Source organism: Methanococcoides sp. LMO-2 (genome assembly GCF_038432375.1).
In the GTDB taxonomy this organism is placed as follows: domain Archaea; phylum Halobacteriota; class Methanosarcinia; order Methanosarcinales; family Methanosarcinaceae; genus Methanococcoides; species Methanococcoides cohabitans.
In genome coordinates this window covers 230686-346028 of the sequence record NZ_JBCAUS010000002.1, presented here as the reverse complement: position 1 = coordinate 346028, position 115343 = coordinate 230686, and the positions used below count along the sequence as shown (strand labels likewise).

Below are 115343 nucleotides of genomic sequence, written 5' to 3'. Positions count from 1 at the left end.
GAACTGGAAGGAGAAAGCATAACTCATGTTTCTCTTGACACAGACCCAAACGAAGAGGTTGACCAGGTACTCGATCATGCGGAAAGGAATGGATTTGACTGGTACTTTGCAGTTGCACCTACTGAGATGACAGAAGATATGATCGATGAATTCGGTGTCGCGGTCGTAAATGCACCAATTGCACCTGTGATACTCATATGTGAGAACGGAGAAGCAAGGCTATTGGCAAGAGGCCTTAAATCTGCTGAAGAACTGAACACAGAGGTAATGGAGGGGTGCTGAAATGGCACTTCTTCCAGCCTTTTTGGCAGACCTGTTCGTTTCATTTACCCTTGGATTACTGACACCACTTACAGCTGTATGTGTACTGCCACTATATCCTGCATTTCTGGCATATCTTTCCAACCAGCTATCAGGTGAGGAGAAGAACAAGAGGTTGCCTTTGATCTTCGGACTTATCATAAGTGCAGGTGTGATCCTGTTCATGTCCCTGCTGGGACTCATATTCACAACCCTGCTTCAGGTATCGCTGACAAAGGTAGTAGGAATTATTTCACCCATTGCTTTTGGAGTCCTTTTCATCATCAGTATCCTGCTGATAATCGATTACGACATCGGGAAATTCCTGCCACGAACAAACGTTGGCAGTGACAGGAACCCCTTTTTAACCGCATTTCTTTACGGGTTCTTTTTCGGTGCCATCGTTGTACCATGTAATCCGGCATTTATTGCAGCCCTTTTTGCCAAATCGCTTACAAGTATGGGATTTATTGAAAATTTCCTGAACTTTGTGGCTTTTGGCATAGGGATCAGTTTCCCGTTGCTGGTATTCTCAGCCATATCGACTGCAAAGAGCAAGAGCATCATCAGATTCCTTGTTAAATACAAGCGGAAGATCAACCTTACTGCAGGCATAATTATGCTTGTGATATCTACGTATTACATTATATTCGTATTCAGGGTAGTGGAGAGATTGATTTGAGACTCCAAAACAGAACCTATAGAGTATTGTTGATATCGTTAACTGTCCTGCTGGCTGCATTCATGACGTGCATCCCTGCATCTGCTGAGGAAGCCACTGAAGGAGGTATCGAGAAACTTCCGGAACTGACCGCGATGGAGGAAGAAATGGGAATATTGCTTACGGAGATGGGTGTAAAGTATATTGTTGACCCGAATGATATTGTCTCAGGCGGACCTCCTATGGATGGAATACCTTCTATCGATAACCCTGAATATGTAACTGTGGAAGAAGCCGACAGATGGATCGAGGACAATGAACTTGTGCTGGCGCTTATTCACAACGAAACGAAGAAGGTTTACCCCCTGCAGATCATTGTCTGGCATGAGATAGTGAACGACCATATCAATGGCGAGCCGATACTCATCACATATTGCCCCCTGTGCGGTTCAGGCATCGCCTATGAAAGAACGATCAACGGGGAAGAGGTAGAGTTCGGTACATCCGGTAAGCTCTATAATTCCAATCTCGTGATGTATGACAGGAAGACCAATTCATACTGGACACAGATCGGAGGCCAGGCGATAGTGGGAGAGCTAACCGGAATGGAGCTTGAAGCGATCTCCATCGAGACCGTTGTCTGGAGAGACTGGAAGGTCGCACATCCAGATTCAGAGGTGCTTTCACAGAACACGGGATTCAGCAGACCTTATGGAAATGATCCTTATGGCAACTACTACGAGAACAGCATACTGTTGTTCCCCGTAGAGAACAGCAATACTACGATCCATCCAAAGACAGTGATCTTTGGTATCGAACTGAATGATACCTTCAAGGCCTACCGTGAGGATGATCTCATTGAGCTTGGCTCCATCGAAGATACGATCGATGGTGTCAATATACTGGTAGAAAGGGACGATGTGGGAATTGTCACCATAACCAACCAGGACACCGGGGAAGAAATTATCAAGGAGAGGGATTTCTGGTTCGCATGGTATGCATTCCATCCTGAGACAGAACTGTATCTTCCTGAAGGAGTTGTCCCTGAACCACCTGAGGAGGATCAGGACGTACCATTAGGTCCGATAGTTCCACTTCTTTCCGTGAGCATAGCTTTCGCTGTTCTGAGAAAGATTACAAAATAAGACAATGCGAAAGAAGACGAATAAATTACATAAATTAAAGAAGAAAAGGAGATCGTGTTCATCAACTTTGGTAGGTCACGACACGACCTGCGTCTGCAAGGATCACTCATCAGCGATCCGGAACACGATCTCTACGATTCCATTTTTGCAGGTCATTACTGAACTTTCTGGATCGACCTTTGGTTCAAGTTCGATGTGATGTGTGAATACCTCTTCTTCTGTCTCGAACTGAAGATCAAGTTCCGAACCTGATGCACTGAAACGGACATCTTCGGCCTCCACACCGGTATCAATAGTAACGTGCAGTTTATCATCGATCTCGGTGCACTCTACGACCGGTCCCTTCTTTGAGACATAGAAGTCATTCTCATCAACCTTTATGCTGGAGAATGTGTGCTCTTCGGCCTTATCGGGTCCGTTGTAAACTACGGAAAAACCGTAAAAGGCAGGTTTTTCGAATCCTTCGTCAGCCATATCATCCATGATACGCTCAATAAGGGATCTGACAATCTCTTCCAGTTCCTTCATAGGAAGAGGAACTGAACCATCATCGTTGTGTTCTTTTTCTGTCATGGTCTGCCTCCATTAAGTGGTGGTGTGTTTCAAGGTCGATTCAAAAAAAGAAAAATAGGTAATTAATGGTGAATAGTTTGACAGGTATTTTGTTAACTATTCACGTTCGTATGTATGCGAACTTTTATTATATAAATCTTTCTGAGAGAGATACTTTGGCCTAAAAATCATATTTTTGAACGACAATTTGTGTAATTGTCGTGCTTATTGGGTATAAAGTAATAAAATTGTGACAAAATACTTAGGAAATATTATATTTAAGTAAAATTATATTTACTGTAATGATGCTAACAATGCAGAAATTATTCGCCTTAACGATTCTTTTTATTTTGATCATTGCGACAAATGCACAAGCTTCATGGTCTCCAGAAGCAGGTGAAATGTCTTACCAGATTGACAGATCTGACCGAATCGCCGTTGGAAATGTCACTAATATTCAGGAATATCCCGAATACTCAATAGTAACAATACAAGTGAATGAATGGTTAATGGAACCACTTCCATCAGATGAAATCGAAGTAATTACGGAAATTGGTTCTACGTATATCAACAACAATGAACCTCAGTTTTACAAAGGTGAATCAGTTATCCTGATGCTTCAGGACATAAACGTAACTGAAAACAGATTTGAAGTAACGATTGGTGAACCTGGGAAACACCCTGTTACCGATAGAGATGAAATAATAAGTGAACTCGAATCAATGACAGGATCTAATAATGTAATACCATTTATTGGAAGTTATGTCTTAATACTTGTTTTTGTATGCGTTGGTTTCATGTTACGAAGATCTCAAAATTAATGGTGGAATTGATATGAGATTCGACAAAGGTTTCAGAAACACGAGAAAGCTTGGTACGATAATGGTACTGCTTCTAGTAAGTTTCATGCTATTCACAGGAGGGTGTATCGATTTAACAGAACCCAAATACCAAACAGGCGAATTGACATTCTCTATTGTTCCCATGACTGAAAATACACGGATGCCAGAGGGTGGGATGCTCACATTTTATCTGGTCTTAAGAAATGTTGGGGATGAGCCTGTCAATGTTTGGGATCTGGAAGAACAGGTAAGTTATGATGTTCATGTCTATGATTCAAACAACACTGAAGTACAATATGAATGCGGAGTTATTTCAAGACCTCTGCTAACAAATGATATACTTATTGAACTTCGACCAATCAAATCCATCGCTGATACAACAAACTCAAAGTGTTGGAATTTAACGGAAGGAACATACACAGTCAACGCTGTTTATCATACTTCCACAGGTGAAGAAATCACTGAACCATATTGGTTAGGAGAGATTCAGTCCAATAATCTCACTATAACTGTTGTAAAGACACCTGTACTAAAGCCAGATCCTCTGATATTCAGTATCTGGAACTATAGCAATGAAAGCCACAGGGTTAAAGTTGAAGTCCTTGATGAAAATGATAGCCTGATATTCGCTGAAACCTATCTGATTGATGCAAGCAAAGGTAAGTATTCTCCTACAATAATCTATTCCCCTGTAGTTACAGAGACATTGGGAACTTACAAGTATGTAGTCACATTGGATCATAAGTTTACAGCTGTACAATCTGCCGATGTGCGATATGCAGAGTTAGTGAGTTCATCTGATTATGTGTCGATAGATATCCATGACAACAAGGAAAATCCAATTGGTTTCGGTGTTTCGATTGCGTAATGGAGCAGAGATTGTTACATTTCAGACCTTGACCAAATAATGCGAATTTTATCCGATAAATTATGTTGTTGTCCGATAATACCCTATTTTTCGGTCAAGGCTGAGAGAGAAATTAAAATGAAATATACTCAAAAATCAGGTTGATATCGAATCATCATACTATTCTGCAGTATTCTGGTAAAATTTATAATGGCATGAATACAGAATAACTACTATGAACACTGAAGAACTTCTTGCCTCACTTCGTAAAGCTGCAAGGGATATACCCATGGCAGATATCATGAAAGCAAGGGCCTTCATGGTAAGATCAGCTTCAGGTTTACCAAAAAAATACAGGGAAGCTTATTCTAATGAGCTGTTCAGCCATCTCTATAATGTCTTTAATGAAATCGGCAGGTCAAAGAAGCCTGAAAATATTGAGAATATCGATCCTGAAGAATATGAAGAATTTATGAGAAGGCTCGAAGAGATGGGAAATTCAGAAGACAAGAACCAGGAATATTTCAACAAGCTGGTCAGGATCACAGCCCCATATCTGGTCTTCATTGCAAAAAGACCCATACATCCCATAGGAATGACTTTTCCCGGAGGTGACAGGGTGCTCGAAAAAGATGGAGTTTATTATTGCCCTGTCAAAGATAAACAGAACAATGTAGAGGTTGCTCTCTGCAAATTCTGCATTTGCAGGGACGCAGAAGAAATGGTAAAAGGTGGTAAATGGAAAATGGGGTTGTAAGAATGGAGCTTAGATGTTAGCTCCATCCAGAACACGCTTGAAGAAAGCATTGGACATTCCGTCCTCATCCACTTGACCAACAAACTTGACTAATTCCCAACCGTCAAGTCCCATCTGGTTAAGATCTTCTTTTGTCTTGTCAACCTGATCCATTCTGATAGTTTTGATATCGTATTCCCAACATGCCATGATTTGTACCTCATTTTGAGTTTTGTTGTATAATAATAGATAGCCTGTTGATGGTATATAACTGTTTTTAAAAATTCTATTTAACAATTAGTCAAGCAAATTTGAGTTCATGATGCTAAATTATTGAAGAAATTAAGAAATTAAACTGGTACTTAAAAATGAACAGGGAATGAAACAGGGAAAAAGAACACATGGTCATATAAATAGTTAGAAAGTAAACAGTAAACAATGGAACAGAACGGCTGTGAACCAAAGAAAGTGAGACTATTTCCTTTACTCCTTATCAATTTTATAAATACCCTTGGTTTTGGACTCGTTCTACCATTCCTTGTTTTTCTTGTGGACCGCTTCGGAGGGAATGCAATAGTCTATGGATTTATAGGTGCCATGTATCCGGCATTCCAGCTGATAGGAGCACCCATACTCGGAAGATGGTCAGACCTCCACGGCAGAAAGAAGATACTGTTCATAACCCAGGCAGGCACATTGTTATCCTGGATAATATTCCTGCTTGCATTCTTCACTCCTGTAGAAACCCTTCTTGAAGTTAATTCGGCAATCTTTGGAGCATTCATCATCACAATACCCCTATTGATCCTGTTCATAGCCAGAAGCTTTGACGGGCTTACAGGAGGGAACATAGCTGTAGCAAATGCCTACCTTGCCGACATAACCGAGGAAAAGGACAGGAACAGGAATTTTGGAAAAATGTCCATTTCCACGAATCTCGGATTCATAATCGGACCGGCACTTGCAGGACTGCTCAGCATTACCATGTATGGAGAACTTATCCCGGTGCTTGCTGCTGCCCTAATATCTCTGGCAGGGACCATCGTGATAGCACTCTACCTGCCGGAATCCAGGCAATGTACAATAAAGAAACCAGAGAAGATGGGATTCAGGGAAGTCATCCGGATAAAGAACATACCTTACATGTTGCTGATATATTTCCTGATATTCCTTGGATTCAACATCTTCTATACAGCTTTCCCGCTTCATGCCATCAAAGCACTCCAGTGGTCTGTTGCTGATATGGGAATATACTTCTCAGTACTCGGCATCATCATGATAGCAGTACAGGGACCTGTACTTAGCCAGGCAGTGAAAAAATACTCAGATGCACAACTTGCCATATTCGGAAGTATTGTGCTCGGTACGAACTTCATTCTCCTCGTTACTGGAAATATTGCCCTTACATACCTGGCAGCCTTTTTCTTTGCACTGGGGAACGGACTTATGTGGCCTTCTATCCTCTCCATAATCTCAAAGCTTGCAGGCAAGGAACACCAGGGTGCAGTACAGGGCTTTGCCAGCAGCTTTTCGAGTCTTGCCAGCATTGTGGGACTTATTCTCGGAGGTTTCCTCTATGAGATACTCGGAGGAATATCTTTCATAATAGCTGCAGCGATCGTCTATACAGTATTCCTGCTGTCCTTCAGGATGCTCTCTTTTGAGAGGGAAGTTCAGGAAGAGGTTTGAGCTTAACTGTAGATGAGATGTAGAAAATGCGAAGATACTAAAAAGGTAAAAATATAGAGGGCAGACGAATTAATTTCCCTTGATATTTCTCAGTTCCTCAAGTACTTCCATTGCATGCCCTTTGGCCTTGACCTTCTCCCAGACCTTCGCAATGTTCCCTTCAGGATCGATGAGGAAGGTTGTCCTGACAGTGCCCATATATTCCCTGCCTGCCATCTTCTTCAGATGCCACACATCATAGCTCTGCTGCAGTTCAGTGTCCTCGTCTGAAAGGAGGGTAATACCCAGTTCTTTCTTTTCAATGAACCTCTGGTGTGATTTCTGGCTGTCCTTGCTAACACCAAGTATAAAAGCACCCTCTTTTTCGAAATCCGGTTTCAGCTTCGTAAATTCCATAGCCTCGATACTGCATCCTGAGGTATTGTCTTTTGGATAAAAGTAGAGAACTACCCATTTGCCTTTAAGGTCTTCCAGAGATACATCCTTGCCTTCAGCATCCGGAAGACAGAGATCGGGAGCTTTCTCCCCTGCAGAAAGTGATGTTTTAGCCATTTTAGAACCTCACAATGAATGTTGATATACATATTGATATACAGATACAAAAAGTCATCTAGGAAAACAAAAGTTCAGCAACTTATCCAAGATTCATCGCCATCTGTTTACCTGCATCAAAGGCTTTCTTCAGAATATCTTCATCTTTTGAAACTTCACCCTTACTAAAACAGCCGGTAGCCAGGAATTTGTCAAATACCTCATAACCAAGGGCCTCAAGAGGCATTCCAAGGGCTTCAAGTGTAAATCCCATTTCTTCGGCTTTGATCTGTTCACAAACAGTAAATACGAGAGCTTTTCGGCTCTGGTCTGCAAGTTTGCTCGAGTAGGGACCGGGGCGTTCCTCAGCAAAATCATAGAAGGGGTAAAGGCGATCAATAAAAGCCTTCATAGAGGCAGTTATGTTGTAATTGTATGTAGGAGAGCCAAGTATAAGGCCATCTGAAGCTTCGATATCTGAGTAGAGGAGGTTCATACCATCGTGGAAACGAGTACATGTACCAGCTTTCCTGCAGGCCTCACATCCAATACAGAACTCTATAGAGTAATCCCTCAGATGGACCTTCTTTGTTTTAGCTCCTGCGGATTCTGCCCCTTTCAGGAATTCATCAAGCAGAATGTCAGTGTTCCCGTTCTTACGGGGGCTTCCTTCAACTCCAAGAATTTTGATATTACTCATTTTATGACCCCTGCACCATTAATAAATTCTTATGTATTATATTCTTATAAACAAATGAATTCATTGGAAACTTATTAAATTATATCCAATTTGCCTTCGGCAATTAAATAATCTTTTATCATAGCCTACGATCATCTTTAAAAGCAATACATTCCCTCTTTTAGAGAGCAGACGATCCGGCATATATGGAGGAAAAAAATCGTGAGCTATTTATTTCTGATCGGGGCCATCCTATTCGAGGTTATGGGCACCACATGCATGAAAATATCTGAAGGATTTACCAAAACACTTCCTTCCGTACTGATCTTTGTGTTCTATGGGATAAGCTTCATTCTCTTCACCCTTGCCCTCAAGAGGCTCGAGGTAAGTCTTGCTTATGCCATCTGGTCAGGTATCGGTACATTAAGCATTACACTTATAGGCCTCATTTATTTTGATGAATCGCTGACAGCCCTGAAAGTAGGATCTATTGCACTGATAATCATAGGCGTTGTAGGACTGAACCTGAGCAGTGGAATACATTGAAAAGTAAAAGACTTCAGCATTTTCACATCATCTTTTCCTTAAAGACTCAACCGGATCTAGCTTTGAAGCCTTATTTGCCGGATAGATACCTGCGATCAGACCTACAACAACAGCTATGCCAACTCCAAGGACCAGCAGGTATGTAGGGAAAATATAAGGCAGGCCAAGGAAACTTACTGCCGCGTATGAACCCGCAAACCCCAGGACCGTACCCAGGACCCCTCCGATCAGACCCAGGATTATTGATTCAATAATGAACAGATAGAGGATGTTCGACCTTGTATAACCAAGTGATTTCAACAGACCGATCTCTTTTGTCCTCTCAGTAACTGTCACAAGCATGATGTTCATGATTCCAATGGAACCAACCAGAAGTGAGATCAGTGCAACAGAGGTGAATAAAGAAGTGAGAGCATCTGAAAGCTCATCAAGCTGGTCAAGGATATCAGCCTGGTTGAAGATGCTGTAAGGTTTTACATCCTCATTATCAAGCTCCCTTTCTGAAACACCCAGACTTCTGGCAAGCTTCTTATCGATCTCTTCGGAAACCGGACGCACCGACTCCGCATCCTCGACTGTTATGGAGAATCCGCCATAGTCTTCAATTCCCAGCATCTCATTCATCGTATCGATAGGTATGAATATCCTTACATCGGATTCAGCACCGCTCTGAATAAATTCAGTATCAGGGCTGTCAATTATACCAATGATCCTGAAACTTCGTGAGACAGGTGTACCATCCCTTCGTATGAACTCAATGTCTATTGAATTGCGATAAGAAAGCCTCTGGTCGAATTTTTCATATGCAACATCAGAGCCAATTACCGCAGAATACTTATCCTGGTCCGAGAAGTAGTTCCCAACCTCCAGTTGTACATTGCCGATCTTTTCATAATCGGCCGAAGTACCCTGTATATCCACCTGCCGGACAGTGCTGATATACGTAACACCTGCCAATTGCTGCCGGATAGGCGACACCCCCTCGACCTTCGGAGTGTTTCGTATGACATCAAGCTGATTATCGAAGAACAGGTTGATGTCCTCACTATAAATAACAATAAAATTTGATCCCTGGGAACCAAGCTCATCAACAAAGAACTGATTGAAGCTGGCACCAAGAGATACGTTTGCAACAACCGCAGCCACGCCTATGATGATACCAAGTGTTGTAAGTGCGGAACGCAGTTTGTAACTACTGATACTGCCTACTGCCAGATGTAGCGCCTGTGAAAACTTCAGCATCCAGTAACACCCCTATTGCTCATACAATCACACCTGCTATCACTCATATCTCAATGACTCCGCCGGGTCCATTCTGGCTGCTTTGTTAGCAGGATAAACTCCTGAGGCTATACCTACAAAAAGTGCGATCCCAAAACCCAGGAACACAAGGGATACCGGGAAAACGAACGGGACATCAAGGTACTCGTTCACGAAGTACGAACCAACGACACCGAGGATAACTCCAAAAACACCACCCAGGAATCCGATGATCGCTGCTTCAACAATAAAGAGTGTCAGGATATCCCTGTATGTGTATCCCAGGGATTTCAGGATGCCGATCTCCTTTGTCCTTTCAGTGACCGTCACAAGCATGATGTTGGTGATACCAATTGAACCGACAAGAAGAGCTATCAAAGCTATGGCGGTCAGTATCGATGTCAGTGCAGCGGATATCTGGTTAAGCTGCTCAAGAATGTCCTGCTGGCTGAAGATCACATAGGGTTTAGCATCCTCATTATCAATATCACGACTCGGGACACCAACAGACCTTGCAAGGTTCTCATCGATCTCATCAGTTGTTGCTTCAAGGATCTCAAGGCTCTCGGCTTTTATGAAAAAACCACCGATATCACTTACACCCTGCATCTCCTGCATTACATCGTGAGGAATAAAGATCCTGAAACTTGGATCGACCTCCGGTGCAACATACGTTGCATCCGGGTCCTGAATAATACCTTTCACCGTAAATTTGCGGGTACTTACAGTACCATCTATGTTGTTAATGGAAATATTAAGGGAATTCTTAACGGAAAGGTTCCGTTCGAACTTATCATACGCTATATCCGAACCTATAACAGCAACATACTGGTCCTGGTCGGTGAGAAACTGACCTTTTTCCATAAGGATGTTGCCGACTTCCTCATATTCGGAACTAACACCGTTTATTGCTGCACTTCTACTCGAAGATTGGTATGTGATCGTGCCTATTTGTGTATTCACCGGCGATACAGCTTCGACACCTGCAGTGTTCCTCACAACCTCAAGCTGGTTGTCATGAAAGACATTGTTCTTTTGAGTGAAAACAACAACAAAATTGGAACCTGCAGCTCCAAGGTTCTCTTCAAAGCTCTGGCTGAATCCCACACCCAGCGAAATATTCACGATAACAGCAGCTACGCCTATGACAATACCAAGAGTGGTCAAAGCAGAGCGTACCTTGGCACTACGTATACTGCCAAGTGCTATCCTCGTCGCCTGTGAGAGATTTACCATTGTTTCAGCTTTCCATAGAGATCCTCAGGCCCTTCTTCCTGTACATGTAGTAGGCAGTACCCACAATGATAGCTCCTAGCAGAAGGATGACGATCGCATTGCTGTCATTGTCTTCCTTGACCTGCTCCAGCTTAAGGACACGTTCACCCAGAGATTCCTCGTGTTCGTTAAGACCATTCCTGTATTCCGTATATATGGTCAGGTTGACCTCACCGGTGGCTTTAGGATCATCTGCCTGTGCTTCGATCTCAATTGTAAACAGTTCGTCAGGGTCCATAGAACCAACAAAATATTCTTGTGGAAGGAACTCAACGCCATCTGCTTCCATTTTTACCAGTACAGATGAGAGCTCATTGGGATGAATGTTAGCAACATCAAACTCAAGGTCGGCCTGGCCGTTCTTGAGAACAAGAGGCACTGAAGGGATGACCCTTACCGCAGAAGAGTCCACAACAACAGGTACCATCCAGTTATTGTTGAATGAATGGGAATTGCCTATCATGACAAGGTCAAGGAAATATGTGCCATCCTCGATGGAATCACTTATCTCCATATTGTAAGTGACCTGTACGAAATCACCCGGACCCAGCACACCTTTGCCTTCATATGGCGGGCTTGTCACGGTTATCATGTCTGTACCTACAAGAGTTGCTGACTGTACCCTTGCATAGGTATCATAACTTTCACCATCTATAGTGATCGTGCTCTGCTGAGCAGTATTTGTAAGAGTAAAACTTATGCTGCCGTCATCACCTGGCATAAGAACTTCAGGTGAAGATATTACATTGGATAGAGCAACTGTGCCTTTGCTATCAAAAGTGGTGGAGCCGACTTTTATTTCAAAGGTTTCTTTCTGCCAGGTGAAGTCATCACCTGCACGATACAAAATATCAAAACTACCGGTGCCTGCTCTTGCACCTTCATCCACATAAAGACGATACTCATGGATAGCTGCACGGTCAGGTGGCAGTATACCAAAATTCTTTATGGCATTTTTCTCAGAATCCAGTGAAAAAGGATACTCAGGTTCCATCTTGATCGAAACGTCCTCAGTAGAGCCGGAAGCAAAGTTCTCGACCTTGATCCAGACATCCACATAAGATCCGATCTCTGCAGGATATGGATCGTACTTCAACAGATCTACTCTCAATGTACTGCTACTTGAGGTTGCAGCGCTTGCCTGCATGGGAACAGCAGCAACAAGAAGCAGCATCAATGCAATTAATATCCCTACAGATCTTTTATATATTTTCACAATATCCTCCACCTTTTCAGTATTAGTTCCACCATATTATCAGTTAGCAACATCATTATTACTTTCAATATAACCGTCCTTCAGGTAAACCACACGATCAGCATACTTTTCTGCAAGGTTCGGATCGTGCGTTATCATAATTATTGTACGCCCCTTTTTGTTGAGATCAGTAAAAAGGTCCATGATCTCCTTCCCGGTTTTTGAATCGAGATTGCCTGTAGGTTCATCAGCAAGGATCAGCGACGGGTCATTTATCAAAGAGCGTGCAACAGCAACTCTCTGGGACTGACCTCCTGAAAGTTCGGTGGGACGGTAGTTCATCCTGTCCTCTAAACCGACCAGCTCCAGAAGCTCCATTGCATGTTTTCGATTGTCAACACCCGACCTGCTGTTGGCATAAGTAGGAAGTTCCACGTTCTCTAGAGCCGTAAGTCTTGGTACAAGATTAAAGCTCTGGAACACAAAGCCTATCTCCAGTCCCCTGAGCCTTGCCAGTTCATTGTCAGAGATCCTGTTCACATCCTTCCCCATAAGGACCACACTACCACATGTAGGTCTGTCCAGACATCCTATAAGGTTCATCAGTGTGCTTTTGCCGGAACCGGAAGGCCCCATGATAGCTACAAATTCCCCTTCTTTGACAAGCAGGTTCACGCTCTTAAGAACAGGTATCGTCATCTCACCAACCAGGTAATCACGACAGACATTAGTAGCCCTTACAACAGCTTTATCTCCTAAATTCTCTATCGGGATCGTTTCCAAATCTTCACCTCTAAAAGAACATAAGCAATTGTCAAGGGAATTCAGTTACATATCTACCTAAAATATAAACGCCGTTTTCCTCAACAATAGCATTCTATTGCAATAACTTTACAATAATAGTTGGTTTTCTGCTTATTTAAGGATTAGCATACTTGATAAAAAAGCCATAGTAAACGCAAATGAAAATAAGAAAAAGAAAAAGGGTCAAGAGAAGTGATCGATCAATATTCCTCTTCAAACATCACAACATACGTAATTATTTATAGCAGAAAAAGCAAAATTAATTTCGTAGTAAAGGGGATAACATGACTAAAATAGTCCATTTGGGATCCAGAAAAGCGGGTGTTGCACCAGGAACCTTGATCCATTTTGGAAAAAAGCAACTTACTGAACCGAAAATTACCGTTATTGATTATGATGTAGATAATTTTCAGGAACTTACAGTTGATAAGATCGAAGAAGCTTATCCATTTAAAGATAGTGAAACTGTTACATGGATCAATATTTGTGGAGTACATCAGGTCGATTTGATAGAAAAAATAGGTACTCAATTTGGAATAAATCCCCTTGTTCTTGAAGATATAGTCCACACTGATCAAAGACCGAAAGTAGAGATCTTCGATTCCTACATCTATATTGTTCTGAAGATGCTACAATATGATAAGGAAGAAGAAGAGACTATAACTGAACAGGTAAGTATTGTACTTGGCTCTAATTTTGTCATATCTTTCCAGGAAGTAATCGGAGATACTTTTGACCCGGTAAGAGAAAGACTAAGGTCCTCAAAAGGAAGAATTCGAAAACAGGGACCTGACTATCTGGCTTATGCCCTCATGGACTCCATAGTTGACAACTATTTCATCATGCTTGAGAAAATAGGTGAAAATGTAGAAACACTTGATGATGAGCTCCTGGATAAACCTACACCAAGAACACTCGAATCCATTCATCGGTTAAAGAAAGAAGTGATCTTTCTACGAAAATTTGTCTGGCCTCTAAGAGAAGTTGTAAACGCTATGCAAAGAGATGAATCCCCATTGATCAAAGAGTCAACCTCACTATTCCTGAAAGATCTCTATGATCACATAATCCAGGTTATGGATACAATTGAATCATACAGGGATGTCCTTTCCACAATGCTCGATCTTTATCTTTCAACAGCTAGCAACAAGATGAATGAGATAATGAAAGTTCTTACAATTATAGCAACAATATTTATACCACTGACATTCATTGCAGGAATATATGGCATGAACTTTGAATATATGCCGGAACTAAAATGGCATTGGGGATATGCCGCAGCATGGGGAATTATGATAACTGTGGCCTTTGTAATGGTCAGCTATTTCAGAAAACTGAAATGGCTTTAAAATATAGTTTCAACCTGGAAGGCCGGACATGATAAGATAAAGTCCCCAAACACCACTTGCTATCATACTCACTGAGATGGCACCCAGGAAAAGACCGAACAGACGTGTGATCACAAGCATACCGTTGTAACCCATTCTTTTGTGCAGCCTCCTTGAAAAGAGGAATATTAACAGGGCTACTGCATAGGTCAGCACTGTCGCAAGTATGATCAGCGCTTTTTGAGGCACAACTTCCGCTGATTCTGTGAGGATTATAACAGTTGTAATGGTAGCAGGACCGGTAAGCATAGGCATTGCTATAGGGAATATCCATATGTCCTCACGCTCACTGGATGCATCAATTTCCTTGTCAGTAATACTTTCCCTTGAGATCTTTGCCTGCATCATATCGAAAGCTATAACAAATAACAACAGACCGCCTGCAACTTTCAATGAATCAATACCTATCCCAAAGAAATCAAGGAGGATATTTCCTGTGAAAATGAAGAATATGGCAATAGAAAAAGCCAGTGCGACAGATTTCCTGGCGATCGTATTCTTTTCATCCAGTGTTAACCCATTAGTTAGCGTTATGAATGTAATTACTCCACTAAGAGGGCTAACAATAGCAAATAATGTGATAAATACATAGATAAAGTACCCCAGAAAGTCCATCGAATGATAGAACGAGATACTATTTTAAAAGGTCTGCGATAAGAATATGCTTTATAGAAAGTTTTGTTTGAGCTTCATGCCACCAGGTTTGAATTAATTTATTTGTTCTGTTAACGCCATTAACATAAAGTTTAAATTATATGCTATAAATTATTACAAAAATTAAAATTCGTAGTAACTAATAAACTATATTTCTGAAAACATAGCATCCCAACATTTGCCATTACTATGCAAAAACAGAAGAAAGGAAGCTATAATGGTGGTAGCAAATATGAAGATAAAAACATACAGTGGAATATTAATAATTTTCATGATTCTGTTAACCTGCATGGGTTCAGGTTGCCTTTCAGGTTCAGGTGGATCTGCAGAAGACAGCATAGAAATGCGAACAATTACAGACGGACTTGGAAGAGAAGTAATACTTCCGGCAGATCCTGAAAGAATAGTTGCTCAGGGACCCGGAGCATTAAGATACATCTGCTATCTTGGTGCTCAGGATAAAGTAGTTGGTGTTGAGGACATCGAACTGAGAAAAGATGAGAACAGAAGACCTTATGCGATTACCAATCCACAATTCCAGGACATGCCCCTGATAGGCGAATACAGAGGAAACACTGATCCCGAAAAGATCGTAGCCTTAGATCCTGATGTTATTTTCTGGACAGAGGTAAAGTCAGCTAATGATGCAGATGAACTCCAGGCAAAGACAGGCATTCCTGTAGTGGCCCTTAATTATGGCGATCTTACAACCTATCGCAGCGATATGTACCTCTCACTTAGAATAATGGGAGATGTGATGGGTAAGACTGACAGAGCAGAAGAGGTAATAGATTTCTTCGACATGGCAATTGCAGACCTGACATCAAGAACCGAAGATATACCTGAAGAGGATAAGGCATCCGTTTACGTTGGAGGAATAGCCTACAGGGGTCCTCACGGTTTCCAGTCAACAGAACCATCCTATCCTCCGTTTACCCTTATCAATGCGAATAACGTAGCAGCAGCCCTTGGAACTGAACATGCCGATGTTTCAAAAGAAGCCATCATTGAATGGGACCCTGAGATCATTTTTGTCGACCTCTCAACATACCAGACCACACCTTCAGCAGTAGATGAGTTGAAGATCGACCCTGCATACACATCTTTGACAGCAGTGAAGAACGGAGAGGTCTACGGAGTACTGCCTTACAACTGGTACACAACCAACCATGGATCAGTCATTGCTGCTTCATATTACTCCGGAAAAGTCATCTATCCCGACAGGTTCCAGGACATCGATCCTGCTGAAAAAGCAGATGAGATCTATGTGTTCCTCTTTGGAATGCCTGCATACGAAGCCCTGAATTCCGGATTTAGTGCAGGATTCGGACAGATCGGCCTTGATTAAAGATCAGTGAAATGATGTTTGAGAACAATCTGTGAGGAAAAACCAATTCCTGAACTAATGGAGCAAAAAATGGAATTCATAGAAGGAGAAATGAATGAACTGGAAGGAGATACGCTTCCTTTTGGTTACACGGGATACATTAGAAAGAAGATCTCCTTTATGATCATCTCATCGATCCTTCTGTTCCTGTTACTTATCTATTCCATAGCCGTAGGTGCAGCAAGCGTATCATTCCCGGATGTTGTGGCAGCACTCATTGGTTACGATGTTGGCAACATATCCACCATCGTCTGGAATATCAGACTACCAAGGGCACTTGCAGCTATCGTTTCAGGAATCGGACTCTCGGTTGCCGGTGTCGCGCTACAATCCATACTCCGCAACCCGCTTGGTTCCCCTTACACACTGGGGATCTCACATGCAGCAGCCTTCGGTGCAGCATTCTCTGTCATCGTCCTTGGAAGCGGAACAATGCGAAGCACAGGAGCAGATGCTGTAATGCTGAACAACCCGTACATGACAACAGCTGTTGCTTTCATATTCTCCATGATAGCAACATTTATCCTGATAGCCATTGCAAAGTACAGGAACGCTTCCCCGGAGGTAATGATCCTCACCGGAGTTGCCCTTGCATCCCTTTTTACTGCAGGCACAATGTTCCTCCAGTATTTTGCAGATGATGTACAACTCGCAGCAGTTGTTTTCTGGACCTTCGGGGACGTCGGAAGAGCCGACTGGGGAGACCTCGGAATACTTACAGCCATCGTTGTACCCTCAATGATCTATTTCCTGATCAACCGCTGGAACTACAATGCCATAGATGCAGGGGATGAGACCGCCAGAGGGCTTGGTGTTAACGTGGAAAAAGTACGCCTCTGGGGAATGCTGGTAGCTTCCCTGATGACTGCCTTTATCGTGGCATTCCTGGGTGTCATCGGCTTTGTAGGACTTGTCTGCCCACATATGGCACGCAGGTTCGTCGGGGATGAGCAGAGATTCCTCCTGCCGGCATCCTGCCTCACAGGCGGACTGCTGCTACTTGGTGCGGACACCGCTGCACGACTCATGCTCGCACCCCATGAGCTTCCTGTGGCTATACTGACAGCTTTCATGGGTGCTCCATTATTCCTTTACCTGCTTATAAGGGGGTATCAGCACTAATGTTGAACGTAGAAGAACTAGGATTCAATTACAAGACAAGGAAAGTGCTCGAACAGATACACTTTAACCTCAAGCCCGGAGAAGTGCTTGCTATACTGGGTCCCAACGGAGTGGGGAAATCAACACTTCTCAGGTGTATCAACGCAATACATTCACCTGCCACAGGAACAATATTTGTTGACGGGGAAGAGATCCTTTCCCTTGAGAAGCATGAGGTTGCAAAAAGGATAGGGTACGTTCCACAGCGTTCTGAAGCCGGGAGACTGACCGCATATGATGCGATCCTCCTCGGTAGAAAACCGCATATTGGATGGAACATCAAAGAAAGAGATCACAAGGTCGTCAGATCCGTTATAATGAAGCTGGAACTTGAGAACCTGGCACTCAGGTACATCAATGAAATGAGCGGAGGGGAACTCCAAAGGGTTGCAATAGCAAGAGCCCTTGTCCAGGAACCAAAGCTTCTCCTGCTTGATGAACCTACCAGCAGCCTGGACCTCAAAAAACAACTGGAAATACTGCGCACGGTCAGGCAGGTAGTGAAAGAGAACAACGTATCTGCGGTCATAACAATGCATGATATTAACCTTGCACTCCGATTCGCGGACAGGTATATGTTCCTGAAGGACGGAACGATCTTCGCTCACGGAGAACATGATATCGTCGTGCCGGAGACCATTGAGCAGGTCTATGGCGTATCAGCCACCGTAGAACAACTGAACGGATATCGTATTGTCATACCTAACGACTGATTCATAGTAATATTATTTTATTACAATTTTGAAATATCCATCTGGAAACAGTTCTGATCTAAAACAGGTGAGTAATAAATAATTATTACCAGATTTGAAATAACATATGGCTATTGCGTAATATTAAAAAGTTATATCATGGTGAAACGAAGATCAATTCGGGAAATAAAAAGAGAATTGAAGGATGTGTAAAGGAAGTTAAAATCACATCCATTCATCATCTTTTAAATGAAATAAAAAAGTCACACAATGCCCCTGACAGAAGCACACTCCGCATGGTTCAAAAAGAGGTGGCTGTTAATATTAAAACCTAAAAGGAAGGTACCGACACATCCCTTTTTACCTTTGGACTGTGACCTCATTCTCAAGTATTCATCTGTAAATCTGGAAGGTGATGCCATGAGGGCATCAGAGACCCCGGGTATGTGATCAATATAAGGGAAAGGTTTTGGATCTACGACCATACATATAGGATCAGCAGAAGGATCCTTCTTCGCCAATTTATTAAGTTCTACAACGATATTTCCGAAAACACAGTAACCGGAGTGATCCTGATATTTCTGAAGTTTTACAGGGTCAGCAACATCTCCGCCTATTATCTGATCCCCATCCATTAGTTTGATGACGTTTTCCGGCCATCCAAACTCCCTGTTCGTCAGGAAAGCCATCAGGACATCACAATTAAGAGCCTGCCTCACCCCAAGATTGTTCTTTTTACCAAAAAGAACCGATTTAGCCTTTTCATCTTCCCTCTCAAGATCAATGATCTTCATCCGGTCCGCATAATTAAGAACCAGAATTTGTTCAATGCCTTTCGTGGAATTTAGTTTGATCCTTACTTTGTCCATTGTGTCTTCGTATGATATGGCATAACCCCCTATGAAATACCATTATTTCCACTAACTGGAATCAACATATACTAATTAGAATTCAATGATATTTAAGTCTTATTTCCTTGATTTCAAAAATCATATAGATGATAAGCTGGACCGAGCATATAAGAGAAAAGATCAAAAGCCGGCATATTTTATTAAAAAAAGGCAGCAATAGACATTTAAAACAATATATATAATTAATTAAAGAGAATTTTATACTGAAGAGAGTGAGAAAAAAGAAAAGTAAAGTTAAGTTTACTGAAAATAAAAAAACGATGATGCTAAAGATCATTCCACTTTAGCAACGGTACTGTTCCTACTCAGAAGCAGGTTATACGCATCCTTGTCTTCATTGTACTTGACAAGAACATTGAAGAGTTCAAGAACATTCCCATAGCCCGCTGTCTTAATGAGATCGTTTTCAGGAACTTCATGGTGGGAAGGTAATAAAGCATATACCTGTTTCCGAGTAGTGCCGTCACATATCTTATAGACAGAGTATTTACTGTCACCAAGATCCCCGGACATCAGGGAGCAAACAACATTTATGCGCTTCCCAACGTGCTTGTTCACATCTGCCAGACGGGCAAACTTTGATTTCAGGGGAACCTTGTAGCTTACTCTTGACAAATTGTCCTTTCTCATTATAGCATACGAATACTTGATGTCGGTGTTGAGATAACGGAAAGCTTCCTCACAATCTGCGAGTTTTTTCATAAGACGTGTCGGGTTGATATCCTCCTTCTGCTCAAAGCTCCAGCATTCATCAGGTTTGCATCCCTGGCACCAGATAAAGGAGCAAGGGCTGTATATACCAAGACCCTGAAGCTTAAGGGCAAGAGTCAGTTTCCTGAACTCGGTTGAATTTGCCCTGTCGGCAGGCTCGATGAGAATTATATTACCATCCTCTGCAAGTTTAGAGGACAGCTTCTTGACAAGTTCTGCTTTCTGGTCGATGGTAAGCTCACGTATCTCGTTCAGGACATTGGAGAATATCATGAGGTCAATGTTGTCGGGGATATCCTCGGGTTTGAGATCCACCAGGTTGGCCTTAACTGGCTTTTCAACTGTTAATCCTGATACCTTCTTTGCATATTCCGGTACGATGGCATCATATGCTTCGATATTCTCATCATAGAGCTCCACACTATGAATAGCTGCTTCTGCATTGTCAAGTCTCTTGTAGAAATCAGTGATGGCAAGAGGTACGGTTCCCGGGCCGGTCCCTATGTCAAGGATCTTCATTCTTTTCTTCAACATGCCATCGGATACCAGGCTGTGGAGGATATGCTCGAACTGCACAAAATATACAGGGAACTGGTAAGCAAGATAAGCAAGGATACTGTAGCCCTTTTCATATGAAATGATCCTGGACTTGCCAGACTTCCAGTAAGCATTCTTCTGAGCGACTATCGCTTTTCTTATCTTTTCAAGGACCATAGGATCATCCCAGTCCTTGGTAGTTTTCAATGTGATATAGTTCTCAATGATCTTCTGAAGCTGGCCAGGTACAACAGCAGAACCAAAGAATGACAGGATCTTCTCTTTCTCTTCATCTGACAGTTCCATCCTTTCCCTGCTGAGACCCGGGGTAATCCTGAAGTCATCATCCATGGGAGTTGCGTTGATCTTCAGATCGAATAAAAAAGGTGATACGACCTTGTAAATGTCCTGTGTCGACATCTCTTCTTCTATATAGTCCTTGATCTCCGATAGCATGAACTCCTTTTTCATGCGTGAGACATATTTCAAAGTGGAGAGGATATTATTTTTGGCCATCTTGTGACAGGAAGGAGCGCAAGTAATTAAAGCATTTTGGGGAGAAGAAAGAGGCCTGTAGTTAAAAATGGACATGAGAGATCAAAAAGAAACAAAAAGAAAGTAGCAAAAGTAGGAATGGGAATAGGAAATAAGAAGAAGGTAAAGATGTTCACTCTTTTGCAAGAGAGTATTCTGCAAGCACCTTCAAATATTCGTCATCCACTTCCATGAGGACGGTCTGGAACATTGCCACATGGATCATTTCTTCCCTTGCTACGTCAAGCAGGATCTGCTTAAGGTCTTCATCGTCCGTCAGTGCAGCCATTTGTTCATATAGATTGACGGCATCCAGCTCGGCAATCATGGAAAGTCTCATGAGCTCCTTGTCAATGTCTTTCTTGTCTACTATTTCAAGATCGATAGGTATTTCTGATAACATTAGAAGACCCCCTTATTTCTCGAGCATCTCTTCGACTTCCTTTTGCCCCATCTTCAACTCATATTCCTGCTGATCATCTTCTTTCAGCAGGAGTGACTGGAACTCTCCAACATGGGTCTTTTCTTCTTTTGCAACATCAAGAAGGACCTGCTTTACTTCATTGTTATCTGTAAGAGCAGCCATTTGCTCATACAGGCTGATAGCATCCAGTTCAGCGATCACTGCAGCCCGGAGGATTTCTTTATTGATATCTTCACGCGCTACGGTCGAAAGGTCTATTGGTATCTTTGATAACATCTCTGCACCCCGTTACTCTATAATTACAGCTTTAATTGAACCGGGCCCCTGTGGAAATTTCCAATAACCAAAAATACAAAAACCCGATCAAACTCCCAATGAAATATCGATGGTCGCATTATTAATACATTTTGCAGGGACATCTTTAGTTATCAACTTCAGCAACATCCATATTATTAATGATAGCATAACTTTATTCGGTTAATATAATCAGGGGGAGTTTCAAATGAAAGCATTAGTTGTACTTTTCGTCCTGCTGGCAACACTGATAGTAGCCGGATGTGCACAATATGAGGATCAACCGGCACCTGAATCAGAAATAAGCACACCTGAAGACATAGGCGAAGATATACCAGAAGAGGAAATGGAGATAACTGAGGAAGTCGCTGAGGATACTGCTGATACAACTTCAATGGAATACGAGGTGCTGATCGAAGATTTCAAGTTCAACCCTGCCACACTCCAGATATCGGTTGGCGATACGGTCACATGGATCAATATGGATTCAGCACCACACACTGCAACCTCGAATGAGGAAGGATTCGATTCAGGCAGACTTTCAAAAGATGAGAGTTTCAGTTTTACATTTGAAGAAGCAGGAAATTATGACTATATCTGCACTTTCCATCCTTATATGAAAGGAGAGGTCCTAGTCGAAGCTTAATGGAACTGTATGCAACTGGATCTTTGATATAAGTTGATGGAAAAGCATCCACATCAGCTTTTCTTTTTCTTAAGTATGCCAGGATTAAATTTCATTTTTCTAGATTTTTACTGAACTCATTCATGCTTGTATATATTGAAAGTATCAATTGTTCCTTCCCTTTAACCGACCCGAAATATCAAGACTTGATATAGACTTCCGCAACCAGTCTGACTTATATTCTAATTAATATAGAAAATTTTGTATCAAAAGAGATATATAGTAACAATTGAAAAATAGTTTATTTGGTATGAATTTCTTGAATGAGATTCACCTATCTGAACAATCTTTGAACAGGGGGGTTCTGCTTCAAAGATCTAAATTAAGTAAATGGGGAGTGTTGAAGGAATGATAGTCATTGACAAAGGAAACGTGCAGGATTGGGGCAGAATCATAAGAGGCAGTGAGTCGATAAAAGTCTATGAATATCCCCCACAAAAGACCAGCTTTGTACCGAAGTGTGAAGCATGTAATTGTCATAAGAATACCATACCAGTCAAGTTCTATGAAGAAGAAAATGAGCATCTTTTACACCTGTGCTTAGATTGCTATGAAAAGCTTTGGTGATTAATTGAAGGCATTTTCAATCTTTAGTCTCCATAAAACACAACATCGATCAATCTAAAAAAGCAGTTTACACAAATAAAACGAGGTTACTGAGAAATCATAAAATTAGCTTTTCGTTTTAAAAGCGTAAATCTTTTTTCATTACCACCGACCATCGAATTAGCGAATCTCATTTATCGTGTTTATATGATTCGATTCAGGAAGCCTTTCAAAAGGCTAAAGTCAAAGCTTTACATTTGAAGAAGCAGGAAATTATGACTATATCTTCACTTTCCACCCTTGTATAGAAGGAGAGATCATAGTCGAAGTTCAATAAAATTCCTAAAAATCAGAAACCTTAATTCAAGGGAGATTGGAAAGGGATCGAATCCCCTCCCCCTTCAACCTATTTTTATTCAAGTAATTTAATTTATCTTCAACTTACTTTACCGGCACCTGTACTTCCGTCAATAATTCTTCCTCCTGAACATTATTAGGATCATTAAGATAGAGGGCCCTTGATGGACCTACCTGCTCTAAACCATTTTCAGCCATGTACTCAAAAATACGAGTATAAGCAACATCAACTTCCTGATATGGTCCCTTGTGGATCACAGATACTGCCTTGATATCAGGAAGTGTTGTAAGGTTAATGGAAGGCACGTTTAGATCGACACTTCCTGAAATAGGGAGGCAGACCTCTATATCCGCATCGTTTTCCCTATATTCCTCATCATGACAAAGGAACATTGCCGGACCTGTCAGTTTTATTTTGCTACTTGTGCTGGTTGAGCTTTCAACGAATTCAAACAACTGACCTATAAGTACTCCGATAGTCTCTTCATAGCTCCCTGTTTCACGAATGCTGAGAACACGTATTTTTGGTATATCTTTTGTTGTTGGTTCTGATACTGACATACTAATCAACTCCAGTTTGTCTGTCTGATTGAGCAAAAGATTCTGTACTTTTTGAAGCCTCCGGATCTCCAGCTGGGTTTCAGTATATCTTTTTTGCATCATCTCATCAATCACTTGCCCATCCCGATTATCCTCTGCATCAAGTAAAGATGATATTTCATCAAGCCCGAATCCCATCCAGGACAGCAGACGAATCTTAACACCTCTCTCGATCTGAGAATAAGTGTAGCATCGATAACCTGTGAAAGCATCTTTTGCTTCGGGCACAAGAAGCCCTTTTTGATCATATAATCTTAGAGCTTTTTGGGTCAGGTGTGTCATTAATGAGAATTTGCCAATTGGTATTCGATCGAATTTCATTGTGCTCAAGAGATAATTGGTACAAAAGTATATAAGAGAATTTTTTCTGACACGGGGTAGAGTTTTCCACCAAACTGCAAGATGAGAGTTGTGAAAAACACAGAGAACAGAACCTTAAAATAAGGCTTGTTCGAAACATATATGCGTTCAGGTAAATGAACGAACATCACTTATCTTATAAAAAGCACCAGAGGGTTGAAATTGACAGATCTTACACCAAAAGAAAGATTCATTCGAGCTTTAGAATGCAAAGATGTAGACAAGGTTCCGGTCTGTTCGGTCACCCAGACAGGTACTATTGAACTTATGAGACTTAGTGGAGCCAACTGGCCGGAAGCTCATTTTGATGCAGAGAAGATGGCAACGCTTGCAATAGCCGGTCATGAGCTCGCAGGACTTGAAGCTGTTCGATATCCTTTTGATGGAACTGGCATGGCACAGACACTGGGGTGCAAGATCATTGAAGGAACATACGATACACAGCCATCGATCGTTGATTTCCCCTTCAAGGAAGCGGAGGATGCTGAGAACCTGACAATCCCCGAGAACCTGCTTGAATGTGAAAGAGTAGCAACCCTCCTGGAAGCAACAGATTTTGTAAAAGACCGGATCAGTGAAGACATCCCTGTAGTTGCAGGCATACTCGGACCTGCAGGACTTGCAATGTCGCTGATCGGTGCAAGGAACTACCTAATGTGGTTCATTTCAAAACCTGATACCATAAAGCAACTTATCACAACCTGCACCGATATCTGCATAGAATATTCCAATGCCCTCTTTGATCATGGAGCAGATGCGATCTGCCTTCCTGACTCAGAAGCAGGCCCTGACCTGATACCCCCTGAGTTCTTCGAAATGATGATACTGGACGAGTATAAGCGATATAATCAGAAAGTAACCGGGAAAACAATTGCCCATATCTGCGGGGATGCCTCGGATATTCTCGAACCGCTCTCGACATCGGGATTTGATGGAATAAGTATCGAAGAAAAGGTCGATGTCGGATATGCAAAGAGCATCATAGGCAACAAGGTCTGCCTGATAGGAAATATCTCCCCGGTACATACCCTTCTTGGAATGCCTCCTGAGAAACTGAAAGAACAGGCAAAGAACTGTATCGATGATGGGATCGATATACTGGCACCGGGTTGTGGACTGGCACCCCATACATCTCTTGCGAATTTGAAAGCCTTTGTTGCTTCAAGGGATGAGTACTATATGGAAAAAGGTGAGCTCTGAAATTAAAGAGCTCACATTTCTGAAAATTGAACTTTTAAAGATCGATAGTTTTTTACTTCCACGTAACCCTTGCAGGATCCCTGCCCGGAATTCCCCTGACCTTATGTTCAGGGTAACCGAACATCATGGAGTACTGTACCACATGGCCCTGCGGAAGTTCCAGCTCATCCTGAATTGGCTTGTAAGACGCAGCTGCTATGGCCAGGAATCCTGCCCAGCATGTTCCGACCTCAAATGCCTGTGCTGCAAGTTCGAACCATGAGAGGGCTATGATACTGTCAGTATAACCGGTAGGATATTCAGCCGGAGCATGTGCTATCACAAGGTGTGGTGCTGCCCTGCAGATAGGATCAATACCCATTTCGTAGGCAGAGATGAGACCCGGCATCAGCGGCTTGAGAGGATGGTCGTCCTCACTTGCAACGACTTCACGCATCCAGTCAATGCTCAATCCGGCGATCTTCTTTACTTCCTCTGTATCATGAACAATGGTCCAGTTTACAGGCTGTTTGTTCATTCCGGACGGAGCATAGCGGGCAATATCAAGTATTGATTCTATTGTACCCTTGTCGACGGAGTCTTCCTTGTAGCTCCGGATAGAACGACGCATTACCATATATTTGCCGATCTCTGATGCAGGAATGGAAGGGAAAGTATCATCCTGAAGCTGGTAATAAGTTGCATCGAACAAAGTGGAGATAGCACCTTCCGGACAGAATACCTCGCAGTGGCCGCATTTTGCACAATATGTAGCAGCATCCTCAGGAGAATATGGGGTTTCGCCTTCGCTTGAAGGAAGGATTATGGACATCGGACAGATCTCGACACAGATCTCGCAGTTCGTGCACAACTCAGGGTCAATTGTAATTACAGTCATCAGGTCACCTCTACTCCACAAAATTAAGTTAGCTTAATGTTGGATTCAGAAGCTTATATACTTTTCATCTGTTGAATGAAAATTTAATGAGAGCTTTAATTCGATAAATCTCTTATAGCATCAGGTAAGCATACTTTATGGGGAATTATCATGGGAGTTACAAGATCAATCAAAAAGATAAAGAAGAGCATGCCTACTATCGAAGGAGCAGGCGTCCACCTCAAAAGAGCCTTCGGGTTCAATCATGTACCACAGCTTGACCCTTTCCTTCTGCTTGATGATTTCCATTCGGATGATCCGAAAGAGTACATCATGGGTTTCCCATGGCATCCTCACAGAGGTATCGAAACGATCACCTACATGCTTTCCGGAGAGGTCGAACATGGCGACAGCATGGGGAACAAAGGTCTCATTGAATCCGGCGATGTGCAGTGGATGACCGCGGGAAGCGGGATCATTCACCAGGAAATGCCAAAGGCTAAAGAAGGAACTGCCCTCTGGGGCTTCCAGTTGTGGGCCAACCTGCCGGCATCCCACAAGATGATGGACCCGAGGTATCAGGAGGTCAAGAGCCACCAGATACCGGAAGTTGTGATGGACAACGATGTTCGTATCAAGGTCATTTGTGGGGAGGTAAATAGGACAAAAAGTCCGGTGAAGGATATCGTAACAGACCCGGAATACCTGGATGTTACAATTCCTCCCGAAACATCATATACACATCCCACAAAATCTGGCTATACGGTCTTTGCCTATGTTCTTGAAGGTGAGGGTTCCTTTGGAAAGGACCAGGATCCTTACTCTTTCGAAGTTGAAGGTGCAAAATACTTCGACCTCAATGAATCCTCAACCATTGGTCCCGAGAATCTGGTGATGTTCGATGATGGTGATGAAATTGTTGCAAAAGCCGGAAACAAAGGATTAAGGTTCCTTCTTATTTCAGGCAACCCCATAAATGAGCCGGTCGCATGGTATGGCCCCATTGTGATGAACACGCAGGAAGAATTGAAAGTTGCTTTTGAAGAATACAGAAACGGCACATTCATCAAAACCGGCAAAGCGGATTAATTCTCCTCCCGTTTTTCTTTTTAGTTCCAAACCATGATTACATTTATATAGTGAGAGTATATTCTACGAAGCTCTGCTAATCCTGGCAGTATATATCTAAAAGATATAACTATGGAATTTGAGAACAAGATCACAGATCATTTCAATATGATCTGAGAACAGGTTTTATTCTAGCAATCACAGTACTCCAAATTTTAGTACTCCAAGTTGCCTTTGCAATAACTTCTGGCCCTTTACTGGTATTATTACACCAGCTATCAATGGTATCCTGCTTGTTTTTTCCTTGATGATACAAGGCATTCCCTACCCAGACGGCATAATAGCACTTTAAAACGGGATAAATATGGCATTTATAGAACAATTAAAGAACGACCAATCAAATCTAAAAAACGAGGTCCTTTCAGGGCTAACTGTTTCACTGGCCCTTGTGCCTGAAGCTGTGGCATTTTCGATCATAGCGAACGTTAGTCCATTGGTCGGATTATACTCTGCATTCATCATTGGATTAATAACAGCTATCATAGGAGGCAGGCCGGGAATGATCTCAGGTGCTACGGGAGCAATAGCGGTCGTAGTTGTGGCCCTGGTGGTCAGACATGGGGTCGAGTACCTTTTTGCTGCTGTCATACTGATGGGGATCATTCAAATGACCATTGGTTTTTTGAGATTGGGAAAATTCATCCGACTGGTGCCACATGCAGTAATGTTCGGATTTGTGAACGGACTGGCCATAGTGATCTTCATGGCTCAGCTCGCCCAGTTCAAGGTAACTGATATTAACGGGATCGAGCACTGGTTGAGCGGACAGGCACTTCTGGTCATGTTAGCTCTTGTAGGCCTGACCATGGCGATCATCTATTTGCTGCCAAAGCTGACAAAAGCAGTTCCATCTTCACTGACTGCGATCATAGTTGTTTCAGCTATTGTGATCTATTTCCAGATCCAGACAAGGACAGTCGGAGATATTGCATCCATTGCAGGTGGATTGCCGGCCTTCCATCTTCCACAGGTCCCGCTTAACCTGGAGACACTGAAGATCATCTTCCCATACTCGTTAGTTATGGCACTGGTGGGCCTGATCGAGAGCCTGCTGACACTTACTGTAATAGACGAGATGACAGAAACAAGAAGCAGAGCAAATAAAGAAAGCACGGCACAGGGTGTTGCCAACTTTGTTTGCGGACTTTTTGGAGGAATGGGTGGCTGTGCAATGATCGGACAGAGTCTTATCAATATCAATTCCGGTGCCAGGAACAGGATATCAGGGATCGTTGCGGCCACAGGCCTATTGATCTTTGTGCTGTTCGGTTCCCCTCTTATTGAAAAAATACCAATGGCAGCACTGGTTGGTGTGATGTTCGTTGTTGCCATCGGAACATTTGAGTGGGCGTCATTAAAGATATTCAGAAAAGTGCCCATAACGGATGTAATTGTTATGGTGGTCGTTGCAGGTATAACCGTTATCTACCACAACCTTGCAGTAGCAGTAATTGCAGGTGTCGTGATCTCAGCACTGGCATTTGCCTGGGAAAACGCCAAACTGGTTCGTGCAAGAGAGATAATTGATGATAACGGGATCAAGCACTACGAATTTTTTGGCCCGTTGTTCTTTGGCTCGGTAACTGAGTTCCAGAACAAATTTGATGTCCTTAATGATCCGGACGAGATCATCATCGACCTCAAGGAATCAAGAGTTGCTGACCACTCCGCAATAGAAGCCCTGAACAAGGTAACTGAGCGCTATGCCAGGGTTGGGAAGAAGGTTCACCTTAGGCACTTAAGCGAAGATTGCCTTGTGCTTCTGGACAATGCATCTGCAATCATCGATGTTAATCACTGGGAAGATCCACATTACAAGGTACCTTCTGATATACTGGGATAAAAGCAATCAAGGGATCAGATCTCTATCAATACACTGAGAATCCGATCCTCGATCGAATATTCCTTTACATTTGATAACTGCAGGTCCTTTGGTTCACTTATCCACCCAATATCCACAACTTTCTTCTTTTTGTGGCCACAGCACACTTTTTTATACGTGACAAGGGTCATTTCGACCCTGTCTACTTCACTTTCATCGATCTCTTCGAGATCATCCCTGTATCTCTTTTGGATGTAGATCATAGAAATCCCTCAACTTAAATTCTCAATTTGTAGCCCCATATAGATATTTACGATCTATCGATAAATACGATGTTCTAAGAAAACATAGAAAATGAGGTATAAGGGCATAAACCCAAATAGTTCAACATCATAGCTATTCAGGGAGAATATTGCCAATGATACCTGCTGAGTTTCTCGTGGTCTTCTTTGGACTTATGGCGGCCATATCCTGGGGTGCCGGAGATTTCAGCGGAGGCTTTGCTTCAAAACGTGCAAATGTCTATAGTGTTGTCCTGATAACTCAGGCCGTCGGGATTTTCCTTCTTGCAGCCTCAGCCTATTTCATGGGAGAAATAGTACCTCCTCTTGGAGGCATGATCTGGGGAGCTGTTGCAGGAGTATTCATCAGCATAGGACTTCTTGCCCTCTACCGTGGCCTCTCTCAGGGTAGAATGGGACTGGTAGCTCCAACATCGGCAGTCGTTGCTGCTGCTGTACCTGCCATCTATGGTGCATTCTATGAAGGCCTGCCTGCTATTCACCAGATGATCGGATTTGCTTTTGCACTTGTAGCTGTCTGGCTCATTGCAGGCGGTGGAGACGAGAGCAGCAAAATAGAACGTTCAGACCTCATACTTCCGTTGATCGCAGGAACCGGTTTCGGGTTGTTCTTCATATCCATCGACAAGGTCAGTGATACAGCCGTCCTCTGGCCACTTACCGCTGCAAGGATCGCTGCGGTGATCACGCTTCTTATATTCATAGCAGCAAGCAGACAGGTATACATTCCTTCTAAAAAGGTGCTCCCCATAGTTTTAATAGCAGGTGTATTTGATACCGGCGGAAACACCTTCTTTGCACTTGCTTCACAGGCAGGTCGGCTCGATATTGCTTCAATCACATCATCCCTGTACCCCGCAGGCACAGTGTTGCTCGCATGGATCATACTGAAGGAGAAGCTTTCCACAAAGCAATGGGTAGGAGTGGCTGCTGCCCTGGTTGCGATCGTGTTCATCTCAGCCTGAAAATAAGATGATGGGAACGAGATCCTATGGAGTTGTTGGCCTATCCGATATCGTCCTAAGTTCAGACCGAAGCCACGACAACAGCGTACAATTCATACCAGTAAGGACAAAACACATTTTCAAACCCAGCAGCCTTCAGCTTTTCCTTAAGCTCTGGAATTGTATCAATCCTACCATAGATCCGGTCCAGGGACAACAACATCTCTTCAACTTCTGCAGGCGACATATCATGCTCCAGCATGTACTTTTCCCATTGGGACCGGTAGATCATCGTTTCCAGCCTGCTTTCTTGTCTGAAAATATCACCTTCGATAAAAATGCCATCCGGCCTGAGGCTATCGTGTATCTGTCTGAATACCCTTATTCTATCATCTGACGGTAAAGCAAAGATGAATTGTGTGGAGACAATGAGATCAAAAGTACCCTCTGGCCACGCTTTCAGGATATCACCCTCTATAAATATAACATCCTTAAGCTCAGGTTTCCCCTTTGCAACCTCCAGCATGGCAGGATCCCTGTCAATACATGTAATAGAAGCTTCAGGTCTTGCTTTACGGATCATGCTGGTAAGAAAACCTGTTCCACTGGCCAATTCAAGTATATTCGATTTTCCTTCAGGAATGTATTCCACAACTGTGGAGAAGAACGTCTGCCAGTTTGGAAGGGCCTGTTTTTGCAGGACATCATATCGTTGGGACAGGTTCTCAAAAACCGATCGGGTCATAATACCATCTCAAAAAGCAAACATGAAATTGATAATAGCAATATATGTGCACAATATCAAATAGAACCATCGCATCAATCTGATAAGGACAATTAACTGGAAGTTATTAAAATATAGAATGCAGTCACCAACAATGGTGACTACCGCTCAATTATACCATATTCCTTTTCAGGACTCTTTTTTGAAGCAGATGAACCAGTCAAGACAGTATTTGCCTTCTTCTTCGGTTTCAATCCTTTCCTTAGCCGTCCCACATGAACCAGGTGGTGGAATAATAACATCTTCCCCAGGTTGCCAGTTAGCAGGGGTTGCAATGTTCTCTTCATCAGATTTCTGCATTGCAAGCAGGATACGCTTGACCTCATCCATATTACGGCCATTGCTCAATGGATAGTAAAGAATGCAACGTACCTTGGCTTGTGGATCCATTATGAAAACGGCACGTACTGCCTGTGTATTGGAGGCATTTGGTTGTAACATTCCGAATTTTTTTGCAACTTCCATGGTAAGATCTTCAATAACAGGGAAATTAACTTCAACATCTTTCATGCCTTTGTACTCGATCTTCTCTTTGATCGTACGAAGCCATGCAATGTGAGCATAGATACTGTCAATTGACAGACCGATCAACTCCGTATTCAGTTCCCTGAACTCATCCTGCATGCTTGCAAACGTCATGAACTCAGTTGTACATACTGGGGTGAAGTCTGCTGGATGGCTAAAAAGGATCACCCATTTACCTTCATAATCGCCTGGGAAGGTTATTTCACCCTGTGTTGTTTTTGCTGTAAAGGATGGTGCATCATCCCCTATTAAAGGCATATTGACACGTTCTACATTTTCAGATTCGCTCATTGTTGTTCTCTCCCTGTCGGGTATTTCTAAAGATTACATATAAGTTTTAGAAATCAGCATAAATAACTTTCGCATAAATTTAACGACGTTAACATTGTACTAATTTTAAAGAAAAGCAGGTTTTGATGAACCCTAACAGATAGATTTATTATTAACTGTCTCTAATTCTTATTGGGGGCTTTAAAATGAACAAATATCAGATAACCTTTCTATTTCTGGCTACAATAGCTATGGCTGCCGTTTCAGGATGTATCTCATACGGACCGGATCTCGGGGTTGAAGAAGTGGAATATTTCAGCGGAGAATATGAAGCGACCAACAATACAACATTGAACGTCATCAATGTGAACGGCCAAGTAGAGATCGATAGCTGGGATGGAGATTTAATAAGGCTGGATGCTACTAAAAGGACCCATCATGGGGAAGAGGAACTTGAAAAGATCCATATCATTGTCAATGAGATCGATGATGAGCTGAAAGTGGAAACAAAATATCCTTCTTATGAAAATGTCAGGGTCTCAGTTGATATGAAAATAAGGATCCCTGAGAATACAAATGTTGAACTCATAAAAACAACGAATGGGGATATCGTAATCACGGATACAAGGGGAAATGTTACAGCTATGACAACCAATGGAAACATAGCAATAAGCAACATTGAAGGATACGTAGCAGCAACTTCCAGCAATGGAGAACTTGATATCAGGAGAACAACCGGGATCAGTGACCTGAAGACAACTAACGGAAAGATCGAAGCCCATATCCTTGACATAAAAGAAGATGTAGATGTCAGATGTACCAATGGAGGAATAATACTTTATATCGATCCCTCACTTGATGCCGATATCGAGATGGAAACGACCAATGGCCACATCTCAATGAATGAAGTAGAGCTGGTTGTCACAAGACTTGAATCAACTCATGTAGAAGGAACCATCGGTGAAGGTGGCAATAAGATCGATATAAGAACAACAAATGGAAATGTTAACCTTAACAAACTGGTTGCCTGAGAAGAACTTCATTTTACCTCCTTTTATTAGATACAACTTCTACCCCCTCCCACCCAATTTTTATTTAATTCTCCGAATATATACAGTGAAAAAGAGAATTCCGAATCAGAAGAAAACAATAATGAACCCTGCAATTCCCAGCATGATACCGTTCTGCATTGCCAGGGAGACGAACATTATTCTCACACCAAGGTTTGGGCTGAAGATACCGATATAATAAGGAAGCATGGTCCTGATCCTTGCAACACTTGCCAGTATCCTTCCGATGAGGAGTGCAAGGATTATGTCCTTTGAGGAGAGCATCTCTGCTTCAAGAAGATTACCTGCTATGGTGTAAGCAGCAATATTGCTGGCAAACCAGCCGGCAATTATAGGCAGACCATCGGCAGGCACGTATTGGACCATGAATGAATCCTTCATTATGGATGCTGCCCAATCAAAGACCCCGGTCTCCATGAGCTGGAACACGATGACAGATACGATGGTCATGGTGACAACGATCCTTGTAAGCGACCTCTTCGACCTTTTCAGGGCCTTTACGGAAGCTTTCCTGATAGTTATCTTCTCCGTAGTGGCGTGGATATTTCCTGATGGTCGTGGTTTCAGGAGAATGCGAGCAGCCAGAAGTGCGAGCAATGTTTTCAGGAATCCGATAAGAACCACAATTCCCAGATAGATGAGACCGGTTGTGCCAAGCAATATGACCACCACCGGAAACAGATCCCTTGAGAGCACGATACCGGATGGGAAGGAGTTCACCATTGTGGCTATTATGGTCTCTTTCCTGTCGATGTGGTTATCATCATGAAGCTTTGCGATCATGGAATTTCCGGCAGCCGAAGAACCGAATGATGTAAGGAAACTGAGACCGATCTCTTCCCTCAGGTGACCAAAGCGCATGAGAGGTGATGCTATAAAGCCCAGCTTGTTCACCCAGCCCATCTCCACCATAATATCCATTATCAGGGTTCCGATAACGATCGGCGGGATGACCTTGATGAGATAGTCAAATGCTGAGTATAATCCATCGATCCACATTGGCGTTCATATACCCCATATCAGATATGAGTCTTTCGTATTCTTACGAAACAATTAGAGACTGACAGGGACTAAAAGCAGGAACCATGAAATTAAAATGAAATATTGATCCGGAGACCGCATTAAACATTATGCATTACGCGTCACAGCAAGATTGAATACATTTCAATACATAATACATATTAGCAGGGGGAGTGCTAATGAGCCAGAGGTTTCAACTAAGCAGAGTACTTACTAAATTTTCCGGAAAGACACCATACAAACACTGTACCGTAGCTATCGCTATTATAATTGTCTCGGCCTTATGCATCATGTCAACAAATGTTGCTTTTGCTGCCGGGGAAACAGAAGCCGGATCAGACCTTGACAGCTGTCAGCCCTGTCATGCAGACATCATTACCAATTTCTCGTCTTCCCTTCACTACACCGGTAGCGGTATGAAAGGAGAATATGAGAAAGGTGCAGCAGGTGAATTTGGAATAGATATGCACTCCTTCTATGAGGAAAGAGGCTGTTCCGATTGCCATGCTTCCTCATGTACATCATGTCACACAGGAGAAGAAGGACATGGTGGCGATATTACTATTGAAACATGTGACCAATGCCACTTCAAGAAGCAGACATCATATTTCCAGGGAGAACTCCCTGCACACAAGGATGTAGCTCCCAATCCGGACATTCACTATGAAAAGGGACTGGACTGCACCGATTGCCATACACCAGAAGAGGTACACGGTGACGGAGTCGCATACGAGTCCCAGATGGAAGCTGTGAAAGTAACCTGTGCGGATTGCCATACTGATCCTGAAAAGGAGGTCAATGGTTTAGCCGTTACACAATATTCCCCTGACAGTCCTGCACACAGCATACATAACAGCAAACTCGACTGCTCAGCCTGCCATTCCGGCTGGGTCATCACATGTGAGAACTGCCATCTTGAAACCGGCCAGCTGGATAGGATAGATGTCAGCAGTTTCTATCTTGCAAGGTCCGTTGATGGGACCATCAAGCCGTTCATCAACATGACCACATCCTACAACAATTCCACACATACAGCCTTCGCCGAGTGGGTACCTCACACAACCACCACCGAAGCAAAGGATTGTGAATTCTGCCATGAGAACACTGAGATCTTCGTTGGAGAAAGTGACGGAGTGATCCTTGGTGCTGGTGGCTCGTTCCTTTCACAGGAGACTATTGACAGGATAGCTGAAGCACCACTTGAGGTTGAAGCTGAAGGTGAGGATATTCCGGGGTTCTTTGCGTATATGGCAATTGCTGGTATACTGGCAGTTTACTTGTTGATGAGAAGGAAGTGAAATGAATTCTAATTTTAATTTTAATTTCCCATTTTATATTGTGGATTGAATTTTTTCGACTACAAAAACTTTTGTATCACAAACTAATGATCTCCACTGATCGAAAATAAGAATTTCCAAATCCTTAGAGATATATGTAAAACCTTGTTTAAAACTATATTAACTTCGAATAGAAAACTTACTAACTCAATTGATAGAAAAATCCTACCCTAGCAGGCAGAAATACTTAATTTCCTGATACTATATTAGGATTAGTTTGATTAATCCCAGAAAATAAAAGATCTTTTTGGACAGTAAGATTCACAAAAAGGATTAAAAGAAGGGTTTTGATCTAACCCTTCAATGTCCATTAATAGCAACATTATTTTCATTACCAATTACTATCGTCGTACTTTTTAGGCTTATTCTTCTTTTCGGCCTGTTGGTCATTTGTGCTATCTGCAGTCTCTTCAGAAACAACATCAACTCCAGCTTGTACGCCATCAGAGTCTTTTCCAGCCTCTCTCATCTCCCTGAGCAATTTTTCAATATCATTCACAGATTTAAGCATTTGATCGATATCTTGTTGCGGGGCTTCATCTTTTTCAGAAGGTTCGACTGGCACATCCTTAATAGCAGGAGTTGATTCAGAAGGTTCAACGGAGACATCCCCTGCAGCAGGTTGGATCTCGGAAGTATCAACTGGAGTATCCTCAACGACAGATGTGACTTCATCAGATTCTTCTGAATCGTCTTGGGCTACAAATATTGCCTCAGCAGACTCACCAGAGATATCTAAAGAAGCTCCTGAAATATTACCTTCTACACCCTGTAGACCATCTGAGTGATCCTCTGGCCTGTATTCTGCATCATCATCTTTGTTCTTTGACACATAAGAAGCGTAGAGAACTCCAATAATCATGAGTAGTGGTACTATAAAGAACAGCACATTTAGTCCCAAACCAGTTCCTTCTTCGGAGTCTGTTTCATTCATGTCCTCTACCGATGGCTCAGTGATAATGATAGTACTGGTATCTTCTTCTATTGGAACAATATCTACTACTTCCTCATCATCAACATCCGCTGCAATAGCAAATGGAGAGAACCCGGGAGTTTCTGCTTCGAAGTAGACGTATGAATCATCCTCATCGATCTTTTCAGTATTAAGAGCATTCCATCTGCCTGAATTGTGGCGATACAGTGTTATTGAATCCTCATCAATTCCATTTTCTACCAACCATTCTTTTGATATACTGAAGCCTATTACAGGATCAGCAATGTTATCTTCTGTGGCAAATCCGGATTTACCAACCCAGATGTTAAGGTTGCTGTAAACAAGTCCCGGAGCACTTTCATCGACCATTGAAGACGTGTTCTTAAGTACCTCGATAGTTGTTGAGGTTCTCTGATAGTTCCTCACTGCATTGAAGTTGATGTATTGGATCGCATTCTGATTATCATCGAAGACAAAACTAACTGCAAGTCCACCTACAATGTTCTCTGTTTTTACATCCTTGAATGCGATGTTGTCGTAGGCTTCACCTGTCGATCCACTTCCACCGCCACCGCCGGAGGAACCACCGCCACCACTGCTGGATGACTTAATTATAAAGGTCGCAGAAGTTGATTTAAATGAAGGCTTTGCTAAATTACCTGTATTCAGGGCTAATACAGCCTGATGGTCACCGGAACTAAGTGTAGATGTATCAAGAGTAATAGAATACTCGAATACAAGGCTTGAACCAGTCGTACCAAAACCATAACCGTATCCAAAGTCATGGTTGGAATCCAATCTGGAATCATAGCCATGGCCATCACCATATTCTTCTGATGATGGAACTGTAACAGCTTCAACTTTTATACCTGTTCCAGATAGCACAGTACCATCTGTTGAAAATACAACTTCCCTGGAGGTAGCACCTGTAATCTGTAATGAGAAATTATCAACTGGAACATACCTGTCAGAGTCTTCTATAGTTGCAGTAACATTAAATGTTACAGAACTGCCCTTTGTATGAGTGGTGCCATCCAGACCTGTAATACCCATCGAAACTGCATTTACAGGACCTGACAGAACCATCATCATTACTATGGCGATCGTTATTCCAATACTAACATACCTTATATGATTTCCAGATCCTAATCGCATGTTCAACCTCTAAAGATCAACGATCACATACTCATACAAATATTTGATCGACTCTTCTCATGAAAAAATGACCTGAAGCTTTATATATACTTGTCGAATGAGAGATTTGTTGATAAATTTTTAAATGTTGCTATTGACCTTGAAATAAAGAATATATTATAAATACAGAGTGATGGTTTGATTTTAGACCTATAGAAATTATTTTTTTGATTCAACTTGATCATCTTAGATAAATAGAAGTAATATTGATCTAAATGATGAACAAGTTGTCAGAGCAATTGAATGCATAACACATTTCCAGTAAAAAGGATTTCTGATAATTCTGACCAAAGAAGATGGGTTTCTTTTGAAAGGAAGGTCATTTAAAAAAGAAAAATAGAAGGGTTTTGGTCAACCCTTCAGGAACCAGTGATTTTACTGTTCCCCTTTACCATTTGCTGTCATCAAATTTCTTTTGCTTCTTCTCTTCGGCCTTCTGATTGTTTGTGCTATCTGATGTTGTTTCAGAAGCATCATCCTTTGCAGTTTGTATATCACCTGAGACATTATCAGAATCTCTCATCGATCTGAGTAAATTTTCAATATCGTTCACCGATTTGAGCATTTGATCAATATCATCCGGCTGGACTTTTTTATCCTGACGTGTAGATATCGTTTCAGAGGGTTCGCCTGAAACATCCTCAACAACAGGAGTTACTTCAGAAGACTCATCGAAGAGATCCTCAACAACAGGAGTTACTTCAGAAGACTCATCGGAGAGATCCTCAATAACAGGTGTTATTTCAGAAGACTCGCCAGAGATATCCTCGACAGCAGGTGCTATTTCAGAAGGCTCACCAGAGACATCTTCAGCAGTTGCTAGACCTACAGCGGTTCCAGAAACATCATCATCCAGGTCATCAGAGTAATCATCTGGCCTGTATTCTGAATCTTCACGCTTGTTCTTTACTACATATGAAGCATAGAGTACTCCGATAACCATGAGGGCAGGGATTACAAAGAACAACACATTTAGTCCCAGTCCAGTTCCTTCTTCGGATCCTGTTTCGTTCACATCATCCCCAGATGGCTCAGTGATAATGATAGTACCTGTGCCTTCTTCTATTGGAACAATATCTGCTACAGCTCCGTCATCAATATCTGCTGCAATAGCGAATGGTGAGAATCCTGGCGTTTCGGCTTCGAAGTAAATGTATGAAGCATCCTCATCAACCTTCTCAACATTGAGGTCATTCCACCTGCCTGAATTGTGGCGATACAGTACTATTGAATCTTCATCAATTCCATTCTCTGCCAACCATTCTTTTGAGACACGGAAACCTATTACAGGATCTGCAATGTTACTATCTGTAGCAAATCCGTTCCTGCCAACCCAGATGTTAAGGTTGCTGTAACCAAATCCAGGACAATTTTCATCGACCATTGATGATCTGTCATTAAGAACTTCAATTGTCGTTGAAACCTTTCCGCTGTTCCTCAGTGCAGAGAACTTGATGTATTGAATTGGATTCTCCTCATCATCGAAGACATATATTACCTCGAGTCCGCCTATGATGGTTTTTGATTTTACATCCTTGAAAGCAATGTTAGCGAAAGCTTCGCCAGTTGATCCGCCTCCACCTCCACCACCGGAGGAGCTGCTACTACTGCCACCACTGCTACCGCCACTGGAAGAAGCGCTTACAGTTACTGCAGTGCTGGATGTGTTCGTTGCACCATCATTATCCGTTACTGTAAGGTTTGCTGTGTAAGTTCCGGCTGAGCTGTAAGTATTTGATGGATCCTCCAATGTGCTGGTCTTACCATCTCCAAATTCCCAGTAATAGGAAGCAATGGTTCCATCAGGATCGTTTGATCCGGCACTGGAGAACTATATGGATGTTCCTGCAACACCACTGTACGGACCATTGATATCAGCAACAGGAGCTACGTTTGCAGAAGGTTCCTCTATTGCAAAAGATACAACTGGTGAACTAAATGAAGGCTTTGCTTCATTACCTGTGTTCAGAGCCAGTACAGCTTCGTGGTCACCAGCATTAAGTATGCATGTATCAAGGGTAATGGTATACTAATACACAAGGTCTTCGCCGCCTGCACCACCGCCATAGCCGTAACCATAACCATAGCCGAAGTCATAGCCATAGCCAAATGAATCGTAACCATAGCCATAACCGTAGCCATAATCATCTTTATATTCAGAATCACCACCATCTATTGGCTACGGAGCTGAAACACATGTTATATCGATACCTGCATCCCCTGATAGTACAGTCCCGTCCTTAGAGAATACAATTTCTTTTGAAGTAGCACCTGAGATCTGTAATTTTAAGTTCTCAATAGGGACATAACTGTCACTAGATTCAATCGTTGCATTCACATCAAATGTTACTGTACTGCCCTATGCGTGAGTTCCATCCAAACCTGTAATTCCCAGCTTAACAGCACTTACAGGACCTGACAGGATCAGCATCATCACTATGGCAATCGTTATTCCAATACTAACATACTTCCCACGAATCCGGGATTTCGATCTCGATTCCATATTCAACCTCTAATTACTTTAAGTACCACATACCCAAAATACAAATAATTTATTAAAAATTTTCATGATATTAAAAGCAATAAACTATATAAGTTTACCGAAATATTTGTTCATAGTTAGCAAGTTTAAACCGCGGCCTTGATTCTGAAATATAATAATAAAATAGAGATATAATAATTAATTTTATATTATTTCTATTAAAAAATAATTTGTGATTATTCTAAGAGAATCTTACACAATCAGATTAACGTAAAGAACATTTGAATCTATAACAGAGTTAACACGACTCATAGTATTTGAAGAAAATAAAAAAATAGTATATGGAATACAGGAAAACAATATTTACTCCGAAATATACCTTAAAAACGGATCAGGATGCTGTATATACACATACGAAAAAAACAAACCGATTATTTTAAATAATTTTATTACATTACCCAATTCGATTCATTATCAGATTATTATAAATTATATGGATACAATAGTAGAAGGGTACAAATATTGAGTTATGTTGAGAAAATTTGCCCTGTTTGTGGGGATAAGTTTGTTGTAAATAAAAGGGTAGCAGACAGAGAGTTGTGTTGCACACTCAAATGTTATTCTAAAAGTATACAGAATGAGTCAGAAATCATTACCATAGAAGCCTAATCAGAAGGTTCTTTACCAAAAAAACATCTTGCGATTTTGTGAACGGTGAAAATAAATGCTATCTATAATAATTCCAGCATATAATGAAGGACACCATATATGCAATAATCTCTTACAGATCAATGAGGAATTAAGGAGTTTTTGCAATAGCTTTGAGATAATATTTGTCAATGATGGAAGCAGTGACAATACACTGGAAGAAGCAAAACGAGCAGCTGAACAGGCAGGTAATATAAGGATAGTTTCCTATGCTAAAAACGAGGGCAAAGGGCACGCTATCGTAGAAGGTTACAAAGCTGCATCCAAAGGGCTTATCAGCGTTCTTGATGCTGATCTCGATATCCACCCAAAACAGATCAAACCATTAATGGAAAAGGCTGCTGAAACTGGTGCGGATTTCGTAATACAATCAAAAAGACATCCGGATAGCATTGTAAATGGTTTTCCTGTCAAAAGACGTTTTTTAAGCAGGTCATACAACATGGTCATTAAGACGTTGTTCGACCTTCCAGTTTCTGATACGCAGGTTGGGGTCAAACTATACAATAAAGATGTTGTGGACACGATGATACCAAAGCTATCAGTAAAACGATATGCAGCAGATGTTGAACAATTGGTTATCGCACATAAACATGGATTTAAGATCGAAGAATGCCCTGTACACATTGATTTTGATCCATCCGGAGATCGAATGAAATTTAGCGATATCCTGAGCATTGCAAAGGATACAGCTTCCATATATTATAAGTTGAATTTCATTGGCTACTATCATCCAGATAATAAGAAAGCTGCTGCTCAATATCCAATCGAAGAAAAATTGGTTGGAGAGAGGTTATAAATTGAAAGTTATAATACCTGTTGCAGGAGCTGGAAAACGGCTTTATCCACATACTTTTACAAAACCCAAACCAATGGTTTACATTGCAGGAAAACCTGTGATAGGACATATCCTGGATCGGATGATCGATCTGGAACCAGAAGAGATCATCCTTGTAGTTGGATACAAAAAAGAACATATCATCTCATATGTGGACAAAAATTATTCAGACATATTCAAGATCACATATGTAGAACAAGAGCAACAGCTTGGACTAGGGCACTCCATTTATGTGACAAAAAATGTTGTTGGGGATTCTCCCATCATGATAACCCTGGGAGATATGATCTTTAAAGCCGGATACCTTGATTTTTACCAGAGACATTTTAACAACGGTCATTGTGCCGGATCTATCGGCGTATGGGAAGTTGATGAACCTGAAAAATACGGAATCGTAGAACTGGATGGAAAGTGCATTTCCAGATTAGTTGAAAAGCCTAAAAATCCTGCATCTAACCTTGGAATTGCGGGTGTTTATTTCCTGAAAGATCCTTCTGTCCTATTTAGCATACTTGAGAAAATGGTCAATGGATATACCGGAAATGAAATTCAGCTTACAGATGCATTGCAAACCATGGTTAGTGACGGACATGGATTAAAACATTTCTTTGTCTCCAGCTGGTACGATTGTGGCCATTCCACATCACTTTTAGAAACAAACAAGATATTGCTGGATGAATCATACGAAAAAAAGAAAATGGAGAAACTTCCAGAAGTGCAGGACACTGATCTGCACATGGTGGAAGACTGTAATAAAAACCTTAACAAAAAGGACTCTGTCATTATTGAGCCAGTTTGTATCGGCAACGGAGTCAGAATTTTAAATTCCGTAGTTGGACCGCATGTATCCATTGCCGAAGGTACCATAATAGAAGGATCGATCGTAGCAAACACCATCATAGGTTCAAGCTCCAGAATAAAAGGTGTGAATCTGCAGTCATCTGTCATCGGTGACGATGTAAATGTGAATAGCAAGCACAATTCACTGAATGTCGGGGATTCATCATCGATCGAACTCTAAATACAGAAGAAAAACGATCTTCGAGAACTTTACAAATTAGTCTAACTAAAAAATGTGATTGATATGGACATCGATAACTGTCACCATGAATGGAATTATGATCAGCACGAATATTTACCCGTGGTTGAATCCATCAAAAAACATCATGCTTGCAAAGATTGTGGACTGATCAATAATCGCCATTACACAACACAACTTAAAACAGGAAAACTGATCGGCCTGATCAAAGAAATATTGGAAAAAAATGACATCCCTCGAAGTCAAATACGCGATCACACAGAGATGATAAAACAAATGAAGCGCGATGGAGTTAACGATAATATTATTATTCATACTGTTCTGTCAGAAGTTGGTCATCAGCATAACTCCGATAACGAATACAGGAGATGGTACTGAATGAGAACTATAGTAACCGGTGGAGCAGGATTTATGCCATCACACATATGCGATCTGCTGCTCTCAAAAGGACACGAGGTCATATGTGTTGACAACCTCGTCACCGGAAATATGAATAACATTGCACACTGCATGGATGACAAGGACAATTTCACATTCATTGATCACGACATATCAAAACCCCTTTTCCTTGACGAAGATATAGATTATATTTTCCACATGGCCAGCCCTGCAAGCCCGGTAGACTACATGGAGCTGCCCATACAGACCCTGAAAGTAGGTGCTCTCGGCACATACAACATGCTTGGCCTTGCCAAAGCAAAAGGGGCACGCATTCTCCTCGCTTCCACATCAGAGGTCTACGGAGACCCTCTTGTTAATCCACAATCAGAAGATTACTGGGGTCATGTGAACACCATCGGTCCAAGGGGTGTTTACGATGAAGCAAAGCGTTATGCTGAAGCTATCACGATGGCCTATCACCGTTATCACGGCGTAGATACCCGCATTGTCCGTATCTTCAATACCTACGGTCCCAGAATGCGAGGACACGATGGCCGCGTCGTCCCAAATTTTGTCAACCAGGCTCTCAAAGGAGAAGACATAACCGTATATGGCGACGGTTCACAGACAAGATCCTTCTGCTATGTATCAGATGAGATCGAAGGAATATATCGCCTTATGATGTCCGATCATTGTGAACCTGTGAACATTGGAAATCCTGATGAAAAATCAATATTGGAATTCGCAGAAACTGTAATCGATATAACAGGAAGCGATTCCAACATAATATACTGCGACCTTCCTCAGGACGACCCAAAGGTCAGAAGGCCAGACATCACCAAAGCAAAAAAGATACTCGGCTGGGAGCCAAAAGTCGATCTACGAGATGGACTGGAGAAGACAGTTGAATATTTCAGATCGGTGAACAGACCTGGGTAATGCCCTGAGAATTTTGAGTTGAGTATTTGATAATTCTTTTACGGATTATCGGATACAACCCTGTATTTGCAAGCACCATGAAAAAAACATGGATGGCTTGTTGAAGCGGAAGCTATCTTTTAATGAGAATGTAGTTACTGATAGAGAGGAGATTCTTTCCAACAAAAATCTGAAAAACGGGTACAACTATGGAAGTTATAAATACAAAAATTCAGGACCTTTATGTCCTGAAACCAAAGGTTTTCGATGATGAAAGAGGATACTTTTTCGAAAGCTACAATGAGAAAGTACTCGATGAACTTGTTGGAGAAAAGTATAATTTCGTCCAGGATAACGAGTCGAAATCATCCTATGGAGTGGTACGTGGACTACATTACCAGCTCAAACCCTACAGTCAGGCAAAACTGGTTAGAGTCATAGAGGGACGGGTTTTTGATGTTGCTGTCGACCTTAGAAAAAATTCTCCTACATTTGGAGAATGGGTCGGAGTAGAGCTTTCTTCTGAAAATAAAAAGCAGTTCTTGATACCAAAGGGATTTGCACACGGTTTCTCTGTGCTAAGCGAATCCGCTACGTTTGCCTACAAGTGTGATGAATATTACCATCCCGAAGCAGAGCGAGGGATAATCTACAATGATACAACACTGAATATCGATTGGAAAGTAAAGAACGAAGATATTACAGTATCAAACAAAGACCGAAACCATCCAAACCTCAAGAATGCGGAGATGAATTTCTAATATATCAAGAGAATACAAAATCTAAAAGGTGATATCATTGAAGCTGTTAATAACCGGTGGGTGTGGATTCATAGGAAGCAATTTTATCCATCACATTATGGAAAAACATCCAGAATACCAGATAATAAACCTTGATAAATTAACCTATGCTGGCAATCCCAGCAACCTTAAAAATATTGAAGAGAATGTAAATTATTCATTTATTAAGGGGGATATCTGTGACCCTGACATCGTGAAGGACGTTATGCAGGATGTGGATCAGGTGATCCATTTTGCTGCCGAGAGCCACGTAGATCGTTCAATTGAGGATGGATCGGTTTTTGTCAGGACAAATGTTCTTGGAACAAATACCTTACTAGATTGTGCATTGAAATCCGAAGTCAAGAAATTCATCCATGTTTCAACCGATGAGGTATATGGTAGCATCAAAACCGGTTCATTCAGAGAAGAAGATAATCTTGAACCATCCAGTCCATACTCAGCAAGCAAAGCAGGATCAGACCTCCTTGCCATGTCTTATCACACAACATACGGTTTACCAGTAAGTATCACAAGATGTACTAACAACTTCGGTCCATACCAGTACCCCGAAAAACTTATTCCTCTTTTCATAACCAATCTTATGGAAGATGAAAAAGTTCCCGTCTATGGCACAGGTCTGAACGTAAGGGACTGGATCCATGTAGAAGATCACTGCTCAGGAATCGATTTTGTCAGAAAGAACGGCAACATTGGAGAGATCTACAACATCGGTGGTGGCAGCGAACTTACAAATCTGGAAATCACAAACCGCATACTGGAAATCCTTGGAAAGGACGAATCCATGATCAGGTATGTGGAAGACCGCAAAGGTCATGATTTCCGCTATTCCCTTGATTGCACCAAACTAAAGAAAATGGGATGGAAGCCAGAATATGACTTCGAAACAGCTCTTTCTAATACCGTTAAGTGGTACATTGATAATAGATGGTGGTGGGAACCATTAAAACGCTGATAATCGGTGCCAGCGGTATGCTGGGTTCTGACCTTTGCAGAATATTTCCTGATGCTGTTAAACTCACCAAAAACGAACTTGATATCACAAACAAAAAATCTGTCCTCAAGACAATTGAGGAAATAAAACCAGATGTTGTCATCAACGCTGCTGCATATACAAATGTAGATGAGTGCGAAGATGAGCAAGCTCTTGCCTTCGAAGTCAACGGACACGCACCAGGATATATAGCACAGGCCTGTTCAGACATCGATGCAATACTTGTCCACTTCAGCACCGATTACGTTTTTGACGGCTCAAAAAAAGAATATATGGAATCTGATATTACCCATCCTATCAACGTCTATGGCCAGTCTAAACTTCTGGGTGAGCAGGAGATAATAAAAAACACTAACAATTACAGGATCATACGCACCTCCTGGCTTTTTGGAAAAAATGGAAAAAACTTCGTCGATACGATGCTAAGGCTTTCAAAAGAGATGGAAAACGTAAAAGTCGTTAACGACCAGTTTGGTAAACCCACTTACACCGCGGACCTGGCCAGCAAGACCGCTGAGATCATCAATCTCGATTCTGGCATCTACCACATAACTAACGAAGGTCAATGTACCTGGTATGAATTTGCATCCGAGATCATCAATAACACAATTCCATGCTCCAGTAATGATTTCCCAACAAAAGCAAAGCGTCCTACCTATTCAGTCCTGATAAACACAAAAACAACTCCCATGAGACACTGGAAAAATGCACTTAATGAATATCTGAAGGAAAAGTAATCATGAAAGGAATAATCCTCGCAGGTGGTACAGGCAGCAGACTGTACCCTTTAACCAAAGTCACAAATAAGCATCTGCTTCCAGTCTACGACAAACCCATGATCTACTATCCCCTGCAAACCCTTCTGGATGCAGGAATAGATGACATCATGATAGTCTCTGGCCGTGGCCATGCAGGACATTTCCTGGAACTACTTGGTTCCGGCTCTGATTTCGGAGCAAGATTCACCTACGAGATACAGGATGAAGCCGGTGGGATCGCACAAGCCCTAGATCTGGCACGAGACTTTGCAGACGATGATGATATAACCGTAATTCTTGGAGATAACATATTCCAGGACAATATCCGTAATACAGTACAATCTTTCAAAGTAGGTGCACATATTTTCCTAAAGCAGGTTCCTGATGCTGCAAGGTTTGGTGTTGCAGAGGTAGATGAGAACAACAGACAGGTGCTTGGTATCGAGGAGAAACCGGAAGTGCCAAAGTCTGATTATGCTGTTACCGGCCTATACATGTATGACAGCAGTGTTTTTGACATCATAAAGACACTAAAACCATCTGGAAGAGGGGAACTTGAGATAACGGATGTGAACAACGAGTATATCCGACAAAATTCGATGAAATATTCAGTAATAGAGGGATACTGGAGCGATGCCGGGACATTTGAAAGTCTGCTCCGTGCGGGATTGATGGTGCAGGAAGGATGAATAATATTATGTCAAAAAAGAAAGCACAAGAAATTAATGCTCAAATCTAAAATTAAAAAGAAAGAGCAAATTTTACATCATGGGACTAACATGAATATATTAATTTTCAACTGGCGTGACACTAAAAACCCCGCTGCAGGTGGTGCGGAAGTCTTTACCCAAGAGATTGCAAAACGTCTCGTAGCACAAGGTCATGAGATCAGTCTTTTCACATCTGCTTTTGATGGTTGTAAAAATAATGAGATCGTAGACGGTGTACAAATCATTCGATCAGGAAACCGTTATAGCGTATACTTAAAAGCAAAGCAATATTACAAAAAACACGCCGGGGAATTTGACATTGTAGTTGATGAAATTAATACCAGACCTTTCATGAGTCCTAAATTCGTAAAGGATGGTACCCCTGTCGTAGCGCTCATACACCAACTCGCAAGAGAGTTCTGGTTCCTTGAGACTCGTTTCCCGATAAACTGGATTGGTTACCATATACTTGAAGATCGTTGGCTTAAAACCTATATCGACACACCAACAATGACAGTCAGCCATTCAACCAAACAGGATCTCATTGATCTGGGATTCAAAGATCTAACAATCATTCCCGAAGGATTGAACATCGTGCCAGTTTCAGACGTTCCTGAAAAAGAAGAAGGCCCGACATTCATTTTCGTTGGCCGAATGGGACACGCCAAAAGGCCAGATCATGTTGTCGAAGCATTCGTTCATATCAAAAAAAGGTTGCCAGATGCAAAACTATGGATGGTGGGGGATGGTGCAATGAGACAGGAGCTTGAAACTAAAAAGGTTAATGGTATCACTTTCTTCGGATATGTGACCGCAGAAAAGAAGTATGAACTTATGTCCAGAGCACACGCAATCCTCGTTCCAGGTGTGAGGGAAGGCTGGGGACTAATTGTAACCGAGGCCAATGCCATGGGTACACCTGCAATAGGATACAATATTCATGGTTTGAGAGATTCAATAAGAGATGGGAAAACCGGATTGCTGTGTGATCCTGATCCAGAAAACATGGCAGAAAAAGCAGTAGAATTTATGAGGGACACTGATATGCAAACAAAGCTTTCTGATAATGCTTTGGAATGGGCAAGAGAATTTGATTGGAATCATAGCGCGGAAACATTCTTTAATTCATTGGAGGCTGTGTTATGAAAAATAGACTTGTATCAGTAATAATCCCCACAAAAAATTCGGCAAAAACGATGGACCTTTGCTTGAAATCTATAGTAAAACAGTCTTATTCAAATATTGAAATTGTTGTTGTCGACGGTTACTCAGATGATATCACACCTGATATCACTGAGAAATATAATGCAAACTATATTGCTTGTGATTCCGAGAGATGCACTGCTCGTAATCTTGGTGCAGAACAATCCAAAGGTGATTTCTTGTGTTTCATCGATTCAGACATGGAACTTGAAAGAAGCGTGATTGAAGAGTGTATAACCAAGATGAGAGATAATGATATCAGTTCTGTAATAATACCAGAGATATCGGTTGGAGAAGGATTCTGGACCAATTGCAAAGCACTTGAGAGGTCATGTTACATTGGGGATGACACAATCGAAGCAGCTAGATTCTTTAGAAGAGAAGTCTTCGATGAAATCCATGGATACGATGAAAACCTTATTAGTGGCGAAGACTGGGATCTATCACAGAGAGCAAAAGCAACTGGTGGTAAATGTGTGAGGATTTCCTCACTAATAAGGCATCACGAAGGAAAATTGAGCCTCTTGAAAACAATGAAAAAAAAGTTCTATTATTCTCATTTCATCAAGAACTACATGATAAAAAATCCACAAATGGCAAAGAAGCAACTAACCTTCATAAGACCTGCATATATTAGGAACTGGAAACGTCTGATACGCCATCCCATACTTACTGTGGGTTTCATGTTCATGAAGACTTGTGAGTTTGCAGCAGCAGGAGTTGGTATTGTGTTGGTGAGAATCAATGATGAATAATCCATATGTATCTATTATTATTGTTAATTGGAATGGACTTAGATACTTGGAAAAATGCTTCAATTCAGTAAAAAATCAAAATTATCAGAATTATGAAATTGTATTTGTAGATAATGCCTCTACAGATGGTTCAGTTGATTTTATTAAAGAAAATTATCCAGATACAGTTATCATTAATAATAATAAAAATTTAGGTTTTGCTGAAGCAAATAATATTGGAGTCCAGAAATCTAAAGGTGAATATTTATTTTTACTAAATAATGATGCATGGGTTGAAAAAAATACAATCCAAGAACTATTATCTACATATTCAAAAATTGATAATTTAGGTGTCGTTGGTTGCAAAGTAAAAAACCCAGATGGCACCATACAAGATTTGGGAATTAAAATTGACAGATTAGGGTATCCAATTGGTATCAATAAAGAGTCAACAGACGATTTCGTAGCAGATGTGTTTTTTGTTAGCGGCTGTGCTTTTTTTATGAAAAAGGAATTGTTTAGTAGATTCAATGGATTTGATGAAAGATACTTTATGTTTGCAGAAGATGTAGACTTGTGTTGGAGAGTTAGACTTCAAGGATACAAAATTGTTACAAATACTAATGCTGAAATCTATCATTACGGTGGAGGCTCTATAGTAGGCGGTACGATAAAGAATAAAAAATATGTGACAAATGCAAATAGGATTTACCTCAGAGAAAGAAATACGTTAAGTACTATGGTAAAAAACCTAGAACTTCGAAATCTGATATTTAGAATTAGTATCTCTATAATATTCAATATAGCTGAATGTATATTCTTTATTTTCATACTTAGACCAAAAGTGTCATTAGCTTATGTAAAATCATGGTGGTGGAACTTGCGTAACATAAAAGGAACGTTAATGAGACGTAAAAATATTCAAATGCATCGGAAAATTACAGATCGTGATTTGAATGAATTTATCCACAATAGAATTGTAAAATTAGACCTTATAAAAACAATTGGTATTCCTGAAGTGACTACAAAATGAAGACATATAATTTTAATAAATCGAAGTGTGGCACGCATAGTTTAATTATTTCTGAAATTCCAGATGCCGGTAACATCTTGGATGTTGGTTGTAATGAAGGATATATTGGTAGTGTATTTCAAAAATCTAAAAATTGTTTTTATGGAATTGATTTTGATCCACAATCATTAATATTAGCTCAAAAGCAATATTGCAAAATCATATTAGCTGACTTAAATACGTCTGATATCGAAAAACTATCTTTAGATGATAATTTTTTTGACGTAATTATATTTGGTGATATCTTAGAACACTTGATGGATCCATTGGACACATTAAATAGGTTTAAGCGTTATTTGAAACCAGATGGAAAGATAATCGTTTCATTACCAAATATAGCTAATTTTTCAATTCGATTTAAACTGCTCTTTGGTTCATTTGATTATACTGAAACTGGAATTTTGGATAGAACACATCTTCACTTTTACACCATAAAGTCTGCAATGAAACTAGTAAAGGATAGTGACTATAAAATCGAAAAAATAAAATATGGATCAAATTTATTTGGATATTTAATAAATCGATTTCGACTTTTTTCAGGATTACTTGCATACAATATCATTATAGTTGCTAAAAAACAGTGATTTAAATTGGACAAAAGGGAGACAATTTAAATGGATAAAATCAAAATTCTATATTCGCCAGTCCACTATATACTAGATAGTGGTAAAATTGGTAGCGAATATGGATGGGCTTCGGGGATTTTCAAAAATTGTTCATCGTTTGAAAATATATCAGTATCTGCTATATGTGCTTACAGTAACTTGAAGCCTATAAATGATTCTGATATTATTGAGATTTCAAAATTTAAAAAGATAAATTTGAATAACATTGGAAGACTAGTGTTCGTATTCAAAGTTTTTTTTGCTACAAAAAATATTTTAAAAAAGCAAGATATAGACATAATTCATCATGTTTTGCCTTTTGCATATGGGGCGACTTTTAATTTGGCAGCTATTTTAGGCTTATTTAAAAATAAAAAATTTGTAATTGGGCCTGTACAAACACCCCTTACATACGAATCTAAACAAGAGTTTTTATTTGTTAACGAAGGTTTCGAAATAGGTTTAAAAAAAAGATTATTGATGAGTGCTGATATATTATCAGCAAAGCTATTTAGGCCATTATTGTTTGAGCTATCAAAAAGAACTCTAAATAAAGCAGATGTTATTGTAGCAATCAACGAAGATTCCAAAAAATATTATTCAAATATTGTAGATGAAAATAAAATAATAGTTGTTCCGCCTGGAATTGATGTATCTGTATATAAGGAAAAAGATTTTAAACCGATTGATGGGGATAAATGCATAGAAATTATTACTGCATCACATTTGATAAAAAGAAAAGGAGTAGACTTAATTATTAATGCAATTTCTGGACTCCCAAATAAATATCAAGATAGAATTATTTTAAAAATTATTGGAGATGGTCCAGAAAAAAAATACTTAGAAGAACTGGTATATAATTTAAAATTAAACAATATATATTTTGAAGGATATGTTAAACATGAAATTATATCCAAATACTATCAAAATGCTGATATTTTCATCTCAATGTCTTATTCAGAAAGTTTTGGTCAAGTATTAATTGAGGCCATGGACGCAGGATTACCATCTATTGTTTCAAAAGTAAGTGGATTTAAAGGTATACTAGCCCATGGTACAACAGGCTTCTTAATTAATCATGATGTAGAAGAACTAAAAAAATATCTGATCGAGCTAATTGATAATCCACAACTTAGAAATGAAATGGGTTTAAATGCAAGGCAAATTGTTGAAGAAAAATACGACTGGAAGATAATAGCTAATGAGTACTATGAAATGTATCAAAATCTAATCTTATAATTGGTGGTAATTAATTGATAAAATTTAAAAAAATAATAGCTTATTATAATAAAAATAAGACTAAACATGCACAGCTATTATATATTTTATTTTTTATATCTATTATATTATTAAGTCATCAGAGATGGTTTTTTTCATTGGAACCCATTACCTCAGGAGATTGGTGGTATCATCATACAGAATCCATGAAAGAATGGTTTTCCTTACCATATGCTTGGGATACACAACAAAATATAGGTCGGTTTCCAATTACAGGCATGTCTTTTTATGGATTTAATGTATTATATGGATTTTTTGCCATTTTGGGTATTCCATTAAATATCTCGGAAAGAATCCTTTTTTTCTGGCCAGTAGCAATTGTTTCAGTTGTAGGGATGTATTATCTATCACATAAACTATTCAATAACCATTTAATAAGTTTTTTTGCAGCAATGATATATTCCCTAAATACTTATTTCTTAATAATACAAACTGGGCATTTAACAGTTGCAATGTCATATGCATTAGCCCCATTAATTATAGCATTTTTTATTGATTCACTAAAAAATGGATCTATAAAATATGCAATAATTACAGGCATATTATTATCTGTATCGTTTATCTATGAACCCCGAATTGGATATATCATTTCATTAGTGCTTTTCACATATATTTTAACAGATTTGTTTTTTTGGAAACTTACAATCAATAAAATAGCTTTAAGCTTTATTCCTTTTATTATAACTTTATTAATTCATAGCTATTGGATTCTTCCCTACATATTTGGAGCTTCTTCAAATTTAGAATATATTTTGCCCTCTAATCCTTGGATAAGTTGGATGAGTATACTCGACTCATTCACTCTACACCACCCATTTTGGACAGGGAAATCACAGATTCCTTTTGTAGTACAACCAATCCCACTATATTTTTTTGTTATACCTTTAATAGCCTTTTCTTCTTTGCTAATCAAAAATAAAGAAAATGAGAATATAATTGTATTCTTTGCGCTCATCGGAATAATTGGAATTTTTCTTGTGAAACAAGAGAATGCTCCTTATGGTGAAATTTATACATGGTTGTTTCACAACTTGCCGGGATTCAACATGTTTAGAGAAGCATCTAAATTTTATCTCCTCATTGCATTATCATATTCCGTTTTAGCTGGCTATACAATAAATGAATTATACAAAAAAATAGATTATATAAATAATAAAAAACCAGCACTTAAACATGCTTTCATCATAATAATATTTATATTACTAATAATCCAAGCTAAGCCTGCATTTACAAATGAATTAGGACAAACATTTGACACAACAACTTTCCCCCCTGAATACATTAATCTAAAAGATTATTTTCACAATCAAGACGACTATTTCAGGACAATCTGGTATCCTACCAAACAAAGATTTGGATATTACTCAAATAATCATCCGATGATTAATGGAATTGAGGTCTTTTTTGGAGGAGGTCAACTTAGTAAATTTATGCCACCAAATCCAACATGGACGAGCTTACCTGACAACCGAACATTCTATAATTTGTTAGATATATTATCCATAAAATATGTAGTGGTACCATTTGACTCCGAAAACGAGATTTATAAATATTATTCACCAAAAAGTGATTTTACTGAAAATATGGATAATTTTAGTTGGTTGAAAAAAACTAAGTTCTCAGAAAACATAACCGTTTATGAAAATGACAACTATATGGACCATTTTTATGGCATATATCATTGTAATAAAACGACATTAGAAAATTGGTCCAGTGTTAAAAATTTCGATGAAATGGAAAAAACAAACATTGAATATGAAATGATTAATCCTACCAAATATATTGTAAAAGTAAAAACTAATGAATCCTTTACATTAGTATTTTCTGAGGCATATGACAATAACTGGATAGCAATTATGAATGGAAATAGCATTGAATCATATCCAGTATTTTCAACAATAAATGGTTTTGAAATATCAGAAACTGGTAATTATGACTTAATAGTAGAATACAAATCCCAGTCTCTTGTCTACATTGGATCAATAACTTCAATATTTACATTAATTGTGTGCATAAGCTATCTATTGTGGAATAGGAAACGGCTCAAATGAGATATTATTAAATGAATATGGCTGTGAATTTATGATTTCTAAAAAAATTAGTCTGTTGTTGATAGCATTTATTTTATTGCAAAATATTGGATTTGCTCACGCACAAATGGAATTTACAGACGATTTTACTATTCTTGATCACTCAAGTTGGAGAGAACTGAAACCAAATATTTGGCATATCGTAAATGACACTGTATCCTGCTCAGGAGGTCGCCCCGGCTTAATCTTTGAAAAATGGGAAGGGGAAATGTACATCAACGAAGTAGATATAGTTGCAGAAAAAAGAGATGATTATGCACAAATTGAAGTCTTTTTTTATTATGAAGATTTGGATAATTATGCAAGGATTTGTCTAACGGATGATAATCGTGGAGAGGATTATACAGATAAAGTTTCATTAGAGCAGGATGGGAACAACTACATAAATACTCAATCTCATATCAATACTTCAACAAATCGCTCAATTGAATTTGATTTTGAAACAGTTCATCATCTAAAATTAGTACGACTCAATAAGTATGTATACATGTATTTTGATGACACACTTGCTCTAACAACTGAATTTAAGAATGAAAATCCATCCGGAAAAATTGGATTTGATGTATATGGTGGAACCGGCTACTTCGACAACTTCTACCTCCGCCCCATCACCATGGAAAATGCCTCCGGCTACCTCAACGAACTCAACCTCACCTCAACCAAACCATCCACCCGCATCGGATCCATATACACACTCCAACTTGAAGATACCGCGAACGGAAAAGCATTTTTCAGTTTAAGCAAATTCGGCAAAACCATTGACACATCGGTAGGATCAGAAGGTGAGACAGTATCCCTTTACTTCGAGAATGGGGATGAAGCTGTGAACTTCAAGATAAACGAGGTATTCGATGCAGAGGATAACAGCGGTGTCTGGCTGGAAGAGATAATCTCGGCAAGCACTGACGACCTTAACATTGGTGTGGATGAGATCTCGATCGATCCGATCTATTATCAGGAAGAAAATATGGATGTCGGGTTCTCCGTCAAGAACAATGGGGGAATCGGTTATAAGGGCACTCCTGAAATTGTGATAAGTACAGACGGGGATAAGGAAACCATAAATCCTGAACTTGTTCTTGATGCCAAGGGATCTGAACAGTTCAATGTAATGTTGAAAGCACCCGATAATCCGGGCAGTCATACACTCACGATATCCATTGATCCGGAATATACATCCATCGGAAGATCTGTGGATTATCAGGTAAGGGCACTTAATCCGGCTGTTACTACGATCTCTACTGACCTGCAGGAAGATAATGGAATACGTGGTACTGTCACCATAGGTACGCCGTTCCCTGCTCAATTTGTGGACTGGGACACTACAGCTATTGTCAAGGTCTACAGCGTTGTTGATTATGGTAAGAAAGAGATCTATTCAAAGGATGTGACAGTCACTGGATCTACATTCAACGTCGATCTGGGGTACAATGAGTTCTACCGTGGGGACGGGCAGTATGTTGTTAGTGTGGATATTGGCGGGATGCAGGACAGTGACCTGTTCGAGATCGTGGGAGAGGATTTTGATTACACACCTACAGGGGATGGATTACCACCCACTATTCTTACCGGTGAACTTTATCCAAAGCTCATGATGCTTCTGATCGGCATGGTCGCTGCGGTGTCTGTGCGAAACCACATGCAAAAGGTGACGAAGTCACTTCCGATCGATCTGCTGGCAATTGTCTGTGGAATTGCATTACTTGTGGTTGCATTTATCAGAGGTGGATCTGACATGGTGACCCTGGGAATAGTTCTGACTGGTGCCGGTATCGGTGCGAATATTGTCAGCAGGAGTGATTCATCAGTGGGTAAGATGTTAATGATGGATTCACATCTTCACGACTTTGCAGGGATGCTTATCGTGTTCTCCAGTGCAGCATATATTGTGCTGCAAGTACCGGAATGGAGTTTCTTCGTTGTTGTCGGAACCCTGGTGGCATATTACTCGGCACTGAATATGTATAAGGGCAGATGAAAGAGATTCTGCCCTTTATATAGAATAATTATGGATTATTTGAGGTAATAAATGACCAATCCTTCAAAGAACAGCTTTGTGATGTTTGCAGCATTCTTCATCGGTGCATTCCTTAACTACGGATTCAATGTTGTGATGGGATGGATGCTAACACCGGCACAATTTGGTATGTTAGGTGTATCAGCATCATTCCTGCTCATTCTTTCGCTGTTTGTGACATCCGCTTTTCCGCTTACGAGCACCAAGTTCATCTCCGGGGAACATGATGTTTCTACAAAATACCGTGTGTTTAAGAGCGCTCTAATTGCAAATTTGGGAATTGCTTTGCTATTATCTGTTGTATTCTATGTTGGATATACGACTGATATTATCAATCTTGGAGCAAATTACAACCTGCTGGTCATATCCATACTGCTTGCTACAATATTCACTGCCATGTCGGTCATTTACCTGAGCATACTTCAGGGAACTTTCCGCTTCAGTTCCTTTGCATTCATAGGGATCATAACAATTTTTGCAAAACTCATATCCGGAGTTGTGCTGGTAAAAATGGGATTTGGTGCACTTGGAGCGGTCCTCAGCTTTCCAATATCAATGCTCATTGGGCTTACCCTTGCGGTCCTGCTGACCAGGGACTTTACCTTCTGGAAAACAAAAGGATGGGCGGACTCCAACGTTTACTTCTTTGCCCTGCCAATGTTCTTTGGCACACTTGGTACCACGCTGCTCATGAACATCGATATCATAGGCGTGAAGTTCCTCACGGAAGTAGCGTTATCAGATGCACTTTCGGGATACTACAGGGCAGCATTGATCCTTGCACAGTTGCCTATATTCATAGTAGGTGCATTGATGAGCGTGCTGTTTCCCTATATCTCAAAGCATCAGGAAGATGACAGGTATGCATCAAAGAGTATAAAATACGGTGCATTGTTCATCCTCCCGCTTGCACTTGTTATCGCAGCGATCCCGGAAGCATTTATTGGAGTGATGTTCCCGGCCGAATATATTGCAAGTGCACCGGCACTTTCCATAGTTTCCATTGGGATGGGATTCCTGGTAATGACAATGGTCCTTACCAACATATTCCAGGCACGCAATGTGCCAAGGATCCCGGCATTTGTCCTGCCACTGGCCGTGGTGATCGAGATCATACTACTGATCGCTTTAGTACCTTCACACGGGATCGTTGGCGCAGCAGGTTCAACAGCTATTGCATGTTCGATCGGATGCATCGTCCTTGCAGGTCTTTATGTGCACACGTATAAGCTCAAAATCGAGCACTTTACAATAGTAAAAACACTGGTAAGCATTAGTATACTGCTCCTGGTACTCTACAATCTCCCACATACGGGTCTTTTTCAACTGGTGGGAAGTCTGGCCTTAAGTGGCATCGTATATCTCATGATATTGGCAAGCTTCGGACTTTTGACAGAAGAAGATACATCGATATTCCTTTCTGGTATGCCGGATCACAGGATCATAACCCCATTCGCAGAAATGACATCCAGGGTGATCAGAAAACTAAACCGGGTCTGATGATACGCATTTATAACATGGCCTATCTACTAAAGTTATTAAGATGAATAGATACAAAGAATTTCCCAAAGGTTAAGATCAAAATGGAAACAAGTAACTGGCCACCATCGAATTATCCGATTTTTCTCGCATTGGTTTTGCTTGTAGCCACAGCAGTAACACTTGCAATGGGTGATGAATCCCGTGCTGAGAACCTTGCTATCTATGCATATTATTTACTCGTTATTGGCGTCGCTATACGGTTCCTGGAAATATCCCTCCCTGATAACACTGTGGAAAAGATCAGATCTGCAACGGAATGGGTGTCAGGAAGAGTTCATGAATTTTCCTTGTGGATCCATAGGTCCACAGGAAATACACACTTATTTACAAAGATCAGTGAACTTAAACCATCCATAGAACATACGCAGATGTCCATACCCTACATGGAAAAAGTGATTAAAAGATCTAATTTGTTGCTTTTGAAGAACATATCAAAAGAAGTATCGATCTATCTGGGAGTATTGGCTGTTATAATGTTTGCATATGGCTCGATGTTCGGCTGGTGGATCGTCTGGGAATATATGGAAAAGACTGTTTTAATAGTAATTGGATTCTTTTCACTTTATCTGCTGTTGAGCATACTTCTCAGGAATTCAAATGAAAATTAAATCAGGTGCCTTATGAGTGGATCAAAAAAAAGTATAGGAAGGTATTCAATTGACAGAAATGCCTTTATCTATTATACTATCCTGGCACTCGCGATCTTCCTTCCACTTTTACGACCGGGTTATATCCTGACATTAGATACTATCTGGGCTCCTCATAGGAATTATCTTGCCGATCACATACTGAGCAACGGCATTGGAGGACAGGCACCCTTCCTTGCAATTCTTCAATTTGTGGAACTGATCTTACCTTCATGGGTTACTCAAAAGCTCATACTCTTCTCAGTTTTTATTGTAGCAGGCATATCTGCCCACATAGCTGCCCCTTCAAAGTCCGTTTATGGTAAATACTTCAGCGGAACACTGTATGCAATTAACCCATTCATTTATGTCAGATTTTTGGCAGGGCATCTTTACATACTACTAGCATATGCTTTCGTTCCTCTTGCGATAAGGAGCTTCTCAGACTTCCTGGATGACAGGACCAAATGGAAAAGACCGCTGTTGTGGAACACCGTTGTAAGCATATTCGATATGCATGTTCTTCTTATCGTTTTGCTTATTCAGCTGTGCATATTTATTTTTGCAATAGTTGGTGAAAGAGAAGAACGAAAAGATATCATTAAAAGTAACATTCATCTGGGCATGGCCTATCTGGCAGTCAACATGTTCTGGATATTGCCAGTATTCTGGACTGTCTCACAGGGATCAAGTGTCCTGAGCCAGATATCAGCACCGGACCTATCCGCTTTCACTGCCGGCACCACAATTTCAGGCAATATCGTGCTCTCGCTTTTCATGATGTATGGTTTCTGGCGTGGAGGATATGACTATCCGTTCTATTTTGCATCCAGATGGATATTTGTGCTGCTTTTTACCGGGATCCTGTACTTCGCAGTTCATGGGTTCTTTTCAGATACAAAGAAGCCACTTCATAAAGGGCTGGTCCTGTCTGCCATCATCTCGTTAATACTGGCAGGCGGTATCACCTGGCAATATTCTGCACCGATCTTTGAGTACCTGTTCGAGCATTTCTTCATATTCAAAGGAATGAGGGACTCTCAGAAATTCGTGGGTGCACTTGTCTTAGCGTATGCGTTCCTTGGCAGTCTGGGCGTTGAAGAGATCTTCAAAAGCTTCAAACTCAACGACAGGATGAGCCTTATACCGGAAAACAAAAAAAAGGTCGGTTCAGTAGTTTTAGCTGTTCTCATTATCGCGCTCCCTCTTGCTTATTCCTTCACGATATTCAATGGCTTTAATGGCCAGATCGAACCAAAGGACTATCCGGAAGAATGGTATGAGGTGAATGCTTTCCTGAACAATGATATGGAAGACTTTGATGTACTTTTCTTCCCCTGGCATCTGTATATGACCTTCGACTGGAGCGACAGGAGAATTGCAAATCCTGCAAACCTTTTCTTTGATAAGCCAACGATGATCGGGGAAAATGCCGAAGTTGGATCTATCCAGACACAAAGTTCGAAACCTGCCCAGCATTATATGGAATATTTACTGGAACACAAAAGCGAGATCGATAACTTTGGAGAGCTTGTTGCACCATTGAATATCAAATATATAGTTCTTGCAAAGGATGTTGATTATCAAAATTATAATTTCCTGTATGATCAAAGCGATCTGGATTTAGTTATGGAAAATAAAGAACTTGTTGTCTTCAAGAACTTACATGATACTTCCAGGATCCGAGAAGTCAATTCCTTAATTGAAATAAGTAATTGGGCTGAATTGGTAGAGTTGAGCAAAACAGTCGATATCAATGATCATGGATATCTGGTACAATCCGATAGTAAAGAAAACGTTGAGATTTCTTATATTAATGCATCTCGAAAAGAGCTCAACTATACTGCAGTCTCTCCGTTTAAGTATCGTTTATATGACTCTGCAAAATATGTACTCTTCACTTCACCAGATCATGATCAAAAAGAATGGGTAATTGACAATGGCCAGATTCTGAATTCAGCGGGATTAACATCGATATTTGAAATCTCAAAAGATTCTGCAGATGGGAATGATATTTACTATAAACCCTTGCTTTCCCATATTATCGGAGCAATTATCAGTCTCTTTGCAGCAGCAATAATCCTATTGTGGAATTATAGAAAAGGGATTCTAAAGATTTAATTTGAATAAATAGAACAAAATAAGTTTGACTAAAGTTAAATAAAAAGATATAAAGAAAAGACCTCACTCAAGCCTTTCCTTCAAATAACTCTTGAACTTCTCATAATCCGTATCCAGGTACTCCATATACTCCTCCTTACCTTCAATTTCCCTAAGGCTCTGGGGAAGCTCCGGCTCAACTCCAATGGCATCCACAACTTCTGCAGGGAACTTGGCCGGATGTGCAGTCTCCAGTGTCACTGCAAGTGTGTTGTCATCAGTGATTGCCCTGTAATCCATCAGGCCCTTGATACCAACGGCACCGTGAGGCTCGATGAAGATGTTGTTCTTCTCGTAGAACTCCTTAACGAGGGCCTTGGTCTCAGCATCAGTTACAGAAGTTGAAAAGATATCGCCATTCAGTTTATCCATGTCCGGAAGCTTGCTGATGTTACCCTGCTCATCCATTACACCACCGTAAATAGCGATGAGCCTTGCAAGGTTGCTTGGGTGGCCGACGTTCATTGCGTTGGAGATGCAGTTCTTTGAAGGAACTATCTTTTCGTATTCGCCGCTGGTAAGGAAGGTCGGAACCTCGTCGTTCTCATTGACTGAAGCGACTATCTTCTTAATAGGGACTCCCATGTTCTTTGCCAGCACGCAGCCCATCATGTTACCGAAGTTACCTGATGGAATTGAGAAGACTATCTCTTCAGGGAAATCCCTGAGTTTGAGGTAGGAGTAGAAGTAGTAAAGTGTCTGCGGGATCAGGCGTCCTATGTTAATGGAATTTGCTGATGAGAGGTTCAGGTGTTTGAGATCAGCATCTGCGAAGGCCTGCTTGACCATTGCCTGGCAGTCATCGAACTTTCCGTCTATTGCCAGTGCAGAGATGTTATGGTCAAGGGTTGTCATCTGCTTCCTCTGGCGGTCTGAGACCTCTGTTTCAGGGAACAGCACGATTACCCTGATGTTGTCAAGACCATAGAATGCATGAGCTACTGCGCTTCCTGTATCTCCGGAGGTCGCTGTAAGGATGGTCAGCTCCTTGTCCTCCTTCTTGAGGTAGAACTGCATGAGCCTTGCCATCATACGGGCTGCAAAGTCCTTGAAAGAAGCAGTTGGGCCGCGGTCGAGCCTCATGATGTAAGTGTTCTCGTTGACCTCTTCCAGTGGTACCTCGTAGTCGTAGGCATCATAGGTTATTGCCTTCAGGGATTCCTCATCGATCTCGCCTTCGAGTATCTTCTTAAGTAACTGGAAAGCAATTTCCGGATATGGCTCATCCTTTAAGGCTGTAAGTTCTTCCTCTGAGAAGTGTGGAAGGGTCTTTGGCATGAAAAGGCCTTTGTCGGGTGCAAGGCCGGTGATAAGTGCAGTTTCAAAATTAACTTCTTCTGCCTGGAGATTAGTGCTGTAGAGTTTCATATTATCAGGACTCTTGTTTTGATCCGCTGGTTGTGTTGATTCGTTATCGAGTGATCTAAGAATAAATGATACTGATAAGTTTAGTTTCTGAACGTTAATTCGATGTATCCTATATAAGCATAATTACATGCAGGTATATTTATGGACTTTTCTTTCCTTAAGGCTATTGATTTCTGAACCAATGAGATCAGCCCATCACGATCTGTACCACGGTAGGATATTTCCTCATGATGGAATAAGCAATGCTTTTCCCGACCCAGAGCCTTCCCTTAGTAAAACTGCGGGACTTGCTGAGCTCACCCAGCAGCTGCAGGGCCCTGGCAGCATTTTCATCATTGATAAAACTGCTGTCCGCCACGCGATTGTCCAGGAAGAAAAGGATGGGAAGACGAAGTTTACCATGCAGCTCTGCCGGGAGTTGCTCCTCAAGGATACCCAGGACCTTTTTGTCAAACAGGTGTTCATCGCCACCTTTTGTTTTTGAGGATGGGATCTCCTCTTTAAGTAGTTGTGATAGCGGTTTTCTCTCAGCCACTATCTCCTTATTGATCTTGCCGATCTCAACCCTCATCCAGCTCATAAGAGCGGAGTCGTCCGAATCCGGCAATCTTCCTGACATGTCGATCACCTGAATTGTTGTTGGAATGTGCATCAAATATTGCGATCCGCCACCATTACCATTGAACTATATGTTCTTCTTCGGATTAATTACTGATGCTTTTCATTGGAGAAAAAGAATTAACAGAACACAAGCAGCTAATGAAAATCTACCCGGGAAAAACGAAGATAATTATATCAGGCCAACCTATAAATTATCTAAACTGGAGAAATGTTCACACAAACTGAACATAGGGGAGATGGATCTATTTGAAATTAACAATGGTAATTCCCACTTACTGGGGAAGGGAAAGCAATGTAGGATGGCTTGAAGGAGATGCGGTCTACGATCATGCAACACCACTGGATCACGAGGGGACACTTGGAAGAGCCATCAAAAGCACGGCAATCCTAAAGGATAACGATTTTGAACTGGTGATACTGGTCGCTCCGAATAATGACGAGATCACAGATCAGGTGGAACAAAAAGTAGGAGAGATCATCAGGAACTCTTCACCCGACGGGGTCAACGTTCACATGTTTGGTCCGTCACATCTGGCAAAGCTGCACGATGAGCTGGAGATCGCGGGAATGGGGGACTACTGTGACCTGCTTTCACTGGGAGGTTACTCCAACATAAGGAACATGTGCCTTTTCATCCCACATATCATGAACTCGGATGTTGCAGTCCTGATAGACGATGATGAGGTCTTTGAAGATCCTGAGTTCATTTCCAAAGCAAAGGAGTTCATAGGGAACCATCATGAAGGAAGCTTCATCGATGCAGTTGCCGGCTACTACCTGCAACCGGATGGAGAATATCTTGTCAGCGTTCCTGACAAACCATGGACCCAATACTGGGATAAGAATGCCTGTATGAACGAAGGTTTCAAGCAGGTGATCGGCACTTCACCGAGACTTAAAGAGACTCCATTCGTATTCGGTGGAAATATGTTGGTCCACAGGGACCTCTTCATGAAAGTACCGTTCGATCCAATGGTCCCGCGGGGAGAGGATATTGATTACCTGATGAATGCCAGGATGTTCGGCCATTCGTTCATGCTGGACAACGAACTTGCCATCAAGCACCTTCCACCGGCAAAATCCCATCCGACCTGGAAAAGGGTCAGGGAAGACATTTACAGGTTTGTCTATGAGCGGGCAAAGCTCATGAGCCAGAAAGAGACCGACGGAATGCTGATGCTGTCTGCAGAGGATATGGGATACTATCCCGGCAATTTCCTGGGTGACGATCTTGAGGAGAAGATAGTAAATGCCTGCCAGCTGTTGTCTGAAGAATATCTGGCCAGCGGGGATAACGTGGGAAGTGAAGAAGCCCTCAGGAACATTGAACTATCACTTGACGATGCAATCCCGGATTTTGAACCCTTTGGCCACCTGTGTGACCTACAAAAAAGATGGAGCGAACTGATGACCTACATCGACGACAGGGACGAAATGAGCTCGGTACTTTCTGAAATGAGACTGGAGGATGCTTCACTTTTGCTGGTCTGTGAATCCTGATCCAGACCCGGACCCCTACGATAAATCTTTACTGTAGATCAGGAAAGTATAAGCAAACCTCTCAACAAATCCTTATAGACCTTTGTTGTAAGGAGAGATGATGCCAAGCTACAAGTTGATGGTACAGGATGTAATTAAAAAAGCTGATGTCCTTCTCGAGATAGTGGACGCCCGCTTCCCGGACGAGACAAGGAACAGCGAGGTCGAACGCGATGTGAAGCGTTCACGCAAACCACTGATAATAGTGCTCAGCAAATGCGATCTCGTCTCAAAGGAAACCCTTGAGAAAAGCAAATCCCGCCTGTCAAAGATAGCACCTACTGTCTTCGTTTCCAGCAAGGAACGATACGGAACCACCATGCTAAGGCACAAGATCCTTGAAATTGCCGACATACAGGGACGTGAGATCCTCATCGGATGCCTTGGTTATCCAAACACCGGCAAATCCTCTGTGATCAACGGAGTGGCCGGAAAAGGGAAAGCCAGTACATCATCCATCTCCGGACATACCAGAGGAGTGCAGCGTGTCAAGGCCGGTTCACGTATTGTTTTCCTTGATACTCCCGGTGTTATTCCCTTTGATGAATTTGACGAATACAGGCAGGGACTTCTTGGAGTGAAGGATGCCACACACCTGAGCGATCCTGAGGGAGTGGCAATGAAGATCATCGAGAACGCCTGTGAGAAGAACAAGCCTGCCCTTGAAGAGTTCTACAAGATAGAGATCGGGAATGAGGATGTTTACGAGATCCTTGAGCTCATCGGCCTTAAATTGAATTACCTCAAGAAGAAAGGTGAAGTGGATGAGTTCCGGGCTGCTGTAAGGATCATCAATGACTGGCAACAGGGTAAGTTGTTGATCTGAAATACGGACCTTATGAAAGTATTTCTTTTACCCTTCCGACCTGCCCATCTTCCAGCTGGACCTTTATTCCATGAGGATGGGAAGATGATTTGGTCAGGATCCTTTTGACAACGCCGTGAGTGATATTGCCGGATCGCTGGTCTTTCTTTAAGACGATACCTACTTTTGCACCGATCTTGATATTTGCTCTTGTATTACCTGCGCTCATGGTGTGATGAAAGTTCCTGAAGCTATAAAGATGTACTTTTAAAAAAGGGATGGGATCTCATCCCATGATCTCTTTCTTGATGGAATGATAGCATTCGTCTGCAACCTTTGTGGAACCTTCGAACAACTTTTTCTCAAAGTCGAACTGGGTTGCAAAATCATCAACGATCTCGTCAAACTTTTTTTCGTAGCACAGACCGGTATCCACCTTTCCGACATTCTTGTAGCCTGAGTAATCAAAGACCATCTTTGTCATTTCAGTATTATCAGGATCCGGTGTCAGTTTTGCAAGGACAAGCATCTCCTTCCAGTTGGCCGCTTGCATGGGTGTCAGGAAGTATGTGCCTGTACCTCTTTCCTCACCGGCCATGGCCTCAATATACGCACTCCTGTTACCGAATGCAGCACAGATACAATCATCCACGATATTCCCGTCGGAATCCTTAAGGATCCTCACAGGGATACCAATATGGGCAAAATCGGATTCGATGGTCCCAAGGACATTGCCACACAGACCGTAGAATACCAGAACACCATCAAACTTTTCCCCGTTTTCATCGATGGTCTGGTAGACCTTTTCCTTGAGAAGGTCAGGATCTGCATCCAGTGCAAACTCCAGAAGATGCAGGACAACCACGAATTTGTCGGTCGGATCTAGCTTTGAGGCTATATCTTCGATTGATATCTTTTCGTATTCCAGGGAAACTTCGTTCAGCTTCTCTTCAATTCCCTCAATATTCTCATTGTCAATCAATAGCAGACGCGTATTCTCGTCCTCTCCCTCGAATATATTGACAAGCTCATCTTCGAACATACGACAGGATACAAGGTATAATGATGACATGTTTAACCCTCCGGCTATGATTTTAATCTTTTGAAAAGGCGATCGTTTTTTAATGCAAATAATAATGAAGTTGATAGCTATATAAAATCATCCCTGAAGGTGTTCTGACACCTGTTTAGAGAGATTGAGATCATGCTACAAATTAAAAGGCAAGCATGTACTCTGAATTACCATGACAAGATACTAATCAAGAAGAAGCAGAGCTGTTCACATCATTATGATTAGGAGATTGCAATTATTTTTAGAAATTGGCCAAAACTTATTTTATATTATAAACCTAATAATTAATATTCAGGAATAATTTGTGATATGAATATAAGGGGTAGTACAATGGACTTACAAAATTGTAAACTTATTATATTGACCATTCTGTTGCTGGTCACAGGGATGGTGATCCCCGTTTCTGCATTCGCACAACCGGTCGATACTCAATATGATATCTATGATGAACTGACCGTAGAAATGCCGGATAATGAACAATACGTACCTGACGAGATCATCGTCAAGTTCAGTCCTGGTGTTTCAGAAGAAAAGATCGCTAACATAAATGCCAGGAACGGGGCTAAAGTAAAATATACAAGCCAATATGCCGGCTTCAAGGTTCTGAAGATCCCTGAGAATAGTAATGCTCAGAAGATGGCAAATCTCTACAGTAAGAATCCGAATGTGGAGTATGCAGAGTTAAATTGTATTGCGACCACATGCATGGTACCAAACGACAAATATTACAAATATCAATGGCATCTCGACAACTCCGCATATGGTGGAATCAACATTGAAGATGCATGGGATACCTCAACCGGATCAGGGGTTGTTGTAGCTGTACTGGACACAGGTATCGCATATGAAGATTACCTTAATTTCAAAGTTGCTCCAGACCTTGCAAACACTAATTTTGTAGATGGCTATGACATTATCAACGGTGATACACATCCAAACGATGATGAAGGTCATGGAACACATGTGACTGGAACGATTGCCCAGAGTACAAACAATAACTTAGGAACTGCCGGGGTTGCCTATGGCTGCTCAATAATGCCCGTAAAGGTCCTCGATAGTGGAGGTAGCGGAAGTTACACTCAGATTGCCAACGGGATTTATTGGGCAACTAATAATGGTGCACAAGTTATAAGCATGAGTCTTGGAGGTTCTTCTAGCAGCACAACTCTGAAAAATGCACTTGAATATGCCTACAATAACGGGGTTACTATCATCTGTGCAGCAGGTAATGAATATGAACGTGGTAATCTTCCCTCATATCCTGCAGCCTACGATGAATACTGTATTGCTGTTGGTGCCACCAGATATGATGAAACCCGTTCCTATTACTCAAACACTGGACCTTATCTGGACATCGCTGCTCCTGGCGGAGATCTAACAGTGAACCAGAATAGAGATCGTTATAGTGACGGTGTACTCCAACAAACTTTCAGTGAAGGTAACCCTACTGATTTCGGTTACTACTTCTATCAAGGTACTTCAATGGCAACTCCACATGTTGCAGGTGTTGCAGCCTTGGTGATATCAAATGCAGAAGCCAATGGAAAAATCCTCACACCTGATGAAGTGAGGGAAGCAATTGAATCAACGGCAAAAGATCTGGGAGCTCCGGGACTGGATAATGAATATGGATGGGGACTTGTAGATGCTTATGCTGCATTGAACTATGTGCCACAGGAAACAGAAAACCAACTACCTGTTGCTAATGCTGGTGGTCTATATACTGGTGTCGTAGGTGAAGAGATAATATTTGATGGATCCGGTTCATACGATCCAGATGGAACAATCGTTTTGTATGAATGGGACTTTGGCCAAGGTGATACCGAATCTTCTGAAACGGATAGCAATGCAACACGTGTGTATAGTGTAGCTGGAAATTATCCACTATCACTCACAGTAACAGACGATAATGGCGCATATGCTACAAGTATAACTTCAGTAACCATAACAGAACCTATTCAAAACGAAGCACCAACTGCTTCAATAACTGCTCCATCCAATGGAGTTACAGGAACTCCAATACAGTTCAATGGATCTCTATCAAGCGATCCTGATGATAATATCTTTTCATATGAATGGGACTTTGGAGATGGAAGCTCAAGCAGTGAAATTAGTCCAACTAACACCTATGATTTGGCTGGAGATTATACTGTAAAACTTACAGTAACAGATGATTATGGTGCAAACGACACAGCTACTGCATATATCACAATCGACGATACAAATACACCAACAGATCAAATGATTATTACAAACATTGAAGTTAGTGATTCCATAAGATTTGCAGGCAAAAACAGATTTGTGTCTGCTAATGCAGTTGTGACCATCGTAGATGAGAGTGGTTCGCCTGTTCAATATGCCACTGTGTCAGGACAATGGAGTAGCGACACTTACCCGGATACTGGTAATACCGATGCTTCTGGAAACGTTACGCTGACTTCAGATGAAGTGAAATATAAGAACAAGCCACTAAAATTCATTTTTGATGTGAACAATGTTGAACACTCAGATTATGAATGGAACATTTCGGGTTCAGTTTTATCAGAACAAATAACATATGATGAACCGAACTAAAGCAAATATTCCGGTCTCAATCTGAGACCATCATCTTCTTTTTTACTTTTCTAATAACCTAATTCGGTATAGTAAAATCCGAAAATGAGTGATCAAAACTTCTTTAATATTCACGCAAGGAAGCTTTTATGCATTGAATTACAATAACAATATAGAGAAATCACTAATTACAGACCGAACTGCATCACATTTGAGCACATCCCAGGAAACTCACCAGAATGTACGAACTCCTAATCCTACTGATCGGACTTGCAGGCCTGATGCTTGGAGCTGATCTTATCATCAAGGCAGCCCTGAAGATCGCAGAGCACTACAAGATCTCACATGCATTCATCGGTCTTACACTGCTCACCCTTGGAACCAACCTGCCGGAGCTTGTCATTAGCGTTACCGGTTCCATCCAGCGATCAATGGGAACCGAGACATCCGGACTTATCATTGGTGATTCCATAGGCTCCTGCTTTGGGCAAATAGGCATCACAATGGGCATTGTGGGCATGTTCGGAGTACTAACATTGACAAAACGTGAACTTTCCAGGGATGGGGTAATGATGCTCGTTTCCGTTGCTCTCCTGTTTCTCACCGGCATGGATGGCACACTCAGTCGTACAGACGGGCTGATCTTTATTGGAGCCTATGCGGTCTATTTCTTCCTGCTATACAGGGAAGAAGAGGTTCACCAGAAGTTCAGGAGTGCTCCGCCGTTACATCTTCTACAGACCATTCTTACTATTGCTGCCGGATTTGCGGTCCTCATAGTATCATCATATGCAGTCCTGAACAATGCACTCTACCTGGCAGACATGTGGGGGATCTCACAATCCTTCATCGGTATCGTACTTATCGGACTTGGAACTTCATTGCCCGAGCTTGCACTCTCCTGGAGCAGTATCAGGAAAAGGGCTATCAACCTGTCCGTATTCAACCTCATCGGAAGCAACATATTCGATATACTGTTCACCCTGGGAGTTGGCAGCTTGATAAGTGCCTTTACTGTTAGTGAAGATCTGATAAGATTTGACATCCCTGCCCTGTTCTTGGTCTCACTTCTGGTCGTGTTGTTCTTCAGGAGACACATGCAGTTGAAGAAGAACGAGGCGTTTGTTTTGATATTGCTTTATGTGATCTATATTGGTGTAAAGATCTACAATATTTAATTCTATTGAAGATAAATAGTGTAATAGATATTTATTAACAAGATCAGGACTAATGTTAAATTATTCCGGTGATGAATATGAACGATCGTGAAAAACTAAAAGAAAAACTATATGGACTGGCTGTCAGGTATGCTGAAAGGAAAGGATACATACTTAACCCTGATGAGGAAACGGTCAGCGATGTGATCGATGGTGTTGCAGAGAACATCGAGGAATATGGTAAAAGGTATTGTCCATGCCGGTTCGTTTCAGGCGATCTCGAAGAGGATAAAAAGATAATCTGTCCATGTATCTACATCGAAGATGAGATCGAAAATGATGGCAGGTGCCATTGTCAACTGTTCTTTAAAGTGAATTAAGACAACTTTAAACTGGAAACCGGAACTCAGCCAATAATGTTCATGCAGCCCTAAAGCTCATGAGAATACAGGAAGAACATGAAACATCCAAAGACCATCCGGAAGGGACTGGACTACATCATAGCAATGGATGCACCTGAGCTATCCCCGCTTGAGGTAAGGGAACTCCTGCGTAAAACCGTAACAAAACGCTTTGATGTCATTGACCAGATAATGTCAGCCGCCAGAAAGGAAGGCCTCATAACTGACAAAGATGGCATGTGTCACTTCACCTACGAGGCACACGATCTGGAATTCTATAAACCCAGGATCATACACACAGAAGAGATCAACAACTGCAGGTGTTGTGGGCGGAGCATGAAAGAAAGCCACTACATCGAATTAAGATCAGGAATGCTTGGCCCGTATGGCTCTACCTGTGTTCGTAAGCTTTATCTGGACTATTTGTTCGGAGAAGAGTAAATTGCAGTTATTAAGTTCATAAAAATTAAGTTAATAAAAATAAAAAGCAAAAAAAGATAGTTGTGATAGACCTGTTTCGTATAGGTCACATCACTTCAGATCAGACCTGACCCGGTCTTTAAGTTCCTGTTTTTTCCCAGCGTTCCATCCGCTGACATTGGAGATATATCCTGTTACCCTTGAAAGCTGGTGGACACTGTGGTTCATGCAATCCGGGCACACTGGCTGGTCACATACCGGACACTGTGCAACATTTGCAACGGTATCATGAGCACATTTTACCCCGTTAATTGCTACCCATACATGAACCGGACATGGATTATTTTCATCAGTTTTGATAGGCTGTCCGTTATTGAACTCATTGCACCAATCTTTGCATCTTTCAACAAATTTATCCTTTGGAAGTGCAAACAGTTCCTCTGTTGACATTTCTTGTCTCTCTGACATGTTCTATATCTCCTGTTTTATATGTATTCTTAAATTGGATGTGTAGCTTAATAACGATTTTTCAACCCAGCCTTGAATACAATAGGACAGGGCTGGTAACAAACATGATAATTATTGATCGGTGTTGTAATCAGATCCTCACCTAATAATAAAATGTAGATTGTAATTATGTTTTGTCATCTAATTGTTAATGATAGCCATCAACTCTATATGTGCCGAAGTCGATATATTTCGTGGGTAACCTTATTCTTCTGCGGGGGAGATAAATCTTGGAACATTATTTTGAAATGATATTTAATTCCGTAAATGATGGAATCTTTATCCATACACCTGAAGGACGTTTTTTGGAAGTGAACAGGATCATGTGTGATGATCTTGGATATCAAAAGGATGAATTGCTACAAATGAGTGTAATGGATATAACGCCGCCGGAATTCAGGGAAGCCACTGGCAAACAAGTTGTAGAGAAACTTAAGCAGGGTGGAGGAATTTTCGAAACTGTAAGCAAATGCAAAGATGGTTCTTTGGCAAAAGTTGAACTTAATGTCCGCCCGATCGACTACAAAGGAACTCCTGCTATTCTGACCGTTGCCAGAAATGTGACCGAGCGCAAGGAAATGGAAAAAGCTCTTCGCAAGAGTGAGATAAGTTTAGCCAATGCACAGCGTATTGCTCATCTTGGAAATTGGGATTGGGATATCGTCACCAATGAGCTGTACTGGTCAGATGAGATCTATCGCATATTTGGACTGGCACCTAACGAATTCGGAGCTACGTATGATGCATTTCTAAATTCTGTCCACCCGGATGACAGAATATTTGTTCAGGACGCTGTAGATAAGGCAGTTTATGAAAATGATCCGTACAATATTGATCATCGTATTCTTTTACCCGATGGCTCTGAACGCATTGTGCATGAGCAAGGCGAGATTACTTTTAACGAAACCGGACAGCCTATCCGAATGGTTGGCACAGTACAGGATATTACTGAACGTAAGAAAATAGAAAAAGAGGTTATCATAAAAGAAAAAGCTATTGATTCCTCACTCAATGCTATCGTTTTTGCTGATCTTAAAGGGAAGATTCTCTTTGCTAATCCTTCGTTCCTTGAATTATGGGGTTATGACAACAAAAATGAGATTATTGGACTAAATGGTAACAAGCTCTGGAATTATGAAATTGACCCTCTGGAAATACAAAACTCATTGGTTTCCACAGGAAGCTGGAAAGGAGAAGCAATTGCCAGGAAAAAAGATGGGATAGAATTTAGTGTAGCTATATCTTCTCATTTTATAATAGATGATATTGGCAATCCAATTTGTTTAATGGCTTCATTTGTAGACATAACTGAACGTAAAATAAAAGAGAAACTAGTTATAGAAAAAGCAAAAGCTGAAGCTTCCAGCCGTGCTAAAAGTGAGCTTTTATCCACAATGAGTCATGAAATGCGTACACCTCTAACTATTATCATTGGTTACTCGGATTTGCTTGACATGCAGGAAATTGGAACACTCAATCAGAAACAAGCAAGTTATGTACAAACCATTTTAGAAAGTGGCCACCATCTCTTGTCGCTCATAAACGATACATTGGATCTTTCTAAGGCTGAAGCCCATAAGATGGAACTCAATATTGAAGAATTTTTTATACCTGATGTTATTGATGATGTAAAAACTGCACTGATGCCCTTAACATCAAGTAAAAACCTTGATTTACTAACAAATGTAAACTCAGATATAGCCACTATAAAGGCGGATAAGAAGAAATTTAAACAGATACTCTACAATTTAATGAGCAACGCTCTAAAGTTTACACCTGAAAAAGGCTCGATTACCATCGAAACACACCCCACGAACAACATGGTACAGTTTAATGTTATCGATAATGGTATTGGAATGTCTGAAGAAAACATGAAAAGAATATTCCAACCTTTCCAACAAGTTAATACTCCAGAAACAAAAGAACAACAGGGAACTGGATTAGGACTTGCCCTTACCAAAAAATTTGTGAAAATGCATGGTGGTAAGGTCTGGGTAAAAAGTGAACTTGGAAAAGGGACAATATTTAGTTTTACTTTACCATTCGATCAGGAAATTCAAGTTTAATTTGACTGGTTTATTATGTGATGATAACTTCAACTATTATTTTGTATACCCATCTTATACCCAATATATCCAGCACATCCAGTTAGATCATCGGGAATGAATGAAACAAAACTTCACAGAAACGGGTTTTGTTCTAACTTGAATTAACTGGCATATTAGCCGAAAATCATTCTGAAAACATCCAGCTGGACCAGTAACATGTACATCCCTGTCCCTGTAAAAATGCTGAGCATTGCATTTCTCTTCCACAGGTGCAGTCCTGTGACCGCTGCTATGGTGAACATCTCCGGGACACCGTATGGCACTGAAAGCCACTGAACGTCCTTCAGGCAATAGATAACCAGAAGCAAGAGAATCATAGGAGGAAGATTTTTCTCAATGGTTGAGAGCATCTCAGGCGGAGCCCTGTTGTTAAAGAATACAAAAGGCACAGCCCTTGTAGCGAAGGTAGCAAGCGCAACTACGGCTGTTATGATAAGCAGGTGTACCGGATCATCGGTCATTGAAGATCCCCCTTATCGTGGGTCTGTTCAGGAAGCGTGTTCACCTCAAGGTCATCCCGGACAAACTTCTCATATGCCATTAGGATGAGGGTACCTATGAAAATAGAGAACAACAGCATGTTGTCCGGGCTGAAGATCAAGAGTGATATCACCCCTGCACCCATGGCTGCCATGAATGGGAAACGTGACCTTGCAGCATGGTATTGCTCAATTGTCAGCACCACGAACAGGGCCGTGAGTACGAATGTCATTCCCTCAAGCCGGAGGTCCAGTACTGAACCCAACACCGCTCCCAGGACCGAGCCCAGTATCCAATAGGAGTGGTCGAGCACAGCTATGTAGAAATAGAACTTTCCTTTTGATTCCTCATCCGGGGCTCGCGTGGTTGTGAGAAGAGCATAGGTCTCATCTGTAAGTGCAAAGATGAGGTAAGCTTTGACCTTGCCGACACCTGAGAACTTTTCCAGGAGGGACAGACCGTAGAATGAATGCCTCAAATTAATAAGAAGAGTTGTGATGGCAAACTCTGTGAGCCCTGCACCGGCTGCCAGAAGTGCTACTGCGATGAACTGGCCTGCTCCGGCATATATGAAGATGCTCATTAGCGGTGCATATATCCAGTGATAACCGGCTCCTTCAAGGAGGAAGCCGAAAGCCATTCCCAGGGGGATGTAGCCCAGGAATACCGGGAGGGTTGTCCTGAGGGCACTTGTGAAGAGGCTTTCACTCTGTTGGCTCATGATACTGATGCACCTTCTAAATTTAGTAGATCGTTTTTCATTTAGTTTCCAAAGTGGAAAACAAAGTGCAAGAAAAGAATTACTTGTATTTATGCTTTGTTAAATGTGATCAGTGTCTTCATCAAAAAGAATGGTTCTCAATAAATTTAAATAGTAATCAATCCAATCTATTTATATAATTCAATGGGGGAATTTTGTGGAAACAGATGTAATTAGAACATTGTCTAACCTTTCACTCTTCTTGCAAGTAGTGGCATTCCTTATGCTTTTGTATGCTATCAAGCTAAAGACAGAGAGCATGGAGAAGCATGCCAGAGGAGCGGCGCTTGCAGTCTTCACCATCATACCGACCATTCTGTTCATGTTCTATTCAATAGGCCTGGGATTTCAGCTGGCATCCTATGGCTTCGTCCTTATGCTGCACAGGCTTCTTGGATCCATCGTGATCATATTCATAATACTCTTCGTGACCAACAGATGGAGATTCAAAAAGAAAGTGCATATGGATATTGCAACCGGTCTCTGGGCTTTGACACTGGCATTAGGAATATTTGTCTACCTTGTATCCTTTGGATATATCGAGTAAAACAAACAAAATGAAAGCAAGGATTAAAAGTGAGGTCTGCTGACGTTTTATATTTGCCAGCGGAAAAACTTTTGCTGACGTTCTTCCTGAAAACTAAGGTTGAACGTCTTTGAACTTTTGGGGGAATTATCACGATCAAAGAGAACTACAATTTATTCCTTAGAATTATCAAGGAAATAAATTCCTTATTCTACAGACCCGTAACTTCAGTATCTGAAGATGATGAAATTGAATGGGAAGTATCTGCTCTCCAATTGAAGAAAGGAGAAGATCTGATCATATCAGGCAAGACAAAACCTGAAAGAAGTATCAAAATGGATGTAAATTTCAAGATTCCTGTTACTGTCGAAGATCAAAAATATGAACACCGGTTCAATGATGTTGCAATAAATTCAATACCGAATGAATTCCATGTCGAAGCCCATAATGTCAAAAATATGACATTCACAGTCAAAATGCTGATACCCTTCAAGCAGTACAGGGAAGCAAATAGTGGGATTGCAACATATGTTGATAAAGATGTACCCACTGGCAACTATAACATTACCATAAACGGCGATGCCAATGAAAATGCTGAAGAAGTCATATTGAAAATAAAGGCATCCCAGACCATTGCTTCAGACAAAAATGGCGATTTCGTTTACAAATATCCGACAAAACCATTCCCAAACGGAACCGTTGATCTTTTCCTAGGACAGGACAAAAAAGAAATAAGGATAATCCTCTGAAAAGTCAGAGGATTTAGTTAGTTTTAATTCAAATCGAATTTTACATTTAGATACCTGGTATCGATTTATCTTTTGCTCATGAGTGACATGAACTGAGTTGATTCCATTACAGGAACACTGTCAATGTAGCAAACATCGGACCATGGAAGGTTGAATGCTGCATAAGCTTCCGCATCATCACATTCGTACAGGATGAAGTATCTGCCACCTGTAAGATCGACCCACTGGTTTACGATCTTAATTCCTGCAGGCACCTTTATCTCTTTGAAGTGTTCAAGTATCTTGTCCCTGTTCTGTGGTTCCCATGAACTAATTTCCATATATAACATATTCTTTCCCCAAATTTTGTTTATTTAAGTTACTTTAGTTTGCTTTACAGACATTTACTTTATAAACAGGGTTTGAAATTCCCCTGTTAATATAATCTCAGCAATCAGGATTTCCTGCTCATTACTGATATGAAATCAGTTGATTTCATTACAGGGACACAGTCGATGTAGCAAACATCGGACCATGGAAGGTTGAATGCTGCAAAAGCTTCGGCATCATCACATTCGTACAGGATGAAGTATCTGCCACCTGTAAGATCGACCCACTGATTAACGATATTTATACCTGCAGGCACTTTTAGCTCTTTGAAGTGCTCAAGGATCTTATCACGATTCTCTGGTTCCCAGGAACTAATTTCCATGTATAACATTTTATCTCCCCAAATTATATTATGTATTATGTATTTTGATTAAATTATAATATTTTGATTTTTAATACAATTTTAGATACAGTCGAGATTGACAAAAAAAAGAGATCCTTGTGGATCTCATGGGACAAGAACTGCATCAATTACGTGTATGACACCGTTACTTGTTTCAATGTCAGTAATGACCACATTTGCATCATTGACCATTACACCGTCGTCTGTAACAGTAATGGTTACTTCACTGCCCTGGACAGTTACAGCTGAATCCATTGTTACAACATCTGCTGCCATGTATTCACCTGCAACTACGTGGTAGGTCAGTACTCCTGCAAGAGCCTCCTGATCTGCGAGTAATTCCTCAAGAGTTCCCTCAGGAAGAGCGGCAAATGCATCATCGGTTGGTGCGAACACTGTGAAAGGACCTTCACTTCTCAGTGTCTCCTCAAGGCCGGCAGCCTGGACAGCCTGAACGAGAGTTGTAAATGAACCTGCTTCAATTGCAGTATCTACAATGTCCATTTCTTCCTCTGCCTCTTCCTCCATCATTGAAGGTGGAAGAATGACCTTGTCGATAACATGGATAACACCGTTGCTTGCCATGATATCTGCCTGTACAACATTTGCATCATTTACCATTACACCATCCGTGGTGTCGAAAGTAACTGATTCACCCTGAACGGTCTCTGCAGATTCCAGACCTGCAACATCTGCTGCCATGACCTCACCTGCAACTACATGGTATGTCAGAACAGCTGCAAGGGCCTCCTCGTCTGCAAGTAATGCATCAAGGGTTCCCTCAGGCAAGGCTGCAAATGCCTCATCTGTTGGTGCGAACACTGTGAAAGGACCTTCGCCCCTCAGAGTATCCTCAAGACCGGCAGCCTGAACCGCCTGAACCAGAGTATTGAATGAACCAGCGTTCACTGCTGTGTCCACAATGTCCATTTCTTCCACTTCAGGTTCACTGGTAGTACAACCGGAAGTCATTACCACTACGGATATAAGCAAAGCTAACAATGCGTATATTATTTTCATCTTTAACCCCCTTTATCACTAAAGATATTAGATAAGTAAATATTCGTTTACTAGTATATATACATTATTAAAGATTTTTATAACTCGACTTTATTAAAAAACCTAATATTAATATAATCGAGATCAAGAGAAATTATCAAACAAATATTATCTTAATAAGGTTAGATTTATGAGCCTATTTGGTGATTATCATAAATTTGGTCTTCTGAATGAAGATCACTTCACTTTCGATCTATAACCACAATACCCAGATAACCATCAACTGTGACCTCATCCCCGGTATCAATCATATCTATAGCATTAGGAATACCTGTTACACATGGGATACCGTACTCACGTGCTATTATAGCTCCATGTATCAGCATACCACCCCTGCGTTCAACAATTCCGGAAACAAGCGGGATCACAAAGGTCATGTTCGGATCAATGGCATCACATACCAGAATTTCACCGGACCTTACACTGAAGAGGTCATCCTTTTCTTTGATCACCCTGGCAACCCCGCTAACGAGCCCCTTGCTGGCCGGTTGCCCCTGGATCTGCCTTATCGTTGTATCTTCTGAAGGGGGCTGTTCCCGAGAACTCTCCTCTATTTTCGGGATGAAATCCTTATTTCTTAAGGCTTCTATTACATCATCGTCACTGATATCCGGACCAATCCCTCTTTTTGAAAGCCTTCGTTTTCCCTCTTTGATGGAATCAAGGTAATATCCTTCAATTCTTCCCAGGTGTATATTGTCATCATCACGAAGTTTGTAACTTGCACGACCAATGTCAAGCAACTCAGAAGCATAAGCTCTTCCTTCCTTATCAAATCTGGAAAAGAAGTTCTCTTTAAGTGATTGAGGATCCTTTACACTTTCTCTTTCAATTTTCGGATGTAAGGATAATTCCAATATTAGCTTCAACATCTGATTCCGATCCTTTACATAAGACGACCTGCCAAAATCTTCCATGAAATTGTCGAAGACATCGGAAAAATCTCCCACAGCTCTACCAGACTCGATTACTTTTCTCAGTGAATTATCTTTTCGAACCATTTCAGCAAGTAAATTTAGCTTCATGTTTCGCTGAATGCTCAAAAGGTCAGAATTTGTCAGCAGATCCATGAACTCATAAGGGTCAGAAGGTTTCATCTTTTCATTATAAACATCCCCGAAGAGCCTCATACCATGTGCAAAGGGGATGAAATCTCTGGTGTATGTAGCATCCCACTTCCGGAACATGGACCTTCTGGAAATGATCAATTCCGCAAGATCAGCATCATTAAGACTCGCTGGATCGACCTCAGACATTGACCTTGAAACCGAGATCATTTCAGGAATAAGTACATCTTCTATTCTGGCACGCAGTCTCTTAAGGTTATCAAAGGTCCTTCTCAAAGAAATGTACCAGTTCTTTTCCTTATCATTAAGCGTTGTAATTGGCCTTGACTGGAGCAGAAATAGTTCCTCACTATGAATGGTCCACTCCATATCCTGCGGATGACCAAAATATTCCTCAGAAGCCATAGCCATCTCATATATTCTTTTGACATCATCTTCATCCAGTGGAGATTCATTCCTGAGATCAGCTGAAACATTTTCAATCGATGTACCGGTTTCATCAGTCTTCACGGTCCGTTCCCTTCCTGATGGGACATCATGACTTATGGTCGAACCGGTCTTTCTGTCAATGACCCATCTGTCAGGTTCAATATCGCCATTTACCAGCCCTTCGTTCAGACCAAAAACTGCCTCTATCACCAGATGACTCTCATTGTTCGGGTCCCTGCTAAAAACTATACCTGATCGTTCGCCTTCCACCAGTTCCTGCACGATGACTGCCATGGAGCTGTCTTCAAGATCAAGACCCAGTTCTTCCCTGTAAAGAATGGCAGCATCCGACCAGAGAGATGCCCATACTAATTTTACGTGTTCAAGTATGGAATCCGATCCTTTCACATTAACATAGGACTCATGAATGCCTGCAAAAGAAGTTGTTGAGGAATCCTCACCCGGAGCTGAAGAACGTACTACAACCGGAACTTGCTCGTAGTCCGCTCCAATTTCCGAACGGATGGCATTTTCGAGCTCCTCAGGAATAGATGCATTTAAGAACATGTTCTTAAGACGAAGAGAGGTATCCCACATTTCTTCCCACCTCATATTCCCAAAATCCTTTCTGGCAATTTCAAGTGAGATACGACCTTCGAGACCACTTTCCTTTAAGAACTTCCTGTATGCATCAGTAGTTATGCAGAAATAGTTCGGAACCCTGAAACCTCTGGAATGAAGTTGTGACAAAGAGAAAGCTTTCCCACCAACAATTCCTTTCACATCCGGATTAATGCGTTCCATTGGAATAACCAGAGAGGTCATTTCATTTCCATCTCCACAACATTCTGGAAACTGGTGGCAATAATATATTTTTCAACATCCATCATCATCAAGGCAGATGTGGGAGCCTGAAGGAAATCCTTTAAATGAGGCTGTTTTGAAAGGTAAAGTTGAGAATATTCAGGGACCTTATCCACTTCTTTTACCATACCCATTGCATTAACAACAGTTGCATCCTTAAAATCCAGGACCGTATTTGACCTGTTGTCCATCATAATTGAGGCATAGTGTGAAGTTTGTATATTGGAATATTTTCTGGTGAACCTTGGAGTTACAAAGAGTATTCTCTTCATGTCTTCAGTTGCAGCAAAAGCTATAAGGTTCGTATAAGGCCTTCCATCTCTTTCGGTAGCAAGGACTCCAAGGTATTGTTCCTTTAGGATATCCTCCAAAATATCTTCCGGTGCTTTTACAGTCAACTTAACCCTCCTCCAATGTAAAATCCCGATGTTCGTTGGTCTTACCCATCGTTATTGATTTTTAGCGGCCTGATCCTGATCTGAATTATCCGGTATCGGGAAATTTGCCCAGAAATCCCTGTCCCTTTCAGGTTCCACTTCATTTTTCAGTTCTTCCGGATATGGGAAGAACAGCCTGGAAAATTCCTCCTTTGAATCACTAAAGCGCATAACATACAGCCTGAGGATCTCAAGTAATGAATCACATGTCAGGCGGTTATCTTCATATTTTTTAAGTACACAGTTAAGATATTCCTTTTCACCATTATTCAAAGAAGAAACTTTAGAAAGGTAAGATGAAGAATTTAATTTTGATATGATCTCATTTGAGAGCCTTATGAAATCTTTCGAACCCGGTGACCTATGGAACATATTTACAATTATGCCCTCATATTCCGACAGGATCTTATCAACTCCTGATGATTTGCTGTTATCAATAAGCTCATCCAGTTTTATGCACATATCGCAGTTGTATAATCGGAAAAGAAAGCGATTGTACTTGTGGAATAATTTAAGTTTTTCAATTGAACCGGATTCTTTTACTGATCTGAGATCTGCAAAAGTGAAAAGTTTTGTCAGGAAATGATGCCTTATGATATTATTCCTGAGCCGATCATCCTCTTCAAGAGGATATTCAGCATATCGCTTAACGATCTTATCTGCAAAAAAACCGGCTCCACGGTCAATTACAAACCCTTTATCCTTCTCGGAATAGATCTTGATATTTCTTACTCCTATGGTAGGAGATCCGGATTTAAAAATAAAACCATCAACCGGCGGGAGATCTTTCAGGAACTGATCAGTGAAATTATCCATATCATCTGTCAGGTCTTGATTCGTTTTTGGTTGAATTAACCTTTTTTTACCATTTATACGCACGATCCTTATAGTCTCTCGTGGGATCCCAAGTCCTATCTCCACTTCCGGGCAAACTGTGATGAAATCCACAAAAGGTATCAGGGCACGAACAGTAGGGCAACGGACAAGGCTACCGTTATACCGTACATTTTCGAACTCAAGGCACTTGCTTGCGACAACACGAGGCCGTGTATAAGGATACACAGGAATATCATAGTTAGACATGTTAACCCCCAGATCAAATTAACTATAATAAAAGATAAGTAATGTATCATATTTAAAAAGAAGGGCAGCAGATCGCTGCCTTAATGTTGTTTGTTTGCAAAGTAGATCATGTAGAGCGCCGAAAGTCCGACAAGCAGATACACGACCCTTGCAATTATGCTATAACCGAAGATCAAGGCCACAAGATTGTAATCCTGTGAAATTCCAACTAATCCCCAGTTCAAACCACCGATAACTACCAGAGCTATCGCTATCCAGTCTAATGCTGTTTTCTCTACCAAAAAATATACCCTCCAGTAAATTTACAAAAGTTACTATATAACATCTACTATATATTGCTTATGGAATATAATATTTTTTCCCAAATACAATTTTTCTTAGTTTTCCCCCTTAATAAAATTCATAGCTTGAGTTAATGAAGCTCAAAAACAATAGCTAATGACTTCAAAATGAACTGTAGCTAAAGACAGGATTATATAATTTTGGTGATCTCTGTTCTTTAAGGTGAAACAAAATGACAGACAAAAGATCAAACATACTAAGCATAATGCTGCTTTGCTTTGTAATGGCCGGACTGGTCTTTACCACAGGATGCATCTCTGATGATGATGTCACTGAGGAAGAAACGTCCGGGTCTGAAAATATCCTTTTCCTGGACCATCATATCAACAGCCATGGTGAATTCATAGAAGGAGATACATGGCCGATGCTTGCAATTGATTTCCCTACCTACTACTTCGATGAGGAGGATCAAGCTCTTCATATAACAGCACCAAGGGAACCATTTGAAGTGAACGGTTCACTTGTGATGATTGCAGGAGATGGTTCTTCCCTTTCCGGAGTCATAGGGATGGGAGCAGGCACAATGACCTATGCTGCATATTCGTTACCTCATAAAGTGAACAGCTATGAGGTTGTTTCTATTTCCGAAGAAGGAACCGTAGTTATTTCCTACAATGATGAAGAGATAGTCATTGAAGCAGGACAAAAATGGGAGAACATAGAGAACACTATTGAGGAAAGCGAAGAAGGACAGCCTTATGCAAAGGTGAACATCACAACAACTGATACTTTCACCAATTATGGTTTCCTCGAAGAAGAGGACATCATTTTCGATAGTTTTTAATGACTTTTTTGTCAGATGAAATTGGAATACAAAGATATTCCACACATTTCTTTTCATTTCTTTTTCTATTTTGTATTCTTACCAGCATCTATCCGATCATTCCATGAAGTAATGTATCTGGAAATTGGATCATCGAAATGGACCCTGAGAAATAAACTGTTTATACAATGGTTTCATAATTCTTTAAGGGGGTAATAGTACGAAAAGTACGAATAGCAGTAAACCTGAGAGACGATACGATCTCGACTGGCTGAGAGTAATGGCCATCGTTGCAGTCATACTTTTTCATTCGATGAGATTTTTTGATCCGATGGACTGGGATGTAAAGAACAACGTCCTGAGCGAAAATATCATGATACTTATTTTGTTCATCGTCCAGTGGCTGATGCCCCTGTTCTTCCTGATATCGGGTATGAGTATCTATTTTGTGCTAAGCTTCAGGACAAAAGGACAGTTCATAAAGTCAAGATTTATGCGTATCATGGTCCCCTACCTTTTAATTGGTATATTTGTCATACTCCCACCCCAGCATTACCTGAGAATATTGAGCGGTGGAGAAACAGGACTTACATTCCTGGAGTTCTATCCCGAGTATCTGACATACACTTTTGTTGATATATTCTCAAATTTCGACTTTCCCATGGGTCATCTTTGGTATCTTTACTACCTATTCGTATTCTCTTTGGTTATGCTACCGATTTTTGCTTATCTTGTAACCGATTCAGGAAGGTCGATCATTTCACGCACAGCTTCTATTTTTGAAAAGCCTGGAGCTATATTCCTGATAGCATTACCAATTGGGATCCTTACAGCGATCCTTGACCCAACATCATTTGCAGGCAACCCGAATTATTTCGGCGGCTGGGGAATACTTGTCTATCCAATCATCCTGTTCTATGGGTTCCTCATAGCCTCCAACAGCAAATTTGAGGAAGCCATTCGGAAGCACGCAAAAGTAGCTTTGGTGCTGGCACTGACAACTTTCCCTATAATTTTATGGTTCATACAATCCGTACTTGACGGGACATACTACTTCGGAAGTTATGGGTATGCAGGAGTTATGCTGCTTCGCTCATTCAATATGTGGTGCTGGCTGGTCGCCTTCCTGGGATATGGAAAGAAATACCTGAGCTTCAATAACAGCACACTGAAATACGCCAACGAAGGACTCATAGCCATTTACATACTTCATCAAACCATCATCCAGATCGTAGGATTCTTCATTGCAGACTGGGATATGGGCATATATTCAAAATACATGATACTCGCCACCACATCGTTCATAGTGATCCTGATGATATATGAAATTGCCATCAGGCGCATAAATGTTGTAAGATTCCTTTTTGGTATGAAACCAAAGAAATAAGCGGTGACAAAATGAACCTCCCGCCAATAAAGCAAGTGATCTACCAAAGGCCAGCACTCCCGGGTCTGGCCATCAGCAGTATTCTCCTGATAGGCTTCCTGATGCAGGAGTACCTGTTGGGTCGCTTCACGCTGATCTTTGAAAATGATTATTTGCTGCAGGACTTCTGGATAGCTGTTGTCCATTGTTTACTGGCAGGTTATCTCCCCAGTGCCTATTTTTATCTTCTACGTGGCACGAGGAAAACCTTCAAAGATCTAAAAAATATTCTAAAAACGACAACTGAAACCCCGGGTATAGATGCAACCGTACATATTGAGAAGAAATATCTGATCGTCTGGGGGCTTGTGGGCTTATTGATAACATTTTCACTACCCTACCAGACAGCTACATCCCCCTGGGACCCGGCAACGTGGTACCCAGAAGTTGCCTGGCATCGTGTTCTGGAACCTTTCATTGGTTTATGGGCTGGCTGGTTCTTTGGTGCTGTCTGGGTTACCTCAACACGAACCTCCAGACTGGCTGCAAAGATAGAATCCATTGATCTGCTGGATATGACCCCGTTATCACCCTTTGTAAAACAGGGTCTTTTGACCACCCTTCTAACCATAGGAATGATATCAATTTTCAGCTTGCTTCTGCTAGATCCCGGAGAATGGCCTGTTGTCGCCAGGGCTTATCTTGGATCCATAGCACTCGCATTGCTCGGATTCTGGTTGCCGATGAGAGGAATACACAAGCGAATCCGTGAGAGCAAGGAAGAGGAACTTAAGTGGACACGTGAAAGGATACACGAGTCTGAAGCTCTCCTGCATAACAATTCATCCGATATTTCGCCCGGACACATGGCAGACCTGATCGAGCACTTGAAACTCATCGAAGATGTACCGGAATGGCCTTTTGAAAGCCTGACAATCGTACATGTGTTAGCATATTTGCTGATCCCTCTGGCATCCTGGGTAGGTGGCCTGTTCATTGAGAGTCTACTGAGTGTTATTTTTACGTTGTAAAATCATTAATGATCAGACAGCTACCACAATGCTATTATATTTCACCAGTTAATTGGATTTAATATGGACATCAAAGGATCGATCTTCTGTTTTCTACTTTTTGTGATCATTTGCTCATGCATGGGTTGCATAGCAGAAGAAGATGAAGGATATCCGGAAGAAAATGGATTGCCAGATATTGAAGATCCGGAAATTGCAACAACTGAACAAATTGAGAGATATAACACAACTCTCAAAAAAACCGCGATACTTGATCTTGAAAATGGATATTCACTGAAGGTTTTGGAGATCGATCGGAAAGAGAACTTTGTAGAATTTTCCTTCCGCAAAGATGGAGTACAATATTCCAGAAAGACAATATCCACAGGACAGACATATAATGTGAAGGACCTGGACGGGGAAAATAACGTTTACACTATAAAGCTGGACAAGATCTACGACAGCAGTTTTTCCATTGACCTGACCTATGAGCTGAAGCCGGAGATATATCTGGAAACTGAACCAATAACTATTGAGTCTGAAACCAAAGTCACAATAAAACTGACCGATGATTCCATTACACGTACCTATGAATGGGAATATGACAATACGGACTTTTGGTTACAGGCTGAATACGACAAAGAGAGCTACGAATTATATTCAGAAAGAAGCAGAAGCAGGGATTATGATCAGTTTGCCAATGATCCTTACGATGACGTTGTGATATCCCAGATAACCACACAGCTGGAAGCTCTAGCTGCTGAAGGTGATTATGGAGAAGATGAGATCCCGTATATTGCAACAGCTTTTGTCCAGTCCCTTCCTTATATCAGTGATAGTGCTTCCGCAGGCTACGATGAATACCCAAGATTCCCGTTCGAGACACTATATCATGGTGGTGGGGACTGTGAAGACTCATCCATCCTCCTGACATCACTTCTGCATGAAATGGGATATGGGGTCGCACTGATACTGTTACCTGACCACATGGCAGTAGGTGTGCAGGGAGATGATAGCCTCTCAGGAAGCTACTATGAATATAATGGTGTCAAATATTTCTATCTTGAAACAACCAATTCCGGATGGGATGTTGGTGTGATACCTAATGAATATCGAAATACAGAAGCAATAATAACTCCGATAGGCTATGGATATCCACAGTTACAGATAGAATTCACAGGAAGCGGAAAAATAACAACTGCATATACATATGTGGATCTTGATATTGAAGTTACGAACGTTGGTTCTGCAACTGCGGAAGATGTGATAATTTATACATATCTTGAATCGTCCGAGGAAGGTATGGCCTGGGATCAGGTCCAGAGTGATGAGATTCCGGAAATTGAAGCAGAAAATGGAGTTACTTATACTGTAACCAACATGAAGGTCCCTGTTGGTCAGGAATATCGTGTCGTTGTAATGAGCTAGGGATCAAATGCTGAGCAAGCATATGTTTATAGTGATTGGGTCAGCCCCTGAAGTTTATAGCATCACAAAAAAGATCATTCAAAGAACTCCTTCAGGTCATCTATGTTCAGCGAGATATCGAATTCCGTGAGCCTGAAAAATTTCTTCGCTCTCATATCATCCTCTTCAAGGCGAAGATCGCTTTCTACAAACCCGGCCTTTTCAAGTCGTTTTAAGTGAAGATACAGGACCTGTCGGGAAACATTAAGCTCTTTGGCAAGCTCATACACATACCATTCCCTTTCTGAAAGCATGTAAAGAAGCTTAAGCCTCAGAGGATGGGAAATAGCTTCCCCTATAGATACTACCTGCTGCATTGTTCTTCCCATAATAAGACCGACCGAAGAATAAAGTTGATCTTAATATATCAGATTTCTTCCAGTTTCTCTTTGATCTCCTCTACGGTCTTCTTGATCTCAGCAACATCTTTCTCCATCCTGACAAGCTTCTCATTGTTTTGGGAGCCTGCAAACCCGGATCTGTTAATGAAAAAGATGACTATGCCTACGACCAAAAGTATAAGGAAGATCTCCAGAAGAAAATCGAGTAAGCCGAATGTATTGTAATAGTGCATCATAGTTGCTTATACCTTGTTCGTGTTTTCATATTAATGTTTACTACTGTCCTTTATATGAATATTAATGGATATTCCCTGCCAAAGGCGTGTGTGGGGGTGAAATTTAAAAAATATGGCAGGGAAATCCACATCGGTCTTCATCGGTAGTAGTACATTCCGCCATATCCCATTCCCGGACCGTATCCCATCCTGTACCCATGCCCCATACTATAGCGGTAACCATCGCCGTTCATCATGCCATAACCACGTCTGGTATTTGTGTAGTCATAGGCTTGATCGGGAGTGTCCAGAACATCTCCGGTGAATGCATCGATGTAGCTGCGCATTACAACGCCATCATCGTTGGCATGATACACAACCCACCATCTGCCCATCTGGTAGATATTCTCCTCTCTCACATCAGCATCGATCTGCTCTCTGGCTATGTCCAGTGCATCCTCAATGGCTTCAACGGTCAGTTCATAGGAACCGGAATTTGTTGCTGCCTGGTTATAACCCGTATATCCTGATGCATATGCACCATAAGCAGGGCATCCTCCCCATCCGGACCCGGGACCTGAACCGTAAGCAGCCTGGACAATACCGGTTTGCATAGTCAGGGCGATCATTCCTGCACCTGCAAGAACTATGGCTCCCATCAAAAGTGCGTTTGTTGTCGTTTTCATATTGTTCACATCCTTTGTTCAGTTCAAACTATGTAACCATAGTTTGTATATGTAGCCTACATGTTACACATGTACTCGTAAGTATTTAAGGATTGTGCATTTAGATGACACAACCATAAGGCAGGAATAATATTTACAAGATAAAACAAAAGCAAGAGATACAATCGATGGAAAAGAGGAGAGCTGCTGCCATCATTTTCGATGGCAGCATTGGAGTAGATTAGATTTCAACGTTATCAGGCTGTTATGGCAACCTTCTCCCTCCTTCCGGGCATCCTCAGCCCGATACCAACCGCTATGTAGTATCCTGCATAGGTCAGCACTTCGATAAGCGATGGGTTTCCGTTGTATCCGAACAGGGATTTCATGACAGAACCAAAGGTTCCTTTCTCATCGATGATGTGATTTATATCCCAGACATGCTCCACAACGATCGGAACCACACCTGCTTCCTGAAGTTCATGGACACCGTGGGCTGCCAGTCCTGCTGCAAAGAGGATCAGGAAGATGCTGGTGATCTTGAAGAAATTGTCCATACTCGTGTGTGACGAGAATTTGAACACAAGATACGCAACAACGACGGATACGGAAAGACCAGCAATTCCTCCATAGAGCACAGCGTTTGTCTCCGTGTTCATCGCTGCTGCCCCGAGGAAGAGGACTGTCTCGATACCCTCCCTAAATACGGAAAGAAATGCCAGTCCAAAGAGTCCATAGGCCTTCTTCCCTTCGACCTGCTCCTGTATTGTCGTAGAGATATTGTTGCTTTCACGTGCCATCCAGATGATCATGGATGTCAGGATGACCGCTGCCAACAGCATTACGATCCCTTCAAAGAGCTCCTCATTACGCCCTTCAAATTGTATCGAAAGGAGGTTGAAGACAACTGCAGCGGCCAGGCTTCCAACGATTGCCAGTCCGGTAGCACCATATACGTACTTGTTCAGTTCCGTTCGTCTTGTCTGCACAAGATATGCGAGGATGATCCCCACGATAAGAAAGGCTTCAAGCCCTTCCCTGAATGTTATCATAAAGCTTGAGAACATTTTTATCATTCCTATTATTTTTTGGTATGCCTAACAAAGATAGGGATGATATATTGTAGTTAGTATTGCGGCAAATATTGCAAAACGCATTTAGGATAACAATGTAATTACTAAGTTCTTAATTTATTCACGAATTTCATAGTCATCACAATCCAGAGGTGAATCTTTCATGGCTTCGGCCCTGATACGACCTTTTTCAAGTGCTGTCTGTGCCTGGTATAGCCAACGAGATATAACAAGTACAATAATAGCAATGAACAGGATTGCCAAAATCGCTATTACAATCTCTTCTGAAAATAACACCATTGCCTCACAACCATTTCATTTTTTTGTCTACTTCCGGAATTCAGTGCTCTCATACGCTTAAAACAACTTATCGATGAACCCAAACACTCTCTTCTTAATGGATTCAAAGGTTCCTTCTTCATTCTTGAATTCAGATCCCTTTTGGGTCATCTTATTATCAACATCAAATCCGGAATCTGACTGGTTCATATTTCCAGATCGCAAGTTATCATTCTTATCCATCGGAGACATCATAATTGATCCCCTGATCTCTTCAAGTTCTTCCAGAGACTCGGCAGATTCAACTTCTTCTCTTACACCATTAAGAACCTCGATCTGTTCCTCGACATTCTCAGAAGTCATTTTTTCATTGTCAATCTCATCGAGATTCTCTTTTCTATTTTCAAGATCGACAATCCATTTATCAATTAATTCAAACAAATCATTCTGGAAATACTCAAACTCCTCTTCTTCGGTTTCAAATTCCGGAATATCATCATTAATGTTGGCAGCTTTATCCATTCCGGGATCTGATCTACTTATGTTACCATATCTTTCCATTTCAGAAACCGGCATACCCTTGTTGTCAAATTTTACATTATCTTCTGCAGCAAGTGCATCCGATGGTAGAGAACTCATCATCATCATAAACAGAACTGCAAGGCAGGAAAACGTTTTTACCACTTTTTTAACCATAGTATCAACTCCTTAATCATCATTAGATCACTGATTGCCTGAATAGCCATAATCTCCCAGAATCATCTACAAAACTATCATGAATTCAAACCGGATACGTCCTGCTTTAAGCGTTTTCCTTGCAAGTGATAACTATAACAAGCACAATAGCAACAAAAAACAGGAATCCTATAGCCATAAATATGACTTCTTCAACTGTCAGTATCATGACTCTGCATCCATGGAAATAATTTGGTCATCAAAACTTAATTGATTATCATACAATTGATTTTGCTGAAAAAAGAAAGGGGATTAATTCCCCTTTTTCAACTTTTCAGCTATTACTCGTCCTCCTGAAGTTCCATAAGAGGATGTGGTCTCCTCATTTCTTTAAGATCTTTTCTTATTTCCTCAAGATCCTCAAGAGATGTTGCATCTGCAAGAGCTTCCTGTGCCTGCTCGAGATCGTCGAGGCGTTCCGCGATGTTCTCAGCAGTTATTCTTTCATTGTCGATCTCATCGAGATCTACAGATTCAAGAGCCTCAATCTGTTTATCGATTAATTCAGACATTTTCTCCTGAAGGTAATCGAACTTCTCTTCTTCGGTTTCGAATTCAGGCATTTCCTCCATCATTCCCCTGTTTCTGTGCCCAGGTCCATCATGAGGTTTCACTGGAGCAATTGATTCCCTTATTTCCCCAAGGTCTTCTAGAGATTCTGCAGCTTCAAGGTCTGTCTTTGCACTATTGAGAGCTTCAAGACGTTCCTCGATAAGCTCAGCAGTGATGTGCTTATTGTCGATCTCATCAAGATCTATTGATTCGAACCTTTTAATCTGTTCATCGATTAATTCAGACATTTTCTCCTGAAGGAAATCAAACTTCTCTTCATCGGTCTCGAATTCAAGCATCCCGTTCTGGAACTTCTCTCTGATATCAGGGCGGTCTATTCCGGAATCTGCAAATCGGTTCATCTTTCCAAACTTCATGTCTCCTTTGTCAAGCTGGCCATCTTCTGCAGCAAATGCACCAGATGGCAGAATGCATGCCACCATCAATATGACCGCAAGACAGGAAAACAATTTCAGTATTTTTTTTGTCATACTATCGCTCCTTAAGCACCAGTATATTACTGATCGCTTACAATTGCGACATTATTTGGGTTGAATATAAGCATACTTTATTTATTTAATACATCATAAAAGCCTAAAGAGAAAATGAAGCATTTTAAGTCTTTTTATTGCTTAAATGTGACTAATATATTGAAATAAATAGCATTAGAGTATAATTAACGTTTAAAGAATATACACTCAATTATGATCCAACTTGAAGAGAGAATTAGTGATGGTTAGATCAGCAAAAATTCTTTAATAAAAAGAATAAATGCTGCTAATATTAAAAATAAGACTAAATTTTGCAATTAATGTGATTTTCAAAAGAAAAATACTATTAATTTTGATTTCAAACCAATAATAAAGCATTATAAAGTCGTATTATATACCCCATGTAAAGTATGCATATATATTTACGTCAACAACAGGTAGCTGATAACAAGTGATACAAAACCCGTTGTCTTATCAATAATAATATATCTGTTGTAAGAATTCATTGTATTCCCAAGTTATCGACAAAACATCCAGCATAAGGAGATTCAATGAATATGAAAAAAGCAGCATATTTAGCAGTAATTGCACTCTTTATACTCTCACTATTTGCATCAGGATGTGTCGATCAGAAAACTATGGACCATCAGGAAAAGAACATTGTTCTCTGGAATAATCTTAAGGATTCGCCTCTGAAATTCCTGGCCTATAATGATAAGTTTGAATTCCACCCTGAAAATGGTACCTTGCCCCCCAAAGACGAGATGCCACCCCTTAGAAAGGATCCTGAAAAATTCATAGAAGACATGATCACAAGATCAGAGACCACAGCTCTTCAAATTGAAGCAGGAATAAATGAGCTGGAAACAAGAGGCAAAGACGTTGAAAAGCTCAGATCCCTTTTTGAAGACTATGAGCAGGCTATAGAAAGAGCAAGAGAGAACCAAAAACTGGCATATGAGACAAAGCCGGTAACTCAGATCAACAAACGCTATTACCTTACACAATCTTTGCAGGACTTAGATGAAGCAAACGGGATCCTGAAAAATATATTTGAGGAGCTGAAGATCATAAACCCTGGCTCTGTAAAGCTAGACCTGACAGATACCATTTCTGCCAATGGAAACGGTACAGCAATCCTTACTGGCGATCTTACTATTAACCTATATACCGAAAATGGAATTGTAGCTATATCCAATCTCAATGATAAGATGAAACTGGATATCAATGCCGATCATGAAATTTCAAATATTCTTCACGAAGGGCAAAATGTGTCCCTGTATAAAAGATTTAATGGATCTGCTGACATAACAGGTTCCGGTCTGATGGTTATGATAAAAGGAAGCAACATATCATTTACTTCATCAGGTCAGGGAAATGTTATGATGTCCGGAAACGGAACCTACAACGTTAGCACGACGGACGGACAAACTGAGCAAGGTCAATGGATGACCACATTAAATAGAATATAATTGCAACGGCTGTTAACATGAAAACCAGATATTCAATATTGTTCCTTTTTATTCTGCTCAGCATGCTGCCAACGGCAATGGCAGTTGCAAACAGCTCAGCCACCGTCCATGGAGCAACATATGAATGGAACACATTTGAACCTCTGGAAAATACTATAATTGCAGTAAATTCAACACCATCACAATCCGTTGTAGCAAAATACGGAACATATTCTTTTGACCTTAATTCCGGCAGCTACACTATCACAGCTAAATATTCCGATAATGACACTCTCATCTACTTCGCAGAAGAGGATATTGTCATCACAGATGCTGGCAACTATGTCATCGATCTCCTGCTTTACCCTGCATACTCTGAAGGGTTGATAACTGAAGAAGACCTTGCTGAAATTGCTCCGATTGAAGAAAGCTCAGTGGCTTCCGAAAAGAAAAATCAGTCATCTATCGGCATATATTCAATTGCAGCTATAATGCTCGCATTGATAGCAATCGGTGGATATTCCTTTGTACACAAGAAAAAAGGAACAGATCACGTCACATATCAACCTGAAGTAGTTGCTGAGCCGGAAGAAGATAACGAAGAGTTCCCATCTGACCTTCAGGAAGTACTCGATATAATAGTAGCGAACGGTGGAAGGATAACTCAAAAGGACCTTCGAAGCAGGATCAGATACTCTGAAGGAAAAGTAAGCCTTATGTTGTCGGAACTTGAAGCAAAGGGTTATGTTGAGAAGTTCAGGAAGGGACGTGGCAACGTTATCATACTAAAAGATCGAAAATAAGATAGGAAACTTATTCCTGATTTACAACTTAACCTTTTTTTGTTCATTCCTGACGTTCTAATTTCATTGATCTCGAATATATGATTTGAATTCTACCGGCTTATTCCAGCGAATCCTACAAGGTCAGACCTTTTTTTAATGATCATTTTTGTGTGTTATCAGCAAAAATAAAAATGCTGTAATTGGAAATAATTATAAATTACCAATTATTTAACCTTAAATTTTGATTTGTGCATACTATAATGCATTTTTAAGATTAATTAAGTATTAAAAAGCTTCATTTTGACTTTACACTTAGATTTCTTCTTCAAAAATTAAGTATGTTTATATTCAAAATAATCAATTGCTGGATTGCTACCACGCCTCCCTCTCAAGGTGGCAGCAACTACCACCTAAAAACGTATTGGTGAGATGATGGACCCCACATAACTCATTCAAAGCCACCTTGAGAGGGAGAACGTGAAAAAGCAGACTACAATCAGAACAAAAAAAATCAGACAATTGATTTCGTGAGGTTTCAGCAAAGATGAATGAAAATGAAGTACCCCTCATAGACCTGAAGGATGTCTGGAAGATCTACCAGATGGGTGAAATTGAGTTTGCAGCATTAAAAGGAGTTGACCTGCACATCAAGAAAGGCGAGTTTGTAGTTATACTCGGACCAAGTGGAAGTGGTAAAAGTACACTGATGAACCAGATAGGTTGTCTGGATACCCCTACAAAAGGAAGTGTCAGCCTGAATGGGAAGAATATTTCCCACCTTGAAGAATCCGAGCTGGCACAGATCAGGGGAAGGACAATTGGATTCATTTTTCAACAGTTTAACCTGATCCCTACACTCAATTCCCTGGAAAATGTTATGCTACCACTGGAATTCCAGGAAGAGGACGCAAATGTGGCAGAGAAACGGGCCAGAGAACTGCTGAAGATAGTGGGACTTGGAGACAAAATGCAACACTCGCCTTCCCAGCTCTCAGGAGGACAAAGGCAGAGAGTTGCTATTGCCAGATCCCTCTCAGTCGATCCGGAAATACTTCTGGCAGACGAACCTACCGGAGCCCTGGACAGCAAGACCGGAGACTATATTCTGGAATTTTTGAACGAATTACATGAAGAACAGAACAAGACGATAATCATTGTTACCCACGATACTGAACTCATAAAATATGCTGAAAAAATCATACACATTAAAGATGGGATGATCGAAAAAATAGAACTTAAGGAGAAAAGGTTGACATGAAAAATATAAAGTCCTTTTTGATATTACTAATGCTATTGGTATCACCGATTGCAACTGCTTCTGCAGCAACTTATACGAGTGCCCCTGGTGTCAGTGTGGACATAATGAGCCAGAGCCCGAACCCTGCAAGGCCAGGTGAGACCGTTGAACTGACAGTCAGTGTACAGAACATTGGAAATGAAGATCTTGCCGATGTGAAGGTGGAAATCGAACCTGAATATCCATTTTCAGAAGTATCCGGCGAATCGTTGAACAAAACAATTTCATTCCTCGATGCACGTCAGGACGAAGAAGATGCAGCGATCCTAAGGTTCACACTAAATGTTGATCCCAATGCAGCAGAAGGACTCTATGAGCTTGACATATGTGTTAATGAGGGAGACAGTGCAACTAAAACTACAACAGTCGATGTTGAAGTACGTGGAAAGGAATACGCCCAGGTACTAATTAACGAAGCAGTTATCGATCGTGCAGTTGAAGAAACTCTGGAATTTACAGTAACAAACACAGGAAATTCCCCTCTTAAAAACATGGCTATCTCATGGGATGAACCCAACGGAGAGATCCTTCCGGTATATTCAGACAATACAAAATTCATATCATACCTTGGAGCCGGAGAATCGGCCACAGTCACATATTCAGTTATCGCCGATGTGAATGCAGACCCCGGGCTTTACCAACTGGACATTAATCTGGAATTTGAAGACTATGATTCAAATGTGAATGAGATCAATACCAAAGCAGGTCTCTTCATTGGCGGAGGTACCGATTTCGATGTCACTTTCTCTGAAGGAAGTGAAGGAGAAGTTTCTCTATCAGTAGCTAATATCGGTAACAATGAAGCATATTCTGTAAAAGTATCTATTCCTGAACAAGATAACTACAGAACTACCGGTAGCTCTGCAACCATAGTAGGTAATCTTGATACGGGTGATTACACCATCACTTCATTTACTGTTACCAATAATAATCTTGCTTCAAATTCAGAAAGTACTGACAGATCATCCATGAACATTGATGAAATGGATCCTGAAGAAATAGCAGCACTGCGCCAATCACAGCAATCCCAGAACGGACTCGAGGTACTGATAGAATATACGGATTCGACCGGACAAAGGGTTTCAGTTGAAAAGACCGTTCCTATTGAACTTACATCCACTACAGGAGATATGACCACAGCCGGACCTGGTGCAAGAAATAATAGTTCTTCCATAAGCACTTACCTGACATATCTATTGGTAATTGGAGTCGTAGTTGGTGGAGCATTCTATTACAAGAAAACAAAAACTTCGAAGGAAAAGGACGATGAGGTACAAGACATATCTTAAGCTTGCTGCCAATATCCTTTTTCACAGCAAGATCAGAAGCTGGCTCACAATTATTGGTATTGTGATAGGAGTAGGGTCTGTTGTCACTATCATGGCGCTTAGTGATAGCATGGAAGCAGATATGGATAGCAGGTTTGCGGACATGGACATGACATCCCTTACCATAACTCCCGGATATACTAAAGCTTCATCAGCAATGGGAATGAGACCGGGAGGGGATTCTTCCTCTTCAGCAGATGATGCCGAATTGACAGACAAGGATGTGATGGCACTCAAGCTGGTTGGGAATGTCGATTATCTGTATGGACAGATATTAGGCAAAGAAGATGTATACTATCTGGGGGAGTCGGCAAGTCTTTCCATTACTGGCGTTGATTCACAGGTTTGGCAGTACACAACATCATATACTGCTGCCTCCGGAAGGCTACTTGAGGCTTCAGACAACTATGTTGCTGTCATAGGAGACAAGATTGCCAATGAAATGTTCGACCAACCCATAAGTCTCAACCAGGTAATTAGTATCAATGGAAAATCCGTAAGGGTAGTAGGTATACTGGAAGAAGGAGACAATGATAATGGAATCATCATGCCTATAGATGCAGCAGTTGAGATAATCGAAGATGCTGAAGATGATATTTTTGATTCTATCATTGTAAAAGTTGATGATATCGACAACGTTGATGCTGTGATAGAGGATATAGAAGAAAAGCTAATGATCTCAAGACATGTTACAGAAAATGACAGGGATTTCAGTGTTTCAGACCCACAATCCCAATTAGAAAGTGCAACTGAGATGATGGATTCAATGAGTCTCTTCCTTGCAGCTATAGCTGGTGTCTCACTTGTAGTTGGATCTGTAGGAATTGCAAACACAATGTTCACATCCGTAATGGAAAGGACAAAGGACATAGGAACCATGAAAGCCATAGGAGCAAAGAACAGGGACATCATGATGATATTCCTTTTCAACTCTGCCATGGTGGGACTTGTAGGAGGTATTCTCGGCATTCTCCTAAGCCTTGTTTTGACATCCCTACTGCCTAACCTCGGACTTACAATAATGCGTTCCTCGATGGGATCTACACTGTCCCCTGAACTGGTATTAATAGGGATCTCCATCGCCATTTTTGTAGGAATTGTATCAGGAGTAGTACCTGCATACAACGCATCAAAAATGAAACCAGTGGATGCTTTGAGGTATGAGTAAGATCATACCTCCCTTTTTTTAAAGTTTAAATTTTAAATCTATTAGCAAAAATTAAGTGACACCAGAAAATATATTAAATATAAGGATTATTCATGATAAATGGTTAATATGGATCTAGATGAAATTGCCAGAAAAAAACAGAAATTGATACAAAAGATGAATGAAAGTGGAAAAGAGCGAAATCCTTCAGAAGACCATGCAATTGGTTTGAAAACACTTCAAAACCCCAAACGCAGGATGATAATGGAGTTTTTAGCGGATGGATCAAAAAGTCTTGATCAGATAAAGATTGAACTCGATATGAACGACATGCAGGCAAAACTTAACCTCGATATGCTGGAGGATGCATTCTATATCAGCAAACTCGATTCTTCTGATAAAACAGAATATGAGTTAACCATCCGGGGCGATGCATATTTAGAAAATGTAAAAACAGGTGGTAAAAAATGAGTTCGAAAAACATTGAACAAAATATCGGATTTTCAGATCTGAAGGACAGATTATTCGCAGACAATAATTTGGAAGGTAAAACTAAGAGATTAATAGCATTGGGAAGTGCGGTTGCTATCAATTGTGATGAATGTGTAGATAATCAGAAAAACCTTGCCAGAAAAGCAGGATTTACAGATGATGAGATCAATGAAGATATCGCCATTGCTGCACTCATACGATTTGGAAGCGGGTTAAAGCACATCGATTAATCGGGACATAAGCTTCCTTTTTTTGTTTTTCATGAAGAAAGTATTCCAGAATGGAACGAATCACTTCCTGGTAGGGGATGCATTTGTACTGCTCGAGAATAAGATTTTGATTCTTTTTTCAAATGTTTGGGCAATCTAGATCCATATCAAAAAAGAGTAGCTACAGAAACTGGTCCGAATAATTATCGATCTGACCAGCCCTGTATAGTATTATTCTGTCCTCTCAACGAAACTCTGCAGCGACCTCAGACCTTCGGGAAGAACTCAATGGCCTGTGCCAGTTCCTTGTGATCTTTGGCATATTCTGCAATGTCAATTCCTTTAAGGTAAGCATCACATGCCTGAACAAGTGCTTTTGCTCCTGACTGTGTCCCTTCAGGATGTGCATGGACACCTGAGCCCATGGTTGTGATGAAATCAACATTGCCCATGACATCGATGAATGGCTTGAGTCTTACAGGATTCAGTCCACCGGAAACGATAGGACAGCATTTCTTCATGCCTCTCCAGCTGTCATCATCAAGGATCACATGGTGAGCCGTATCTTCATGAACAAGATTTATTGCATCCTTATCTGTGTCCATGATCTTGGTCCATGACTGCTCGAAGAAGTGGCCGGTGGAACTGAGATACTGGATACCGTGTGCAGCTACTACATCCTCTTCAGGTGTTCCTTTCATCTTACCTACACCTGCTGTACCTGTGTGGATACCTGAAGCACCGGCAAGGCGTGCGAACTTGGACAGGACAAGGACTGAAAAACCGATGGGGTTCTCAGGTCTTGTGAAAGCTCCGTGAGCTGCCCTGTGGAAGTGCAGGAAAACATTCGGATATCGTCTCCTGATGGTCTGGATAGCCATCCATCCAGCGGTGATACCGTCGATAAGGAATGCATAGCTTCCAGGCTCGAAACCTGCATTGACGATCATTTCACACCTTTCGATCATGGTGTCAAAGTCAGCGGCTGAAACATTGAAAGAGTGGACCTTTTTCTGGCCGGTCTCCTTGACCGCTTTGTCCATGGCCTCCTTTACATGCAGTACCATCTTGTCATATGGGCAGAAGTCCTGGTTTGCCTGAGGCTCGTCGTTCTTGACGAAATCTCCTCCGCCTACCCAGAAGTCGTAGCAGACCTCAGCGTACTCTGCAGAAGTGAGTCCCATCTTTGGTTTTACAATTGTACCGAGGATCGGCCTGTCGTAGACACCGAGGTATTCCCTCATGTCATCAACAGTAAAGCCGGGACCGTCATACTGCTCGAGCATGGATGGTGGGAACCATACATCCAGCAGCTTCAGTGCTGAGATCTCCTTCATTCCCAGAATGTTTCCAACAATGTATGTCAGAATGTTCTGTACATTTCCTCCCCTGTCAAAAAGCCTCCATGGATAAGCAACCCAGACAAGGTTCCTTTCCAGATCAAGCTGGTAGACCAGAGCATTCATGACCCTGGAAAATTTGGTCTCAGTATTAACTTTGAAGTTCGTACCTGTGGATGATTCCGCTGCAATCTCAGCGGCGGCCTGCAATATATTTAATTCTCCCCCGGGAATTAAGTGAAAGACCCCAAGAAGATATTCCCCGTTGGTCGGGTCCGGAAGTTCCAGATTAACATAAGCTGCCTGTTTGGAATCGAGCGAACTGACCAGATCTTCATAAATCGAGCTCATAATAAGAAGAGAGCCTGCAAGCTATTTGAATTTTTGGAGTGAAATGAAACTGGATGAAAATGGGGAAGGAATGAAGAAGAACAGGAATCATTGTTTACTGAAAATCAGATTGATCAGACAGATCTATAAGAAGATCAAAGGAAAAGCCTTTAACCAGAACTTCCCAAATTACTATAAAACAAAGCAGGATCAAAATGGAAAATATGGACAACTCAGAAATACATGATCAGGATACAGGGATGTGCCCGCACTATGACGGAAAAAGGAATCTACAGGTCATCGGCCTGATAATTCTGTTCATCGCCTCGTGGTCAATCCTGCTATTTTACCACCCTCCGGCAGAGATAGTAGAAAAGCTGGGGGTGCGCAATGTCTACATATTTGTCTTCCTGCTGGCAATGATAGGCGGAGTTTCCACATTTACCTCCACAACATTCTACACCGCCCTGATCACAATATCCATCGGAGGAGTGAATTCAGTATGGATCGCATTGTTCGCAAGCATAGGGCTTACTTTCGGTGACCTTGTATTCTACTACCTTGGTACAAAAGGAAGGCAGTGCATTAAGGGAAGATATGAAGGCAACGTCCATCGCCTTACAAAATGGATGGAAGGTATCGATGACAGGGTGACCATGCTGATGATCTTCCTTTACTCCCTCACACCCCTTCCAAGCGATGTGATCGCAGTAGCACTTGCAATAGTGAGGTTCCCATTCCGGAAAATGATCGTACCCCTGTTCGCGGGTAATTTTACACTTATCGTATTGCTTGTGGAGCTTTCAAAACTGGGATATAGCCTGATCTGAAAGTGGCTGTGCATGCAGACATAACCCTCGACCATCCTGAATGCCCATAGGGATCATTCCGGGGAGCGAGGTCTGAACGTCCTTGGATCCAGTGAGATCGTATTCTCACAGTAGCTGCACATGGTCTTGAGATCGTGACCTTCCAGGAGAACTTTCTCGACCTCTTCCTGAGGTGTGATATACTGCGTCATCTCCTCTCCGCAGTGTGGACATTTGATCTTCAGCCAGTCCAGCTTAGTAAGCTGACGGATATCTTTTATGACAACTCCCAGCGCATCTTCAAAGGTATCCCTTGAAAAACCAATTGCTGGTAGATGACTTATCAGGGATGGTAATTTCTCTCCGTATTCAAGCAACGGGATCACCAGCTGGTCGGTACCAACAGCAAAACCAATTTCCTCGTTTACTTTTGGTGATAGTATCCCGTCCATTGTGAGTATCACGACAACACAATCCGAATGGCGAATGCCAAAGCCTATAAGTTCTGATTCGGACAGCGATTCGGTCTTTTTGAGCACAGAGGAAAAGCTCTCCAGATTCACAGCCCACAAGGCCTGCTCCAGCTCCCTGGCAAGACCCGTATCTTTCTCAGAGTGGGAAATATATACTCTGGTTATCATTATTTTTATCCTCCCGATGCCTCCGCTCTTATCAATAATACTGAAGATGATCATTCCCTGATCCGACTAAGGATCCAAGGATAAAATCCTGAAACAGAGGTTTCTTTTGAATTCTGAAGTACCACCCGGTCACCATTCAGTCAGTCTTTCTTATCTCGTGGTTTTTTGGAAGGTTCAGGATAAGGAACTGGCTCTGGCGCAGGTTCTGGTTCCGGCTCCGGACATGGTATTGGTTCTGGTTGAAGTGATGAAGCATCATCTTTCTTTTGCTGATATAACCTAGAGGTTAGCATCATTTCCTTATTTTCTGGTGTGTCCATTGACATATACCCCCATGTAATAGTAAGTGTAATTTGTATAAATAGTGATGCTAAAATTAAAAATAAGAAATAATTGTTTTTACAAGTTGCACTACGAAAAGACAAACGCTTCGGACTCAAAATCCAATTTCGAAAAATTCAAGGTTTCGAATCCCTCCCCCCGTACATGATATAGGGGATATAGGTAACACTAAAAAACCGAACTCTTAAAATTAAAACAATAAGTACACTATAAGAATTATATTTTTTTAAATAATTACAAAGAGTTTTAAGAACATTTAATTTATTTCTTTTCTGAACTTTTGAAAAGTATCAAGTCGATAATTCAATAAGCTTGACAAGCTGAGTTATTGAGATAATCTTATTACATTGGAAATTCCCACTTGCTTAGGGCTATATATGTTTGGCACAAATTATCTGTTAATATAGCTTAAATTTTCTGTTAGAATACTTGTGATGGAAAAATGGAGGATACAATGAGCTTAAAAGAAGAGATTCAGGAACGTGCTTTTGAGGAAGGTTTCCAGCTTTTTGGTGTTTCGGATCTCGAAAAACTGGAAACGGTTGATTTCCCGGATGACAGGGGGATGGTGAAACCATCTGAAGTCATGCCAGAAGCCAAATCGGCATTTGTAATGGGTTTAGTTCTCTGGGATGAAGGTTTAAATGCAGCGATATCATCTGTGAGTACCGGGGATTTTTCTGGAGGGGAAGCTGACTATTACAACCTGTATTACGAAGTGACCGAAACTCGTGCATGGCGTTTGATTTCTTGGTTAAATGAAAAAGGATACAAAGCGGTTCCATCCCATGCAGTCCATGAAAAGGTTGCCGCGTATCTTGCAGGATTGGGATTTATAGGACACAATACTCAGGTTATAACACCTGAATACGGGCCAAGAGTTAGATGGGTAACAGTATTGACAGATGCAGAACTTGAGCCCGATGAACCCTTTGAACGGGATCTATGTTCAGAACAACCCCTTTGTCAGGAACATTCTCAGTGTGTTAAAAGCTGTCCCTATCAGGCGATCATTCCTGGCCCTTCCCAAGGAGTAGAACCTGGAAAGAAAGTCATTTACGACAAATGTGTAGTTTCCCATGAATTTGACAAAGACGTTTCTCCTCAAAATGAGAAACACATACGTCGTATAACAAAAAGGGGATTCATGGAGTGTACAATATGCAATCTGATATGTCCCTATGGAAAACCAGTGGAAGAAAGCATAATTCCTGGTAAAAGAGGACTTGATTGAAGAGGAAGTACTATTTCTTTTCTTTTTTTAACGTCCTATTTCACAAAATATATTTTCTTCAATAACATCTCGTCCAGTTCTCCAACCTCTCCCTGACATGAGCATTGAGAGTAAATAACTTATCAATCCTGGGTATTTTGCTTCGTGTACTATCCCGATAGGCAGCATTTGTATTTTGTGAGAACTTGAATTCAGAATTCTTCTATTTTTAATTCAATTGCTTGTAAGATTGCATTTTCCAGTTGTTTAGGTTCATCTGTACCTATCCTGTATACTTTACCGTTTTTCATCTTAATCTCAACTGCATCAAACCCAGAAACATTAAAAATTACCATCTTAGGCCATAGCCACAATCTGATCCCCCAGCCATAATACCAATGATTCTTTACCGTTCTTGCTGAAACAATTTCATTAATCGGAAACTTCTTCCAAAATATTCCATAGCCAAATTTTATTCTTAGGTAGGTTTCATCAATCGTGACTTTAAGTGTTGTAAAAGAGATTAAGATTAGGACAATGAGTAACATAACGGCAAAAACTATTGGTTCAAAATCTGATGATGATAAAATAAATACAAACAGCGAAACAAGCGCAAGTGCGACACATATTATAAAATATCCTGTTTGGGTATGTTTGTAATTCATATCATTAAGTTAGTTATATCAAATTAAAAGCTTTGTTTCCCATATCTCAATTCTTTCCCTCACATGAGCATTGAGGGCAAACGGCTTATCACTTCTGGCATTCTGCTTCATCTAGTGCAATATACCTTTGGAGAAACCCATCTTCTTCCATTCGGTGTAAGATATGTCAATACTCTTCTTTCCCAACTGCTTGAATACTGCCTAAAGTAAATTTCAAAAATAGTTTTGTACCTACAAGTCAGTTTAGTAAATGAAAATATAGAATCACATACCAAAATCAGGAGTAATATAATGACTAAAATAGCTTATCTTTACGTTCTTAACACGATGGCCGACTGGGAGCCGAGTTACCTGATAGCTGAATTGAATTCCGGCCGTTATTTCAGGAAGAATGCAAGCGAATACACGGTCAGGACAGTAGGTATTACAAAAGAGCCTGTTGTTACCATGGGTGGGTTGCGTATTGAGCCAGACATTAGCCTTGATGAATTAATGACTAACGATGCCGGAGTGCTGATCCTGCCAGGTGGCGATACCTGGCTTGAAGATATTCACACGCCAATACTGGAGAAAGCAAAGGAGTTCCTGGATGCAGGTATCACTGTTGGTGCCATATGTGGTGCAACTCTGGGTTTTGCTAAAGCCGGCCTTCTGGATAACAGACTCCATACAAGTAACGATCTGGATTACCTGAAAGCGATCTGTCCCGATTACACCGGAGAATCATTTTATCGTCAGGAGCCTGCTGTGACTGATGGTAACCTTATAACTGCCTCAGGGATTGCCCCTCTTGAATTCGCAAAGGAAGTTATCAGTAATCTGGATGTATTTTCGGCTCAGACCCTTGAAGCATGGTATGAATTATATGTTACTCATAAGACGCAGTATTTCTATGCACTTATGAAGTCGCTGGAAGAGTGAGGTAAGAGTTTACAGTGTATTTTAGGAAGGGAAATGTGTCTATAGCTGTAGGACAGAATAACAATACTGAATAATTAGGGAGGTTGTTGATGAAAGCAATTGTATGCGAAAGATACGGACCACCAGAAGTTCTTCAGCTCAAGGATGTAACAAAACCTGTTCCTAAGGACAATGAAGTTCTCATAAAAATTCATGCAACACCCGTAACTACGGGAGATTCTAATGTTCGGAATTCTGTTTATGTTCCTCCCGGTTTAGGCCCTCTGGCACGATTAATGTTTGGTATCACAAAACCAAAAATCAGTATATTTGGAGGTGTGCTTGCCGGGGAAATTGAAGCAATAGGCAAGGATGTCGACTCGTTTAAGGTAGGTGACCAGGTTTTTGGAACTACCGGGTATACTCTTGGTACTTATGCCGAGTACAAATGCATGCCTGAAGATGGAGTGCTTGCATTAAAACCGGTTAATCTGACATATGAGGAAACCGCAGTGATTCCTTTTGGAGCACTAACTGCATTATATTTCCTCAGGGACATGGCAAATGTCCGGAGTGGACAAAAGGTTCTTGTGAATGGTGCTTCAGGGGGAGTTGGTAGTTCAGCCGTACAGATTGCCAAATTCTTTGGTGCAGAGGTGACAGGAGTATGCAGCACCCGGAATCTGGAATTGGTGAAGTCTCTGGGAGCTGACAATATCATCGATTATACGAAAGAGGATTTTACCAAAAATGGTGAAGTTTATGACATTATTCTTGACACGGTAGTAGGCAAAACATCGTTTTCAAGATGCAAAAACTCGCTGAGCCAGAATGGGTTCTATCTTTCAGTTGCCGGTGGCCTGAATGATCTACTTCAAAAGCTCTGGACTTCGAAAATCGGCAGCAAAAAAGTGATCTTTGGCGGAGGGGAAGCATGTGAGAAAAAAGAGAGTTTGCTTTTCCTCAAAGAACTCATTGAATCCGGAAAACTAAAACCGGTTTTAGACAGAAGCTACCCGCTAGAACAAATTGCAGAAGCTTTCACATATGCCGAACAAGGTCACAAGAAGGGAAATGTGGCTATAACTGTAGGACACGATGATCGGAAATAAAACATTTCAGAACTGTTTGTCCTGAAAAGAAAAAAGGATTGCTCATGTAAGCGCTTGTAGATGATCTTCTTGTGGACTCGATCCTCATAGAGATTTCATTCTTAAGAGCACCTACATAAGCAAAGGAAGTACCCCTTCCTGAATACACAGTTCCCCAACCGTGCTTCGTACCAGCCCCTTTTTTATTGTTAACGTATATAATGGTCGTGGTTGACAACCAAATGAACTTCCAAATTTAAACTTCATAGAGTTAAAATACCAAATCGAAGTGAAGGATAAACCAGATCAGGTAAAGCAACCCAATCAATATCCCAAATGGATAAGCTATGATCCACATGATAGTGAGATCCGGACTCTCAAATCGTAAGCTGGTAACTGTAAAAGCGGTGTTCACCCATACATACCAGAAGCTCAGCATTGCAAGGATAAGAAAACCCCAATGAGAATTGAACAAAACCAAAACGATAGCAACAAAAGTAAGCGGACAAATGATCACAATGTCTGCAAATGACATTCCAAATAATATCTTTTGCTCATGCCAATCATCGGTTGAACCGTCCGGGTTATCCATAGCTTTACCTTTGTAGACGTTGACTTGAAACCAACATAGAATCAGCGTGAAAATTGCGAACAATAACAAAAGACCATACAAGGTCACCTTTGATAGAAGTTCCAGTTCCTGCATTTTCCATCCTCATTGTCTATTTTTATAAAGTATTTTAGATATTAATTTTGGTTTGTTGTTCATATCCATGTCCCACGATCAGACCCTACCAGATCCTATATCACCATGCCACTGTGATCGCAAGAATACCGGTTGTGAAGTTTGTAAGGAACCAGATAATCCTGAACCTGTTCGTGGTGGTCTGATGTCCCAGACTGTTCTGGTTCCCGATCCAGAACCAAAAGCTCAGGCTGTGGTAAAGAAAAATCACACCGGGAATCCATGCCAGCTTGAATGCCCAGGAGTAATTCAGGACCAGACCGACAGCTACTATCCCATAGATCCAGCCGATAGATGCATCGGCAACAGCTATTGCATGTTCATATACTTTGAACTCAGGGATCAGTTTCTTTTCCTGAAGTCCTATTTTTGTGGCTAATTCCCAGTTCAAAACTGAGATAAGCTGACCTAACCAGTGGAAAATGAACCCGACAACAAAGATCAGGATAGCTACAATTACATGAAAATAAGGAATTATTTCCATGCACTTTCCACCCCGGAGCCGGAAGTCTTCCTGCCACATATGGGAATCTATTCTACAAATGGAATACGGAACAATATTGTTGTCATAATACCGATACTCCCCAAATTAAATTAGAGAATGACAACATATATACTTTTGTTTACTTAAAAAAAGTCAATATTACATATGAGCTATCATTTGAGGCCGGAACCCGAAGGAATGGTAAAAGTGAAGGTGCTTCCAACGCCTTCTTCACTGTCAACCCAGATGTTACCGCCATGCATCTCAACATATTTCCTGACCAGAGCAAGTCCCAGACCTGTACCACCGTATTGTTTTGAGGTCGATGAGTCTGCCTGCCTGAAAGTCTCAAAGATCACTTCCTGCTTTTCCTCAGGGATACCAATACCGTTATCTGACACAGAGATTTCAAATACGTTATCGTTCTCGGCCATGTTGATCTATATACATCCGTTCTCAGGAGTGAACTTCAGGGAATTGCTTAACAGATTGTACATTATTTGCTTCATTCTTAACCTGTCAGCATACATATAAAAATTCTCTGAACGAGCATGACCATAGATCTCTATGTTCTTTTCATCCGCCAGATGCTTGACCATGCTTTCAATTTCATAAAAGAAGTGAGATGAACTGAATGTCTCATATTCAAGCTGCATCCTTCCGCTCTCGATCTTTGAAATGTCAAGGATATCATTGATAAGGTCCAACAGATGCTGACCACTGGTCATAATGTTGTGTGAATATTTTACCTCCTTTTCATTCAAGTTGTCAAAAGGATTGCTATTTAGCAACTGTGAGAATCCAATAATGGAATTCAGAGGCGTACGTAACTCATGGCTCATGTTCGCAAGGAACTCGGATTTGATGCGGCTTGCCTCTTCGGCTTTGTTTTTCGCCTCAAGGATCTCTTTTTCGTGTTTTTCACGTTCGCTTACGTCCCTTGAGATACCAAACATCACTTTTTTACCATTCCATTTACCATTGGTCACCCTGGTCTCAACAGGTATCAATGTTCCATCTTTAGAAATAATGGGAATTGAACATGAATCGAGGTATCCACAAAGTAACTGTCCTACAGTTGATATTACCTTGTCTTTACTTTCTTCTGGATGGATATCAGTTACTTTCATGGAGATTAGCTCCTCTTCACTGTACCCAAGCTTTAACCTGGCTGATTCATTTGTGGAAACGATGTTACCAGCTTCATCCACAACAAAGAAAAGATCGTCCATGGAATTGAACAGGTTTTCCAGATCGGTCTTCTGCCTGTTAAGGGCATCCTGTATTCTGGCTCTTGCGATATATTCACCTGCAAAAGAAGCTATGCTTTCAAGTCCGTTCCTTGTCTGCTTCGGTATTGCATTATAACTATGAGATGAAACACTCATGCAGGCAACAGCTTTTCCTTCGAAATGTATAGGAATTGCAGTCATTGACCTTAATCCTTCAGACAGGAAGTCCTCAGAGAGAGTGTTGACCAGATTGGTTGATAACATGTCAGAATACTTAACGTATACTGGTTTCCCATCCCTTACAATTTTTGCATTCAACGAATCTTTATCATAGTGCCTGCATTGTGCTACAAACCCAGGTGAAAGCCCATTGTGTACGATCATATCCAGATCCCCGTTATCATTTACCAGATAGATCCCACTGGAATCAATAGCCTCAAGGGTTACAAGATGTTCCACAAGGGAATTCAGGATACTCAAAAGATCAGAACGTTTCCCCATGTCAATTGAAAGATCATGCTGGATAGATAGAATGTCTTCTGTAAGCTTTCTGTCTGTAATGTCATTCAGAATTATCATTCTTCCATGAACATCGTCGTGTTTGTCATAAAGAGGAGAAAGGGTGATATTAAACCACATCGTTCCATCGGAAAGATCTTTCTTCAGCTCCGTCCTGTTCATTTCTCTACCATTATATTCAAGGTCGAGAAGTTCAGGCCAGTAACCAGGTATTTCTGAAACATGCCTGCCCAGATCGTTTGCGGAAATCTCCAGGTATTCCTCAGCAAACTGGTTGATATCAATAAGTCGTTCCTTCCTGTCAAGAACAATTACACCAGAAGGCATATTCTCAAAAAGAAAACTACGTGCAAGTGGCGTTATATCAAGTAACCTGTAGCGGAATATTCCAGCGTATACCAGCATTACACATAGAATGAAGACAAAAGGAATAGGATCAAGGCCTGCAGGGAACAAACCAACCAGATATAGAAGATAGACGGAAAAAGGAATCATTGCACAGATGATCAGAATTACCAGTTGTCTTCCATAGAAAGTTCTGTTGTGTACCCACATATTGAAAAAAAGAAAAATGCTGTAAAGTATCAATATGATAGAATATACCTGATTGAACCAATAATACAGACCCGGTTCAAAATAGAGTCCAAAAAAAGGACCTGTACTGCTTATGTAAATCGTTTCATGAAAAAGGGAATGTATCTCTGTTGTAAATGCAAGAACAAGGGTTATCATCGGTACGATGAACAGACCGACCATCTTCCTGTGTGTAAGCCACTGCTCTCTTCCTGTATAGCTCATAGAGAACAGAAGTAAAAAAGCCGGTATCATCGATATTCCGACATACTGGAGTTTGTAGAAGATCAGCGAAGCTTCCAGTTCTGTTGAAGCGATCTCCAGAGAATAGAATATTGAATAGATCGCAAGAGAGAACAACAACATTCCAAAATAAGCAACATACTCAGAGTCCCTAAACTGCTGGATATAGAGTGCCATCATTATAAGCAATATCCCGGAAACTATTAAGAAATCAGAATATAAGCTGAAATGGATCGTTGTATCACCTGTAGTCAAGGTACTCGTTTCAGCAAAAAAAGATTTGATATTATAAAAATATGTGTATTCAATATAGGAGTGCTGCAAGCTTTTTTAACTTATATTCTAATTCCTTCCTGTTATATCAAAAAATAAAGTAGTATCAGATCAAAACATCCTCAAGACCAGCTTCCTCTACAATCTCGATTGCACGTCTCTTCTCATTAGAAGTAAGTCGACGATCGATCTCAGGATATTCTGAAGCCCTGAAGTATGGAGAATACTGGAACATCAGATTGAATCGCACCTCAGGAATATGGCTTGCCACCCATTCTGCGATCGGTCTTGTACAACATTCCAGATGACCGGGCATTACAAGATGACGTATTATGACCTCTGCATCCTGATAGGCAACTTCGTGATTCCTTTTGACAACGTAAGTATAGTCCTTTACTTTGGAATACTTTCGTGCGCATTCATCACTCCCATATTTGAAGTCAGCAAGATATACATCGATAACACCCTCCAGTACTTTTGCCACCTCTGATGAATGGTACATGTTAGAATTCCACACCATCGGAACATTGACATTGGTTCTGTTAATGATCTTCAGAACACAATGTGCATGTGGGGTAGGGGTTACAAAATTTACATTACTTGAACCTTCAAGTCGTCTCATTTCTATGATCCCGGCCAGGTTTTCAGGATCTGCAACGAATCCGCTTTCAGGCCGCGTGGATATATCCCAGTTCTGACAGAAAACACAGGCAAAGACGCAACCTGTGAAGAATATCGTATGTGAAGGCACAAGTTCCGGTTCTTCCCCCATGTGCAGGAATTCCGATGCATATCTGGAGGTCTCAAGCAATCTGCAGAATCCTTTTTCACCCTTCCTGCGATTTACACCACATCTTCGTTCACACAGATGACAATTCCCAAGTATTCTCTCAGCTATCCCGACCTTCAGGTCCAGAAGAGAAGGCTGAGCTTCCGGAAGTTCAATATTCTTCCCTTTAAGATCGATAGTTTCCAGTAACTCCCGATACTTTCCGATCTCAAGATCATGGATTGTCCAGAGATCCTCAATGGAAGCCAAAGGATCGAAGTCAACCGGAATGCTTTTCGTGATCCTGAAACGTGCTGGCAGTTCATCACTCTCTACTTTGAGATAACGGTTCAAGAATTTTGGTTTTATTTTTCATACCCCAACATTAACAATAATATTAATGTAAAAAATAAGTCAGTTTCTCTTAAACTTGAGCTATCATAATTGAAAGATACAAGTTTGTCCCATTTCCCCATGACGCTTGTTCAGTGCACCCATATTCGAAAAGGATAAACAACATCTATAGATTTGATTTCCTAATTGTGCATGGAATCAGTTATCTGTTAGGCAACAGAAAGGTTGCCATTTAGACGGAACAATAGGATCTCTACATACCCAAATAAATATTGGATATATTAGTGGAATATTAGCAGCTATCATTAAAGCTGTTTATATGACTGAAGGTTTAGGTTAACTCTCTCAAAATTATTTTCAGCTTTGAAGCCATGTGACTCTTTCAAAGCAGAATACTCCCAATTATTGCCCCAATAACTCCCAATAATAGGTATAACAATAAAGTTTTAAGGATTCCCCAGCCTTCAAATTCCCCGTAACCTCCACCTAAATATGTAAATTTTGATTTGAAAGCTACTATTAGCCAAGCTATGATAAGTCCTACTATTGCACCAATTATTGCCCCATATGACATGTCGAGTCCCCCTATAGTCCCATGCTTTTAGAACTAATTTCCACTCACTACTCATACAATGTCTTACTTAATACATAATTATTTCCTATGAGATCATCAAGGAGAAGAAATTAGTAAACTACTGAATTTGATGATATTAATTTCATAAAGTAAATTGCTCATAAAAATTAAATAACATAAGTGACAGATGCTATAACGGGGATAAATTAATACAAGGAATTGTTGATTTTTTTAACAGTTTGAAGTTTGCCATTTTGGATACAATACATCCAAAAATAAGTTTTTTTGTTGGTGGGGAATATGTCAAAAGGGGAAGAATTTCTTGGAACTGCATTGAGTATTGAAAGACATGAAACACATGCAAATGTCTTTGGACAGCAAGCAGAGGATTTCTTATCTTTCAGGTTGCAAATTACTGACCAAAATGGGAATACTGAAACCCTACTTCCAGTAGAAATTCGTGCAAAGCAGATTATCAATAGAGTTCAGGAAGGGGATTTTGTCAATGTAGTAGGAAAAGTTAACAAGCAGGGTGTACTTATCCCTCACAAAATCTTCAACATCACATCAAAATCTGAAATCCATATAAAAAAGCGTATGGGTTTGGCTTCTATCTTTTTGATAGGTCCTTTAATACTATTGTCAATTGTAGGGGTCATTGGATTTTTTGGGGGCTTGCTAGGCATAGTTGCAAGTCAGGGTCATCCTGAAGAATTAATGATCAGCATTATTGTTTTCATCGTGGGTTGTATATGTCTCGGTCTATGGTATCATATCGGCCATAGACTCAAATAATAAATTAAGACTAAAATGGAACGTGGGGGGAAATAAATTGCATAATCAAAAAATTCCATTTTCAGCACAAAACATTGATCCAACTAAAACATATCATTTTTCAACCGACCATATTTCATACCTCGAGAAAGGATTTGTTGATGATTTAGATGGAACTATTGATGCATCTCAATTGGAAATAAAAACGTTTGAAAATGTTCGGATACTAAAAATAATTGGTCTCACTGATTTTTGGAAGATAAACGCAAACCAGAAAAAAACAATACACGGTTTGATGTCATACCTGCTTTCTGGATTACATGAAGGAAATATCCCGGTTCTATTTGGTATATTCGGACGTCCAGACAACATTGAAATTTTCATGGGAACCTTTGGAAGTGACGTTTCAAGAGTTGAGGGAAATATTATCACTCTTAAAAAAACACTAAATGCATTTTTTGAAGGTATTTCCATAAAAATGCAGGAATTTGATGATTTCGATAATCTTATCAAAGAGTTCAAGCAATCGGGAATAGTTGTCTCTAGCCCTTCATACTCTGGGAAAATATCTAATCAATCTACTTTAGATGTAACTTCTCAAAGCAAGAAAAACCTAGAATTGATGGGAAGTTCAACGGAGATTGATGAACTGTTGAGAGGAATGTATGGAGAGAACTTTTGTTATCTCATTTATGCAATTCCTGTATCTAATAAGGAAATCACAGCTTATAATAATATGATTCTCAAAGAATTGCGATCTCTTCAGGAATCGATGCTGAGCCATTCTGCGACTCAAAATATTCGCAGTCCACTTGGCCAGACGTATGAAGAATTACTGAACAACTATTTGCGTTCGATAAAAACGGCGAAAAGAACAGGCCTCTGGAATTCATCCATATTTCTCTTTACTCAATCTCCTGAGACCATGAATAATTTAAAAGCGATTTCAAAAGCCGTATTTGGAAGCAACCGCACAATGAATGATAGAGTTCAGACATTAAGTTTAACGGGAAAACTGATAAAGAATGGTCTAATCATGAATCCCCCTCCCACTTCTCCGGGACAATTACAGCATCCATATGCCTACATGAATACTCTCAATTCGAATGATTTGGGTGTTTTTATCAATCTACCTTCTCAGGAAATGCCAGGGTTCTCAATAAAACCCTATGGGCGTTTTAAAGTGTCAAAGCAGGATACTGATGATATAAATATTACCATCGGAGAGATTCTTGACAGAAGGGAAAAAACACATAATTGTTACAAAATTCCTGTGGGAAATCTCAATAAACATGGGTTGATTGTCGGAACTACCGGTAGTGGGAAAACAAATACTCTTTTCTTTCTGTTAAAAGACCTCTGGAAGAAAAATAAAATTCCGTTTTTGGTTATAGAACCCGCAAAGACCGAATATCGGTCTCTTCTTTTCAGTGAGGAATTAAAGAACGATCTCAAAGTCTTTACACTTGGGGATGAGAATACCTTCCCATTTCGAATCAATCCATTTGAAATACTTGACGGAGTAACGGTACAGACACATATTGATCTTCTCAAATCTGTATTTAATACAAGTTTCTATATGTGGGGCCCCCTGCCTCATGTCCTTGAACAATGTCTTCATGAGATCTATATCGACCGGGGGTGGAATCTTGCATCAAATACTAATCGACTTGGGCTCCATAATGGTGCAAATCCGACATTAACTGACCTTTACAACAAAGTGGATGATGTAGTCGACAAGTTGGGATATGGAAAAGAAACCACAATGGAAATAAAGGGATCTCTCAAGACGCGAATAGATAGCATGCGAATTGGTGGAAAGGGGCTTATGCTCGATACACGACGAACGATGCCCTTTGAGACATTTTTAAATAAACCAACGATACTGGAATTGGAGTCCCTTGGTGATGATGATGAAAAATGTTTTGTTATGGGTCTCATTCTCACACGAATGTATGAATACTATATCTCCAAGGGAACTACAGAGAAAGTTGATTTGAAACACATCACTGTTATTGAAGAGGCACACAGATTACTGGGAACATCCCAAAATGATAATCCTTATGTAGGGAACACCAGAGGGAAATCGGTTGAGACCTTTACCAATATACTGGCAGAGATTCGCGCATATGGAGAGGGAATTTTAATTTCAGAACAGATTCCCACAAAACTTGCACCTGATATTCTGAAGAATACTAATTTAAAGATAATGCATCGCATTGTTGCAGAAGATGACAGGAAGGCTATGAGTGCAACGATGAACATCTTGGAACAAGAAGCATTGATGGTCACAACATTCTCTCCAGGATATGCAGCGGTCTATAGTGAGGGAGACACAGGAGCATACTATGTAAAGGTGCCTTATTCAAAAATTAAAGCACCCTCCTCTGAAAATAAAGATGATCTAATAAAAAATGCGATGCTGGATCCTATTCAAGATAAGAAAGCACTTGCTCCGTATGAAGGATGTGCTAAATATTGTAGTAACATTTGTCAATACAAAAACCTTGGGAGAAATGTCTCCAGAAAAAGGTTGTTTTTGCCCAAGATACCATATCTAATACTTGCTATGCTTGATGATGCGCCCAGTCTTCCTGAAATATTAGCACAGATGGCGGAATCAGGTCGGGAGGAGGGAGAATTATCAAAGAATGCCGTGGGTATCGGGATTTGTGCTCTCGTTCATGGATTAGAGTATTTCTTTGACCAGGTAAGTCTTCGATACCAATGGTCTTTTGAAGATAGGGAAAAAATACAGAGCATTCTCTTGGACTTTACCATTGAGATGCTTAAAGAGTATCACAAAGACCCACAACAATTTTCATATGAATCTCTTGACCAAGAAAAAATTAAAGAATTCAATGAATACTATCAACAGATCTGTACTGGAAAACAGCCAACCAATCTATGTGGGAAAATCTGTACAGAAAATACCTGCCTGTATCGTTATTATCTTTCTAAGATGTTAAACGATGAAGAATATAAGAGAAGATCCATTCAACTTTTCGATGAGAATGATCACCTTCAATGGAAACAATTCTACCATAAAATGATTCGGGAACTAATACTTCCGGATATCTCAGATGATCTTATCCAGAAGCTCGGTCTTTGCTGTATTCTTCAAACCGGTTTTTCGAAAGAGATCTACCCTCTTAAAATCAAAATATTAATTGAAAATATCATTGCAGATTACCCTGACAGTATACCAGATGAAGAAAATCTGATTTGAATGAAAATGAACGGGTGATTAAAAATGCCTAGTGAGTTGGATAAAGATTTTGAACATTATACAAAAAAAATAAATGTCAATCGTACATGGGCCCAAAAAAAATATAATGCCCTCTCCGAGGATGCAAAAAGATGCCTTGATGATTACATAAACAACCAATTTTGGTTAAAGAATGGTCTACCACTAGGTTTTGAGATTAAAAAAAATAATTCTGATTATGCACGATTGAGGGAGGACTGGCTTCAGATTCGAGACAAGGCTATCAAAATTGGTGAAACGGAGAAAAGAAACTGGGATGAATGGGCAAAGGCTATAAATGAATCTGAGAAGGCAGCGAAAAAAGAATCAAGGCGTTTTTTTTCAAAGGATGTGAAAGTACCTAAATCGATGACTCCTTCTTACACGTATAAATCAAAAAATCTAGCAAGTATCTTTGGTCGAAGTGGATATATTGATGGCAAGGAGTTTAAATCAATTGTCGAAAAAGCATTGGATACACCCAGTAGTTCATCGGACAAGATGAAGTATGCATCAAATATTGTTGGGAAGTTATCAGATGATATTCTTGATGGATTGTTAAAGGATCCGTATGGATTTGAGGGATGTGTGAGGCTTTCTCTTATTCTTGTAACAAATTCAAATGAAAAACTTCAAAATGAAGCCTTTCGTATTCTGCGAAAAGTTCCTTCTGTTTCACAAAATAACCTTAATAATGAAGGAATACTGTGGTTTAAAAGCGGCAAGCTATTTTATGATGGAGTTCAAAAAGAATCCAAACTCTCAAAATCTGACGCTGCATTAAATTTTGCAAAAGAGCTGATTAAAGAGAAACAGTACCTTGTGAATGCAAGAAACGATTTAGATGGATTGAAAG

General features: G+C 40.8%; 118 protein-coding genes and 1 pseudogene (2 of these 119 only partly in view). 66 read left to right on the top strand and 53 right to left on the bottom strand.

The annotated features are described in order from the left end of the window. The 3 genes in view from WOA13_RS01865 to WOA13_RS01855 are tightly spaced (at most 29 nt apart) and all read left to right on the top strand, a layout consistent with a single transcriptional unit that may run on beyond the window. Positions 1–282 carry the 3' portion of a TlpA family protein disulfide reductase gene (locus WOA13_RS01865; protein ID WP_342126305.1) on the top strand. 261 nt of this gene lie to the left of the window's left edge, so the window shows 282 of its 543 coding nt (coding positions 262–543); its start codon lies beyond the left edge, outside the window; it ends in the stop codon at positions 280–282. A gap of 1 nt (position 283) precedes the next feature. After that, positions 284–982, top strand: a complete 699-nt coding sequence (locus WOA13_RS01860; protein WP_342126304.1) for a cytochrome c biogenesis CcdA family protein — start codon at positions 284–286, stop codon at positions 980–982. Positions 983–1011: 29 nt separating this feature from the next. Further along, complete coding sequence (locus tag WOA13_RS01855) at positions 1012–2106, top strand: DUF3179 domain-containing protein (RefSeq protein WP_342126303.1); 1095 nt, start codon at positions 1012–1014, stop codon at positions 2104–2106. A gap of 102 nt (positions 2107–2208) precedes the next feature. Here WOA13_RS01855 and WOA13_RS01850 read toward each other — a convergent pair whose 3' ends face one another. Further along, positions 2209–2679 (bottom strand): Hsp20/alpha crystallin family protein, encoded by a 471-nt coding sequence (locus WOA13_RS01850; protein WP_342126302.1) that lies wholly within the window; start codon positions 2677–2679, stop codon positions 2209–2211. Between the two features lie 281 nt (positions 2680–2960). On the opposite strand from WOA13_RS01850, the gene WOA13_RS01845 reads away from it, so the two are divergent. The 3 genes from WOA13_RS01845 (at position 2961) to WOA13_RS01835 (ending at position 5104) form a co-directional block, all read left to right on the top strand. Beyond that, on the top strand, positions 2961–3479 hold the full coding sequence (locus WOA13_RS01845; protein WP_342126301.1) for a hypothetical protein: 519 nt from the start codon (positions 2961–2963) through the stop codon (positions 3477–3479). Positions 3480–3492: 13 nt separating this feature from the next. Next, the gene (locus WOA13_RS01840; protein ID WP_342126300.1) at positions 3493–4368 is read left to right on the top strand and encodes a hypothetical protein; all 876 of its coding nucleotides are present in this window, start codon (positions 3493–3495) and stop codon (positions 4366–4368) included. 214 nt (positions 4369–4582) lie between these two features. Next, positions 4583–5104, top strand: coding sequence for a DUF2115 domain-containing protein (locus WOA13_RS01835; protein ID WP_342126299.1), 522 nt, complete (start codon positions 4583–4585; stop codon positions 5102–5104). Positions 5105–5113: 9 nt separating this feature from the next. On the opposite strand, the gene WOA13_RS01830 is transcribed toward WOA13_RS01835, so the two are convergent. Next, positions 5114–5293 carry a Sp36 family protein gene (locus WOA13_RS01830; protein WP_048205301.1) on the bottom strand — a complete coding sequence of 60 codons (180 nt, stop codon included), beginning with the start codon at positions 5291–5293 and terminating at the stop codon, positions 5114–5116. Between the two features lie 228 nt (positions 5294–5521). On the opposite strand from WOA13_RS01830, the gene WOA13_RS01825 reads away from it, so the two are divergent. Continuing rightward, entirely contained in the window at positions 5522–6772 is a 1251-nt protein-coding gene (locus tag WOA13_RS01825) for an MFS transporter (RefSeq protein WP_342126298.1), read from the top strand. A 69-nt stretch (positions 6773–6841) separates the two neighbouring features. On the opposite strand, the gene bcp is transcribed toward WOA13_RS01825, so the two are convergent. After that, complete coding sequence (gene bcp, locus WOA13_RS01820; protein ID WP_342126297.1) at positions 6842–7324, bottom strand: thioredoxin-dependent thiol peroxidase; 483 nt, start codon at positions 7322–7324, stop codon at positions 6842–6844. Between the two features lie 82 nt (positions 7325–7406). Then, positions 7407–8003, bottom strand: coding sequence for a flavodoxin family protein (locus WOA13_RS01815; protein WP_342126296.1), 597 nt, complete (start codon positions 8001–8003; stop codon positions 7407–7409). A gap of 201 nt (positions 8004–8204) precedes the next feature. Here WOA13_RS01815 and WOA13_RS01810 point away from each other — a divergent pair, with 201 nt between their 5' ends. Further along, a complete protein-coding gene (locus WOA13_RS01810; RefSeq protein WP_342126295.1) occupies positions 8205–8528 on the top strand; it encodes a DMT family transporter in 324 nt (107 codons plus the stop codon). A 27-nt stretch (positions 8529–8555) separates the two neighbouring features. Here WOA13_RS01810 and WOA13_RS01805 read toward each other — a convergent pair whose 3' ends face one another. From WOA13_RS01805 to WOA13_RS01790, 4 genes are read right to left on the bottom strand one after another with little or no spacing between them, the layout of a single operon-like run. Next, positions 8556–9770 (bottom strand): ABC transporter permease, encoded by a 1215-nt coding sequence (locus tag WOA13_RS01805; protein ID WP_342126294.1) that lies wholly within the window; start codon positions 9768–9770, stop codon positions 8556–8558. Between the two features lie 39 nt (positions 9771–9809). Beyond that, positions 9810–11024 carry an ABC transporter permease gene (locus tag WOA13_RS01800; protein ID WP_342126293.1) on the bottom strand — a complete coding sequence of 405 codons (1215 nt, stop codon included), beginning with the start codon at positions 11022–11024 and terminating at the stop codon, positions 9810–9812. Between the two features lie 4 nt (positions 11025–11028). Next, positions 11029–12279, bottom strand: coding sequence for a COG1361 S-layer family protein (locus WOA13_RS01795; protein ID WP_342126292.1), 1251 nt, complete (start codon positions 12277–12279; stop codon positions 11029–11031). A gap of 39 nt (positions 12280–12318) precedes the next feature. Further along, positions 12319–13032 carry an ABC transporter ATP-binding protein gene (locus WOA13_RS01790; RefSeq protein ID WP_419095403.1) on the bottom strand — a complete coding sequence of 238 codons (714 nt, stop codon included), beginning with the start codon at positions 13030–13032 and terminating at the stop codon, positions 12319–12321. Between the two features lie 314 nt (positions 13033–13346). Here WOA13_RS01790 and corA point away from each other — a divergent pair, with 314 nt between their 5' ends. Further along, positions 13347–14411, top strand: a complete 1065-nt coding sequence (corA, locus tag WOA13_RS01785; RefSeq protein ID WP_342126291.1) for a magnesium/cobalt transporter CorA — start codon at positions 13347–13349, stop codon at positions 14409–14411. Positions 14412–14420: 9 nt separating this feature from the next. Here corA and WOA13_RS01780 read toward each other — a convergent pair whose 3' ends face one another. Then, positions 14421–15065: a MarC family protein gene (locus WOA13_RS01780; RefSeq protein WP_342126290.1), complete on the bottom strand. Its 645-nt coding sequence runs from the start codon at positions 15063–15065 to the stop codon at positions 14421–14423. 328 nt (positions 15066–15393) lie between these two features. Here WOA13_RS01780 and WOA13_RS01775 point away from each other — a divergent pair, with 328 nt between their 5' ends. From WOA13_RS01775 to WOA13_RS01765, 3 genes are all read left to right on the top strand, one after another. Continuing rightward, the gene (locus WOA13_RS01775) at positions 15394–16452 is read left to right on the top strand and encodes an iron ABC transporter substrate-binding protein (RefSeq protein ID WP_342126289.1); all 1059 of its coding nucleotides are present in this window, start codon (positions 15394–15396) and stop codon (positions 16450–16452) included. Between the two features lie 69 nt (positions 16453–16521). Then, on the top strand, positions 16522–17613 hold the full coding sequence (locus tag WOA13_RS01770; RefSeq protein WP_342126288.1) for a FecCD family ABC transporter permease: 1092 nt from the start codon (positions 16522–16524) through the stop codon (positions 17611–17613). Continuing rightward, complete coding sequence (locus WOA13_RS01765) at positions 17613–18365, top strand: ABC transporter ATP-binding protein (RefSeq protein WP_342126287.1); 753 nt, start codon at positions 17613–17615, stop codon at positions 18363–18365. Before WOA13_RS01770 ends, WOA13_RS01765 begins: the two co-directional genes overlap by 1 nt. Before the next feature lie 242 nt (positions 18366–18607). On the opposite strand, the gene WOA13_RS01760 is transcribed toward WOA13_RS01765, so the two are convergent. The 4 genes from WOA13_RS01760 to WOA13_RS01745 form a co-directional block, all read right to left on the bottom strand. Continuing rightward, positions 18608–19213, bottom strand: a complete 606-nt coding sequence (locus WOA13_RS01760) for a hypothetical protein (protein WP_342126286.1) — start codon at positions 19211–19213, stop codon at positions 18608–18610. Positions 19214–19528: 315 nt separating this feature from the next. Beyond that, a complete protein-coding gene (locus WOA13_RS01755; protein WP_342126285.1) occupies positions 19529–21019 on the bottom strand; it encodes a small ribosomal subunit Rsm22 family protein in 1491 nt (496 codons plus the stop codon). A gap of 151 nt (positions 21020–21170) precedes the next feature. Next, the gene (locus WOA13_RS01750) at positions 21171–21440 is read right to left on the bottom strand and encodes a ferritin family protein (protein WP_048205314.1); all 270 of its coding nucleotides are present in this window, start codon (positions 21438–21440) and stop codon (positions 21171–21173) included. A 12-nt stretch (positions 21441–21452) separates the two neighbouring features. Further along, positions 21453–21737: a ferritin-like domain-containing protein gene (locus WOA13_RS01745; protein WP_342126284.1), complete on the bottom strand. Its 285-nt coding sequence runs from the start codon at positions 21735–21737 to the stop codon at positions 21453–21455. Positions 21738–21963: 226 nt separating this feature from the next. Between WOA13_RS01745 and WOA13_RS01740 the strand changes: the two genes are divergently transcribed. Then, positions 21964–22401: a cupredoxin domain-containing protein gene (locus WOA13_RS01740; RefSeq protein ID WP_342126283.1), complete on the top strand. Its 438-nt coding sequence runs from the start codon at positions 21964–21966 to the stop codon at positions 22399–22401. Positions 22402–23427: 1026 nt separating this feature from the next. Here the strand turns inward: WOA13_RS01740 and WOA13_RS01735 are convergent. After that, positions 23428–24264, bottom strand: a complete 837-nt coding sequence (locus WOA13_RS01735; protein ID WP_342126282.1) for a MerR family transcriptional regulator — start codon at positions 24262–24264, stop codon at positions 23428–23430. A gap of 201 nt (positions 24265–24465) precedes the next feature. On the opposite strand from WOA13_RS01735, the gene mtaA reads away from it, so the two are divergent. Further along, entirely contained in the window at positions 24466–25503 is a 1038-nt protein-coding gene (gene mtaA / locus WOA13_RS01730; RefSeq protein ID WP_342126281.1) for a methylcobamide:CoM methyltransferase MtaA, read from the top strand. A 52-nt stretch (positions 25504–25555) separates the two neighbouring features. Here the strand turns inward: mtaA and WOA13_RS01725 are convergent, their stop codons facing one another. Beyond that, positions 25556–26380, bottom strand: a complete 825-nt coding sequence (locus WOA13_RS01725; protein ID WP_342126280.1) for a nitroreductase family protein — start codon at positions 26378–26380, stop codon at positions 25556–25558. Positions 26381–26530: 150 nt separating this feature from the next. On the opposite strand from WOA13_RS01725, the gene WOA13_RS01720 reads away from it, so the two are divergent. Beyond that, complete coding sequence (locus WOA13_RS01720; protein WP_342126279.1) at positions 26531–27448, top strand: pirin family protein; 918 nt, start codon at positions 26531–26533, stop codon at positions 27446–27448. Between the two features lie 343 nt (positions 27449–27791). Next, positions 27792–29330 carry a SulP family inorganic anion transporter gene (locus tag WOA13_RS01715; protein ID WP_342126278.1) on the top strand — a complete coding sequence of 513 codons (1539 nt, stop codon included), beginning with the start codon at positions 27792–27794 and terminating at the stop codon, positions 29328–29330. A 14-nt stretch (positions 29331–29344) separates the two neighbouring features. Here WOA13_RS01715 and WOA13_RS01710 read toward each other — a convergent pair whose 3' ends face one another. After that, entirely contained in the window at positions 29345–29572 is a 228-nt protein-coding gene (locus tag WOA13_RS01710) for a hypothetical protein (RefSeq protein WP_342126277.1), read from the bottom strand. A 155-nt stretch (positions 29573–29727) separates the two neighbouring features. Between WOA13_RS01710 and WOA13_RS01705 the strand changes: the two genes are divergently transcribed. Next, entirely contained in the window at positions 29728–30576 is an 849-nt protein-coding gene (locus tag WOA13_RS01705; protein WP_342126276.1) for a DMT family transporter, read from the top strand. 61 nt (positions 30577–30637) lie between these two features. Here WOA13_RS01705 and WOA13_RS01700 read toward each other — a convergent pair whose 3' ends face one another. Further along, on the bottom strand, positions 30638–31300 hold the full coding sequence (locus WOA13_RS01700) for a class I SAM-dependent methyltransferase (protein WP_342126275.1): 663 nt from the start codon (positions 31298–31300) through the stop codon (positions 30638–30640). A 168-nt stretch (positions 31301–31468) separates the two neighbouring features. Beyond that, positions 31469–32155 carry a peroxiredoxin gene (locus WOA13_RS01695; RefSeq protein WP_342126274.1) on the bottom strand — a complete coding sequence of 229 codons (687 nt, stop codon included), beginning with the start codon at positions 32153–32155 and terminating at the stop codon, positions 31469–31471. 185 nt (positions 32156–32340) lie between these two features. On the opposite strand from WOA13_RS01695, the gene WOA13_RS01690 reads away from it, so the two are divergent. After that, positions 32341–33165, top strand: coding sequence for a DUF4097 family beta strand repeat-containing protein (locus tag WOA13_RS01690; RefSeq protein ID WP_342126273.1), 825 nt, complete (start codon positions 32341–32343; stop codon positions 33163–33165). Positions 33166–33270: 105 nt separating this feature from the next. On the opposite strand, the gene WOA13_RS01685 is transcribed toward WOA13_RS01690, so the two are convergent. Then, positions 33271–34203, bottom strand: coding sequence for a nucleoside recognition domain-containing protein (locus WOA13_RS01685; protein WP_342126272.1), 933 nt, complete (start codon positions 34201–34203; stop codon positions 33271–33273). A 200-nt stretch (positions 34204–34403) separates the two neighbouring features. Between WOA13_RS01685 and WOA13_RS01680 the strand changes: the two genes are divergently transcribed. Continuing rightward, a complete protein-coding gene (locus WOA13_RS01680; RefSeq protein ID WP_342126271.1) occupies positions 34404–35522 on the top strand; it encodes a cytochrome c3 family protein in 1119 nt (372 codons plus the stop codon). A 370-nt stretch (positions 35523–35892) separates the two neighbouring features. Here the strand turns inward: WOA13_RS01680 and WOA13_RS01675 are convergent, their stop codons facing one another. Together WOA13_RS01675 and WOA13_RS01670 are read right to left on the bottom strand one after the other, a co-directional pair. Next, a complete protein-coding gene (locus WOA13_RS01675; RefSeq protein WP_342126270.1) occupies positions 35893–37650 on the bottom strand; it encodes a PGF-pre-PGF domain-containing protein in 1758 nt (585 codons plus the stop codon). 427 nt (positions 37651–38077) lie between these two features. After that, the gene (locus tag WOA13_RS01670) at positions 38078–39484 is read right to left on the bottom strand and encodes a PGF-pre-PGF domain-containing protein (RefSeq protein WP_342126880.1); all 1407 of its coding nucleotides are present in this window, start codon (positions 39482–39484) and stop codon (positions 38078–38080) included. Here WOA13_RS01670 and WOA13_RS01665 point away from each other — a divergent pair. Continuing rightward, a complete protein-coding gene (locus WOA13_RS01665; protein ID WP_342126269.1) occupies positions 39483–39722 on the top strand; it encodes a hypothetical protein in 240 nt (79 codons plus the stop codon). The genes WOA13_RS01670 and WOA13_RS01665 overlap by 2 nt on opposite strands. A 326-nt stretch (positions 39723–40048) precedes the next feature. Here the strand turns inward: WOA13_RS01665 and WOA13_RS01660 are convergent, their stop codons facing one another. Then, positions 40049–40192, bottom strand: a complete 144-nt coding sequence (locus WOA13_RS01660) for a hypothetical protein (RefSeq protein WP_342126268.1) — start codon at positions 40190–40192, stop codon at positions 40049–40051. Positions 40193–40895: 703 nt separating this feature from the next. On the opposite strand from WOA13_RS01660, the gene WOA13_RS01655 reads away from it, so the two are divergent. From WOA13_RS01655 to WOA13_RS01570, 18 genes are all read left to right on the top strand, one after another. Next, complete coding sequence (locus tag WOA13_RS01655) at positions 40896–41678, top strand: glycosyltransferase (RefSeq protein ID WP_342126267.1); 783 nt, start codon at positions 40896–40898, stop codon at positions 41676–41678. Between the two features lies 1 nt (position 41679). Next, positions 41680–42738: a sugar phosphate nucleotidyltransferase gene (locus WOA13_RS01650; RefSeq protein WP_342126266.1), complete on the top strand. Its 1059-nt coding sequence runs from the start codon at positions 41680–41682 to the stop codon at positions 42736–42738. 63 nt (positions 42739–42801) lie between these two features. After that, a complete protein-coding gene (locus WOA13_RS01645) occupies positions 42802–43134 on the top strand; it encodes a hypothetical protein (RefSeq protein WP_342126265.1) in 333 nt (110 codons plus the stop codon). Beyond that, entirely contained in the window at positions 43135–44076 is a 942-nt protein-coding gene (locus WOA13_RS01640) for a UDP-glucuronic acid decarboxylase family protein (protein WP_342126264.1), read from the top strand. It begins immediately after the preceding gene. 188 nt (positions 44077–44264) lie between these two features. Continuing rightward, the gene (rfbC, locus tag WOA13_RS01635; protein WP_342126263.1) at positions 44265–44816 is read left to right on the top strand and encodes a dTDP-4-dehydrorhamnose 3,5-epimerase; all 552 of its coding nucleotides are present in this window, start codon (positions 44265–44267) and stop codon (positions 44814–44816) included. A gap of 37 nt (positions 44817–44853) precedes the next feature. After that, positions 44854–45810: a dTDP-glucose 4,6-dehydratase gene (rfbB, locus tag WOA13_RS01630; protein ID WP_342126262.1), complete on the top strand. Its 957-nt coding sequence runs from the start codon at positions 44854–44856 to the stop codon at positions 45808–45810. Next, a complete protein-coding gene (gene rfbD / locus WOA13_RS01625) occupies positions 45783–46586 on the top strand; it encodes a dTDP-4-dehydrorhamnose reductase (RefSeq protein ID WP_342126261.1) in 804 nt (267 codons plus the stop codon). The genes rfbB and rfbD overlap by 28 nt, the downstream gene beginning before the upstream one ends. Before the next feature lie 2 nt (positions 46587–46588). Continuing rightward, a complete protein-coding gene (locus WOA13_RS01620) occupies positions 46589–47296 on the top strand; it encodes a sugar phosphate nucleotidyltransferase (RefSeq protein WP_342126260.1) in 708 nt (235 codons plus the stop codon). A 36-nt stretch (positions 47297–47332) separates the two neighbouring features. After that, positions 47333–48463 (top strand): glycosyltransferase family 4 protein, encoded by a 1131-nt coding sequence (locus WOA13_RS01615; RefSeq protein ID WP_342126259.1) that lies wholly within the window; start codon positions 47333–47335, stop codon positions 48461–48463. Next, on the top strand, positions 48460–49275 hold the full coding sequence (locus tag WOA13_RS01610; protein WP_342126258.1) for a glycosyltransferase: 816 nt from the start codon (positions 48460–48462) through the stop codon (positions 49273–49275). The genes WOA13_RS01615 and WOA13_RS01610 overlap by 4 nt, the downstream gene beginning before the upstream one ends. Beyond that, positions 49265–50287, top strand: coding sequence for a glycosyltransferase family 2 protein (locus WOA13_RS01605; RefSeq protein WP_342126257.1), 1023 nt, complete (start codon positions 49265–49267; stop codon positions 50285–50287). Before WOA13_RS01610 ends, WOA13_RS01605 begins: the two co-directional genes overlap by 11 nt. After that, entirely contained in the window at positions 50284–50910 is a 627-nt protein-coding gene (locus WOA13_RS01600) for a class I SAM-dependent methyltransferase (RefSeq protein WP_342126256.1), read from the top strand. The genes WOA13_RS01605 and WOA13_RS01600 overlap by 4 nt, the downstream gene beginning before the upstream one ends. Before the next feature lie 30 nt (positions 50911–50940). Continuing rightward, complete coding sequence (locus WOA13_RS01595; RefSeq protein WP_342126255.1) at positions 50941–52170, top strand: glycosyltransferase; 1230 nt, start codon at positions 50941–50943, stop codon at positions 52168–52170. A gap of 14 nt (positions 52171–52184) precedes the next feature. Continuing rightward, positions 52185–54260, top strand: a complete 2076-nt coding sequence (locus tag WOA13_RS01590) for a hypothetical protein (RefSeq protein ID WP_342126254.1) — start codon at positions 52185–52187, stop codon at positions 54258–54260. A 526-nt stretch (positions 54261–54786) separates the two neighbouring features. Continuing rightward, positions 54787–56277 (top strand): hypothetical protein, encoded by a 1491-nt coding sequence (locus tag WOA13_RS01585; protein ID WP_342126253.1) that lies wholly within the window; start codon positions 54787–54789, stop codon positions 56275–56277. A 51-nt stretch (positions 56278–56328) separates the two neighbouring features. Then, positions 56329–57816, top strand: coding sequence for a flippase (locus WOA13_RS01580; RefSeq protein WP_342126252.1), 1488 nt, complete (start codon positions 56329–56331; stop codon positions 57814–57816). 83 nt (positions 57817–57899) lie between these two features. After that, a complete protein-coding gene (locus tag WOA13_RS01575) occupies positions 57900–58466 on the top strand; it encodes a hypothetical protein (protein WP_342126251.1) in 567 nt (188 codons plus the stop codon). Between the two features lie 12 nt (positions 58467–58478). Further along, complete coding sequence (locus WOA13_RS01570) at positions 58479–60605, top strand: hypothetical protein (protein ID WP_342126250.1); 2127 nt, start codon at positions 58479–58481, stop codon at positions 60603–60605. 63 nt (positions 60606–60668) lie between these two features. Here the strand turns inward: WOA13_RS01570 and thrC are convergent, their stop codons facing one another. Next, positions 60669–62012 (bottom strand): threonine synthase, encoded by a 1344-nt coding sequence (gene thrC / locus WOA13_RS01565; protein WP_342126249.1) that lies wholly within the window; start codon positions 62010–62012, stop codon positions 60669–60671. 187 nt (positions 62013–62199) lie between these two features. Next, entirely contained in the window at positions 62200–62631 is a 432-nt protein-coding gene (locus WOA13_RS01560; RefSeq protein WP_342126248.1) for a DUF61 family protein, read from the bottom strand. A gap of 248 nt (positions 62632–62879) precedes the next feature. Here WOA13_RS01560 and WOA13_RS01555 point away from each other — a divergent pair, with 248 nt between their 5' ends. Both WOA13_RS01555 and WOA13_RS01550 read left to right on the top strand, forming a co-directional pair. Further along, complete coding sequence (locus WOA13_RS01555) at positions 62880–64133, top strand: glycosyltransferase (protein ID WP_342126247.1); 1254 nt, start codon at positions 62880–62882, stop codon at positions 64131–64133. Positions 64134–64233: 100 nt separating this feature from the next. Further along, a complete protein-coding gene (locus tag WOA13_RS01550) occupies positions 64234–64998 on the top strand; it encodes a GTPase (RefSeq protein ID WP_342126246.1) in 765 nt (254 codons plus the stop codon). Between the two features lie 10 nt (positions 64999–65008). Here the strand turns inward: WOA13_RS01550 and WOA13_RS01545 are convergent, their stop codons facing one another. Further along, entirely contained in the window at positions 65009–65206 is a 198-nt protein-coding gene (locus WOA13_RS01545; RefSeq protein WP_342126245.1) for a YwbE family protein, read from the bottom strand. 57 nt (positions 65207–65263) lie between these two features. After that, positions 65264–66049 (bottom strand): DUF1638 domain-containing protein, encoded by a 786-nt coding sequence (locus WOA13_RS01540; protein ID WP_342126244.1) that lies wholly within the window; start codon positions 66047–66049, stop codon positions 65264–65266. Positions 66050–66379: 330 nt separating this feature from the next. Here WOA13_RS01540 and WOA13_RS01535 point away from each other — a divergent pair, with 330 nt between their 5' ends. From WOA13_RS01535 to WOA13_RS01520, 4 genes are all read left to right on the top strand, one after another. Continuing rightward, positions 66380–68623, top strand: a complete 2244-nt coding sequence (locus WOA13_RS01535; protein WP_342126243.1) for a S8 family serine peptidase — start codon at positions 66380–66382, stop codon at positions 68621–68623. Positions 68624–68841: 218 nt separating this feature from the next. After that, a complete protein-coding gene (locus tag WOA13_RS01530) occupies positions 68842–69780 on the top strand; it encodes a calcium/sodium antiporter (protein WP_342126242.1) in 939 nt (312 codons plus the stop codon). Positions 69781–69857: 77 nt separating this feature from the next. Next, complete coding sequence (locus WOA13_RS01525; protein ID WP_342126241.1) at positions 69858–70139, top strand: ferredoxin-thioredoxin reductase catalytic domain-containing protein; 282 nt, start codon at positions 69858–69860, stop codon at positions 70137–70139. A gap of 78 nt (positions 70140–70217) precedes the next feature. Then, positions 70218–70601, top strand: a complete 384-nt coding sequence (locus WOA13_RS01520) for a DUF5830 family protein (protein WP_048205336.1) — start codon at positions 70218–70220, stop codon at positions 70599–70601. A 90-nt stretch (positions 70602–70691) separates the two neighbouring features. Here WOA13_RS01520 and nrdD read toward each other — a convergent pair whose 3' ends face one another. Beyond that, entirely contained in the window at positions 70692–71048 is a 357-nt protein-coding gene (nrdD, locus tag WOA13_RS01515) for an anaerobic ribonucleoside-triphosphate reductase (RefSeq protein ID WP_342126240.1), read from the bottom strand. A 269-nt stretch (positions 71049–71317) separates the two neighbouring features. Here nrdD and WOA13_RS01510 point away from each other — a divergent pair, with 269 nt between their 5' ends. Continuing rightward, on the top strand, positions 71318–73153 hold the full coding sequence (locus tag WOA13_RS01510) for a PAS domain S-box protein (RefSeq protein WP_342126239.1): 1836 nt from the start codon (positions 71318–71320) through the stop codon (positions 73151–73153). Positions 73154–73308: 155 nt separating this feature from the next. On the opposite strand, the gene WOA13_RS01505 is transcribed toward WOA13_RS01510, so the two are convergent. Together WOA13_RS01505 and WOA13_RS01500 are read right to left on the bottom strand one after the other, a co-directional pair. Continuing rightward, positions 73309–73656 carry a branched-chain amino acid transporter permease gene (locus WOA13_RS01505; protein WP_342126238.1) on the bottom strand — a complete coding sequence of 116 codons (348 nt, stop codon included), beginning with the start codon at positions 73654–73656 and terminating at the stop codon, positions 73309–73311. Next, positions 73653–74396 (bottom strand): AzlC family ABC transporter permease, encoded by a 744-nt coding sequence (locus WOA13_RS01500; protein WP_342126237.1) that lies wholly within the window; start codon positions 74394–74396, stop codon positions 73653–73655. The genes WOA13_RS01505 and WOA13_RS01500 overlap by 4 nt, the downstream gene beginning before the upstream one ends. 196 nt (positions 74397–74592) lie before the next feature. Between WOA13_RS01500 and WOA13_RS01495 the strand changes: the two genes are divergently transcribed. Next, entirely contained in the window at positions 74593–74982 is a 390-nt protein-coding gene (locus WOA13_RS01495; RefSeq protein WP_342126236.1) for a hypothetical protein, read from the top strand. A gap of 254 nt (positions 74983–75236) precedes the next feature. Continuing rightward, on the top strand, positions 75237–75710 hold the full coding sequence (locus tag WOA13_RS01490; protein WP_342126235.1) for a hypothetical protein: 474 nt from the start codon (positions 75237–75239) through the stop codon (positions 75708–75710). A 65-nt stretch (positions 75711–75775) separates the two neighbouring features. Here the strand turns inward: WOA13_RS01490 and WOA13_RS01485 are convergent, their stop codons facing one another. From WOA13_RS01485 to WOA13_RS01455, 7 genes are all read right to left on the bottom strand, one after another. Next, positions 75776–76039, bottom strand: a complete 264-nt coding sequence (locus tag WOA13_RS01485) for a DUF3303 domain-containing protein (RefSeq protein ID WP_342126234.1) — start codon at positions 76037–76039, stop codon at positions 75776–75778. Positions 76040–76143: 104 nt separating this feature from the next. Next, positions 76144–76410: a DUF3303 domain-containing protein gene (locus WOA13_RS01480; protein WP_342126233.1), complete on the bottom strand. Its 267-nt coding sequence runs from the start codon at positions 76408–76410 to the stop codon at positions 76144–76146. Between the two features lie 117 nt (positions 76411–76527). After that, positions 76528–77442 carry a fasciclin domain-containing protein gene (locus tag WOA13_RS01475; RefSeq protein WP_342126232.1) on the bottom strand — a complete coding sequence of 305 codons (915 nt, stop codon included), beginning with the start codon at positions 77440–77442 and terminating at the stop codon, positions 76528–76530. 221 nt (positions 77443–77663) lie between these two features. Then, the gene (locus tag WOA13_RS01470) at positions 77664–79802 is read right to left on the bottom strand and encodes a PEP/pyruvate-binding domain-containing protein (protein WP_342126231.1); all 2139 of its coding nucleotides are present in this window, start codon (positions 79800–79802) and stop codon (positions 77664–77666) included. Further along, positions 79799–80239: a pyridoxamine 5'-phosphate oxidase family protein gene (locus WOA13_RS01465; protein WP_342126230.1), complete on the bottom strand. Its 441-nt coding sequence runs from the start codon at positions 80237–80239 to the stop codon at positions 79799–79801. The genes WOA13_RS01470 and WOA13_RS01465 overlap by 4 nt, the downstream gene beginning before the upstream one ends. A gap of 51 nt (positions 80240–80290) precedes the next feature. Further along, positions 80291–81361 carry a YbgA family protein gene (locus WOA13_RS01460; RefSeq protein WP_342126229.1) on the bottom strand — a complete coding sequence of 357 codons (1071 nt, stop codon included), beginning with the start codon at positions 81359–81361 and terminating at the stop codon, positions 80291–80293. Positions 81362–81441: 80 nt separating this feature from the next. Continuing rightward, on the bottom strand, positions 81442–81642 hold the full coding sequence (locus WOA13_RS01455) for a DUF378 domain-containing protein (protein ID WP_342126228.1): 201 nt from the start codon (positions 81640–81642) through the stop codon (positions 81442–81444). 233 nt (positions 81643–81875) lie between these two features. Here WOA13_RS01455 and WOA13_RS01450 point away from each other — a divergent pair, with 233 nt between their 5' ends. The 4 genes and pseudogenes from WOA13_RS01450 to WOA13_RS01435 all read left to right on the top strand — a co-directional run bounded on the left by WOA13_RS01450 (position 81876) and on the right by WOA13_RS01435 (position 86270). Beyond that, complete coding sequence (locus WOA13_RS01450) at positions 81876–82487, top strand: hypothetical protein (RefSeq protein ID WP_342126227.1); 612 nt, start codon at positions 81876–81878, stop codon at positions 82485–82487. A gap of 247 nt (positions 82488–82734) precedes the next feature. Then, positions 82735–83853 (top strand): annotated as a pseudogene (locus WOA13_RS01445) (acyltransferase family protein); the annotation flags it as partial. Positions 83854–83864: 11 nt separating this feature from the next. Next, positions 83865–84863 (top strand): hypothetical protein, encoded by a 999-nt coding sequence (locus WOA13_RS01440; RefSeq protein WP_342126226.1) that lies wholly within the window; start codon positions 83865–83867, stop codon positions 84861–84863. 63 nt (positions 84864–84926) lie between these two features. Beyond that, a complete protein-coding gene (locus WOA13_RS01435; RefSeq protein ID WP_342126225.1) occupies positions 84927–86270 on the top strand; it encodes a hypothetical protein in 1344 nt (447 codons plus the stop codon). A 74-nt stretch (positions 86271–86344) separates the two neighbouring features. Here WOA13_RS01435 and WOA13_RS01430 read toward each other — a convergent pair whose 3' ends face one another. From WOA13_RS01430 to WOA13_RS01400, 7 genes are all read right to left on the bottom strand, one after another. Continuing rightward, positions 86345–86638 carry an ArsR/SmtB family transcription factor gene (locus WOA13_RS01430; RefSeq protein ID WP_342126224.1) on the bottom strand — a complete coding sequence of 98 codons (294 nt, stop codon included), beginning with the start codon at positions 86636–86638 and terminating at the stop codon, positions 86345–86347. Between the two features lie 38 nt (positions 86639–86676). After that, a complete protein-coding gene (locus tag WOA13_RS01425) occupies positions 86677–86886 on the bottom strand; it encodes a hypothetical protein (RefSeq protein ID WP_342126223.1) in 210 nt (69 codons plus the stop codon). Between the two features lie 137 nt (positions 86887–87023). Then, positions 87024–87551, bottom strand: coding sequence for a hypothetical protein (locus WOA13_RS01420; RefSeq protein ID WP_342126222.1), 528 nt, complete (start codon positions 87549–87551; stop codon positions 87024–87026). 236 nt (positions 87552–87787) lie between these two features. After that, positions 87788–88597, bottom strand: a complete 810-nt coding sequence (locus tag WOA13_RS01415; protein ID WP_342126221.1) for an FTR1 family iron permease — start codon at positions 88595–88597, stop codon at positions 87788–87790. A 123-nt stretch (positions 88598–88720) separates the two neighbouring features. Continuing rightward, a complete protein-coding gene (locus WOA13_RS01410) occupies positions 88721–88903 on the bottom strand; it encodes a hypothetical protein (protein ID WP_048205349.1) in 183 nt (60 codons plus the stop codon). A gap of 57 nt (positions 88904–88960) precedes the next feature. Continuing rightward, positions 88961–89578: a hypothetical protein gene (locus WOA13_RS01405; protein ID WP_342126220.1), complete on the bottom strand. Its 618-nt coding sequence runs from the start codon at positions 89576–89578 to the stop codon at positions 88961–88963. A 320-nt stretch (positions 89579–89898) separates the two neighbouring features. Then, entirely contained in the window at positions 89899–90660 is a 762-nt protein-coding gene (locus WOA13_RS01400) for a hypothetical protein (RefSeq protein ID WP_342126219.1), read from the bottom strand. Between the two features lie 557 nt (positions 90661–91217). Between WOA13_RS01400 and WOA13_RS01395 the strand changes: the two genes are divergently transcribed. The 7 genes from WOA13_RS01395 (at position 91218) to WOA13_RS01365 (ending at position 97390) form a co-directional block, all read left to right on the top strand. Further along, a complete protein-coding gene (locus WOA13_RS01395; RefSeq protein ID WP_342126218.1) occupies positions 91218–92132 on the top strand; it encodes a hypothetical protein in 915 nt (304 codons plus the stop codon). A 17-nt stretch (positions 92133–92149) separates the two neighbouring features. Continuing rightward, positions 92150–92914, top strand: coding sequence for a helix-turn-helix transcriptional regulator (locus WOA13_RS01390; RefSeq protein ID WP_342126217.1), 765 nt, complete (start codon positions 92150–92152; stop codon positions 92912–92914). Between the two features lie 526 nt (positions 92915–93440). Continuing rightward, positions 93441–94154: an ABC transporter ATP-binding protein gene (locus WOA13_RS01385; protein WP_342126216.1), complete on the top strand. Its 714-nt coding sequence runs from the start codon at positions 93441–93443 to the stop codon at positions 94152–94154. Between the two features lie 29 nt (positions 94155–94183). Continuing rightward, a complete protein-coding gene (locus WOA13_RS01380; protein WP_342126215.1) occupies positions 94184–95482 on the top strand; it encodes a COG1361 S-layer family protein in 1299 nt (432 codons plus the stop codon). Further along, the gene (locus WOA13_RS01375; protein WP_342126214.1) at positions 95460–96689 is read left to right on the top strand and encodes an ABC transporter permease; all 1230 of its coding nucleotides are present in this window, start codon (positions 95460–95462) and stop codon (positions 96687–96689) included. The genes WOA13_RS01380 and WOA13_RS01375 overlap by 23 nt, the downstream gene beginning before the upstream one ends. Before the next feature lie 108 nt (positions 96690–96797). Further along, complete coding sequence (locus WOA13_RS01370; protein ID WP_342126213.1) at positions 96798–97139, top strand: ArsR family transcriptional regulator; 342 nt, start codon at positions 96798–96800, stop codon at positions 97137–97139. Beyond that, positions 97136–97390 carry a carboxymuconolactone decarboxylase family protein gene (locus tag WOA13_RS01365; RefSeq protein WP_342126212.1) on the top strand — a complete coding sequence of 85 codons (255 nt, stop codon included), beginning with the start codon at positions 97136–97138 and terminating at the stop codon, positions 97388–97390. The genes WOA13_RS01370 and WOA13_RS01365 overlap by 4 nt, the downstream gene beginning before the upstream one ends. Before the next feature lie 245 nt (positions 97391–97635). Here the strand turns inward: WOA13_RS01365 and WOA13_RS01360 are convergent, their stop codons facing one another. Beyond that, positions 97636–99060 carry a ribulose-bisphosphate carboxylase gene (locus WOA13_RS01360; protein ID WP_342126211.1) on the bottom strand — a complete coding sequence of 475 codons (1425 nt, stop codon included), beginning with the start codon at positions 99058–99060 and terminating at the stop codon, positions 97636–97638. Positions 99061–99103: 43 nt separating this feature from the next. On the opposite strand from WOA13_RS01360, the gene WOA13_RS01355 reads away from it, so the two are divergent. Continuing rightward, positions 99104–99286: a hypothetical protein gene (locus WOA13_RS01355; RefSeq protein ID WP_342126210.1), complete on the top strand. Its 183-nt coding sequence runs from the start codon at positions 99104–99106 to the stop codon at positions 99284–99286. Then, complete coding sequence (locus WOA13_RS01350; RefSeq protein ID WP_342126209.1) at positions 99264–99869, top strand: VTT domain-containing protein; 606 nt, start codon at positions 99264–99266, stop codon at positions 99867–99869. Before WOA13_RS01355 ends, WOA13_RS01350 begins: the two co-directional genes overlap by 23 nt. A gap of 53 nt (positions 99870–99922) precedes the next feature. Here the strand turns inward: WOA13_RS01350 and WOA13_RS01345 are convergent, their stop codons facing one another. Both WOA13_RS01345 and WOA13_RS01340 read right to left on the bottom strand, forming a co-directional pair. Continuing rightward, the gene (locus WOA13_RS01345; protein ID WP_342126208.1) at positions 99923–100489 is read right to left on the bottom strand and encodes a toll/interleukin-1 receptor domain-containing protein; all 567 of its coding nucleotides are present in this window, start codon (positions 100487–100489) and stop codon (positions 99923–99925) included. A 140-nt stretch (positions 100490–100629) separates the two neighbouring features. Continuing rightward, positions 100630–100809, bottom strand: coding sequence for a hypothetical protein (locus WOA13_RS01340; protein ID WP_342126207.1), 180 nt, complete (start codon positions 100807–100809; stop codon positions 100630–100632). A 476-nt stretch (positions 100810–101285) separates the two neighbouring features. Here WOA13_RS01340 and WOA13_RS01335 point away from each other — a divergent pair, with 476 nt between their 5' ends. Then, complete coding sequence (locus tag WOA13_RS01335) at positions 101286–102065, top strand: 4Fe-4S double cluster binding domain-containing protein (RefSeq protein ID WP_342126206.1); 780 nt, start codon at positions 101286–101288, stop codon at positions 102063–102065. A 191-nt stretch (positions 102066–102256) separates the two neighbouring features. Here WOA13_RS01335 and WOA13_RS01330 read toward each other — a convergent pair whose 3' ends face one another. Then, a complete protein-coding gene (locus tag WOA13_RS01330) occupies positions 102257–102709 on the bottom strand; it encodes a hypothetical protein (RefSeq protein WP_342126205.1) in 453 nt (150 codons plus the stop codon). Between the two features lie 291 nt (positions 102710–103000). Here WOA13_RS01330 and WOA13_RS01325 point away from each other — a divergent pair, with 291 nt between their 5' ends. Both WOA13_RS01325 and WOA13_RS01320 read left to right on the top strand, forming a co-directional pair. Beyond that, positions 103001–103630 carry a type 1 glutamine amidotransferase family protein gene (locus WOA13_RS01325; RefSeq protein WP_342126204.1) on the top strand — a complete coding sequence of 210 codons (630 nt, stop codon included), beginning with the start codon at positions 103001–103003 and terminating at the stop codon, positions 103628–103630. A gap of 89 nt (positions 103631–103719) precedes the next feature. Continuing rightward, the gene (locus WOA13_RS01320) at positions 103720–104721 is read left to right on the top strand and encodes an NAD(P)-dependent alcohol dehydrogenase (RefSeq protein WP_342126203.1); all 1002 of its coding nucleotides are present in this window, start codon (positions 103720–103722) and stop codon (positions 104719–104721) included. 250 nt (positions 104722–104971) lie between these two features. Here WOA13_RS01320 and WOA13_RS01315 read toward each other — a convergent pair whose 3' ends face one another. The 6 genes from WOA13_RS01315 to WOA13_RS01290 all read right to left on the bottom strand — a co-directional run bounded on the left by WOA13_RS01315 (position 104972) and on the right by WOA13_RS01290 (position 110466). Beyond that, positions 104972–105406 (bottom strand): hypothetical protein, encoded by a 435-nt coding sequence (locus WOA13_RS01315; RefSeq protein WP_342126202.1) that lies wholly within the window; start codon positions 105404–105406, stop codon positions 104972–104974. Between the two features lie 100 nt (positions 105407–105506). Next, positions 105507–105929 (bottom strand): hypothetical protein, encoded by a 423-nt coding sequence (locus WOA13_RS01310; RefSeq protein WP_342126201.1) that lies wholly within the window; start codon positions 105927–105929, stop codon positions 105507–105509. A 173-nt stretch (positions 105930–106102) separates the two neighbouring features. Continuing rightward, positions 106103–106363 (bottom strand): ATP-binding protein, encoded by a 261-nt coding sequence (locus WOA13_RS01305; RefSeq protein WP_342126200.1) that lies wholly within the window; start codon positions 106361–106363, stop codon positions 106103–106105. A gap of 6 nt (positions 106364–106369) precedes the next feature. Beyond that, positions 106370–108751, bottom strand: a complete 2382-nt coding sequence (locus WOA13_RS01300) for a histidine kinase N-terminal 7TM domain-containing protein (protein WP_342126199.1) — start codon at positions 108749–108751, stop codon at positions 106370–106372. Positions 108752–108875: 124 nt separating this feature from the next. Further along, positions 108876–109892, bottom strand: a complete 1017-nt coding sequence (locus WOA13_RS01295) for a radical SAM protein (RefSeq protein ID WP_342126198.1) — start codon at positions 109890–109892, stop codon at positions 108876–108878. A 382-nt stretch (positions 109893–110274) separates the two neighbouring features. Next, positions 110275–110466, bottom strand: coding sequence for a hypothetical protein (locus WOA13_RS01290; protein WP_342126197.1), 192 nt, complete (start codon positions 110464–110466; stop codon positions 110275–110277). Between the two features lie 300 nt (positions 110467–110766). Between WOA13_RS01290 and WOA13_RS01285 the strand changes: the two genes are divergently transcribed. The 3 genes in view from WOA13_RS01285 to WOA13_RS01275 are tightly spaced (at most 37 nt apart) and all read left to right on the top strand, a layout consistent with a single transcriptional unit that may run on beyond the window. Then, the gene (locus WOA13_RS01285; RefSeq protein ID WP_342126196.1) at positions 110767–111261 is read left to right on the top strand and encodes a hypothetical protein; all 495 of its coding nucleotides are present in this window, start codon (positions 110767–110769) and stop codon (positions 111259–111261) included. Positions 111262–111298: 37 nt separating this feature from the next. Then, on the top strand, positions 111299–114469 hold the full coding sequence (locus tag WOA13_RS01280) for an ATP-binding protein (protein ID WP_342126195.1): 3171 nt from the start codon (positions 111299–111301) through the stop codon (positions 114467–114469). Between the two features lie 24 nt (positions 114470–114493). After that, positions 114494–115343 carry the beginning of a hypothetical protein gene (locus WOA13_RS01275; protein WP_342126194.1) on the top strand. 2888 nt of this gene lie beyond the right edge of the window, so only the first 850 of its 3738 coding nucleotides appear in the window; its start codon is at positions 114494–114496; its stop codon lies off the right edge, out of view.

What these genes read in the sequence shown, in the direction of transcription:
- WOA13_RS01675 (WP_342126270.1), bottom strand. Translation starts at nt 37,650, where the DNA reads ATGCGATTAGGATCTGGAAATCATATAAGGTATGTTAGTATTGGAATA.
- WOA13_RS01480 (WP_342126233.1), bottom strand. Translation starts at nt 76,410, where the DNA reads ATGTTATACATGGAAATTAGTTCCTGGGAACCAGAGAATCGTGATAAG.
- WOA13_RS01520 (WP_048205336.1), top strand. Translation starts at nt 70,218, where the DNA reads ATGAAACATCCAAAGACCATCCGGAAGGGACTGGACTACATCATAGCA.
- WOA13_RS01350 (WP_342126209.1), top strand. Translation starts at nt 99,264, where the DNA reads ATGGACAACTCAGAAATACATGATCAGGATACAGGGATGTGCCCGCAC.
- WOA13_RS01715 (WP_342126278.1), top strand. Translation starts at nt 27,792, where the DNA reads ATGGCATTTATAGAACAATTAAAGAACGACCAATCAAATCTAAAAAAC.
- WOA13_RS01835 (WP_342126299.1), top strand. Translation starts at nt 4,583, where the DNA reads ATGAACACTGAAGAACTTCTTGCCTCACTTCGTAAAGCTGCAAGGGAT.
- WOA13_RS01355 (WP_342126210.1), top strand. Translation starts at nt 99,104, where the DNA reads ATGAAACTGGATGAAAATGGGGAAGGAATGAAGAAGAACAGGAATCAT.
- WOA13_RS01440 (WP_342126226.1), top strand. Translation starts at nt 83,865, where the DNA reads ATGAACCTCCCGCCAATAAAGCAAGTGATCTACCAAAGGCCAGCACTC.
- WOA13_RS01500 (WP_342126237.1), bottom strand. Translation starts at nt 74,396, where the DNA reads ATGAGCCAACAGAGTGAAAGCCTCTTCACAAGTGCCCTCAGGACAACC.
- WOA13_RS01540 (WP_342126244.1), bottom strand. Translation starts at nt 66,049, where the DNA reads ATGTCATCATTATACCTTGTATCCTGTCGTATGTTCGAAGATGAGCTT.
- WOA13_RS01665 (WP_342126269.1), top strand. Translation starts at nt 39,483, where the DNA reads ATGGTTCCATCAGGATCGTTTGATCCGGCACTGGAGAACTATATGGAT.
- WOA13_RS01330 (WP_342126205.1), bottom strand. Translation starts at nt 102,709, where the DNA reads ATGAATTACAAACATACCCAAACAGGATATTTTATAATATGTGTCGCA.
- WOA13_RS01290 (WP_342126197.1), bottom strand. Translation starts at nt 110,466, where the DNA reads ATGTCATATGGGGCAATAATTGGTGCAATAGTAGGACTTATCATAGCT.
- WOA13_RS01685 (WP_342126272.1), bottom strand. Translation starts at nt 34,203, where the DNA reads ATGTGGATCGATGGATTATACTCAGCATTTGACTATCTCATCAAGGTC.
- WOA13_RS01390 (WP_342126217.1), top strand. Translation starts at nt 92,150, where the DNA reads ATGAAAACCAGATATTCAATATTGTTCCTTTTTATTCTGCTCAGCATG.
- WOA13_RS01395 (WP_342126218.1), top strand. Translation starts at nt 91,218, where the DNA reads ATGAAAAAAGCAGCATATTTAGCAGTAATTGCACTCTTTATACTCTCA.
- WOA13_RS01660 (WP_342126268.1), bottom strand. Translation starts at nt 40,192, where the DNA reads ATGGAATCGAGATCGAAATCCCGGATTCGTGGGAAGTATGTTAGTATT.
- WOA13_RS01535 (WP_342126243.1), top strand. Translation starts at nt 66,380, where the DNA reads ATGGACTTACAAAATTGTAAACTTATTATATTGACCATTCTGTTGCTG.
- WOA13_RS01705 (WP_342126276.1), top strand. Translation starts at nt 29,728, where the DNA reads ATGATACCTGCTGAGTTTCTCGTGGTCTTCTTTGGACTTATGGCGGCC.
- WOA13_RS01325 (WP_342126204.1), top strand. Translation starts at nt 103,001, where the DNA reads ATGACTAAAATAGCTTATCTTTACGTTCTTAACACGATGGCCGACTGG.
- WOA13_RS01470 (WP_342126231.1), bottom strand. Translation starts at nt 79,802, where the DNA reads ATGACCTCTCTGGTTATTCCAATGGAACGCATTAATCCGGATGTGAAA.
- WOA13_RS01800 (WP_342126293.1), bottom strand. Translation starts at nt 11,024, where the DNA reads ATGGTAAATCTCTCACAGGCGACGAGGATAGCACTTGGCAGTATACGT.
- WOA13_RS01545 (WP_342126245.1), bottom strand. Translation starts at nt 65,206, where the DNA reads ATGAGCGCAGGTAATACAAGAGCAAATATCAAGATCGGTGCAAAAGTA.
- WOA13_RS01860 (WP_342126304.1), top strand. Translation starts at nt 284, where the DNA reads ATGGCACTTCTTCCAGCCTTTTTGGCAGACCTGTTCGTTTCATTTACC.
- WOA13_RS01285 (WP_342126196.1), top strand. Translation starts at nt 110,767, where the DNA reads ATGTCAAAAGGGGAAGAATTTCTTGGAACTGCATTGAGTATTGAAAGA.
- WOA13_RS01550 (WP_342126246.1), top strand. Translation starts at nt 64,234, where the DNA reads ATGCCAAGCTACAAGTTGATGGTACAGGATGTAATTAAAAAAGCTGAT.
- WOA13_RS01375 (WP_342126214.1), top strand. Translation starts at nt 95,460, where the DNA reads ATGAGGTACAAGACATATCTTAAGCTTGCTGCCAATATCCTTTTTCAC.
- WOA13_RS01575 (WP_342126251.1), top strand. Translation starts at nt 57,900, where the DNA reads ATGGAAACAAGTAACTGGCCACCATCGAATTATCCGATTTTTCTCGCA.
- WOA13_RS01640 (WP_342126264.1), top strand. Translation starts at nt 43,135, where the DNA reads ATGAGAACTATAGTAACCGGTGGAGCAGGATTTATGCCATCACACATA.
- WOA13_RS01475 (WP_342126232.1), bottom strand. Translation starts at nt 77,442, where the DNA reads ATGAAAATAATATACGCATTGTTAGCTTTGCTTATATCCGTAGTGGTA.
- WOA13_RS01600 (WP_342126256.1), top strand. Translation starts at nt 50,284, where the DNA reads ATGAAGACATATAATTTTAATAAATCGAAGTGTGGCACGCATAGTTTA.
- WOA13_RS01610 (WP_342126258.1), top strand. Translation starts at nt 48,460, where the DNA reads ATGAAAAATAGACTTGTATCAGTAATAATCCCCACAAAAAATTCGGCA.
- WOA13_RS01825 (WP_342126298.1), top strand. Translation starts at nt 5,522, where the DNA reads ATGGAACAGAACGGCTGTGAACCAAAGAAAGTGAGACTATTTCCTTTA.
- WOA13_RS01380 (WP_342126215.1), top strand. Translation starts at nt 94,184, where the DNA reads ATGCTATTGGTATCACCGATTGCAACTGCTTCTGCAGCAACTTATACG.
- WOA13_RS01425 (WP_342126223.1), bottom strand. Translation starts at nt 86,886, where the DNA reads ATGATGCACTATTACAATACATTCGGCTTACTCGATTTTCTTCTGGAG.
- WOA13_RS01750 (WP_048205314.1), bottom strand. Translation starts at nt 21,440, where the DNA reads ATGTTATCAGAAATACCTATCGATCTTGAAATAGTAGACAAGAAAGAC.
- WOA13_RS01530 (WP_342126242.1), top strand. Translation starts at nt 68,842, where the DNA reads ATGTACGAACTCCTAATCCTACTGATCGGACTTGCAGGCCTGATGCTT.
- WOA13_RS01815 (WP_342126296.1), bottom strand. Translation starts at nt 8,003, where the DNA reads ATGAGTAATATCAAAATTCTTGGAGTTGAAGGAAGCCCCCGTAAGAAC.
- WOA13_RS01760 (WP_342126286.1), bottom strand. Translation starts at nt 19,213, where the DNA reads ATGGACAAAGTAAGGATCAAACTAAATTCCACGAAAGGCATTGAACAA.
- WOA13_RS01460 (WP_342126229.1), bottom strand. Translation starts at nt 81,361, where the DNA reads ATGTCTAACTATGATATTCCTGTGTATCCTTATACACGGCCTCGTGTT.
- WOA13_RS01710 (WP_342126277.1), bottom strand. Translation starts at nt 29,572, where the DNA reads ATGATCTACATCCAAAAGAGATACAGGGATGATCTCGAAGAGATCGAT.
- WOA13_RS01690 (WP_342126273.1), top strand. Translation starts at nt 32,341, where the DNA reads ATGAACAAATATCAGATAACCTTTCTATTTCTGGCTACAATAGCTATG.
- WOA13_RS01770 (WP_342126288.1), top strand. Translation starts at nt 16,522, where the DNA reads ATGGAATTCATAGAAGGAGAAATGAATGAACTGGAAGGAGATACGCTT.
- WOA13_RS01620 (WP_342126260.1), top strand. Translation starts at nt 46,589, where the DNA reads ATGAAAGGAATAATCCTCGCAGGTGGTACAGGCAGCAGACTGTACCCT.
- WOA13_RS01505 (WP_342126238.1), bottom strand. Translation starts at nt 73,656, where the DNA reads ATGACCGATGATCCGGTACACCTGCTTATCATAACAGCCGTAGTTGCG.
- WOA13_RS01410 (WP_048205349.1), bottom strand. Translation starts at nt 88,903, where the DNA reads ATGGTGTTATTTTCAGAAGAGATTGTAATAGCGATTTTGGCAATCCTG.
- WOA13_RS01830 (WP_048205301.1), bottom strand. Translation starts at nt 5,293, where the DNA reads ATGGCATGTTGGGAATACGATATCAAAACTATCAGAATGGATCAGGTT.
- WOA13_RS01450 (WP_342126227.1), top strand. Translation starts at nt 81,876, where the DNA reads ATGACAGACAAAAGATCAAACATACTAAGCATAATGCTGCTTTGCTTT.
- bcp (WP_342126297.1), bottom strand. Translation starts at nt 7,324, where the DNA reads ATGGCTAAAACATCACTTTCTGCAGGGGAGAAAGCTCCCGATCTCTGT.
- thrC (WP_342126249.1), bottom strand. Translation starts at nt 62,012, where the DNA reads ATGAAACTCTACAGCACTAATCTCCAGGCAGAAGAAGTTAATTTTGAA.
- WOA13_RS01435 (WP_342126225.1), top strand. Translation starts at nt 84,927, where the DNA reads ATGGACATCAAAGGATCGATCTTCTGTTTTCTACTTTTTGTGATCATT.
- WOA13_RS01740 (WP_342126283.1), top strand. Translation starts at nt 21,964, where the DNA reads ATGAAAGCATTAGTTGTACTTTTCGTCCTGCTGGCAACACTGATAGTA.
- WOA13_RS01370 (WP_342126213.1), top strand. Translation starts at nt 96,798, where the DNA reads ATGGATCTAGATGAAATTGCCAGAAAAAAACAGAAATTGATACAAAAG.
- WOA13_RS01360 (WP_342126211.1), bottom strand. Translation starts at nt 99,060, where the DNA reads ATGAGCTCGATTTATGAAGATCTGGTCAGTTCGCTCGATTCCAAACAG.
- WOA13_RS01720 (WP_342126279.1), top strand. Translation starts at nt 26,531, where the DNA reads ATGGGAGTTACAAGATCAATCAAAAAGATAAAGAAGAGCATGCCTACT.
- WOA13_RS01345 (WP_342126208.1), bottom strand. Translation starts at nt 100,489, where the DNA reads ATGATAACCAGAGTATATATTTCCCACTCTGAGAAAGATACGGGTCTT.
- WOA13_RS01615 (WP_342126259.1), top strand. Translation starts at nt 47,333, where the DNA reads ATGCTCAAATCTAAAATTAAAAAGAAAGAGCAAATTTTACATCATGGG.
- WOA13_RS01805 (WP_342126294.1), bottom strand. Translation starts at nt 9,770, where the DNA reads ATGCTGAAGTTTTCACAGGCGCTACATCTGGCAGTAGGCAGTATCAGT.
- WOA13_RS01385 (WP_342126216.1), top strand. Translation starts at nt 93,441, where the DNA reads ATGAATGAAAATGAAGTACCCCTCATAGACCTGAAGGATGTCTGGAAG.
- nrdD (WP_342126240.1), bottom strand. Translation starts at nt 71,048, where the DNA reads ATGTCAGAGAGACAAGAAATGTCAACAGAGGAACTGTTTGCACTTCCA.
- rfbD (WP_342126261.1), top strand. Translation starts at nt 45,783, where the DNA reads ATGGTGGTGGGAACCATTAAAACGCTGATAATCGGTGCCAGCGGTATG.
- WOA13_RS01735 (WP_342126282.1), bottom strand. Translation starts at nt 24,264, where the DNA reads ATGAAATTCGATCGAATACCAATTGGCAAATTCTCATTAATGACACAC.
- WOA13_RS01320 (WP_342126203.1), top strand. Translation starts at nt 103,720, where the DNA reads ATGAAAGCAATTGTATGCGAAAGATACGGACCACCAGAAGTTCTTCAG.
- WOA13_RS01700 (WP_342126275.1), bottom strand. Translation starts at nt 31,300, where the DNA reads ATGACCCGATCGGTTTTTGAGAACCTGTCCCAACGATATGATGTCCTG.
- rfbC (WP_342126263.1), top strand. Translation starts at nt 44,265, where the DNA reads ATGGAAGTTATAAATACAAAAATTCAGGACCTTTATGTCCTGAAACCA.
- WOA13_RS01405 (WP_342126220.1), bottom strand. Translation starts at nt 89,578, where the DNA reads ATGGTTAAAAAAGTGGTAAAAACGTTTTCCTGCCTTGCAGTTCTGTTT.
- WOA13_RS01420 (WP_342126222.1), bottom strand. Translation starts at nt 87,551, where the DNA reads ATGAAAACGACAACAAACGCACTTTTGATGGGAGCCATAGTTCTTGCA.
- WOA13_RS01570 (WP_342126250.1), top strand. Translation starts at nt 58,479, where the DNA reads ATGAGTGGATCAAAAAAAAGTATAGGAAGGTATTCAATTGACAGAAAT.
- WOA13_RS01430 (WP_342126224.1), bottom strand. Translation starts at nt 86,638, where the DNA reads ATGGGAAGAACAATGCAGCAGGTAGTATCTATAGGGGAAGCTATTTCC.
- WOA13_RS01725 (WP_342126280.1), bottom strand. Translation starts at nt 26,380, where the DNA reads ATGACTGTAATTACAATTGACCCTGAGTTGTGCACGAACTGCGAGATC.
- WOA13_RS01525 (WP_342126241.1), top strand. Translation starts at nt 69,858, where the DNA reads ATGAACGATCGTGAAAAACTAAAAGAAAAACTATATGGACTGGCTGTC.
- WOA13_RS01485 (WP_342126234.1), bottom strand. Translation starts at nt 76,039, where the DNA reads ATGTTATATATGGAAATTAGTTCATGGGAACCACAGAACAGGGACAAG.
- WOA13_RS01595 (WP_342126255.1), top strand. Translation starts at nt 50,941, where the DNA reads ATGGATAAAATCAAAATTCTATATTCGCCAGTCCACTATATACTAGAT.
- WOA13_RS01315 (WP_342126202.1), bottom strand. Translation starts at nt 105,406, where the DNA reads ATGCAGGAACTGGAACTTCTATCAAAGGTGACCTTGTATGGTCTTTTG.
- WOA13_RS01765 (WP_342126287.1), top strand. Translation starts at nt 17,613, where the DNA reads ATGTTGAACGTAGAAGAACTAGGATTCAATTACAAGACAAGGAAAGTG.
- WOA13_RS01605 (WP_342126257.1), top strand. Translation starts at nt 49,265, where the DNA reads ATGATGAATAATCCATATGTATCTATTATTATTGTTAATTGGAATGGA.
- WOA13_RS01840 (WP_342126300.1), top strand. Translation starts at nt 3,493, where the DNA reads ATGAGATTCGACAAAGGTTTCAGAAACACGAGAAAGCTTGGTACGATA.
- WOA13_RS01745 (WP_342126284.1), bottom strand. Translation starts at nt 21,737, where the DNA reads ATGTTATCAAAGATACCAATAGACCTTTCGACCGTAGCGCGTGAAGAT.
- WOA13_RS01415 (WP_342126221.1), bottom strand. Translation starts at nt 88,597, where the DNA reads ATGTTCTCAAGCTTTATGATAACATTCAGGGAAGGGCTTGAAGCCTTT.
- WOA13_RS01560 (WP_342126248.1), bottom strand. Translation starts at nt 62,631, where the DNA reads ATGTCAGGAAGATTGCCGGATTCGGACGACTCCGCTCTTATGAGCTGG.
- WOA13_RS01695 (WP_342126274.1), bottom strand. Translation starts at nt 32,155, where the DNA reads ATGAGCGAATCTGAAAATGTAGAACGTGTCAATATGCCTTTAATAGGG.
- WOA13_RS01775 (WP_342126289.1), top strand. Translation starts at nt 15,394, where the DNA reads ATGGGTTCAGGTTGCCTTTCAGGTTCAGGTGGATCTGCAGAAGACAGC.
- WOA13_RS01340 (WP_342126207.1), bottom strand. Translation starts at nt 100,809, where the DNA reads ATGGACACACCAGAAAATAAGGAAATGATGCTAACCTCTAGGTTATAT.
- WOA13_RS01335 (WP_342126206.1), top strand. Translation starts at nt 101,286, where the DNA reads ATGAGCTTAAAAGAAGAGATTCAGGAACGTGCTTTTGAGGAAGGTTTC.
- WOA13_RS01850 (WP_342126302.1), bottom strand. Translation starts at nt 2,679, where the DNA reads ATGACAGAAAAAGAACACAACGATGATGGTTCAGTTCCTCTTCCTATG.
- WOA13_RS01780 (WP_342126290.1), bottom strand. Translation starts at nt 15,065, where the DNA reads ATGGACTTTCTGGGGTACTTTATCTATGTATTTATCACATTATTTGCT.
- WOA13_RS01305 (WP_342126200.1), bottom strand. Translation starts at nt 106,363, where the DNA reads ATGGCCGAGAACGATAACGTATTTGAAATCTCTGTGTCAGATAACGGT.
- WOA13_RS01365 (WP_342126212.1), top strand. Translation starts at nt 97,136, where the DNA reads ATGAGTTCGAAAAACATTGAACAAAATATCGGATTTTCAGATCTGAAG.
- WOA13_RS01755 (WP_342126285.1), bottom strand. Translation starts at nt 21,019, where the DNA reads ATGGCCAAAAATAATATCCTCTCCACTTTGAAATATGTCTCACGCATG.
- WOA13_RS01645 (WP_342126265.1), top strand. Translation starts at nt 42,802, where the DNA reads ATGGACATCGATAACTGTCACCATGAATGGAATTATGATCAGCACGAA.
- WOA13_RS01655 (WP_342126267.1), top strand. Translation starts at nt 40,896, where the DNA reads ATGCTATCTATAATAATTCCAGCATATAATGAAGGACACCATATATGC.
- WOA13_RS01845 (WP_342126301.1), top strand. Translation starts at nt 2,961, where the DNA reads ATGATGCTAACAATGCAGAAATTATTCGCCTTAACGATTCTTTTTATT.
- WOA13_RS01585 (WP_342126253.1), top strand. Translation starts at nt 54,787, where the DNA reads ATGTATTTTGATGACACACTTGCTCTAACAACTGAATTTAAGAATGAA.
- WOA13_RS01310 (WP_342126201.1), bottom strand. Translation starts at nt 105,929, where the DNA reads ATGGAAATAATTCCTTATTTTCATGTAATTGTAGCTATCCTGATCTTT.
- WOA13_RS01680 (WP_342126271.1), top strand. Translation starts at nt 34,404, where the DNA reads ATGAGCCAGAGGTTTCAACTAAGCAGAGTACTTACTAAATTTTCCGGA.
- WOA13_RS01400 (WP_342126219.1), bottom strand. Translation starts at nt 90,660, where the DNA reads ATGACAAAAAAAATACTGAAATTGTTTTCCTGTCTTGCGGTCATATTG.
- corA (WP_342126291.1), top strand. Translation starts at nt 13,347, where the DNA reads ATGACTAAAATAGTCCATTTGGGATCCAGAAAAGCGGGTGTTGCACCA.
- WOA13_RS01580 (WP_342126252.1), top strand. Translation starts at nt 56,329, where the DNA reads ATGACCAATCCTTCAAAGAACAGCTTTGTGATGTTTGCAGCATTCTTC.